This is a genomic window from Neorhizobium turbinariae (assembly GCF_023223505.1).
Classification (GTDB): Bacteria; Pseudomonadota; Alphaproteobacteria; order Rhizobiales; family Rhizobiaceae; genus Neorhizobium; species Neorhizobium turbinariae.
Genome location: NZ_JALPRY010000008.1, coordinates 113797 through 229139, shown reverse-complemented (window position 1 = coordinate 229139; position 115343 = coordinate 113797). Strand labels below are relative to the sequence as shown.

The 115343-nt window shown below is 61.0% G+C and carries 103 protein-coding genes and 1 riboswitch (2 of these 104 only partly in view); of the genes, 66 read left to right on the top strand and 37 right to left on the bottom strand.

The features are described from left to right. The 4 genes from M0654_RS07655 to M0654_RS07640 all read left to right on the top strand — a co-directional run. Nucleotides 1-1370: the 3' portion of a DUF294 nucleotidyltransferase-like domain-containing protein gene (locus tag M0654_RS07655; protein WP_248682556.1), read on the top strand. 457 nt of this gene lie to the left of the window's left edge; only the last 1370 of its 1827 coding nucleotides appear in the window; its start codon lies beyond the left edge, outside the window; the stop codon is at nucleotides 1368-1370. 15 nt (nucleotides 1371-1385) lie between these two features. Then, complete coding sequence (locus M0654_RS07650) at nucleotides 1386-1910, top strand: hypothetical protein (protein ID WP_248682555.1); 525 nt, start codon at nucleotides 1386-1388, stop codon at nucleotides 1908-1910. An 18-nt stretch (nucleotides 1911-1928) separates the two neighbouring features. Further along, on the top strand, nucleotides 1929-3986 hold the full coding sequence (locus M0654_RS07645) for a 3'-5' exonuclease (protein WP_248682554.1): 2058 nt from the start codon (nucleotides 1929-1931) through the stop codon (nucleotides 3984-3986). A 143-nt stretch (nucleotides 3987-4129) separates the two neighbouring features. Then, a complete protein-coding gene (locus M0654_RS07640; RefSeq protein ID WP_248682553.1) occupies nucleotides 4130-4294 on the top strand; it encodes a hypothetical protein in 165 nt (54 codons plus the stop codon). A 25-nt stretch (nucleotides 4295-4319) separates the two neighbouring features. Here M0654_RS07640 and M0654_RS07635 read toward each other — a convergent pair whose 3' ends face one another. From M0654_RS07635 to M0654_RS07600, 8 genes are all read right to left on the bottom strand, one after another. Further along, entirely contained in the window at nucleotides 4320-5951 is a 1632-nt protein-coding gene (locus M0654_RS07635; protein WP_248682552.1) for an FGGY-family carbohydrate kinase, read from the bottom strand. Nucleotides 5952-5954: 3 nt separating this feature from the next. Further along, nucleotides 5955-6683 (bottom strand): SDR family oxidoreductase, encoded by a 729-nt coding sequence (locus M0654_RS07630; protein WP_248682551.1) that lies wholly within the window; start codon nucleotides 6681-6683, stop codon nucleotides 5955-5957. Between the two features lie 67 nt (nucleotides 6684-6750). Next, entirely contained in the window at nucleotides 6751-7812 is a 1062-nt protein-coding gene (locus M0654_RS07625; protein WP_248682550.1) for an ABC transporter ATP-binding protein, read from the bottom strand. Between the two features lie 65 nt (nucleotides 7813-7877). Further along, entirely contained in the window at nucleotides 7878-9311 is a 1434-nt protein-coding gene (locus tag M0654_RS07620; protein ID WP_248682549.1) for an FAD-dependent oxidoreductase, read from the bottom strand. A gap of 99 nt (nucleotides 9312-9410) precedes the next feature. Then, nucleotides 9411-10700, bottom strand: coding sequence for an ABC transporter substrate-binding protein (locus M0654_RS07615; protein WP_248682548.1), 1290 nt, complete (start codon nucleotides 10698-10700; stop codon nucleotides 9411-9413). Nucleotides 10701-10732: 32 nt separating this feature from the next. Continuing rightward, complete coding sequence (locus M0654_RS07610; protein ID WP_248682547.1) at nucleotides 10733-11566, bottom strand: carbohydrate ABC transporter permease; 834 nt, start codon at nucleotides 11564-11566, stop codon at nucleotides 10733-10735. Beyond that, entirely contained in the window at nucleotides 11556-12431 is an 876-nt protein-coding gene (locus M0654_RS07605) for a carbohydrate ABC transporter permease (protein ID WP_248682546.1), read from the bottom strand. The genes M0654_RS07610 and M0654_RS07605 overlap by 11 nt, the downstream gene beginning before the upstream one ends. Before the next feature lie 46 nt (nucleotides 12432-12477). After that, on the bottom strand, nucleotides 12478-13563 hold the full coding sequence (locus tag M0654_RS07600) for a LacI family DNA-binding transcriptional regulator (protein WP_248682545.1): 1086 nt from the start codon (nucleotides 13561-13563) through the stop codon (nucleotides 12478-12480). A gap of 297 nt (nucleotides 13564-13860) precedes the next feature. Between M0654_RS07600 and M0654_RS07595 the strand changes: the two genes are divergently transcribed. From M0654_RS07595 to M0654_RS07540, 12 genes are all read left to right on the top strand, one after another. Further along, nucleotides 13861-14928, top strand: a complete 1068-nt coding sequence (locus M0654_RS07595; protein WP_248682544.1) for an HD-GYP domain-containing protein — start codon at nucleotides 13861-13863, stop codon at nucleotides 14926-14928. A 22-nt stretch (nucleotides 14929-14950) separates the two neighbouring features. After that, complete coding sequence (locus tag M0654_RS07590; protein WP_248682543.1) at nucleotides 14951-15259, top strand: STAS domain-containing protein; 309 nt, start codon at nucleotides 14951-14953, stop codon at nucleotides 15257-15259. After that, nucleotides 15256-15624, top strand: coding sequence for a response regulator (locus tag M0654_RS07585; RefSeq protein ID WP_118851741.1), 369 nt, complete (start codon nucleotides 15256-15258; stop codon nucleotides 15622-15624). The genes M0654_RS07590 and M0654_RS07585 overlap by 4 nt, the downstream gene beginning before the upstream one ends. Continuing rightward, nucleotides 15621-17684, top strand: coding sequence for a chemotaxis protein CheA (locus M0654_RS07580; protein ID WP_248682542.1), 2064 nt, complete (start codon nucleotides 15621-15623; stop codon nucleotides 17682-17684). The genes M0654_RS07585 and M0654_RS07580 overlap by 4 nt, the downstream gene beginning before the upstream one ends. After that, complete coding sequence (locus tag M0654_RS07575; RefSeq protein ID WP_248682541.1) at nucleotides 17684-18178, top strand: chemotaxis protein CheW; 495 nt, start codon at nucleotides 17684-17686, stop codon at nucleotides 18176-18178. The genes M0654_RS07580 and M0654_RS07575 overlap by 1 nt, the downstream gene beginning before the upstream one ends. Nucleotides 18179-18214: 36 nt before the next feature. After that, complete coding sequence (locus tag M0654_RS07570) at nucleotides 18215-19909, top strand: methyl-accepting chemotaxis protein (RefSeq protein ID WP_248682540.1); 1695 nt, start codon at nucleotides 18215-18217, stop codon at nucleotides 19907-19909. Further along, nucleotides 19910-20401 (top strand): chemotaxis protein CheW, encoded by a 492-nt coding sequence (locus M0654_RS07565; protein ID WP_118851737.1) that lies wholly within the window; start codon nucleotides 19910-19912, stop codon nucleotides 20399-20401. It begins immediately after the preceding gene. A 10-nt stretch (nucleotides 20402-20411) separates the two neighbouring features. Continuing rightward, nucleotides 20412-21257 (top strand): CheR family methyltransferase, encoded by an 846-nt coding sequence (locus tag M0654_RS07560; RefSeq protein WP_248682539.1) that lies wholly within the window; start codon nucleotides 20412-20414, stop codon nucleotides 21255-21257. 97 nt (nucleotides 21258-21354) lie between these two features. Then, entirely contained in the window at nucleotides 21355-21801 is a 447-nt protein-coding gene (locus M0654_RS07555) for a MarR family winged helix-turn-helix transcriptional regulator (RefSeq protein ID WP_248682538.1), read from the top strand. Between the two features lie 131 nt (nucleotides 21802-21932). Then, entirely contained in the window at nucleotides 21933-22388 is a 456-nt protein-coding gene (locus M0654_RS07550; RefSeq protein WP_248682537.1) for a MarR family winged helix-turn-helix transcriptional regulator, read from the top strand. A 142-nt stretch (nucleotides 22389-22530) separates the two neighbouring features. Further along, nucleotides 22531-24090, top strand: a complete 1560-nt coding sequence (locus M0654_RS07545) for an MFS transporter (protein WP_390919815.1) — start codon at nucleotides 22531-22533, stop codon at nucleotides 24088-24090. 32 nt (nucleotides 24091-24122) lie between these two features. Continuing rightward, complete coding sequence (locus M0654_RS07540; protein WP_248682535.1) at nucleotides 24123-25193, top strand: HlyD family secretion protein; 1071 nt, start codon at nucleotides 24123-24125, stop codon at nucleotides 25191-25193. Nucleotides 25194-25206: 13 nt separating this feature from the next. On the opposite strand, the gene M0654_RS07535 is transcribed toward M0654_RS07540, so the two are convergent. Further along, nucleotides 25207-25743, bottom strand: a complete 537-nt coding sequence (locus M0654_RS07535) for a carboxymuconolactone decarboxylase family protein (RefSeq protein ID WP_248682534.1) — start codon at nucleotides 25741-25743, stop codon at nucleotides 25207-25209. 214 nt (nucleotides 25744-25957) lie between these two features. On the opposite strand from M0654_RS07535, the gene M0654_RS07530 reads away from it, so the two are divergent. The 15 genes from M0654_RS07530 (at nucleotide 25958) to M0654_RS07460 (ending at nucleotide 40672) form a co-directional block, all read left to right on the top strand. Then, on the top strand, nucleotides 25958-26635 hold the full coding sequence (locus M0654_RS07530) for an isochorismatase family protein (RefSeq protein WP_118851730.1): 678 nt from the start codon (nucleotides 25958-25960) through the stop codon (nucleotides 26633-26635). 1 nt (nucleotide 26636) lies between these two features. Continuing rightward, nucleotides 26637-27596, top strand: coding sequence for a polysaccharide deacetylase family protein (locus M0654_RS07525; protein ID WP_248682533.1), 960 nt, complete (start codon nucleotides 26637-26639; stop codon nucleotides 27594-27596). Beyond that, nucleotides 27596-28519: a polysaccharide deacetylase family protein gene (locus tag M0654_RS07520; protein WP_248682532.1), complete on the top strand. Its 924-nt coding sequence runs from the start codon at nucleotides 27596-27598 to the stop codon at nucleotides 28517-28519. The genes M0654_RS07525 and M0654_RS07520 overlap by 1 nt, the downstream gene beginning before the upstream one ends. Before the next feature lie 73 nt (nucleotides 28520-28592). Continuing rightward, the gene (gene leuC, locus M0654_RS07515) at nucleotides 28593-29999 is read left to right on the top strand and encodes a 3-isopropylmalate dehydratase large subunit (RefSeq protein WP_248682531.1); all 1407 of its coding nucleotides are present in this window, start codon (nucleotides 28593-28595) and stop codon (nucleotides 29997-29999) included. 9 nt (nucleotides 30000-30008) lie between these two features. Beyond that, nucleotides 30009-30623: a 3-isopropylmalate dehydratase small subunit gene (leuD, locus tag M0654_RS07510; protein ID WP_118851727.1), complete on the top strand. Its 615-nt coding sequence runs from the start codon at nucleotides 30009-30011 to the stop codon at nucleotides 30621-30623. Between the two features lie 57 nt (nucleotides 30624-30680). Continuing rightward, nucleotides 30681-31898, top strand: coding sequence for an ABC transporter substrate-binding protein (locus M0654_RS07505; RefSeq protein WP_118851726.1), 1218 nt, complete (start codon nucleotides 30681-30683; stop codon nucleotides 31896-31898). A 68-nt stretch (nucleotides 31899-31966) separates the two neighbouring features. Further along, nucleotides 31967-32833 carry a branched-chain amino acid ABC transporter permease gene (locus tag M0654_RS07500; protein WP_248682530.1) on the top strand — a complete coding sequence of 289 codons (867 nt, stop codon included), beginning with the start codon at nucleotides 31967-31969 and terminating at the stop codon, nucleotides 32831-32833. Then, entirely contained in the window at nucleotides 32833-33810 is a 978-nt protein-coding gene (locus M0654_RS07495) for a branched-chain amino acid ABC transporter permease (protein ID WP_118851724.1), read from the top strand. Before M0654_RS07500 ends, M0654_RS07495 begins: the two co-directional genes overlap by 1 nt. Next, a complete protein-coding gene (locus M0654_RS07490; RefSeq protein ID WP_248682529.1) occupies nucleotides 33803-34543 on the top strand; it encodes an ABC transporter ATP-binding protein in 741 nt (246 codons plus the stop codon). Before M0654_RS07495 ends, M0654_RS07490 begins: the two co-directional genes overlap by 8 nt. Further along, the gene (locus M0654_RS07485) at nucleotides 34536-35237 is read left to right on the top strand and encodes an ABC transporter ATP-binding protein (RefSeq protein WP_248682528.1); all 702 of its coding nucleotides are present in this window, start codon (nucleotides 34536-34538) and stop codon (nucleotides 35235-35237) included. The genes M0654_RS07490 and M0654_RS07485 overlap by 8 nt, the downstream gene beginning before the upstream one ends. Before the next feature lie 62 nt (nucleotides 35238-35299). Continuing rightward, nucleotides 35300-36193: an isocitrate lyase/PEP mutase family protein gene (locus M0654_RS07480; protein ID WP_248682527.1), complete on the top strand. Its 894-nt coding sequence runs from the start codon at nucleotides 35300-35302 to the stop codon at nucleotides 36191-36193. 58 nt (nucleotides 36194-36251) lie between these two features. Next, on the top strand, nucleotides 36252-37652 hold the full coding sequence (locus M0654_RS07475) for an FAD-dependent oxidoreductase (protein WP_248682526.1): 1401 nt from the start codon (nucleotides 36252-36254) through the stop codon (nucleotides 37650-37652). Between the two features lie 62 nt (nucleotides 37653-37714). Continuing rightward, complete coding sequence (locus tag M0654_RS07470) at nucleotides 37715-38488, top strand: aspartate/glutamate racemase family protein (protein ID WP_248682525.1); 774 nt, start codon at nucleotides 37715-37717, stop codon at nucleotides 38486-38488. Further along, nucleotides 38485-39261, top strand: a complete 777-nt coding sequence (locus M0654_RS07465; RefSeq protein ID WP_248682524.1) for an aspartate/glutamate racemase family protein — start codon at nucleotides 38485-38487, stop codon at nucleotides 39259-39261. Before M0654_RS07470 ends, M0654_RS07465 begins: the two co-directional genes overlap by 4 nt. A 4-nt stretch (nucleotides 39262-39265) precedes the next feature. Then, nucleotides 39266-40672, top strand: coding sequence for an MmgE/PrpD family protein (locus M0654_RS07460; protein WP_248682523.1), 1407 nt, complete (start codon nucleotides 39266-39268; stop codon nucleotides 40670-40672). Between the two features lie 3 nt (nucleotides 40673-40675). On the opposite strand, the gene M0654_RS07455 is transcribed toward M0654_RS07460, so the two are convergent. The 6 genes from M0654_RS07455 to phnD form a co-directional block, all read right to left on the bottom strand. Next, on the bottom strand, nucleotides 40676-41443 hold the full coding sequence (locus tag M0654_RS07455) for a GntR family transcriptional regulator (protein ID WP_118852804.1): 768 nt from the start codon (nucleotides 41441-41443) through the stop codon (nucleotides 40676-40678). A 118-nt stretch (nucleotides 41444-41561) separates the two neighbouring features. Then, entirely contained in the window at nucleotides 41562-42494 is a 933-nt protein-coding gene (locus M0654_RS07450; RefSeq protein WP_248682522.1) for a 3-hydroxyacyl-CoA dehydrogenase NAD-binding domain-containing protein, read from the bottom strand. 176 nt (nucleotides 42495-42670) lie between these two features. Further along, the gene (locus tag M0654_RS07445; protein WP_248682521.1) at nucleotides 42671-43810 is read right to left on the bottom strand and encodes an ABC transporter substrate-binding protein; all 1140 of its coding nucleotides are present in this window, start codon (nucleotides 43808-43810) and stop codon (nucleotides 42671-42673) included. Between the two features lie 33 nt (nucleotides 43811-43843). Then, on the bottom strand, nucleotides 43844-44944 hold the full coding sequence (locus tag M0654_RS07440) for an ABC transporter ATP-binding protein (RefSeq protein ID WP_248682520.1): 1101 nt from the start codon (nucleotides 44942-44944) through the stop codon (nucleotides 43844-43846). Continuing rightward, entirely contained in the window at nucleotides 44944-46680 is a 1737-nt protein-coding gene (locus M0654_RS07435) for an ABC transporter permease (protein ID WP_248682662.1), read from the bottom strand. The genes M0654_RS07440 and M0654_RS07435 overlap by 1 nt, the downstream gene beginning before the upstream one ends. A 137-nt stretch (nucleotides 46681-46817) precedes the next feature. Further along, a complete protein-coding gene (gene phnD / locus M0654_RS07430) occupies nucleotides 46818-47780 on the bottom strand; it encodes a phosphate/phosphite/phosphonate ABC transporter substrate-binding protein (RefSeq protein WP_248682519.1) in 963 nt (320 codons plus the stop codon). A gap of 97 nt (nucleotides 47781-47877) precedes the next feature. On the opposite strand from phnD, the gene M0654_RS07425 reads away from it, so the two are divergent. From M0654_RS07425 to M0654_RS07415, 3 genes are read left to right on the top strand one after another with little or no spacing between them, the layout of a single operon-like run. After that, on the top strand, nucleotides 47878-48558 hold the full coding sequence (locus tag M0654_RS07425; protein WP_248682518.1) for a response regulator transcription factor: 681 nt from the start codon (nucleotides 47878-47880) through the stop codon (nucleotides 48556-48558). A gap of 8 nt (nucleotides 48559-48566) precedes the next feature. Beyond that, nucleotides 48567-49946 (top strand): sensor histidine kinase, encoded by a 1380-nt coding sequence (locus M0654_RS07420; protein ID WP_248682517.1) that lies wholly within the window; start codon nucleotides 48567-48569, stop codon nucleotides 49944-49946. Beyond that, nucleotides 49946-50929 (top strand): substrate-binding domain-containing protein, encoded by a 984-nt coding sequence (locus M0654_RS07415; protein ID WP_248682516.1) that lies wholly within the window; start codon nucleotides 49946-49948, stop codon nucleotides 50927-50929. Before M0654_RS07420 ends, M0654_RS07415 begins: the two co-directional genes overlap by 1 nt. A 36-nt stretch (nucleotides 50930-50965) precedes the next feature. Here the strand turns inward: M0654_RS07415 and M0654_RS07410 are convergent, their stop codons facing one another. Genes M0654_RS07410 through ssuD form a run of 5 tightly spaced genes read right to left on the bottom strand, consistent with a single transcriptional unit; the run spans nucleotide 50966 to nucleotide 55927 of the window. Next, nucleotides 50966-52033, bottom strand: a complete 1068-nt coding sequence (locus M0654_RS07410) for an LLM class flavin-dependent oxidoreductase (RefSeq protein WP_248682515.1) — start codon at nucleotides 52031-52033, stop codon at nucleotides 50966-50968. Between the two features lie 33 nt (nucleotides 52034-52066). After that, on the bottom strand, nucleotides 52067-52900 hold the full coding sequence (locus M0654_RS07405; protein ID WP_248682514.1) for an ABC transporter permease: 834 nt from the start codon (nucleotides 52898-52900) through the stop codon (nucleotides 52067-52069). Further along, nucleotides 52893-53699, bottom strand: a complete 807-nt coding sequence (locus tag M0654_RS07400; RefSeq protein ID WP_248682513.1) for an ABC transporter ATP-binding protein — start codon at nucleotides 53697-53699, stop codon at nucleotides 52893-52895. Before M0654_RS07400 ends, M0654_RS07405 begins: the two co-directional genes overlap by 8 nt. Nucleotides 53700-53702: 3 nt before the next feature. Further along, complete coding sequence (locus M0654_RS07395) at nucleotides 53703-54707, bottom strand: ABC transporter substrate-binding protein (protein ID WP_248682512.1); 1005 nt, start codon at nucleotides 54705-54707, stop codon at nucleotides 53703-53705. 47 nt (nucleotides 54708-54754) lie between these two features. Continuing rightward, nucleotides 54755-55927 carry an FMNH2-dependent alkanesulfonate monooxygenase gene (gene ssuD / locus M0654_RS07390; protein ID WP_248682511.1) on the bottom strand — a complete coding sequence of 391 codons (1173 nt, stop codon included), beginning with the start codon at nucleotides 55925-55927 and terminating at the stop codon, nucleotides 54755-54757. Nucleotides 55928-56294: 367 nt separating this feature from the next. On the opposite strand from ssuD, the gene M0654_RS22735 reads away from it, so the two are divergent. Beyond that, nucleotides 56295-56420, top strand: coding sequence for a hypothetical protein (locus tag M0654_RS22735; RefSeq protein ID WP_282571566.1), 126 nt, complete (start codon nucleotides 56295-56297; stop codon nucleotides 56418-56420). Between the two features lie 106 nt (nucleotides 56421-56526). Further along, entirely contained in the window at nucleotides 56527-57900 is a 1374-nt protein-coding gene (locus M0654_RS07385; RefSeq protein WP_248682510.1) for an FAD/NAD(P)-binding protein, read from the top strand. 19 nt (nucleotides 57901-57919) lie between these two features. Here M0654_RS07385 and M0654_RS07380 read toward each other — a convergent pair whose 3' ends face one another. Further along, entirely contained in the window at nucleotides 57920-59494 is a 1575-nt protein-coding gene (locus M0654_RS07380) for a phytoene desaturase family protein (protein WP_248682661.1), read from the bottom strand. A 320-nt stretch (nucleotides 59495-59814) separates the two neighbouring features. Here M0654_RS07380 and M0654_RS07375 point away from each other — a divergent pair, with 320 nt between their 5' ends. The 5 genes from M0654_RS07375 (at nucleotide 59815) to M0654_RS07355 (ending at nucleotide 65003) form a co-directional block, all read left to right on the top strand. Next, complete coding sequence (locus M0654_RS07375; RefSeq protein ID WP_248682509.1) at nucleotides 59815-61350, top strand: ABC transporter substrate-binding protein; 1536 nt, start codon at nucleotides 59815-59817, stop codon at nucleotides 61348-61350. Between the two features lie 114 nt (nucleotides 61351-61464). Continuing rightward, nucleotides 61465-62472: an ABC transporter permease gene (locus M0654_RS07370; RefSeq protein WP_390919813.1), complete on the top strand. Its 1008-nt coding sequence runs from the start codon at nucleotides 61465-61467 to the stop codon at nucleotides 62470-62472. After that, nucleotides 62465-63313: an ABC transporter permease gene (locus M0654_RS07365; protein WP_248682507.1), complete on the top strand. Its 849-nt coding sequence runs from the start codon at nucleotides 62465-62467 to the stop codon at nucleotides 63311-63313. The genes M0654_RS07370 and M0654_RS07365 overlap by 8 nt, the downstream gene beginning before the upstream one ends. Then, entirely contained in the window at nucleotides 63310-64170 is an 861-nt protein-coding gene (locus tag M0654_RS07360) for an ABC transporter ATP-binding protein (RefSeq protein WP_248682506.1), read from the top strand. The genes M0654_RS07365 and M0654_RS07360 overlap by 4 nt, the downstream gene beginning before the upstream one ends. Continuing rightward, the gene (locus M0654_RS07355; RefSeq protein ID WP_248682505.1) at nucleotides 64170-65003 is read left to right on the top strand and encodes an ATP-binding cassette domain-containing protein; all 834 of its coding nucleotides are present in this window, start codon (nucleotides 64170-64172) and stop codon (nucleotides 65001-65003) included. Before M0654_RS07360 ends, M0654_RS07355 begins: the two co-directional genes overlap by 1 nt. Before the next feature lie 97 nt (nucleotides 65004-65100). On the opposite strand, the gene M0654_RS07350 is transcribed toward M0654_RS07355, so the two are convergent. Beyond that, nucleotides 65101-65661 (bottom strand): winged helix DNA-binding protein, encoded by a 561-nt coding sequence (locus M0654_RS07350; protein WP_248682504.1) that lies wholly within the window; start codon nucleotides 65659-65661, stop codon nucleotides 65101-65103. A 130-nt stretch (nucleotides 65662-65791) separates the two neighbouring features. Between M0654_RS07350 and M0654_RS07345 the strand changes: the two genes are divergently transcribed. The 6 genes from M0654_RS07345 to M0654_RS07320 all read left to right on the top strand — a co-directional run bounded on the left by M0654_RS07345 (nucleotide 65792) and on the right by M0654_RS07320 (nucleotide 72856). Next, nucleotides 65792-66892, top strand: coding sequence for an LLM class flavin-dependent oxidoreductase (locus tag M0654_RS07345; protein WP_248682503.1), 1101 nt, complete (start codon nucleotides 65792-65794; stop codon nucleotides 66890-66892). Between the two features lie 277 nt (nucleotides 66893-67169). Continuing rightward, nucleotides 67170-69305, top strand: coding sequence for a histidine kinase dimerization/phosphoacceptor domain -containing protein (locus tag M0654_RS07340; protein ID WP_248682502.1), 2136 nt, complete (start codon nucleotides 67170-67172; stop codon nucleotides 69303-69305). 81 nt (nucleotides 69306-69386) lie between these two features. Beyond that, on the top strand, nucleotides 69387-70334 hold the full coding sequence (locus M0654_RS07335) for an ABC transporter ATP-binding protein (protein WP_248682501.1): 948 nt from the start codon (nucleotides 69387-69389) through the stop codon (nucleotides 70332-70334). Then, nucleotides 70331-71542, top strand: coding sequence for an ABC transporter permease (locus tag M0654_RS07330; protein ID WP_248682500.1), 1212 nt, complete (start codon nucleotides 70331-70333; stop codon nucleotides 71540-71542). Before M0654_RS07335 ends, M0654_RS07330 begins: the two co-directional genes overlap by 4 nt. A gap of 13 nt (nucleotides 71543-71555) precedes the next feature. Next, nucleotides 71556-72317, top strand: coding sequence for a fatty acid desaturase (locus tag M0654_RS07325; RefSeq protein WP_248682499.1), 762 nt, complete (start codon nucleotides 71556-71558; stop codon nucleotides 72315-72317). An 8-nt stretch (nucleotides 72318-72325) separates the two neighbouring features. Beyond that, nucleotides 72326-72856 (top strand): sterol desaturase family protein, encoded by a 531-nt coding sequence (locus tag M0654_RS07320; protein ID WP_248682498.1) that lies wholly within the window; start codon nucleotides 72326-72328, stop codon nucleotides 72854-72856. 25 nt (nucleotides 72857-72881) lie between these two features. On the opposite strand, the gene M0654_RS07315 is transcribed toward M0654_RS07320, so the two are convergent. Both M0654_RS07315 and M0654_RS07310 read right to left on the bottom strand, forming a co-directional pair. After that, nucleotides 72882-74165 (bottom strand): glycosyltransferase, encoded by a 1284-nt coding sequence (locus M0654_RS07315; protein WP_248682497.1) that lies wholly within the window; start codon nucleotides 74163-74165, stop codon nucleotides 72882-72884. A gap of 79 nt (nucleotides 74166-74244) precedes the next feature. Then, on the bottom strand, nucleotides 74245-74862 hold the full coding sequence (locus M0654_RS07310) for a DUF2585 family protein (RefSeq protein WP_248682496.1): 618 nt from the start codon (nucleotides 74860-74862) through the stop codon (nucleotides 74245-74247). Between the two features lie 145 nt (nucleotides 74863-75007). Between M0654_RS07310 and M0654_RS07300 the strand changes: the two genes are divergently transcribed. Together M0654_RS07300 and M0654_RS07295 are read left to right on the top strand one after the other, a co-directional pair. After that, nucleotides 75008-76738 (top strand): GAF domain-containing sensor histidine kinase, encoded by a 1731-nt coding sequence (locus M0654_RS07300; protein WP_313791073.1) that lies wholly within the window; start codon nucleotides 75008-75010, stop codon nucleotides 76736-76738. Between the two features lie 112 nt (nucleotides 76739-76850). Beyond that, the gene (locus M0654_RS07295; protein WP_248682495.1) at nucleotides 76851-77774 is read left to right on the top strand and encodes an MYG1 family protein; all 924 of its coding nucleotides are present in this window, start codon (nucleotides 76851-76853) and stop codon (nucleotides 77772-77774) included. Here M0654_RS07295 and M0654_RS07290 read toward each other — a convergent pair whose 3' ends face one another. Further along, on the bottom strand, nucleotides 77775-78161 hold the full coding sequence (locus tag M0654_RS07290; RefSeq protein WP_248682494.1) for an ester cyclase: 387 nt from the start codon (nucleotides 78159-78161) through the stop codon (nucleotides 77775-77777). 196 nt (nucleotides 78162-78357) lie between these two features. On the opposite strand from M0654_RS07290, the gene M0654_RS07285 reads away from it, so the two are divergent. Genes M0654_RS07285 through M0654_RS07270 form a run of 4 tightly spaced genes read left to right on the top strand, consistent with a single transcriptional unit; the run spans nucleotide 78358 to nucleotide 81853 of the window. Continuing rightward, a complete protein-coding gene (locus M0654_RS07285; protein WP_282571564.1) occupies nucleotides 78358-79272 on the top strand; it encodes a metal ABC transporter substrate-binding protein in 915 nt (304 codons plus the stop codon). Between the two features lie 42 nt (nucleotides 79273-79314). Further along, nucleotides 79315-80160, top strand: a complete 846-nt coding sequence (locus M0654_RS07280; RefSeq protein WP_248682493.1) for a manganese/iron ABC transporter ATP-binding protein — start codon at nucleotides 79315-79317, stop codon at nucleotides 80158-80160. Further along, nucleotides 80157-81017, top strand: a complete 861-nt coding sequence (locus tag M0654_RS07275) for a metal ABC transporter permease (protein ID WP_248682492.1) — start codon at nucleotides 80157-80159, stop codon at nucleotides 81015-81017. The genes M0654_RS07280 and M0654_RS07275 overlap by 4 nt, the downstream gene beginning before the upstream one ends. Next, complete coding sequence (locus M0654_RS07270; RefSeq protein ID WP_313791072.1) at nucleotides 81014-81853, top strand: metal ABC transporter permease; 840 nt, start codon at nucleotides 81014-81016, stop codon at nucleotides 81851-81853. Before M0654_RS07275 ends, M0654_RS07270 begins: the two co-directional genes overlap by 4 nt. On the opposite strand, the gene M0654_RS07265 is transcribed toward M0654_RS07270, so the two are convergent. The 4 genes from M0654_RS07265 to M0654_RS07250 all read right to left on the bottom strand — a co-directional run bounded on the left by M0654_RS07265 (nucleotide 81841) and on the right by M0654_RS07250 (nucleotide 87220). After that, nucleotides 81841-83718 (bottom strand): dipeptide ABC transporter ATP-binding protein, encoded by a 1878-nt coding sequence (locus tag M0654_RS07265; RefSeq protein ID WP_248682491.1) that lies wholly within the window; start codon nucleotides 83716-83718, stop codon nucleotides 81841-81843. The genes M0654_RS07270 and M0654_RS07265 overlap by 13 nt on opposite strands. Before the next feature lies 1 nt (nucleotide 83719). Next, nucleotides 83720-84592 (bottom strand): ABC transporter permease, encoded by an 873-nt coding sequence (locus M0654_RS07260; RefSeq protein ID WP_248682490.1) that lies wholly within the window; start codon nucleotides 84590-84592, stop codon nucleotides 83720-83722. Nucleotide 84593: 1 nt separating this feature from the next. Then, entirely contained in the window at nucleotides 84594-85610 is a 1017-nt protein-coding gene (locus M0654_RS07255) for an ABC transporter permease (protein ID WP_248682489.1), read from the bottom strand. Between the two features lie 74 nt (nucleotides 85611-85684). Further along, nucleotides 85685-87220: an ABC transporter substrate-binding protein gene (locus M0654_RS07250; RefSeq protein ID WP_248682488.1), complete on the bottom strand. Its 1536-nt coding sequence runs from the start codon at nucleotides 87218-87220 to the stop codon at nucleotides 85685-85687. Between the two features lie 418 nt (nucleotides 87221-87638). Here M0654_RS07250 and M0654_RS07245 point away from each other — a divergent pair, with 418 nt between their 5' ends. Together M0654_RS07245 and M0654_RS07240 are read left to right on the top strand one after the other, a co-directional pair. Then, nucleotides 87639-89252, top strand: a complete 1614-nt coding sequence (locus M0654_RS07245) for an AMP-binding protein (protein ID WP_248682487.1) — start codon at nucleotides 87639-87641, stop codon at nucleotides 89250-89252. A gap of 51 nt (nucleotides 89253-89303) precedes the next feature. After that, on the top strand, nucleotides 89304-89729 hold the full coding sequence (locus M0654_RS07240; protein WP_248682486.1) for an organic hydroperoxide resistance protein: 426 nt from the start codon (nucleotides 89304-89306) through the stop codon (nucleotides 89727-89729). 11 nt (nucleotides 89730-89740) lie between these two features. Here the strand turns inward: M0654_RS07240 and M0654_RS07235 are convergent, their stop codons facing one another. After that, the gene (locus tag M0654_RS07235) at nucleotides 89741-90274 is read right to left on the bottom strand and encodes a winged helix DNA-binding protein (protein ID WP_248682485.1); all 534 of its coding nucleotides are present in this window, start codon (nucleotides 90272-90274) and stop codon (nucleotides 89741-89743) included. 98 nt (nucleotides 90275-90372) lie between these two features. On the opposite strand from M0654_RS07235, the gene M0654_RS07230 reads away from it, so the two are divergent. Next, nucleotides 90373-91179, top strand: coding sequence for an aspartate/glutamate racemase family protein (locus M0654_RS07230; protein ID WP_248682484.1), 807 nt, complete (start codon nucleotides 90373-90375; stop codon nucleotides 91177-91179). 19 nt (nucleotides 91180-91198) lie between these two features. Here the strand turns inward: M0654_RS07230 and M0654_RS07225 are convergent, their stop codons facing one another. From M0654_RS07225 to M0654_RS07215, 3 genes are all read right to left on the bottom strand, one after another. Further along, nucleotides 91199-92125 (bottom strand): NADP-dependent oxidoreductase, encoded by a 927-nt coding sequence (locus M0654_RS07225; protein WP_248682483.1) that lies wholly within the window; start codon nucleotides 92123-92125, stop codon nucleotides 91199-91201. Between the two features lie 104 nt (nucleotides 92126-92229). Continuing rightward, nucleotides 92230-93138 (bottom strand): response regulator transcription factor, encoded by a 909-nt coding sequence (locus M0654_RS07220; RefSeq protein WP_248682482.1) that lies wholly within the window; start codon nucleotides 93136-93138, stop codon nucleotides 92230-92232. Next, nucleotides 93131-96517: a hybrid sensor histidine kinase/response regulator gene (locus tag M0654_RS07215; RefSeq protein WP_248682481.1), complete on the bottom strand. Its 3387-nt coding sequence runs from the start codon at nucleotides 96515-96517 to the stop codon at nucleotides 93131-93133. The genes M0654_RS07220 and M0654_RS07215 overlap by 8 nt, the downstream gene beginning before the upstream one ends. Nucleotides 96518-96762: 245 nt before the next feature. Between M0654_RS07215 and urtA the strand changes: the two genes are divergently transcribed. From urtA to M0654_RS07185, 6 genes are all read left to right on the top strand, one after another. Further along, a complete protein-coding gene (urtA, locus tag M0654_RS07210) occupies nucleotides 96763-98052 on the top strand; it encodes an urea ABC transporter substrate-binding protein (protein ID WP_248682480.1) in 1290 nt (429 codons plus the stop codon). Nucleotides 98053-98204: 152 nt separating this feature from the next. Further along, nucleotides 98205-99824 (top strand): urea ABC transporter permease subunit UrtB, encoded by a 1620-nt coding sequence (urtB, locus tag M0654_RS07205; RefSeq protein ID WP_248682479.1) that lies wholly within the window; start codon nucleotides 98205-98207, stop codon nucleotides 99822-99824. Beyond that, nucleotides 99821-100981 (top strand): urea ABC transporter permease subunit UrtC, encoded by a 1161-nt coding sequence (gene urtC / locus M0654_RS07200; RefSeq protein WP_248682478.1) that lies wholly within the window; start codon nucleotides 99821-99823, stop codon nucleotides 100979-100981. Before urtB ends, urtC begins: the two co-directional genes overlap by 4 nt. 4 nt (nucleotides 100982-100985) lie before the next feature. Further along, nucleotides 100986-101747 carry an urea ABC transporter ATP-binding protein UrtD gene (gene urtD, locus M0654_RS07195; protein WP_248682477.1) on the top strand — a complete coding sequence of 254 codons (762 nt, stop codon included), beginning with the start codon at nucleotides 100986-100988 and terminating at the stop codon, nucleotides 101745-101747. Between the two features lie 5 nt (nucleotides 101748-101752). Then, nucleotides 101753-102448, top strand: a complete 696-nt coding sequence (gene urtE, locus M0654_RS07190; RefSeq protein WP_248682476.1) for an urea ABC transporter ATP-binding subunit UrtE — start codon at nucleotides 101753-101755, stop codon at nucleotides 102446-102448. A gap of 96 nt (nucleotides 102449-102544) precedes the next feature. Next, nucleotides 102545-104170 carry a thiamine pyrophosphate-dependent enzyme gene (locus M0654_RS07185; RefSeq protein WP_248682475.1) on the top strand — a complete coding sequence of 542 codons (1626 nt, stop codon included), beginning with the start codon at nucleotides 102545-102547 and terminating at the stop codon, nucleotides 104168-104170. A 12-nt stretch (nucleotides 104171-104182) separates the two neighbouring features. Here the strand turns inward: M0654_RS07185 and M0654_RS07180 are convergent, their stop codons facing one another. From M0654_RS07180 to M0654_RS07165, 4 genes are all read right to left on the bottom strand, one after another. Continuing rightward, entirely contained in the window at nucleotides 104183-105181 is a 999-nt protein-coding gene (locus M0654_RS07180; RefSeq protein ID WP_248682474.1) for a TRAP transporter substrate-binding protein, read from the bottom strand. Nucleotides 105182-105204: 23 nt separating this feature from the next. Beyond that, complete coding sequence (locus M0654_RS07175) at nucleotides 105205-106920, bottom strand: TRAP transporter large permease (protein WP_390919811.1); 1716 nt, start codon at nucleotides 106918-106920, stop codon at nucleotides 105205-105207. Between the two features lie 201 nt (nucleotides 106921-107121). Then, nucleotides 107122-107225: riboswitch (TPP riboswitch) on the bottom strand. Between the two features lie 64 nt (nucleotides 107226-107289). Then, entirely contained in the window at nucleotides 107290-107763 is a 474-nt protein-coding gene (locus M0654_RS07170) for a VOC family protein (RefSeq protein ID WP_248682472.1), read from the bottom strand. A 115-nt stretch (nucleotides 107764-107878) separates the two neighbouring features. Next, nucleotides 107879-108814, bottom strand: a complete 936-nt coding sequence (locus M0654_RS07165) for a LysR family transcriptional regulator (RefSeq protein WP_248682471.1) — start codon at nucleotides 108812-108814, stop codon at nucleotides 107879-107881. A 153-nt stretch (nucleotides 108815-108967) separates the two neighbouring features. On the opposite strand from M0654_RS07165, the gene M0654_RS07160 reads away from it, so the two are divergent. From M0654_RS07160 to M0654_RS07145, 4 genes are all read left to right on the top strand, one after another. Next, nucleotides 108968-109759 carry an alpha/beta hydrolase fold domain-containing protein gene (locus tag M0654_RS07160; protein WP_248682470.1) on the top strand — a complete coding sequence of 264 codons (792 nt, stop codon included), beginning with the start codon at nucleotides 108968-108970 and terminating at the stop codon, nucleotides 109757-109759. Between the two features lie 60 nt (nucleotides 109760-109819). Continuing rightward, nucleotides 109820-111004, top strand: coding sequence for an efflux RND transporter periplasmic adaptor subunit (locus M0654_RS07155; protein WP_248682469.1), 1185 nt, complete (start codon nucleotides 109820-109822; stop codon nucleotides 111002-111004). Between the two features lie 115 nt (nucleotides 111005-111119). After that, the gene (locus M0654_RS07150) at nucleotides 111120-114305 is read left to right on the top strand and encodes an efflux RND transporter permease subunit (protein WP_248682468.1); all 3186 of its coding nucleotides are present in this window, start codon (nucleotides 111120-111122) and stop codon (nucleotides 114303-114305) included. 97 nt (nucleotides 114306-114402) lie between these two features. Next, nucleotides 114403-115343, top strand: the 5' portion of a protein-coding gene (locus tag M0654_RS07145) for an NAD(P)/FAD-dependent oxidoreductase (RefSeq protein ID WP_313791071.1). It continues 4 nt past the right edge of the window; 941 of the gene's 945 nt are visible here — the first part of the coding sequence; the start codon lies at nucleotides 114403-114405; the stop codon falls past the right edge of the window.

Genomic DNA, 115343 nt, shown 5'->3' with positions numbered 1-115343 from the left:
TCACCTGTTCTCCGGGACAGAGTGTCCGTGAAGCAGCGGAACTTATGCGCGACCGCAAGGTCTCCAGCCTTTGCGTCGTAGACGGCGAGCGTGTTGTCGGCATCCTCACCACCCGGGATCTCGCGTCCCGCGTTTTGGCCCAGGGCCGAAATCCAGTCGCGACGACAGTTGAAACCGTGATGACAGCCGATCCGATCGTGCTGCCTGACGACGCCCTCGGAACGGACGTGCTGAACCGTATGCTGGAAAGCGGCATCGCGCATCTTCCGGTCGTGCGTGGCGAAAAACTCGTGGGCATGGTGACCCAAACCGACCTCACCCGGTTCCAAGCCATCTCTGCGGCGTCGATGATCCGACAGATCGCGGAGGCAGAGGCTTCCGCTGATCTCGTCCGAATTGCCGCACGCGTCCCTCAACTGCTGGTCCAGCTTGTGGGTGGCAACAACGCGCACGACGTTGTGACGCGGCAGATCACGGATATCACCGATGCAATCACCCGACGCCTGATCGTGCTTGCAGAAACAAAGCTTGGTCCGCCGCCCGTGCCATATCTTTGGCTCGCCTGCGGAAGCCAGGGTCGCCAGGAGCAGACCGGCGTGACAGACCAGGACAACTGCATCGTCATCGACGACAGCTTCACCGAAGCACAGAGGTCTTGGTTCGAGCGCCTTGCGCGCTTTGTAACCCATGGTCTGGATGCATGCGGTTATGTGTTTTGTCCGGGCGACATGATGGCCAGCAATCCGGAATGGTGCCAGCCGTCGCGCGAATGGCGGCGTTACTTCGACAGTTGGATAGACAATCCCGTGCCGAAGGCACAGATGCTTGCAAGCGTCATGTTCGACCTGCGGCCGATCTACGGCCAGTTCTCGCTGTTTGAAGAGATTCGGACCAATGTTCTGGAGCGCGCAAGCCGGAACTCCATCTTTGTTGCGCACATGATTGGCAATTCGCTGAAGCACGCGCCGCCTCTCGGCCTGTTGCGCGGTTTCGCGACCATCCGCAATGGAGAGCACCGCAACCAGATCGACATGAAGCACAACGGCGTGGTGCCGGTTGTCGACCTGGGCAGGGTCTACGCGCTAAAGGGGCGGATCCCGATGGTTAACACGAGAGCGAGGCTGGAAGCTGCGGAGGATGCCGGCATTATCTCCGCCGGTGGCGCACGAGATCTGATTGCAGCCTACGACCTGATCGCCGACATGAGGCTCCGCAGCCAAGCCGAGGCCGTGAAGGCCGGGCGCCAGCCCGATAATTTCCTCGCCCCGTACGACTTCGGTGACTTCGAGCGATCGCATCTGCGAGATGCCTTTGTCGTCGTGCGCACGATGCAGTCCGCCTTGGTCAACAGCGGCAATACCCCGGCATGAAGAAAGTAGAACAAAATGCTGTTTGAGTTATTCGCCGCCCTTATTTCGGGTATTGCCGTCGCCGGCATCGCGATGAGCCTGCGATGGATGAGCCACGGGCGCCTTCCGAAATGGATCGTGCCTGCAGGTGCCGGCATCAGCATGTTAGCCTTTGCGATCTGGAGCGAATACAGCTGGTTCGACCGTGTCTCGGGCACTTTGCCCAACAACGCCGTCGTGGTCTGGAAGAATGAGAGCCGTTCGCCCCTGCGGCCCTGGTCCTATCTCAGCCCGGTCGTCACGCGCTTCTCGGCCGTCGATCAAGCCACAGCCCAGCGCCACGAGAATTTCCCGGACCACGTGATGATCGACGTGATGCTGATGGCGCGGTGGGAGCAGCCGGCTCGCATCAAGATCGCCTTTGATTGTGAAAGACACCAGCGTGCTGATCTCGTCGGCAGCAGCATCTCGATCGCACAGGACGGAAGCATCGTGGGTGCAAAATGGATCGACGTCGCGGAAGATGATCCGGTCTTGGTGGCGTCCTGCAAGCGGAGTTGATGCCTCTTGAAACGCGGAATGAGCCTGCGCGCCCGCATCCTGTTGCTTTTTGCCATCATCGGGCTCGGCGCCGTCGTCTCTATCGGCACAGGACTCTGGTTCGCGTATCATCGGCAGGCAAGTACCGAAATCTTGAACGCCTTGATACAGGGTGGAACGGTCGCCGCCCTTGGGATCCTCACGCTGACGGCGTGGATATGGTTCATCGTTGACACCAGGGTTGCTCGACCTATTGACGCAATCGCTTCGGCCATTCGGGTTCGCGCCAGCGCGGACGTTTCCGAGGAAATCAATTCACCAGACGCGTCTTATCTCGGTGATCTTGCGGCTGCCGCCTCATTCGCGACCGCGCGGCTCAGCGACGCCCGGGCGTCGCTTGCCCATGCCGTGGCGCGCGAAACGGCGCAACTGGTATCCGACAAGAGCAAGCTGGAACATCTGCTGGGCGACGTGCCTCCGGCGGTTCTGCTATGCACTGGACAGCACTGCCTGGTCTTCTACAACAGTGTAGCACAGCACATGCTCTCCGGCCTGGATGTTTCCGTCTGGCTCGGGCGAAGCGTCTTCGACTACATCCATGACGGCCCGATCCGGCAGGCGCACCGCGAGCTGATTGAAGCCGAGGTCCCGGATGGCGTCATCGAATTCCTCTGCAAGGCGCGCGTTGGTGGACGTCGGTTGGTTGGCCGGATGCGGCTTGCGCGCGACAATGACGGCGACACCGGCGCCTATGTGATGACTTTGCGGGACATGACGGACGAGTTCCTTTCCTGCTCAAGGCGCGACGCCTTGCTGACCGAGATCTTCGCGGTCGCCAAACCGGTCCTCAGCAGCCTGCACGAGCAGTTGCAGGCTCCCGACGGGGGCGCGGGAAGTCGTCCGGGCGGCGGGCTCCAGGATGATCTCCAAAGGCTCTCGGCCACACTGACGGGTCTTGAAGCGCGCTTCGACACGCTTCGCACCAATAGCTGGCCCATGGTGGCAACGGATTCCCGGCAACTCGCACACGGGCTGCGGAAGGCACTCGCGCCTCTAGGCGTTGAGTTGGACATGGATGTTGTGCCGCTGGTCATGCATTGCGACGCCGCGGAGATCACAGCACTGCTGCGACAGGTGGTGAACCAGGGGCTTGGCGCGAAGGGAGGCGACAGCATCACCCTGACGATCAGGAGGCGCGGCGACGGCGCACAAATCCAGATCGCGCATCGTGGGAGACCGTTGACGGCAGACGAGGTAATACTTCTTCTCGACAAACCCGTTGATGATACCCCTCATGGCAAGACAGGTCTTTCTATCCTCGACGCGCATGCCGCGGAGTTCGAAGTCGAGGAGCAGGAGGGCGGCACCGTCATCAGCCTTAGGCTAGGGCCCGCGCATGCACTGCGACTGGTATCGGACGAGAATACCCATGCTGTTGTCTACGATTTCGACCTCCTGTCGAGCATCCACTACGACAGGGTGGCGGATGCGAGCCTCGATAACCTGACCTATGTTGTCTTTGATACCGAGACGACGGGGCTCTTCCCTGAGCGCGGCGACGAGATCGTGCAGATCGCCGCCGTTCGCCTCGTCAACGGCAAACGGGTGAAGGGCGAGGTCTTTGAGACATTGGTCAATCCCGGGCGTCCGATCCCGCCTTCGGCATCTGCTATTCATGGCGTGACCGATGCCATGGTCGCCGATGCGCCCGACGTATCGATGGCGATTGCGCAGTTTCACAATTTCGCCGAAGGAGCGGTGCTCGTTGCTCACAACGCGCCATTCGACATGGAATTCCTGCGTCGACGCGAGCGCGAGCTCGGCATTCGCTTCGTCAATCCGGTACTGGACACTGTGCTTCTCTCCGCGGTTGTCTTTGGCGCCAGTGAGAACCACACGCTCGATGCGTTGGCCGAGCGACTTTCCGTGCCGCTTCGGGATCAGGATCGCCACACGGCGATGGGTGACGCGGTCGCTACCGCCGAGGCCTTCTTGCGACTGAAGGCGATCCTGGCTTCGCGCGGGATCGAACGTTTCGACGATGTTCTGGCAGAAGTCCGCCGGCACAGCCGATTGTTGAAAGACCTGAACGGCTAGGAAACGACCCCCGAGAAAAACCGGTATCAATCCTCCGCCAATCCTCCAACTGTGGTTGATCTGGCAGCGAAAAGACCCAGATTCGTCCGGCGCTGCTCAGTCAAGGACCACGGGTCTCGTCTCCAAACCGCAGAGGAGTGATCATGACCAGCAAGCTGATCTGGGGGATTTTGTTCGGTGTGGTGCTTGGTACCGCCTTCGGTTATGCGGGAGGCAATACCGGCATCGGCATCGCGATCTGCATCGCCGCAGGGGCTCTGGCCGCCGGCATCTGGCACTGGCTGGAAACCCGGCAAGGCCACCGTTGAGCGGCCCGAATGGCGATGGAGACTGTCAAGGAACATCGCTTCGGAGCCGGATCTTCCGTTGCACCTCTTGCAGCCTGCTAAAGGCGCGATAACGAAGAGCGTGCAGCGCTTTGATATCATCCGTTGCAGGCTGGTAGAAAGCCGACAGCCGGGACATCGCGCTCATCGCGTCCGTCAGCGCCGCGTAACGTGCGGAGGCCGTTGCGCCGAGCATCGCAGCGCCAAGAAGAACAGGCTCCTCTGTTTCGGCGACCGCAACCGGTAGGCCCGATGTGTCCGCCAGGACCTGGCGGACGAGCGGGCTCTGTGCCGCTCCACCGCTCGCAACGATCAGGTCGAGGGTCATCCCGTTGCGAGCGAGCGTATCCAGTAGCTGCCGCAGGCCGTACCCAAGTCCGCAAAGCCCAGCGACATAAAGCGCGACAAGGCTGTCGAGGTCAGTGTCCAGCGCGAGCCCGGAGATGATCGCGCGCGCGCTCGGATCTGCGTGAGGTGATCGGTTCCCGAGAAATTCCGGTACAACATGCAGATCGCGAGCAAGTCTGACAGCTTCGCTGGCGTCCGCACACTTGCGCTGCACTTCCCGATCAAGCCAGGAGACAAGTGACAGGCCCTCTGCTGCGGCATCTTGCTGCGCTTTCGGGGCTGCAGGATGCAGCGTGACAAGGTGATCTATGGCAGCACCCGCCGCAGATTGACCGCCCTCAGTCAGCCACAACCCCGGGATCATTGCCGAATAGTACGGTCCCCAGACGCCATCGACGAAGGCCGGCTGATCACTCGACGCCATCGAACAGGCAGAGGTTCCAAAGATATAGGCCAGACGATTTTGGGCTCTCGCTTCGGCTTGTCTGTCGAGGCCGCCAAGCGTGCCGATCCCGCCAGCATGGGCGTCAATCAGGCTCGCTCCCACCGGAGTTCCGGCGAGGAGGCCGAGATCGGCAGCTGCTTGTTCGGTCAGGCCTTGCCCAAGGGCCGTGCCGGGATCGACAATCTCGGTGCCGATCCGCTTGAACCCTTCATCCGCAAGTTGGCCGAGACCGATCGCCTGAAAATATGCGGCGTCCCAGCGCTTCTCATGCGCGAGATACGTCCATTTGCATGTCACCGTACAGGCGGAGCGGCTAAGTGAGCCGGTCGCGCGCCACGTCAGATAATCGGCCAGGTCGAAGAAATGTGCGGCCTTGGAGAAGGACTGAGGCAGGTTTCGTTTCAACCAGAGGAGCTTTGGCGTCTCCATCTCGGGCGATATGACGCCGCCGACATAGCGCAACACGTCATGCTTCCCCGCGTTGATCTCGGCGGCTTCGCCTGTCGCCCGGTGGTCCATCCAGACGATGATGTTGCGTTCAGCGTCGCCGGTCGGGCTAACGGTGACCGGAGCACCATCCTCACCGATCGCGACGAGCGAGCAGGTCGCGTCGAAGCCAATCCCTGCGACCGCGGACGGATCAATGCGTGCGGTATCGACTGCTTCTCTAACGCTCGCGCAGATGGCCTGCCAGATCTGCGCGCTCGACTGTTCAACGACGTGACCGGGCTCATGCCAAATCGTGATCGGGCGCTTGGCTGAAGCCAACAGGCGACCATGCTCGTCGAAGAGGCCCGCACGGGCGCTGCCGGTCCCCACGTCGACGCCGATGAAGATGGGTGCCATGGTTCAAAGATCCGTGCTGAGTGGCAGGATGACGAGATCGCGAATGGTGATGTTGCGCGGCCGGCTCAACATGAAGATGACCGCATCTGCGACCTCACTGGCCTCCATCAGGCCGCCCGCGGCAATTGCCTCGTCAAGCTTCGCCTGTGGCCAATCGCTGATCAGGGCAGTGATCACCGGACCGGGTGCAACGGCGCCGACGCGGATTCCATGCTGGGCGACCTGCCTTCGCACCGTGTGTACGAAGGCCTGCACGGCATGCTTGGATGCCGTGTAGATCGGCTCCCACACCACCGGCACGAGACCGGCAATGGAACTCGTCATGATGATGTCGCCCGTCTTTCGCTCGACCATGTGCGGCAGCACAGCCTGCACGGATCGGAAAGCGGCATTGATGTTCAGATTGAGCATCCTGTCCCAAGCATCCGGATCGCCGTCAACCACCTCGCCGCCAATGTAGGCGCCAGCATTGGCATGGAAGATATCCAGGTGGCCGAAGCGGTCGAGGATCTTCGGCATCATAGTGGCGACGCTTGCGGGGTCAGTAAGATCGACCTGAACAGGGAAAGCGTTCGGGCCAAGCTCTTCGCAGAGCGACGTCAACGTATCGGCTGCCCGGTCGACAAGGGCGACTTTGGCGCCTTCCTGCAACAGGGATCGTGCGCATTCAAGCCCGATGCCAGATGCGGCACCGGTGACTGCGGCGATCTTTCCGGAAAGGTCCTGTTTCATGTTATTCCTTGCTTGGTGTCTGCCACGCCGAGCGTGCAATGAGTTTGACGTGATCGCCGGGTAGTGATCAGTGAAAGAGATGTGCGGATGCCGGGGCAAACTGGAATTCGGCTGTGCCGCCGAATGACAGTTCCATATCGACCGGCACGGATGCCACGACGCGCTCGTTCGCGGGCGTATCTATGGCGATGATCGTTTCCGTTCCAAGCCTTTCGACCAGCACTATCTTCCCACCGATGCTGCCTTCTCCTTCTGCCGCCTTGCCGGGTTTGAGATATTGTGGCCGGACCCCGAGAAGGGCGCTGTCGCCACTCTTGAATCCCTTGCTGCGGACGAGGATCGGGCCCATCGCCTCGGATGCGACGCTTGCCATGTCACCTTGAACCGACTGAACCTTGACCGGCAGGAAGTTCATCTTTGGCGCACCGATAAAGCCGGCGACGAACTTGTTCACCGGGTTCTTATAGAGCTCCATCGGCGAGCCCACCTGCTGGACGAGGCCGCCATCGAGCACGACGATCTTGTCGGCGAGCGTCATCGCCTCGATCTGGTCGTGGGTGACGTAGATCATCGTTGCGCTAAGTTCGCGGTGCAGCTTCGCCAATTCCATCCGCATGTCGACGCGTAGCGCCGCATCGAGGTTGGACAGTGGCTCGTCGAACAGGAAAACGCCGGGCTTGCGCACAATGGCGCGGCCGATCGCGACGCGCTGACGCTGGCCGCCGGACAACTGGCTCGGCTTTCGCTCCAGGAGATGCTCCATCTTCAGGATGCGGGCCGCTTCGCGAACGCGAGCATCCAGTTCCGTCTTGGGTGTCTTGTTGAGCGACAAGCCGAAGCCCATGTTGTCGTAGACGGTCATGTGCGGGTAGAGCGCGTAGGACTGGAACACCATCGCGATTTCACGTTCGCGCGGCTCAAGGTCGTTGCAGAGCCGCCCGCCGATATGGAGTTCGCCGCCCGATATCTCTTCCAGACCTGCAATCATCCGCAGCAACGTGGATTTGCCGCAGCCGGACGGGCCGACGAACACGACAAATTCCCCGTCCTTCACCTCTAGATCGACACCCTTGATGACGTCGACGGCGCCGAAGCTCTTTTTGAGCCCGGCCAAGCTTAAACTAGCCATCTTCTTACCTTCTCCCGAGCCGTAGGTTTTTGCGGGGCAATCGTTTTGAGAATGCCCCGCGACCCTCAGGCGTCTTCCAGTTCGCGTGCTCGTTCGGCGCTGTCCTTGGTGCGCAGGTAGGCGCCCTTGGCAATCAACTGGCGGCGGAGTTCCTTGACGTCGATCTCATGCGGCGCGCGATTACCCCGCACGGAGATCTTGGCCGCGCGCCCTGCCGCTTCGCCCATCGCCATGCAGGTGGCCATGACGCGGATCGCGCCCATCGCTTCATGGGTGGTGGAGATTGCACGGCCTGCGACGATCAGGTTGCGCACCTTCGTCGGGATCAGTGAGCGGTAGGGGATGTCGTAGCAGTCACCGCACCAGATCAGCGTACAGCCGTCGTCAGACGGGCGGTGGATGTCGATCGGGTAGCTTGCCACCGCAATCGAATCATCGAAATGTCGGCAACCAAGAACGTCTTCCTGGGTCATCACATATTCGCCGATGATGCGGCGAGTTTCGCGGATGCCGAGGAAGGGGGCGGTCTTGGTGAAGTAGGCCTTCTCGAAGCCCGGCACGTAGTTGATGAGATAGGTGACGATGTCGTCGATCTGCGCGCGCGCTTCGATCTCGCCCATGGTCAGGCTCGCGGCCTCGGTGCCATCGACGCCCTTGACGCGCGTCATGTTGATCCAGACCTCGCCCGCCTTGAGGCCGGTGATGATGATCGTTCGCTCGTTGGGGATCGCCAGTCCCATCTCGTTCTGAGCCTTGACAATCAGTTCGCGCAGGCCAACGATGATGAACTGGTTGTTCTGGCCGAAATACTCTGCGGGAATGAAGTCGGTAAGGTAGGTCCGCGCCTGCGGCGGCTGGTTGGCGATGCTGAGACGCAGTTTCTCGGTGTCGACGCCCGCGAGGCAGAACATCAGTGTCGGAGGCTGCATGCCGCCATGCTCGTTGCCTTTCTCGCAAGGCACACCAGCGCGGTAGGCTACGTCGGCGTCGCCGGTGCAGTCGATGACGACCTTACCCAGGATCGCGCCGCGGCCGCTCTTGCTCTCGGTAATGACGCCGCGGATCGTATCGCCATCCATAACGACGCCGGCGCAAAAGGTGTAGAACAGGACTTCAACGCCTGCCTCGGTCAGCATTTCAAGCGCGACCGTCTTGACGGCTTCCGGTTCAACCAATGTGATGCCCATGTGCAAGGGGCAGGGGCGATGTTCGCTGGCGCCGTGGCGGGCCTTAAGCCGGTCGATGAACTTCTGCGGCAGTCCTTCGATGATCTGGTTGCCCTTCTGCCCGAGGAAGCCCAGCACCGGCAGGCCGATGGTCATATTGCCGCCGACGAAGCTACGGCTTTCGATGAGACCGACGCGCAGGCCATCCTCTGCGGCTGCGAGCGCCGAAGTGAGCCCTGAGGGGCCGCCGCCGATGACGAGCACGTCATATTCGGCCATGACAGGTGTCGCCCGCGCAGGCTCCTGGATGGATCGGTTGGTGGTGTTCAGCATAGTCCTGATCTCTTTCGTGGTGGGCTTACGAGCCCCTGTCGTTCCGCCAATGGCATTTCGTCAGTCCGGGCGCGTCCGCCCGGACGGTGTTCAGACGTTTCAAGCCTGCAGCAGCGGCTTCACGCGGGTGGCGATGGACGTCACGGCTTCCTTGACCTCCTTGCGACCAAGCACCGCAAGCTGCACTTCCTCAAGGAAGATCGACTGTGCACGTGCGGCTTCGGGGAAGGGCGGGAATGCGCCGCGGGCGTTCTTCAGCACCGCTGCCTCGACGGCGGCGACCGGATTGCTCGACATTGCCGGGTCGGCATAGGTCGACACGCGAACCGGACCGTTGCCGTTCTTCGCCATACCGAGCGTCGCGCTCTTGCTCGAGACCTCCTTGATAAACTTCCAGGAGAGGTCCTTGTCCTTGGAGTTCGCCGGGATCACCATGCCCCAGGCTTCGACGATCGAAGACATCGGCATCTTGCCCTTGAGGTCCGCTGAGATCGGGAACTCGATCGCCTTGATCTTGCCGGGGAACTTACTCTGTTCTTTGTTGTTCAACTGCGCGAAGCGAGCAAACGGCAAGACCGTGAAGGCGGCGCGGCCCTGTTGCAGCCAGGTCACCTGGTCGTCGTTCTTGGTGGTCGCATAGCTGCGGGGGAGGGCGCCGTTCTCGAACATCTTGCGAAGGACAGAAAGGCCCTTCTCCATCGCCTCCGGGTTCGGCAGCAACTCGAACTTGGCGTTGATGAAATCACCACCGAAAGCGCGGGCGAACATGACCGGGAACACAGCAAGGTCGCTCGCCAGCACCATGCCCGCGACGGGCGTGCCAGCCTTTGAGGTGAAGGTCAGCTTTTGAGCCTGCTCAGCCAGTTCTTCCAGCGTGGTTGGCGGGGCGCTGATACCCTGCTCTTCAAGCAATGCCTCGTTGTAGAACAGGCCCTGCGTGGCATGACGCACCGGGATGCCAATCAGCTTGCCATCGACCGTCATGCCCTGCACGAGGCCTGGTGCGATGTCCTCAAAATCCTCGATCGCGTCCTTCTGCAGATACGCATCGAGCGGCTCGAACATGGCAGCGATCTGCTTCGTCGGGCGGTTGTCGACCATGTAGCCGACGTTGAAGTCGGTTGAACTGAGGCTCGCCTCGCGGAACAGTCGGTCCTGCAACGGGTTTGAATCAAACGTCGTCCAGGACACGTCAGCATCGTTGGCAGACTTCCAGTCCTTTAGAAGGTCACCATCGCCTGTGCCAAGCACCGTCTGGTGCACCTTATGGCTCAGGACATTGAGCGTCTTGCTCGCCGCAAAGGACTGGCCTGCGGCGAGCGCTGCCGCGCCGCCCATGGCAGTTCCGAGAAAGCTGCGTCGCGTAAGGTTCAGTAGCTTGTCTGACATATGTTTTCCTCCCTTTTCAGACATTGGTGGCGTCACCCCTTGGTCGCGCCTGCCGTCAGGCCGGCGACGAGATAACGGTTCATGAAGATGACGAAGAGCAGCACGGGGATAAGCTGGACCGTCGAGGCTGCGAAAAGGACGCCCCAGTCCACCCCATCGATCGAGCCGATCATCTCGGAGATCACCAGCGGCGCAGTCTTTGCGTTGGTGCCGGTGAAGATGAAGGCGAACAGGAACTCGTTCCAGGCAAAGACAACAACGAAGACGGCAACGGCCAGGATGCCCGGTGCGGCGAGCGGCACGATGACCCGGCGCAAGATCGTCATGCGGCCGGCGCCGTCGATCTGAGCTGCTTCGTCCAGTTCGCGCGGGATCTGGTCAATGAAGGTGCGCATCAGCACCGTGCCGAGCGACACGAAGAACGTCGCGTAGAGCACCATCAGCACGATATGGGTGTCGTTGAGGCCGATCGCGTTGATGATCGGGAAGAGCGGCAAGGTCACGACGATCGGCGGGACGAGGCGCACGATGATCAGGAACATCACGCTCGCGTTCAGCATGCGGCTGCTGTAGCGTGAGTAAACATAACCGGCGGCCGTGCTGGCAGTGATCGCAATGATGGTCGCCCCAGCGGTAATGATGGTGCTGTTCAGCAACCCGCCGAAGAACACACCCCAGCCGTTCCAAAGCTGCACATAGTGCTGCAGCGTGGGCGAGAAGACGAACTTCGGCGGCACCGCGAAGATATCCTGACCCGGTTTCAGCGAAGACATTACGATGAAGCCGATCGGGAACAGCGACCATACCAGGATGGAGACGACAGCGATGGCTTTTCCGATACCGATGGCGAGCTTCTTAGTGCGCATTGCCGGCCACCTGCTTGCGGAGAAGGAAAACATAACCGGTTGCGAGAAGCAGCGACGCGAGCACCATGATCCAGGCGGTCGCGGCCGCGGTACCAAAGGCGTTGTAGCTGAAGGCTTCCTGGTAAAGGTAGACGGCCACCACCTCGGTCGAGCGGGCCGGCCCTCCCTGCGTCATCAGCCAGACTTCTGAGAAGATGCGGAAAGCAAAGATGTAACGGAACAGGAGAGCGACTACGATTGCTGGTCCAAGAAGCGGCATCGTCACCTTTTTGAACGCGTCGAACGGTGTCGCGCCATCGATGCGGGCCGCCTCGTAGAGATCCTTGGGAATGGCTAGGCGCGCAGCGTAAAGGATGATGAAGGTGAAGGGCAGGTGGAGCCAAATGGTGAGCAAGCCGATCATGATCAGCGCGTGCGACGGCTCGAAAGACCAGTCTAGCATCGGCAGGCCAAGCCAAGACAGCATGGCTGTGACGGGGCCGACATCCGGGTCGAAGAGAAACCGCCACATGGCGACCGCAATCACTTCGCTCACCGCATAAGGTGCAAGGACCGCGACGAGCAGGAAACGGCGGCCCGGCAGTCCGCTTGCAAACAGCAGCGCCATGCCGAGACCCAGCGCCAGTTCGAGATGCACGGCGAAGATGACGATCATTACCGTGTTGCCAAGCGCCCGGAGAAACGCCGGATCGCTAAGCACCTGGATGTAGTTATCCAGACCAACGAAGGTCGCCGATTGTCCGAAGCTCGAGGCATTGAGGCTAAGCCAGATGACGTACAGCGACGGTATGACGATGACGCTGAGGATCAGTATCTGTACCGGCGCCAGAAACGGTATCGCTTCGGTGATCTTGTTCAAACGCAAACTACTTCCTCCCAGAAGGGCATTTCATGTGTCGCCACTAGGCTGCCTAGTGGATGCTGTTTCGCCGTTCTCCCGCGGCAGCCGATCCTTGTTCTGCAACGGCAGGCTCCTCGTCGCCTGCGCGAGCAATCCGGCGCGTGGAATCTCTTACTTGCAGCGTTGTGCTGAGGATGCTTGGCTTCGGCTGGGAGGTGTCGCCCTCCATTCGCATCTGCAGCCGTTCCCATGCGAGGCGCGCTATGTCGTCAACCGGCTGCCGGATGGCGGTCAATGCCGTTTTGCGGGCGCTCATCCAGGTATAATCGTCGAATGCTATGAGCGAGACCTGATCGGGGATGTCGATCCTTTGCCGCGCAAGCGCCGTCAGAACGGCAAGCGTCGTCACGTTGGTCAGCGCGAAGACGGCAGAGGGAAGCGGATGCCGCTCCAACCAATGCGCAAAGATGTCGGCCCCACGCTCGGCGTTGGATCCCAATGCGACGGCGACGGGCTCCTTGCCCGTCATTTCTTGGACGATCGAGACCGCGCCGCGGACGCGCTCGCGGATCGGTGCGATGTCGAGATGCGAGGCGGCCAACGCGATGTCTGAATGGCCCATCTCCACAAGATATCGACCAGCAATCTGACCGGCTCCGAAATTGTCGATTGTCACGGTATCGGCGGTCGCAGCTTCGGGAACGACACGGTCGACAAGCACCGTCGGCAACCGGGCCACTTCACGCGCCAGGATCGCGGGGACGGTGTCGGAGCAGGGGACGGCTATGATGCCGGATGGACGCCAGCCGAGCAGGGTATGCAACCGCGACTCTTCCAACTGCCGGTCATCGCGTGAACTTGCGACGATGACGTCATAACCTTCCTCGAGCGCCATCACTTCGATGCGGGAGATGAGGGAGGTGAAGAAGGTATCATCGAGATCTGGAACAAGAACGCCAACCACGCGCGCCTTGCCCGATTTCAGCTGGGAGGCGGCGCGGTCGATCTGGAAAGAGAGCTCCTTGGCAGCCCGTTCGACACGCACGCGCAGCTCGTCATTCACCGCTTTGCGCCCGGTAAACACATTGGAGACGGTGGCGATCGAAACTCCTGCCCGATCGGCAACATCCTTCAGCGTCGCCCTTTTTCGTGTCACCGCGCCCACCTGTTAAACGTTTTACAGTAAAACGTTTAACAGGTGGGCGCGGTTATGCAAGCGGAATTTTGATAGGGCACCAGCTTTAGTTTCTGCGGCGTGACACAGGCGCCGCGCAGAGGCGCGCAACTCACGGTTAACTACAACCTCAAGGGAAATACCCGACAGTGGCGTTTAAACCTTCTGGTAATATTTGAGGCGCAAAAGCTGGCTCAGCAATTGTTGTAAATGCAATTGTTGAAGCCGCATGATGCGTCCCTCACTGACCGCTTGTTTCCGCCGCGTCCCGAGAACCTCATGCGTATTGCCCTCATCGATGACAGCCATTCGGCACTCGTTGCCCTGCAGGGCCATCTGCGGTCGCTCGATGATGTTGAACTACACGCCTATCAGTCCGGCTGGGACGCGTTGGTCGATGCGACCACGATCGAGTTTGATCTTGTCATCTCCGATTACCTGATGCCCGACCTGGACGGGATCGACGTCATCCGCCGTCTTCGGGAGATGCCGGCCTACGCCGCCGTGCCCCTGGTGATGATCACCTCCAATGGTCACGCCGATATCCACCGCCGCGCGATTGAAGCGGGTGTTACCGATTTCCTGCGCAAGCCGATTGATGCCATTGAGTTGCTCGCCCGCGTCCGGAACCTGCTTGCCTTGCGTCGCGCCCATCTGGAGATCTGCGAACGCGCCCAGATGCTCGACGGCGCCGTTTCTCTCGCCAACCTGGCGCTCGAGCAGCGGGAAGAGGAGATCCTCTGGCGGCTTGCGCGCGCCGTTGATGCCCGCGACGGCAAGACCGGCGAACATATGTCCCGCATGGCGATGATCTGTTTCCTGATCGCGCAGGAACTTGGCCTGCCACCGGAGACTTGTCGCACGATCTACCTTGCGGCGCCGCTCCATGACGTCGGCAAGATTGGAATTCCCGATGCAATCCTGTCAAAGCCGGGCCGCCTGACGCCAGAAGAATACGCGCTGATGCAGTGCCACGTCGAAATCGGCGTCAAGATCCTCGAAAACGCTGACAATGAGCCACTGCGCACCGCGGAGATCATCGCGCGCGGTCACCACGAACGCTGGGATGGTTCCGGATATCCGGCCGGCTTGGCTGGCGCTGCCATTCCGCTCGAAGCGCGCATCGCCGCCGTCGCCGATGTCTTCGAGGCACTCTGTGCCGAGCGACCTTACAAACCCGCATGGCCACTGGAAAAGGCGAAGGACGAGATCCTTGCCGGCGCCGGAACGCTGTTCGACCCAAGCTGTGTTGCTGCTTTCCTTCGAAGTTGGTGTGCGATTGCGGAGCGTTTTTTGCCGGTTGCGGCGAGTTTCAACGGGCCAGCGCTTGGTAGCGCGGCCGCCTAGACCCATGAGAAGAGAAACAACCATGTCTTCTGCCCCTGCAGACCTTGATATTCCTCCACCGTTGACGATCCGCCAGGCGTCTGCCCTGAAGCAGATGATCCTGGAGGCACTGCAGCAGCATGCCTCGCTGTCGCTTCGGCTGCCGAAGGCCGCCAATGTCGACCTGAGCTTCGTGCAACTGGTTGAGGCGGCGCGAATCTATGCGGCCCGCAATGGTGGGACGCTGTCGCTTGCAGCACCGGCCGATGACGACCTGCTGGGCCTGGTGCAGGCGGCGGGTCTGGGACCGGAGGCGCAAGCCTTCTGGCGATGCGAGGGGACCCAGCCATGAGCGCCCGTATCCTTGCGGTTGATGATTCCGCCAGCGTGCGGATGACGACGACCATTGCCCTATCCAATGCCGGTTACCAGGTGACCGAGGCAGTCGATGGCCAGGACGGACTGAACAAGATCTGCAACGGCGCCTTCGACCTCGTGGTCACAGACCTCAACATGCCGAACATGAACGGTCTGGAGATGATCGAGGCAGTGCGCAAGCTGCCGTCGCAGGCGGGCCTGCCGATGATCTTCCTGACCACTGAATCCGACGGCGCCTTGAAGGCGCGCGCCAAACAGGCCGGTGCCACCGGCTGGATGACCAAGCCCTTCGATCCGGAGCGGCTGGTCACAATCGTACGGAAGGTATTGGGCAAATGAGTACTCCTGATCCAGTCCAGGTCTTTCGTGTGGAAGCGGGGGAACTGCTCGAGCAGATCGAGAACGGCCTGCTCGACCTGTTGAACGACCTTGACGACAAGAACCTGATCAACGCGGTGTTCCGCGGCCTGCACACGCTCAAGGGTTCGGGCGCAATGTTCGGCTTCGATGCGCTTGCCGCCTTTACCCACCATTGCGAGACCGCCTTTGACCGGGTCCGCAAGGGCGAGGTCCCGGCCACCAATGCGCTGGTGTCGGCTGTTCTCGATGCCCGCGACCATATGCGGGCGCTGGTGGATGATCCATCCGGCAAGGACGACGTGACCGGCGAGCGACTGCTGGCGCAGTTGAACGCGGCCGTTGATGGCGCTGGAGGCAACCAGCCGGATGGCGCAGCGTTATCGCTGGCGCAGTCACAAGCGACGGCGCCGGCAAAGCCGCGCGGTCCTGTCGAGACCAGCTTCAAGCTGACCTTCCGGCTGCCGGCCAATGCCATGGTCAATGGCACCAACCCAGTCGGGTTGCTGAACGAGCTGCGCGAGCTTGGGCCTGCCGTCGTTGCAGCCGACCTTTCGCTGGTGCCGCCGCTCGACCAGATCGAGGCTGACCAGCTTTACATTGGCTGGACGGTGGAACTGACGACAAGGCAAACACGCCAGGCTATCGATGACGTCTTCATCTTCGTACTCGACGAGATGGAACTGGAGGTCACCGAGGTTGCCAGGACCGTCGTTGCAGAGACCGCGGCTGAAGCGGTGGCCGAGGCAGCCTCGGATGAAACAGCTGCTGTTGCCGCTCCTGCGGTCAAGCCCAACCTCAAGCACAAGCCTAATGAGGCCGAGGCGACACCTGTCGAGAAGGTATCACGCATCCACGACACCAAGCCGAGCGAGAATGTCCGGGTTCCGGCAGAACGTCTCGATGAGCTGATGGATCGTGTCGGTGAGCTGGTGATTGCCCAGTCGCGGCTGTCGCAGCTTGCTTCGTCCTCGGCCGATATTCCGCTTCGGTCCGTGTCCGAAGACATCGAACGGCTGTCCAACGAATTGCGCGACACGATGATGATGTTGCGCATGGTGCCGATCACCCAGTTGTTCGGCCGGTTCCGCCGCCTCATCCACGACCTGTCGCGCGAGACCGGCAAGGTGATCGATCTCGTCACCGAAGGGGAAACCACGGAAGTCGACAAGACGGTGATCGAGCGGCTGGCCGATCCGCTCGTCCACCTGGTGCGCAACTCCGTTGATCACGGGCTGGAACGGCCTGAAGATCGTCGCGCGCTTGGCAAGCCGGAAGCCGGCCGCATCACGCTGTCAGCCCAGCAGGCGGGTGGCGAGGTGATCATCATGATCCGCGACGATGGCCGCGGCATCGACCGACAAAGGGTGCGGGCGAAGGGGGAATCCAGCGGCCTTATTCATCCCGGTGAAGCCTTGAGCGACCAGGAACTGCTGCAACTGATCTTCCAGCCCGGCTTCTCGACGGCGGCCAAGATCACCAACCTGTCCGGCCGCGGTGTCGGCATGGATGTGGTGAAGAAGTCGGTCGAGGCGCTGCGCGGCAGCATCGACGTGCAGAGCGAGGACGGCAAGGGTTCGACCATCGCGCTGCGCATTCCGCTCACATTGGCAATCATCGATGGTCTGCTGGTGCGGGTCGGCAGCGGCCGCTACGTCATTCCGCTGTCTTCGGTCGAGGAATGCCTTGAACTTTCGCTCGACGAGGACCTGCGCTCGCGGGGCCGCAGCTTCATCTCGCTGCGCGACAGCCTGGTGCCTTTCATCCGCTTGCGGGAGATCTTTGACACCGGCACCCAGCCGGAGCTGCACCAGAAGGTGGTGGTGGTCTCCACCGGAGCAGAACGGGTCGGCCTGGTGGTCGACCAGATCATCGGCGACCACCAGACGGTGATCAAGTCGATGTCGCCGCTTCACCACGACATCGACAGCTTCTCGGGCGCCACGATCCTGGGCGACGGCAATCTCGCGCTCATCCTGGATGTCGTCCACCTCGTCACACTTGGCCAACAGGAGGAGGCGCGTCTTCGCGCCGCAGTTTGATGCAAACGGTACAACAGCTTCCCGTCGAGACGCCGTGGCAAAACCGCGAGCAGCTCGAAGTCCTCACCTTCGACCTCAATGGCGAGATCTTTGCGCTCGAGGCCGCCGTGGTGCGCGAGATCCTCGACCTCGTGCCGGCCACCGTCGTGCCCGGTGCACCGGCCTTTGCCGGCCGCATCATCAACTTCCGCGGCCGGGTCATCCCGCTTGCCGATATCCGCCTGCCGTTCGGCATGGAGCCACGCGAGCCGACGATCGACAGCCGCATCGTCGTCATCGCGCTCACCCTCCATGGCGAGGAGGTGCTGGTCGGGCTGATGACCGACCGCGTCCACGAGGTGACCAACCTGATGCGGGCGGCCAGCGAGCCGCCGCCCAGCGTCGGCATGCGCTGGCGCCCCGACTACATCCACTGCCTCGTGAAGCGCAACGGTGAATTCATCATCGTTCCCGACCTCCAGGCGATCTTCGCTTCAAACGATACCCGCAGCTGAGCCTGCCAAACACTTTCCAAACAAAGGATCCCAATCGTGCGTATGACGATCAAACTCAAACTCGCCGCATCATTCGCGGCCGTACTCCTCCTCCTCGTGGGGATCGCCTTCTACGGCATCCTCAGCCTCGGCAACCTGAACAACGCCTTCCAGGACATGCTTCAGGGACCCAACATGCGCTTGATGCTGGCCAAGGATATCAATGCTGACCAGGCTGAAGTGGTTCGGGCCCAGAAGAACGCGCTTCTCGCCGACGATCTTACGGCCGCGACGAACTACTATAAGTCGGGCGAAGAACGCTTCGCCAAGATGGAAGACCGGATCAAGGAAGGTGTTGCGACCGCTCCGGAAGGCATCAAGCCGCAGTGGCAGAAGCTCCTGGAGGTTGCCGGTACGTTCAAGCAACATTCGCAGGAAATGATTACTGCCCATACGCAGGGCAACAAGATGCGGGCGATCGAAATCTCCAATGGTCCGCTGCTCCAGCTCGGTCCGGAAATCCGTACCCTCATCGTTGAGATGCAGGAATTCGCCCAGAACAACGTCAATCTTGCGGTTGAGCAGGGCACGATCCAATACAACGAAACCCGCACGCTTTTGATCTCTGCAGCCGCTATTGCACTGGTCATTGCCATTGTCGCTGCGACCTGGCTGTCGATCTCGGTGAGCCGTGGCCTGGGTCAGGCTGTGTCTGCCGTGCGCCGTGTGGCCGAAGGCAACCTGACCGAAAGCGTCAAGATCAGCACCCGTGACGAGATCGGCGAGCTCTTGGGTCATGTCAACGAGATGATCGAGCGCCTGCGGGGTGTTGTCGGTGACGCACTGACCGCCTCTTCCAATGTCTCTGCAGGCAGCCAGCAGCTTTCGTCCGCGTCCGAACAGGTCAGCCAGGGTGCCACCGAACAGGCCTCTGCCGCCGAAGAAGCCTCCGCTTCGATGGAAGAGATGGCCGCCAACATCAAGCAGAACGCTGATAACGCCGCACAGACCGAGAAGATCGCCCGCGAATCGGCAAAGGATGCCGAGAACTCGGGCGACGCCGTCAATCGTGCCGTTGAAGCCATGCGCATCATCGCCGACAAGATCTCGATCGTCCAGGAGATCGCTCGCCAGACCGACCTACTCGCCCTCAATGCCGCTGTTGAAGCTGCACGCGCCGGCGAACATGGCAAGGGCTTTGCAGTCGTTGCTTCCGAAGTCCGCAAGCTTGCCGAACGCAGCCAGTCGGCTGCCGCCGAGATCAGCCAGATGTCGGGTGATACCGTCAAGGCGGCTGCAGATGCCGGCGACATGCTGAGCCGCCTCGTGCCCGATATTCGCAAGACGGCGGAACTGGTGTCCGAGATCTCGGCCGCATGCCGGGAGCAGGACATCGGCGCCAGCCAGATCAACGAAGCCATCCAGCAGCTCGACAAGGTGACCCAGCAGAATGCCGGTGCATCCGAAGAGATGTCGGCAACCTCGGAAGAGCTCGCCGCCCAAGCCGAAGAACTGCAGGCATCGATCTCCTTCTTCCGCATCAATGGCGGCCAGCCAACCAAGGCCGCTGCTGCCCCGCGTGCCAAGGCTGCCCGTGCCACCCCGACCGCCGCATCGGTTCGCGCCGCCCCGCGTCCCCAGGCACCTGCAAGCACGGTTGCCGCCCAGCAGGCACGCGCCAAGGGCTTTGCGCTTGATCTGTCCATGGGTGGACCCGATGGTGAAGATCGTGACTTCCGGGAGAGCGCATAAATGTCAGCGCTCACAGGTGAAGGTCAGTTCGTCACCTTCAGCCTCGACCGCCAGGTGTTCGCCGTGCCGGTCGGCGTGGTCAGGGAAATCCTTGACCATGACGAGCCGGCCCGGCTTCCCCAGGGTCCGAACTTCCTTCTCGGCTTGAAGGACGTGCGCGGCCAGGGGGTCCCGGTGATCGACCTGCGGCTGAAGCTCGGCATGGAACCGACAGTGAGGACGCAGGATACCCGCATTCTCGTGCTCGACGTGCCGCTCGGGGAGCGCTCGCTCCCCCTCGGTCTCGTTGCCGACAAGGTGTTCGAGGTCGCCACCTTCGATCTCTCCACCATCGGCCCACCGCCGGAAGTCGGCGTCAGCTGGCCGTCGGACTACATCGCCGGGGTCATCCTGAAAGAACAGGGCTTCGTGGTGATCGTCGATCTCGCCCGGCTGTTCACGCAGGTCGAACGCGACGCGGTCATCACATCACCCATCGACCTCGTCGCCTAAGAGAACAGTCATGCCCGGAACCGCCCACGCGTTCGAACCAGAAGCCCTGGACCTCGCCACCTTCAACCGGATGGCGGAGTTCATCTACCGTTACAGCGGCATCAAGATGCCGTCGAACAAGATCACCATGCTCGAGGGGCGTCTGCGCCGGCGCCTCCGGGCTACGGGGATGAAAAGCTTCCGGGACTACTGCGACTACCTTTTCGGCGAGGGGGCGGAACGCGAGCACGTCTATTTCATCGACGCGGTCACAACCAACAAGACCGACTTCTTCCGCGAACCAAGGCATTTCGAGGTGATGCAGAATGACGTCATCCCGAATCTGGTAGCGCAGGGCTATAGCAACCTGAGGATCTGGAGCTCCGCCTGCTCATCGGGGGCGGAGCCCTATACGATCGCCATGCTGCTTGAAGAGGCAGTCGCGGCGCGCCAAGTGGATAACTACACAATCCTTGCGACGGATCTCAGCACCGAGATCCTTCAACAGGCGCAGCGCGCCGTCTACGACGCACCCTTCCTCGCACCCGTTCCGCCGCATCTTGCTGCGAAATATGTGATGCAGCCCCTGGATCGGCACCGTATCGATCGGCGGATCAGCCCGAAGCTGCGCAGCCGTGTCGGGTTCGGCCGGCTGAACCTGATGGATCATGCCTATGCAGTGGGCGATCCCATGCACATGATCTTCTGTCGCAACGTGCTGATCTACTTCGACAAGCCGACCCAGCAGGCAGTTCTATCCCGCCTGTGCGATTGTCTCCTGACGGGAGGCTACCTGTTCATCGGGCACTCGGAATCGATCGCCGGAATGAATCTGCCCGTTCGGCAGGTCGCCAACACCGTCTTCGTGAAGGCCTGACGCTCAAAGGTTTGGCGGGCAAACCCACGGCCCCGCTTGACGCAAGCGGAGCAAGCCGGATAGGTCCGGTTCAAGTTCCACGGATCGAGGATTGTTCATGCAGTACCCTTTCGCCGGCATGCTGATCCACAAGCTGATCCGGCTCGGCGACGAGATCGAAGCGCAGTTCGCGCTCCGGCTTACACCCTTTGGCATCACTCTGCCCATGTATCGCGTGCTGGTCATCCTGGTCAGGAACCCCGGACCACACACGTTGAACACCATTTCGAGATCGCTTGAGGTCGATCCGTCGACGCTGTCGCGACAGATCACCACGATGACGCGGTTGGACCTCGTGACACGTGAACGCACTTCCGAGAACGGCCGCATTGTGCAGATCGACATTACGTCGCGCGGGCGTGAGGTCGCCGCACAGCTGATCCCGTTTGCCGAGCAGTTCGACGCCATGTCGAAGCGGAACCTGAGCGACAAACAGATCCAGGACCTTGACAAGATCCTGCAGACGGTAGCGCAGAATTTTTCAGACATGCCGCCGGCCGGTTGAGCCGGTCCGTCTTATCTCCGTACACCACCAGCGCTAAGCTGGGGTGAACCCGCTGTTCACCTCGTGGTTACCAAACCTTGAACATGCCTCAGGGTCACCTATTTAGTTAGCACACTAATAGTAGGTGAGCCATGAAAAATGACGCCATCAGTTCGGAACTGCTGGAATCGCTGAACAAGGCGAGCCGCAAGATCCGCACCGCCTTCAACCAGGGTGTGACAGCTCACGGCTTGACCTATCCGCGTGCCCGCACCCTGCTGCGGCTGGCAAAGAAACAAAACGTGACGCAGACGGAACTCGCCTGTGAGCTGGAGCTCGAGCAGGCGACGATCGTGCGCCTGCTCGACCGGATGGAAGAGAACGGCCTGATCGAGCGGCGTGCAGACCCGAACGACCGCCGCGTAAAGCTGATTGCCTTGACCGAGCACGGCAAGGAGCAGGCCGAGCTTGTGAAATCGATCGGTCTGCAACTGCGCATGCATCTGTTCTCCGACATCGACACCCAGGAACTGCAGTCGGCGATCGATCTTCTGGAGAAGGTCTCGGCCCGTCTTGGAGATTGGAGCGGCGACAGTGTCACCAAATGAAGCTGCTCTGAGAGAACCGGAAAGCTGGAGCGAGCGGAAGGAGATTTCCCCGCCACCCGCGCTCGAGGAGGTGCGCGAGGCGGGTGTTGCTCCTCCGCCTCCGGCACCCGCAGCAACGCCTGCTTTTGTGCCGAAATCTGCGATGCTGACGCTTGTCTATATCATGACCGGCGTGCTCCTGGCGCTGACGCAGGGGCTCGGCCTCAGCTTCATCTCCACGAACCTGCAGCAGATTGCCGGTCCGATGGACCTGACGCAGACGGAAGCGACCTGGCTGATGGCAGCCTACCTGTTTCCGAACGCCAGCCTGACGCTGCTGCTGTTCAAGGTTCGCGCCCAATATGGGCTGCGCAACTTCGCCGAAGCGGCAATTGCCGTTTACGTCCTGGTCTGTGTCGGACACTTGTGGGTGGGCGACTTCAACAGCAACCTCGCAATGCGTTTTGTTGCAGGTGCCGCGGCAGCGCCTATCTCGTCGCTCGCCTTCCTTTATATCCTGGAGCCAATTCCGCCTCAGAAGAAGTTGAATGTGGGGCTTTGCATCGCCTTGACGGCACTTGCCCTGCCCACGCCGGTCACAGGCCTGATCTCGCCCTCGCTTCTTGATCTGGGAGACTACCACGCCCTTTACCTCGTCGAGATGGGGGTGGCGATGATTTCCCTGGCGCTGGTTTATCTGCTGCCGCTGAACTCGGTGCCTCGGGCGAAAGTTATCAGCGGCCTCGACATCGTGAGCTACCTGTTCCTCGCCGTTGGCCTCGGGTCCTTCGCGGTCGCTTTGACGGTCGGGCGGATCTACTGGTGGACGGATGCCGACTGGCTTGCCTGGCTGATCATCACCGGCATCGTCTCCTCGCTGATCTTCGCGGTCATCGAGCTCAACCGCAAGACACATCTCGTCGACATCCGGTGGGTAACGTCACGAGAAATTCTTCATTTCACCGGCGCGCTCCTGGTGTTCCGGGTGGCACTTTCGGAGCAATCGAGCGGTGCCGTCGCCTTCCTGCGTAACCTCGGAATGCTCAACGAACAGATCGCGGGCCTCTATTGGGTCATGATCATTGGCGCTGTGATTTCCGGCGCGATTTGCGCTCTGATCATGAAGCCCGGCCGAGAGCCGATGATTCATGCCGTCGCGCTGCTTCTGCTTGCGGTTGGCGCCTATATGGACAGCCAATCAACGATTCTGACGCGTCCAGAACAGATGTATGCGAGCCAGTTGCTTGTCAGCTTCGCGAGCGGCCTTTTCCTGCCGCCGGCCCTTGCCATCGGCATGGGAGCGGCCCTGAAGCGCGGACCGAGCTACATCCTTTCCTTCCTCATCGTCTTCCTGGTGACGCAGAAGGTCGGCGGTTATCTCGGCAGCGCGCTCTACGGCACGTTCGTCACATGGCGCGAGCAGTTCCATTCGGTGCGGCTTGTGTCTGATCTCGTCTCGACCGATCCGCAGGTTGCGCAGCGGCTGAGGCAACTCGGAGGCGCCTATGCACGGGTGCTGACCGATCCAACGCAACAGACAACGCAGGGAGCCGCGCTCCTTGTCCGCCAGGTGCAACAGCAGGCTTACGCCCTGGCGTATAACGACTCGTTCCTGCTGACGACCTACCTGGCGCTCGTCGCACTGGCGTGCCTGTTGATCCACGTGGCCTGGCGCAACCGTGTCCGCTTTACCCTGTCGAGGCAAGCCGCCGAGGCGGCCTGATCTCATATCCATCATTTGAGTAGAACAAAAAGATGCCGAACATTTTCAGATCTATAGCGACATATGTCGCCCTTCTCGTCGGCGCCGCAGGCGTGGTCCTCGTGCTCTACACCTGGAACCTGCCACCGTTCCACGGCTCGATCGAAACGACCAATGATGCCTATGTGCGGGGCCAGGTGACGCTGCTCAGTCCGCAACTCGCGGGATACCTGACGGATGTTCCGGTTCAGGACTATCAGAAGGTCCACAAGGGAGACCTCATCGCCAAGATCGATGACCGGATTTACGCGCAGCGGCTGGAGCAAGCCCGGGCGACGCTCGCCTCGGCAGAAGCGACCTTGGCCAATTCCGAGCAAACACGCCGGTCCGATGAAGCCAAGATCGAGTCGGCGAAGGCAGCCCATGAAAGTGCCCAGGCCACGCTGACGGCAGCAAAGGCCGCCTACAGGCGCACCGAGACACTGCTGGAGAAGAACATTGCTTCCGAAAGCGAGGCGGAAAAAAACCGTGCAGCGTTAGATCAGGCGACAGCCGCCGTCCATCAGGCGGAGGCGGCTCTAAAGGTGGCGGAACAGGATCTCAATACCACGATCGTAAGCCGTCGCACGCTTGAGGCCAATGTCGAAAGTGCCAGGGCCGCCGTCAAACTGGCGGAGATTGATCTAGCCAACACCCGCATCGTTGCGCCGCAGGACGGGACGCTGGGTGAGGTGACTGCCCGGCTTGGTCAGTATGTTTCCGTGGGAACGCAGATCGCCTCGGTCGTGCCGGAAACCGTCTGGGTTGTCGCGAACTTCAAGGAAACCCAGCTACGGGACATGAGGCCGGGGCAGCAGGTCAAGTTCACGGTCGATGCGCTCGGCGATCAGCCGTTCACCGGCACGATCGAACGATTCGCGCCAGCCACGGGCTCGGAATTTTCTGTCATCAAGGCCGACAATGCCACCGGCAACTTCACCAAGATTGCGCAGCGAATCCCGGTGCGGATCTCCATCCAGCCGGAACAACCGTTGATGGACAGGCTCGTGCCCGGAATGTCGGTTGTTGCGAACGTCGACGTGGCGCAGCGAGGAGACCAGCGGGTGGCAATAGGCCACCCCTGAGCCATCCGAAATCCTATAGAGGGCGCGCTTCCAGAGCATCGGCGATATCTGTGTCGACCGGCGTGTCGTAGGTCAGCAGGATCCCGCCAAGGACCGAATAGAAGCCTAAGGTCGCAATCAGGTCGAAGATAGCCTCGCGACCGATTGCGCTCGCAAGTTGTGCCTCCAGTTCCGGCGAAATGCGATGATGGTCGAACAATGCGTCGACCGCGCGCACGATCAGCCCATCTTCCCCTTCCGGCATAGCCGTGATGGCGCGAATCCGTTCATCCGGAAAGCCCAGTGCGCGCGCCCTTTGGACGTGGTGCGCCCACTCGTAGCGCGAGCCTAGGCGATGTCCGGTCCTGAGGATCACAACCTCGGAGCGATCCGGGCCGAGCGCGCTGTCCTTTACCAGATGTTGCCGTAGCGGCGCCCAACTGCGCAAAAGCGCCGGATGATGGGCCATGGTGCGGTAGACATTGAGCTGACCGGCGAAGCCATCGCGCATGTCGGCAATGCTCTCCGGCCACTCCGCATCAGAGATCGGCGGGCAGGGTGACTCCGTCATCAGTTCCTCCTTTTGTGCAACACTCCGCCCAATTACGCGTCAATTTGACCGCTGGAAAGCACTTGCTGAAAACCCGTCAGCGCGTTTCGAAAGTGACTTTACAAATGATATAAAGTGATAACAATAGGAAAAATACGACACCCCGCTTCCGCGCGGAGAGGCAGCCTCGGGAAAGGCATTTGCGGAGGGGGCGGCGATACACAGGAGGTCTTTCATGGAAATGTCATCGCTCACCGCGCGCCAGCTCTACGAGCAAGCCAAGGCGAACCCAACCCGCAAGCGGTTCGGTTTTGGCCGCAAGCCGATGCTGATCAATATCGATCTGCAGTGCGCCTACACCCGCGTCGGTGAATTCGCGACGTCCTACGAGACCGATCCCAAGCAGTTGGACTACGTAAATACGCTGGCCGGGCTTGCCCGTGCGAAGGGTCTGCCGATCACCTGGACCTATGTGGCTTACATGGAATCGGGCGAAGACTGCGGCGTCTGGGGCACCCGCACAGACACGCCGGACTCGCTACAGAACATCAAGGTTGGCTCGCGCCGCGCCGAGTTCGATCCGCGGCTTGATATCGACCGCGTCAAGGACATCATCATCAACAAGCGGATGGCGTCGCCATTCCACGAAACGAACCTGCAGTCGCTGATGGTCTGGCACCAATGTGACACGGTAGTGCTCACCGGCGGCTCGACCTCGGGCTGCGTACGCGCCTGCGTCGTGGATGCAATTTCGCGTGGTTACCGCGTCATCGTTCCGGAAGAATGCGTGGCGGACAAGCATGAGAGCCCGCACTTCGCCAACCTTTATGACATCTCCGTCAAGTATGGCGACGTGATCCCGGTTGCCGATGCGATTGCCTGGTACGAGGCCTACCAGCCGGAGGCCCGCTGAGATGGCTGCCGAAGCGAACCCAATGCGTTCGGATCTGGGGCTCTACGACTACCTGCCCTGGCCGAACCGCCCCAAGATCGTCTGGCCCGGCAACAAGAGGATCGCCGTCTGGATCGCGCCGAACATCGAATTCTACGAATACGATCCCCCGAACAACCCGACGCGCACGCCCTGGGCGCGTCCGAACCCGGACGTGCTGCAGTATTCCCACCGCGACTACGGCAACCGTGCCGGCTGGCAACGCATGATGGCCGCCATGGACCGCGCCGGCTTCCGCGGTTCCGTATCGCTCAACGTTGCACTTTGTGACCACCACCCGGAAATCATCAAGGCATGCGCTGATCGGGGCTGGGAGTTCTTCTCGCACGGCATCTACAATACGCGTTACGTCTATAACCTCGACATCGAGCAGGAACGCGCCATCATCCGCGATGCGTTCGAGACGGTGCGCAAGCATACCGGCCAGGAACTGGCGGGCTGGCTTTCACCCGCATTGTCCAACAATTTCTGGACCATGGATATCCTGGCGGAAGCCGGCATCCAGTACACCTGCGACATGTTCCATGACGACCAGCCGATGCCGGTCAAGGTGAAGTCCGGCAAGCTCATCTCGATGCCGTATTCGCTCGAGATGAACGACGTCATCGTCTACAATACGCAGAAGGTGACGCCCCGCCACTACGGCGAGATCATCAAGCGGCAGTTCGACCAGCTCTACAAGGAAGGCGACGAAAGCGGCACGGTGATGTGCATCCCGCTCCACCCGTACCTCGTGGGGCAGCCGCACCGCATCGATGCCTTTGCCGAGGCGATCGAGTACATCGCGAGCCATGACGGGGTCTGGCAAACGACCGGACGTGAGATTGCCGAAGCCTATCATGCCAGCGGCGCCTACGACACCATGAACGCTGCCATGGCAGCGCACAATGCCGCCAATGCCAGCGAGAAGGGGATCCGCTGATGTCGATGCCCGATAACTACCTTGAATATCCCGCACGCCGTTACGGCATGGATCACGACCGGTACGAGTGGTCGGACCTGTTCAAGCGCAAGCCGATCGCATGGCCGAACGGCGCACGGATCGCGCTGTCGATCGTGACGCATGTCCAGCACTTCCCGCTCGACATGCCATCCAAGCCCTTCAAGGCCCCTGGCGCCTTGTCGATGCCCTATCCAGACTTCCGCTATTACACCAATCGCGACTACGGCAATCGCGTCGGCATCTTCCGTGTTCTTCGGCTTCTTGCCGAAAAGCAGTTGAAGACGAGCTTCGCGATCAACGGCATCATCGCTGACCGTTATCCGGCGCTGGTGAAGGCGGTCGTTGAGGGCGGGCATGAGATCGTCGCGCATGGTCTCGACATGGGCAAGGTGCACCATTCCGGTCTCTCCGAAGACGAGGAAAACCACATCATCGCCGAGGCGCTGCGCCTGCTGCGCGAAACGAGCGGCCAAAAGGTGGAAGGGTGGCTTTCTCCGGGCCGCGCCCAGGGCTTCAACACACCAGATCTCTTGGCGAAGAATGGCGTCACCTACAGCCTGGACTGGGCAAACGATGACCTGCCGTACGAGATGCGTACGAAGGCAGGCCCGATCGTGGCGATGCCGATGGCCTACGAGACGGATGATCGCGTCGTCGCCGATGAGTACTTCCAGTCGGAAGCGGATTGGGTCCAGCAGGTCAAAGACCGTTTCGACGTGCTTTATCGTGAGAGCGCCGAATACGGCGGCCGCATCATGAGCCTGCCGCTGCACAGCTGGGTCTCGGGCATGCCCTATCGCGTCGAATATCTGCGCGAGGCGCTCGATTACATCCTCTCGCACGGAGGCGTCTGGAACGCGCCGGCAGGCGAAATCTGCGCGGCATTTCGCTCTGCGGGCTGAGGCTCGTCACGCTGGCGTCCTTTTGGGGCGCTGGCCGCCGAAAGGCGCAAGGAAGCAACAGGAAGTCATCGCCATGGCGCAAGCAACTGCACCGCGCACAATGTTGGGCAAGATCTGGGACGAGCACGAGATCTTGCGCCATCCCTCCGGTCCCTCGCTCCTTTATATCGACCGGGACATGATCCACGAGGGCAGTTTTCATGCGTTTGCCGATCTGAAGCGCCGTGGCCTGAAGCCGCGTCGCCCGAAGCAGATCTTCGGCGTTGCCGACCACTACGTTCCGACGATCGGCCGCAAATCGAGCGATGCGGCCACGCCGGCGATCGCCCGGATGATTGATACGTTCGACGAGAATATGGAATGGGGTGGCGTGCGCCATTTCAGCATCTCCAGCCGCGAGCAGGGCATCGTGCATGTCATGGCGCCGGAGCAGGGGATCACGCTGCCGGGCCTTATGATCGTCTGTTCCGACAGCCATACCTCCACGCAAGGCGCGCTCGGCGCTATCGCATTCGGTATCGGGCAGTCGGAAAATGCCCACGTGCTTGCTACCCAGACTATATGGCAGTCGCGGCCGAAGACGATGCGCGTCACGATTGACGGCGTGCTTGGCCAAGGCGTCACTGCCAAGGACGTGATGCTGGCGCTGATCGCCAAGATCGGCGCGGCTGGCGCTGGCGGCCATGCGATCGAGTTCACTGGCCAGGTCGTGCGCGACATGTCGATCGAAGGGCGGCTGACGCTGTGCAACATGTCGATCGAAGCCGCTGCGCGGTTCGGCATGGTGGCGCCGGACGAGACTACCTTTGCCTATGTTCGAGGTCGCAAATTCGCGCCGTCGGAACAGGAATGGGATCGTGCGGTTGCGCATTGGCGCGAACTTGTCACCGATGATGAAGCGGTATTCGACAGGGAAGTCACGCTAAACGGTTCAGAGATTGCCCCCATGGTGACCTGGGGGACCAGCCCAGAGGATGCTGTAGCGATTACCGGGCGCGTGCCGGATCCTTCCGCCTTCGAAAGCTCGGAGAAGCGCAAGGCCGTTGCCAAGTCGCTTGAATACATGGAGCTGACGCCAGGGGTCGCCCTCGATGGCCTGAAGCTCCACAAAGTCTTCATCGGCTCTTGCACCAACAGCCGCATTGAAGATCTTCGCGCCGCAGCCTCAGTTCTGAAAGGCCGCAAGGCCGTGATCCCCGCGATCGTCGTGCCTGGCTCCACCCAAGTGAAGGCACAGGCCGAGGCCGAGGGCATCGCTCAAGCCTTCCAGGAGGCAGGATTCGAGTGGCGTGAATCGGGCTGCTCCATGTGTGCCGCCATTAACGGCGACGTCGTGGGGCCTGGCGAACGTTGTGCATCCACCTCGAACCGCAACTTTGTCGGCCGGCAGGGACCCGGTGCGCGTACGCATCTCGTTAGCCCCGCCATGGCAGCCGCGGCCGCCATCAGCGGCTGTCTCACCGATGTCAGACGGATCTGAGGGCCGATGATGAGAGCTTTCACGCGAGAAACGTCAAAAGTCGTCGCTATCCCCGGCGTCAACTGCGACACCGACCAGATCATCCCGGGCCGCTTCCTCAAGGCCGACCGGGCGCAGGGCTACGGCCAGTTCCTGTTCCATGACATCCGTCGCAACGAGCAGGGCGAGCTTGACCCGTCCTTCCCGCTGAACCAGCCGGGTGCCGAAAACGCCACCATCCTGCTGGTCGAAGACAATTTCGGCTGCGGTTCGTCGCGCGAGGGTGCTGTCTATGCCTTGGTCGATCATGGCGTCCGCGCCGTCATTGGTCCAAGCTTCGGCGACATTTTCTATAACAACGCGCTGAAAAACGGTGTCGTGCCGGTCCGGCTGCCCGTCGAGGACTGCGAGGCGCTGGCTGACCATCTCGCCCGTTTCCCCGATGCAGAAGTCACCGTTGACCTGACGGCGTCGAAGGTGACGCTGCCGGGCAATCTCGGCACCCACCCGATCGTCATCGACGCATTTGCGAGGGAGTGCATCCTGCAGGGGCTCGACGAGATCGAGATGACTTTCACGTACATGGAGCAGATCAAGGCCTTCGAAACGGACCGGATCGCTTCTCATTCCTGGCTGGACCGATGACGGGCGGATCAGCGGGTATCACTTCGCCGTCGTAAATAAGAACTGGGAGCAACTGAGATGACATTCAAAATTGATCGCCGCGACCTGTTGAAGGCCTCCGGCGCCATCGCCGCCACTCTGGCAGCCCCATCCATCCTTCGCGCACAGGCAGCGACCGTTAAGGTCGGTGTCATTGAGCCGCTGACTGGCAACCTGGCCTATAACGGCACGCAGAGCGCGGCCGGCGCCAAGTTTGCCGCCGACGCCATCAATGCCGCGGGCGGCATCAAGAGCATGGGCGGCGCCAAGATCGAATTGGTCGTGGTCGACGCCCAGAGCCGCCCGGAAGCCGCTGCTTCCGCCGTCGATACGCTGGTCCAGGCTGGCGCCTGCGCCTTCACGGGCGCCACTGCCTCCGCACTTGGTCTTGCCTCCTCGCAGGCCGCCGCCAAGCACAACCTTGCTCAGGTGTTCTCGATCGGTACCGCTGAAACAATCGTTCAGCGCGGCTTGCCGAACGTCTTCCGCTTCACGCCGGGCGTCAACAAGTGCACCAGCGTCGCTCTCACCAACCTCAAGCTTCTCAACGAGGGATCCGGCAACTCGGTCAAGACCGCTGCCATCGTCCACGAAGATGGTCCGTTCGGCTCCAACATGGCAAAGATCATGAAGGAAGAGCTGCCGAAGCAGGGCATCGAGGTCGTTGAAACCATCTCGCACCCGACGCCCCAGCGCGACTTCTCCAACATTGCGCTGCGCGTGAAGGCTTCCAAGGCCGACATCCTGATCCCGTCGAACTACCTCAACGAATACACGCTGATGGCGCGCGCGCTCAATCAGCAGCGCGTTGAGCTGAAGGCGATCTACTCCATCCTCGGCGGTGCAGCTTCGAACATCAAGTTCGTCCGTGAAAACCAGGAAGTGGCGCAATACGTCATGGACTGCAATCACTGGTACGATCCGACCAAGGAAGAGTCGAAGGCACTTGCCGCCAAGGTGGCCGACGCCAAGCTCGACCTCACCTACGATATCATGGTGTCCTACGCGACGATTCAGGTCATCGCCGATGCACTGGAACGTGCAGCCTCCGACGACCGCCAGAAGATGATCGAAGCGCTTGCTGCCTCGACCTTCGACGGCTCCATCATGCCTTACGGTCCGACCAAGTTCGTCAACGGCGACAACGTCAACTCGCAGCCGGTCAACACCCAGATCCGCGGCGACAAGATCGAGCTCGTGTTCCCGAAGGAATATGCGAGCGCTGAAGCCGTCTTCCCGATCCCGGCGAAGAACTGATCCTTCTGCGCCTCCCGGCAGGCTCTGCCTGCCGGGAGCTTTTCTGCAAGACCACGAAGGCGAGCCTGATGTCGAGTCTGATCTTACCTGCCGTGCTGAGCGGCCTCATGATGGGGGCGGTCTATGCGCTTGTGGCGCTTGGCCTCACCCTCATCTACGGCGTACTGCACATCATCAATTTCGCGCATGGCAGCCTTCTGATGCTGGCGCTCTATGCAGTGTACTTCCTGCACTACCATCTCGGCGTCGACCCCTATCTCGCGATCCCGATTGTGCTGCCGGTGTTCTTCGCGCTCGGCTATGCCCTGCAGCGTGGGTTGATCGCGCCGATGAGCAGCGGGTCGGAGCAGAACGTGCTTCTCATCACGCTCGCCGTATCGATGATTGTCGATAACCTGGCACTTTATTTCTGGACATCGAACACCCGCACGGCCGACATCGCCTACGCCTATGATACGGTCGAGATTCTTGGCGCCTACCTGCCGCTCGGACGCGTCATTGCTTTTGTCGCAGCACTTGCGGTCGCCCCGCTCCTCTGGGCGTTCATGGCCTATACCCGCACCGGCTCCGCCATCCGGGCAGTTGCGATTGAAAAGCGCGGCGCAGAACTCGTCGGTATCGACGTCAACCATACCTACGCGATCTGCTTCGGCATCGGCACTGCCTGCGTGGCGCTCGCCGCCTGCCTGCTGCTGCCGACCTTCTACGTCACCCCGCAGGTCGGTTACACCTTCGTGCTGGTTGCCTTCACCACGGTCGTGCTTGGCGGCATGGGTAGCCTTGTCGGAGCGTTGATTGCGGGCCTGCTCCTCGGCGTTATCGAATCCCTCTGCGGCCTGTTCCTGGGCGAAAGCCTTGGTCAGATCGGTATCTTCCTCGCCTTCATCCTGATCCTTCTCTTCAAACCGTCCGGGCTTCTGGGGAGGGCGCGCTAATGAGACTTAATTCTGTGGGCCAAATCGCCCTCGTGGCTGCCGCCATCGCCTACCTGCTCGGCGTATACTTCGCCTCCTCGCCGGTCTGGATGGGCTTCACGATCAACGCGCTCATTGTGGCCGTGATCGCGCTCTCGTGGAACATTACCGGTGGCTTCGGCGGCCTTTCCTCTTTCGGTCATGCCGCCATGTACGGCACCGGCGCCTATGCGTCGGCAATCCTCCAGGTCAAGTTCGGCCTCAACGCATGGATCGGCTTTGGCGCGGGCATTCTCGCCGGGGCTGCCATGGGCGCCTTCATCGGTGCACTTGCATTCCGTTATGGTCTGCGCGGTTCGTATTTCGCTCTAGTGACGCTCGCCTTTGCCGAGGTTCTTCGCATCTGCGCCTCGTCCTTCGAGTTCACCGGCGGGGGCAGCGGCTTGCAGCTCACGCTCGCGCCAGGCATCGGCAACCTGCAGATCAATGACCGCACCGTCGTTTATACGGCCTTGTTGATCGTTGTTGCTGCCGTGATGGCGCTGACCGCGCTGATCAAGTTCTCCAGGTTCGGCGCCTACCTGATCGCCGTGCGCGAAAACGAAGACGCCGCGCGTGCGCTCGGCATCGATACCTACAAGATCAAGGTCCAGGCGATGGCGATCTCCGGCGCATTCGGCGGTCTTGCCGGTGTCCTTTATCTGCAGCTCTGGCTCTTCATCGACAGCACCGTTGTTTACGGCAGCGCAGTCTCGGTCGAGGCGCTGATCGGGCCGATCATCGGCGGCGCCGGCACCGTCTGGGGTCCGTTGCTCGGCACGCTTGGCTTGCATCTCCTCGGCGAAGGCGCAAAGCACCTTCTCCCGAACGCGCCGGGCCTGAACTTCGTGCTCTACGCGATCGTGTTGATCTGCGCGCTTCGCTTCCTGCCGCAGGGCTTGGTCGGACTGGCCGGCCGCGTCGGCCCCTTCAAGAAGAAGGAGAACGACAATGCTTGAGGTCCGTAATCTCTCCAAGAGCTTCGGGGGTCTGAAGGCAGTCACGGATGCCAATCTTGATGTTCCCGAAGGGTCGATCGTCGGGCTCCTGGGTCCGAACGGCGCCGGCAAGACGACCTGCTTCACGATGATCGCCGGCTTTACGAAGGCTGACGTCGGAACGGTCCGCTTCCGCGGCCAGGACATTACCGGCCTGCCGCCGCACCGGATCTGCGAACTGGGCATGATCCGCACGTTTCAGATCGTGCAACCGTTTGCCGGCCTTACAGTCCAAGAGAACATCGCCGTAGGCGCGTATCTCCACCATCACGACCGCCGCGATGCGATGTCGGTCGCCCGTGAAGTCGGAAAGCGGCTCGGGATGGGCGCGATGCTTGATCGGCCGGCCTCGTCGCTGACGATCGCTGGTCGCAAGCGCCTCGAACTCGCGCGTGCTCTCGCCACCGGCGCCAAGCTTCTGCTGCTGGACGAGGTCATGGCCGGTCTAATCCCGTCGGAGATTACGGAGATCGTCGGTATCATCCGCCAGATCCGTGACGAGGGCCATACTTTCCTGATGATCGAACATGTCATGCAGGCGGTGATGAGCCTTGCCGAAACGGCTTACGTCCTGAATCAGGGCAAGATGATCGCGCATGGACCGCCACGCGAACTCGTCAAGGATCCCTCCGTCGTGGAGGCCTATCTTGGGCACGGCGCGGCCGCCCGTCTTCAGGAGGGAAGCCATGCTTGAGATTTCCGGTATTCGCGCGGGCTATGGCTCGATGGCGGTGTTGCAGGGCATCGACATGCGCGTCGAGGCAGGCGAGATCGTCGCGCTCCTCGGCTCGAACGGTGTCGGCAAGACGACGCTCAACAACGTCATCTCCGGCTTCATTCGCCCGAGCGGTGGATCGATCTCTTTCAAGGGTGTCACAATCACGGGCAAGAAGCCCCGCGACATCGTCGCGCTCGGCATCGCTCATGTGCCGGAAGGGCGCAAGATCTTCCCAAACCTGTCGGTCGCGGAAAACCTGAAGCTCGGCGCCTTCCGCCGTGCCAGCAGCAATGCCAAGCAGAATTTCGAGCGCATCTGCGCCATCTTTCCACGCCTGAAGGAACGGCTTGGTCAGCTTGCCGGTACCTTGTCCGGCGGTGAGCAGCAGATGCTCGCAATCGGCCGCGGGATGATGTCGGAGCCGGAACTCCTCATCCTTGATGAGCCCTCGCTTGGTCTCTCGCCGATCATGGTCGAGGAAATGTTCGGGCTCATCACCAAGATCAACGCTGATGGCGTTGCGGTGCTCCTCGTCGAGCAGAATGTCATGCAGTCACTGGGCGTTGCAAAGCGCGCCTACGTGATCGAGCAGGGTCGTTTCGTTATGCAGGGAGACGCAGCAGGTCTGCTCGCCGATCCCCAGCTACGCCAAGCCTATCTAGGCATGTAACGGATCCGCCCGCGCCTGGATGTGGTGTGGGCGGACCATTTTACGGAGAAACGGAGAAGACAATGTCTCTTACTCGGACACAACGTCTGCGGCAGGCGCTCGCAGGCGAACGAGCCGTCATGGCTCCAGGCGTCGTCGATGCCATGTATGCACGCCTCGTTGCCGAGGCAGGTTTCGAGGCCATGTACATGACCGGCGCCGGCACCTCGGCCACGCGTCTCGGTTATCCGGACGTTGGTCTTCTGACCATGACGGAAATGGTCGACAACGCCACCCGCATCGCCGATGCTTCCGATGTGCCGCTGATTGCTGATGCCGACAACGGCTTCGGCGGGCCGCTCAACGTCCGCCGCGCCATCCAGCTCTATGAGCGTGGCGGTGTCGCTGCAGTTCACCTGGAAGACCAGGTGCTGCCGAAGCGGTGCGGTCACCTGGCCGGCAAGCAACTCATCTCGGCAGAAGACATGGTTGCCAAGGTCAAGGCCGCGGTCGACGCCCGCGTTGACGAGAATTTCGTTGTCATCGCCCGTACCGATGCGCTGGCGTTACATGGCCGCAATGCTGCCTTCGACCGCGCCGAGATGTACCGCGAAGCGGGTGCTGACGTCGTCTTCATCGAAAGTCCCGGCCCCAATGACCTCCCGCATATCGCGCGGCGCTTCCCAGGCATCCCGCTGCTCTACAACATGGCCACGTCGGGCAAGACGCCGTTCCTGAAGCGATCGGAAATCGAAGCGCTCGGCTTCAAGCTCATCATCTATCCGAACTGGCTGCTGCTCTCGGCCTGCGAAGCGGCGCGACGCACGCTGGAGGTGCTGAAGAACGAAGAGACGATCGCGTCGATCGCGCCAAACGTGATGAGCTTCAAGGAGTTCTTCGACATGGCGCGGATGCCCGAGATCCAGGAGCTCGAAGCCCGTTACGGGACGCCTGAGGAAAATCGTACCAGCTATTGAGCGAGGTTCAGGGCGCCGGGAGCGGCGCCCGCCACTGTCAGAGGAGAGGGTCAGGGATATGGCAGTCTTGAGCGCCAGCGGCGTGGAGTTTGATTTCGAGGTACCGGTTGTCGTGATCGGGGCAGGGGCGTGCGGGCTTGTTGCCGCGCTTGCCGCGCATGACGAAGGACAAGAGGTGCTCGTACTGGAGCGCGATGAGAACCCGACCGGCTCAACCTCCTTGTCAGCCGGACTGATCCCGGCGCCGTGCACACGCCTGCAGAAACAAGCGGGCATCGATGATAGCGCGGAACTCTTCGCGGCAGACCTGGTGGCGAAGACCCATGATCATACGCCGCACGACCAGGCTCTGGTGCTGGCGCGCAATGCCGGCCCGATGATCGACTGGTTGATGGACGCCCACAACATCGAGTTCGAGCTCGTTACCGGCTTCCTCTACCCCGGCCATTCCCGCCTTCGCATGCACGGCCCAAAGAGCCGCACTGGTGCGGATCTCGAGCAGGCGTTGCTTGCCGCCGTGTCCAATGCCGGCATCGACCTCGTGACTGGCGCCTCGGCCGAAGACCTTTATGTCGATGGCTCCGGCCGCGTGACTGGTGTTCGGTTCCGCCGTCCTGACGGGGCACTGGAGACGCTCGGTTGCCAGTCTCTGGTGTTGGCCTGCAGTGGTTTTGCCGGCGACGCCGAAATGGTGCGCCAGTACATTCCCGAAATTGCAGATGCGGAGTGCTGCGGCCACCTGTCCAACACCGGCGATGCCGTAAAATGGGGTCTCGAACTCGGTGCCGCGGTCGCGGACATGAGTGCCTACCAGGGCCATGGATCGGTTGCGCATCCTCATTCGCTGCCATTGACCTGGGCGGTCATCACCAAGGGTGGCGTCCTTCTGAACACCGACGGCCGGCGGTTTTCCAACGAGATGCGCGGGTATTCCGAGCATGGCTCGGAGGTCGCGGCACAGCCGGGCCACGTGGCGTGGGACATTTTCGATGCTGCGGGCGAAGAAGCGGCCATGGGCTTTTACGACTACCGCGAGATCCGCAAGCTCGGCGCGGTCAAGACAGCCAACACTCTGGAGGAGCTTGCAGCCGTCACTGGCCTGCCTTTCGATGCGGTCAAGGCTGAGTTTGACGCGATTGAGGCAGCTGCACGCAGTGGCCAGCCGGACCGCCTCGGCCGTCAGTTCTCTGAGGAACAATTGCTCAAGCCACCCTTCTACGCGGTGAAGGTGAACGGCGCGCTGTTCCATACGCAGGGCGGCCTTGTCGTTGATGCCGAAGCGCGTGTGCTGCGCGATGACGGAACGCCGCTGCCAAACCTGATGGCCGGTGGTGGCGCTGCCCGCGGTGTCTCGGGTGACTCCAACTATGGATACCTTTCGGGCAACGGCCTCTTGGCTGCCACGACATTCGGCCGACTGGCCGGGATCAGTGCCGCGCGGATAGCCGCCCAAGGCTGACCACATCGCGCACCGCCCTTGCTCAGAATCGCGGTGCGCACCCAGACCGACAGGAGGAACTAATGAAGAAGGTCATGGTCATCGTACCGTTTCCGATGGGCAAGGCGGATCTCTCCCGCCGCGAAGCGCAGATGAAGGCGGTCGATCTCGGCCCGGGTATCGAATTCCATTACCGCCCTGTGCGGGTTGGGCCGAAGAACTATTCCAGCCAGCACGACATGGTGCTCGCAGATTTCTCGATTGTCGACGCAGGCCTTGATGCGGAGAAGGAGGGTTTCGATGCCGTCTGCATCGATACGATGTCCGACAGCGGCATGGCGATGCTGCGCTCCGTGTTGACCATCCCCGTCATCGCGCCTGGTCGCCATTCGATGCTGGTCGCACAGATGCTCGGCGACAAGTTCTCGATCCTGATGATGTGGGATCGATGGAAGATGCTCTACACCAAGACGCTAGGCGAATTGGGAATGGAGCACAAATGCGCCTCGATGCGCTCGATCGGTGTCACGCCGGACAACAAGAGCCTGCTCTCCGGCAAGGAAGACCAGGTTTTCCCGTTGCTTCTGGAGGCGGCGCAGAAATGCGTGAAAGAGGATGGCGCGCAGGTCCTGATCCTCGGATCAACCACGATGCATGAAGCCCATTCGTGGCTTTCAGAACGTATCGGCGTGCCAGTCATCAACCCCGGTCCGCTGACCTACAAGCTGGCATCGATTGCTCTCGACCTGAAGCTCACCCACAGCAAGGCGACCTGGCCGACACCGCTGGTGCCGAAGCATGACATGATCCGCGCGATTGGCGTCGCCGGCGCTGCATATCTGGAGGGCAACCAATGACCCGTATCCTTGTCATCGTTCCTTTCGCCCTGGATGCCGAAGGCGTCCGAAACCGCGAGGCGCAGTCTCGCTATGTGCCGTTGCCAGCCGATTGGGATCTGACCTACCGTCCGGTGACCTGCGGCCCGACCTCGTTCATGTCGCCGCACGACTGGGGGTTGATGGATCTGGCGATCTTCGAAGCGGGCTGCAACGCTGAAGCCGAAGGTTTCGATGCCGTCTGCATCGATACCATGTCGGACAGCGGCATGGTCATGCTGCGCTCGGTTCTGTCCATCCCGGTCATCGGCGCCGGCAAGGCGTCCATGCTCTACGCGCTGACGCTCGGCGGCAAGTTCTCGGTCCTGGCACAGTGGGAGCCGGCCCTGCCGCGCTACCGGAAGGCAATTCGTGAATACGGGTTTGACCGGCAATGCGCATCGGTGCGCAGTTTTGACCAGCCGCCGGACTTCTCGAACCTGCTCGGCGGCAAGGAAGACAAGGTGTTCCCACGCATGCGCGACGTCGCCATGCGTTGCATCGAGGAAGATGGGGCGGAAGTGATCTGCCTTGGCTCGACCACGATGCACCAGGCGGGTGAATATCTGGCGGCGAACCTGCCGGTTCCTGTCGTCAATCCAGGCCCGCTTACCTACAAGCTGGTGGAAACCTTCCTGGCGCTCGGCCTTCGCCACGGCCGTGACGTTTATCCGGCGCCGGTCGAGCCGCGGCTCGACATGCTGCATGCGATGATGAAGGCTGGGGCTGCAGCCGAGAACGCAGCCAAAGGCTGAGAGCATGCACGACGCCGCCCGCCGCCTTGCGATTGCCGCCGCACGACACTGCTTCGGGCAGGTTCCGCGCGATGTCCGATCCGCGTATCGCGATTTCGTGCTGGATACCGTGGCCGTCATGGTGGCGGGTGCGGCACATCCATCCGTCGCACGGGCCCGCGCAACACTGGTGGCGGCTGGCGGTGCCGGCAACGCTTCAACTGCCGGTTTCCCTGATGGTTCTCCCGCGGCTGTTGCAGGCTTGGCCAACGGTATGGCAATGACCGTGCTTCAACTGCAGGACGGGCACCGGCGTGCCCGCGGTCACCCAATGAGCCATGTCCTCCCGGCCGCGCTCGCAATTGCCGAGGAGACGCAAGCGCCAGCGTCTTCCTTTCTGGATGCGGTTATGGCGGGCTATGAGGTTTCGGCAAGGATTGGCGCGTCGCTCGGCGGCATGCAACCGCTTCTCCATGACACCGGGACGTTCGGCTGTATCGGCGCCGCTGTAGCCGCCGCCCACCTCTTAGGTCGGGCTCTGGATGAACCGGAACGAGCCGAACTGATCGAATCTGCGATCGGCAATGCCGCAGCCGTCGCACTCTTTCCATTCCGCGACACCTGCATGGAAGGCGCTAGCGGCCACCACCTGTTCGTCGGCCTGGGCGTGCAGAATGGCATCAATGTTGCGCGGGCGAGCCTTGCTGGGCTGACGCCGTCGGAGAGAACACTGGAGCGCTTTTTCGGACCTCGCGCCGGTGAGGCTTTCGATCCAGCCGGGCTGACAGAAGGTATCGGCGAGGACGGTGGCTGGTCCAGGTATGAAATCAGCTCGGCCTACCTGAAATGGCATCCGGTTTGCGCCCATCTTGGGCCAATGCTCGACTGCATCGAGATCCTGCGGGAACGGCTTGGCGCGTTCGATCCCTCACGGATCCAGGAGGTGCGGGTGCAGGTCTATGGAACCGCGCTCCAGTATGACTCCCCCAATCCGGCAAGCGACCTTGCCGCCCGCTTCAGCTTCAGGCACGCCGCAGCACTTGCTCTCTCTTTCGGCGCCTTGCCGCATGACGGCTTATCGCTCAATCGGCTGCACCACCCGCTGGTCGCCGATCTTGCGGCAAAAGTCGTGCTTGAGGCTGATCCTGAGTTCGATGCGCTCTATCCGGCGAACCGACCAGCGCGCGTAACGCTGGTTCTTTCAGACAGGGAGCAAGAGACGGCTGAAGTCTTGGTGCCAAAGGGCGATGGTGTGCGGGCACTGACGCGTGAGGATGTCGATGCCAAGGCGAGCCGGTTGATGGGCTCAGTGTGGAGCTCCGAACACGCCGCGGCCATTCGCACGTTGATCGACAGCATTGAAGACATGCCCATGCCGACGCTGCCGGGCGATCTCGGTCGCGCATTGCGTCATCCGTTCGAAAATCGGTAGAGACTAGTTTCCGAGCGCAAAATCCTTGCCGTCCTCGCGCTTCAACGAGACGCGGTATTCGTAGCGGTCGGCGCAATAGAAGATTTCGGCGGCGTAGAACGGCTTCAGTTCAGCGTTGAAGAACAGCCGGTTCACCAGCATCAGCGGCGCTCCAACGGGAATGTCGAGATGTTTGGCCGCATAGTCGTCCGCAAGTGTCGCGGTCAGGGTCTGCTCGACCTGTTCGACCACAGCACCGGCCTGCTGGACAAGGTCGATCATGTTTGTCGTCGCAAGGTCGTTACGCTTCAGCGTGCCGCCGATTTCGGGAAGCAGATAGGCAATGGACAGGGAATAAGGCCGGCGGTCGAGCGAGCGCACGCGTACGGCCCGGACCAGTTCTGCGGTCGGCGGAAGGCCCATCTGCGCACAGATGCGCGGCGGTGCTTCTCCCACATCGAGGCTCACGACCTTCAAGCGGGTACTTTCGCCCACCGCATTGAGGTAACGGAACAGCCCGTTGACGTTCGATACCACCGCCCGGTTGAGCTCGTTTTCGTTCGAGCGGTCCGTGATGAAGGTCCCGCGGCCACGCGCGCGCGTCACCAGCCCCTCCATCGTCAACATCTCCATCGCCCTGCGAATGGTGATGCGGCTGACGGAGAAGCTTTCCGCCAACTCGGCTTCGCTGGGGACGGGAGTATCGCTGCGATAGTAGCCTTTGATGATCCGCTCGCGCATTACCGCATAGATGCGATGGTAGAGCGGCGTCGGCGAATGATGTTCGATCATTGACACAGAAACCTAAGAGGAGGACCTTCCTTAGCACATTGCAAAGGCAGATAAATCCGCAACTTTAAGGAGGCATTGGCCACTTGGAAAAACGCGTCGCGCGGGTGTGCCGGGAGGCTCAAAGTCGCCTGTCCTCCAGGGCCTTCTGCACGGCTATGAGCGCGGCATCGCGACCTGCCTCGAGTTCCCCGATCTGGCGATCGCGCGCCTCGGACGCAATCCCCTGGACCAGCTTTTCGCGCGTCGCCGCATCAAGAGAAGGGTTGCCGAGATCCTTCCACCGCCGCTCCTGGCTGGGACCAAGATGCTCAAGGTAGTGGCCGATCCCGCCGGCACCGCCGCCGAGGTGATAGGCCATGTGTGCGCCGACCACCGACCAGCGCAGACCGGGCCCGTAAACGAGCGCCGCATCGATGTCTTCCACGTCTGCGATGTCTTCCGCCACCATATGCACGGCTTCGCGCCACAGCGCAGAAGAAAGACGGTTGGCGATATGCCCGACGGCTTCGCGCTTCAGCCTCACCGGATGGCGGCCAACCGTGCGGTAGAATTCCGCCGCAGCGTCCACCCGTGCCCGGTCAGGGCCGTAAAGTTCCACCAGCGGCATCAGGTGCGGCGGATTAAAAGGGTGGGCGGTGATGAGCCGCGAAGGCTCTGCCATCTCGGCGCTCAGTTCCGACCACACAAGTGACGACGTGCTGGAAGCGATGGTGATGTCCGCTGGCGCCGCGGCTTCAATGGCGGAATAAAGCTCTCGTTTGAGCGGAACCTTTTCCGGCGCGTTTTCCTGCACCCAAGCCGCGCCTACTACGGTTTCCTCAAGCGTTTCGGTCAGCGTCAGCGTGCCACATTCTGCGAGGTGCTGGGAGAGTTCTCTGATCGACGCGACGGCAGCGTCGACCTTCTCCCTGATTGCGTCACGCGCTGCTGGAGCCGGTTCGTACAGCGCGACATCATAGCCGTATGTGGTGAACAAGGCGGCCCAACTGGCGCCGATCAGGCCTCCGCCAACAACGGCGATCGTTTTCCCATCCACTTGCGGATTTCCCACCGTCACCTCCCCACGAACGAATTCATCCAGAGCATGCACGCTCTGGAGGCATCCGTCAAACCAAAGAGTATAAACGTATAACTTTATACCAATGGCATTGATTGAGGAATAGTCGCGCGGTTGTCTCAGATCCTTTAGATGGGAATGCCCCGCGCTGTCGCGCGGGGCACATGGTCTTAGCGCGAGTTCGTCAGCCAGAAATCCTGCCAGTCCTGGAGATTGGCGAAGTCGTCCTGAGTGGTTTCTGAGTGGTTGACGTAGAGACGGTCAATCACCGCTGCAACGCCGGAGGCTTCACCTTCCGGCATCTTCGCCTCGGTGTTGGTGGAGATCTTGCCGTCAGTGAGCTGAGGTGCCATGCCTTCCTCCGTCATCATGAAGCGAGCGAAGAGCTTGGCAGTGTTCGGGCTCTTCGTGCCGGAAGCGATGACGGCTACACGCGGCGTCAGCTGGCCAATCCAGGGCTTCATCTCCTTGCAGATGCCCATGCCGTAGCCGTCCTTCTTGGCGTCGCGGAAGATCGCTGCGCTGAGGAAGCCGATCGGCGGCTTTTCTTCCTTGGCACCAACAATCGGGCCGACATCGGTGTCGCTCTTGGTAACCTTCGGCTTGTTCTGGGCAAGCCGCTTGACCCACTCGGCCGCCGCGCTTGCCTCTTCGGTCTTCAACTCTTCGCCGAACTGCGCCTCGTAGGCTTCGCGCAGTTCCGTTTCGCCATGAGCTGCAAGCTGGTTGAACCAGAACATGGTTTCGTTGCGCAGAAGCGGGTCAGGGATCGCAACTCGGCCCTTCCATTCTTCCGTCGTCAGCGCCCAGAGATTGTCGACCGGGCAGGTCTCACCATGCACGTCGGTGTTATAGGCGAAGACCCACGGGTTGTTGCTGGTGATGGCCGGGTTCTGGTACTCAGCGGGAATCTTGTCCTTGAGGTCCGGCGCCAGCCAGGAGATACCGAAACCCTGCGGCAGGATCTGGCTCGTCACGGACGGCAGGTTGCTCATGTTGAAGACGTCGGTGCGCACGTTGTTGGCAGCCGCTTCTCGCGCGATGATCTGTTCCTGATCCTGGCCGTTCATCTTAACGCCGGTCGCCTTCAGGCCGTACTTCTTGGAGAAGTTCTCAGCCATCGAGACGATCTTGCCGGTCGCGTCGACAACGGTAATCGGCTCCTCCTTCTTGGCTGCCTCGATCAGTGCCTCCAGCGAATACTCGCTGTCTGGGATTCCGATCTCCTTGGCATCCTGCGCCGAGGCGCTCATGAGACCAATCGTGAGCGCTGAAACGCCCGCCAGCATGTAGATCGATAGTTTCGGCATGTTTTCCTCCATTGCCTCTTGTTTCGCATGCCCTCAAAGGGCAATGCGCTGCTTCTCCCGGTCGAAAAGGTGCAGATGTTGCCGTTCGACCCAGAAATGGGTGGTATCCCCCGCCGAAAGTCGCGGGTTTTCGGTCGCGATTGCGAAGAAGCGGGTGCCCTGGACGTCGATTTCAACGATCCAGCTTCCGCCGGTCGGAACAACATCCACGACGGAACCGCAACCCGCTGCGCATCTCGCAGCCTCGTCCTGGGAAAGTCGGCCAAGTCGCGTGGCTTCCGGCCGGATGCCCGCAGATGCTACCGGTGCTGCATTAATACCGAAGTGCGCTAGAACCTGATCGAGCCAGCTAACCAGTGGCCCTGTTTCGCCTGCACTCCGCTCTATGATGTTTATCGGCAGGCTGCCGACAAACTCGGCCACGAAGCGGTTCGCGGGCCGCTCATAAATGTCGTCCGGCGTGCCCACCTGCTGCAACTCACCTTCGCTCATCACCGCGATCGTGGTGGCAAGCGTCATGGCCTCCCACTGGTCGTGGGTGACGAAGACGATGGTGGAGCCTGCTTCGGCGTGGATGCGCTTCAGCTCGGCCCGCATCTCGAGACGCAGCTTGGCGTCGAGGTTCGAAAGCGGCTCGTCGAGCAGGATGACGGATGGCTTCAGCGCCAGCATACGCGCCAGTGCCACGCGCTGCTGCTGTCCACCAGACAGCTGCGCCGGATAGCGATCGGCATATTTGGCAATTCCAAGCTTTGTCATGACCTGGTTAACGATGGCATCGCGCTCAGCGGCAGGCGTCTTGCGCAAGGTGAGGCCGAAGGCGACGTTGTCGCGGATCGTCATGTGCGGCCAGAGCGCATAGTTCTGGAACACGAGGCCCATGTTGCGTTTTTCCGGCACGGTGAAAATGCCGTCCGCTACCGAGACAATCGGCTTGCCGTCGACCAGGATACGGCCATCCGTTGGGTGTTCGAGGCCGGCGATCATGCGCAAGGTCGTGGTCTTGCCGCAACCGGAGGGGCCAAGCAGGCAGAGGAATTCCGATGCGCCGATCTCCATGCTGAGATTGGCGATCGCGGCCGGGCCGCTGCGGCCATAGCTCTTGCGGATGTTTTCCAAGGTGATGCTGGACATTATTTGCTTCCCATGCCGTCTGAGAGGTTTGCCTTGCCGATTTTCTGGACGAGCATCGTGCCGGTGAAGGCAACGACGCAGAGCATCACGACCACGGCGTTCGCGGCCTGGCTGTAGCCATAGTCGACAAGGCGGATTGCGTAGGTTGTCAGGAGGTCGGTGCCGGGTACCGCCAGAACGACGACCAAGCTCAGGCCCTTGATGCCGGAGATGAAGGGCAGAAGGATCGCCGAAACGAGAGCATTGCGCTGGATCGGCAGGACGATGGAACGCATGCGGCGGAACCAGCCGGCCCCCACGATCTGACCTGCTTCTTCCGGTTCACGGCCGAGCTGCATCATCGAGGATATGCCGGCGCGGGACGCAAACGGCATCTGGTCTGCGAGGATCGCGAGCACGAGGATGATCGGCGTGCCGTAGAGCGCCGGCAGGGGAGGGCGAGCGACCGCGAACATCGAGAGGTAGGCCGCCGCAAACGCGATGCCGGGAACGAGATAGGGAAGGAAGGTGATCTGGCGAAGCGCGACCGAAACGAATGCGACAGGCGAACGCACGACCGCATAACCGACGAGGAGGCCGAGTACACCGGCGCCAATCGCGGCAAGCCCCACCATCCAGACCGTGTTCCACAGTGCAAGCCAGAACTCGCCGGTCAGCAGAATGCCCTGACGCAATGCCGTGGTGCCGAGGTCGGTGCCGATCCAGTAGTCCAGCGTGAAATTGTCGAGGCTGAATGAGCCCGGGACACGCATCACCGTCGTCAGTGTCAGCGCCAGGAGCGGGATACCCGCGCTGATGATGAAGACGAGAAGCGCCCACGCGAATGCCGGTGCCTGCCATTTGCCGAGCGGCGTCTGGCGAACCATCGCGCCTTTCGAGCCGATGGTGACGAAACGCTTGGCTTCCTTCAGCAGGCGCATGTCGATGATGATGGAGATCGTCCCGAGCAGGACGATGACGCCGGCAAGAACCGCCGAAGCGCCTGCCTGGCTGGTCGAGATCGCGCGAAAGAGCGAGGTTGCCAATACGTCAAAACCGACCGGCACGCCAAGCACGTAGGCGACGCCGAAATCGCCGAGGCACTTCGCGAAAATGAGCGTTGCGGCCGAGACGAGCGACGGCATCATCAAGGGGAGGATGATCCGGCGGGCAACGGTTGCCGGGCTCGCGCCGAGGCTTCGTGCGGAGTCTTCAAGCTGTGTGTCGAACTGCTTCAGCGCGTTGCCGAAAAGCAGGATCACGAAGGGCGCGTAGTGCAGCGCCAGGATCAACGAGATCGGTAGCGCTCCGTACGCCAACCAGTCCGGAGGAGTGAAGCCAAAGGTCTCCATCCATCCGGGCTGGCCGCCCGTCGTGCGGTTCTTGAACAGGGTGAGCCAGGCGAGCGCAAACGTCCAGGATGGTAACATGTAGGGCAAAAGCAGCGCAGTCGAGAACCACTTCTTGCCGATGAGATCGGTGCGGCTGAGCAGCCAGCCGATCGGGGCGCCGACGAGGAAGGAAATAACGATCGCGGCAACCGAGATAATCGCGGTGTGGGCCAACGGCCACCAGAACAGATCGCGTGAAATGGGCGAGATAAGCACGCGGTTCAGGTAATAAAACGTCAAGGCACCAAGATCCTGCTTGGTGCGGGCGATATCGGCGAAATGAACGGTCACGGCATCGATGAGCAGCAGCACCACGGGTGCCAAGATCAGATAACCGAACACGACCAGCAGCAACAACGCGAGCATCAGCGTCGGGTCGGCGCTGTTGACGCGCAGCAGATACGATAGTCTTTTCGTAGCTGGCTGAGGACGTTGGGTGTCCTCGGACGAAGCAGTTTGCAGGGTCATGGCATCACTTCTGTTTATGTTCTTGTCTTTGCGCATCAGTCGGGCAAAGCGCCGACAACGTCAGTCACTGCGCGCACGGCCTTCCAGGCCTCGGCGTAGCGGACGGGAAGAAATTGCTCGTCGCCGTTGAAGGCGGCTGTCATTTCCGGTGGGAAGCGGAATGAAAAGAAGCAGGCCTTCAGCTTCTCCGTTAGGTCCGGATCAAGATCGTGGGCATGGGCGAAGGCCGAGGTCGGAAAGAGCGGGCTCTCATAGAGGGTTCGGATCGCGGTCCGATCGACCGCACCGCGCTCCACCAGTCGCTGGAGTACGTCCGATGCGACGGCCGCCATGTCGTAGTCGTGCGACAGCACGCCCATTACCGACCGGTCATGCGCGCCCGACATGATCGGGCGATAATCGACATCCGGCGTCAGGCCTTCGGCGGGGAACAATGCACGAGGCGCAAGATTGCCGGAATTGGAGGCGGCGGAAACATGGGCGACGCGCTTGCCCTTCAGGTCCGCCAGCGTCTGATACGGTGAGTCCGCCCGTACAATTGCGATCAGGCGATAGCCGCGCAACTCGCCACTTTGTCCTTTTGCTGCAAAGGGCACTGCACCCGCACGGTTTACGGCTTCAAGCGTCGGCCCGGTGGAGAAGCCCGCAAAATGGAGACGTCCGGCGCGCATGGCGGCGATTTCGGCGGCAACGGATTGGACCGGGTAATAAACGATCTGCCGGTCGAGGCATTTGGAGAGGTGCTTCGTGAACGGCCGGAACAGCTGCGCGTAAACGGCAGGGTCCTCGATCGGCGCAAAGGCCCAGACGAGCGTCTTCGGATTGCGCAGCTTTGCGGGGTCAGTCGGGGGATCGGCGACAAGATCGCCGTCGGCGTCACAATAGGCCACGTCGAGCGCGCCGCGCTGGACACATGTCTCCGCACGGCTTTCGGTGCTGCCGATCCAAAAAAAGGCTGCGAGGATGCCGCACGCAACAAGGATGCGGTGATGTTTCATTTTCTCCTCCCGCAGGCTTTACCGTCTCGCGTTTGGTAAAGCCCTTGCTGTAGGATCGCAGTTATCCAAAAAGTTCCTGTCAGAGTCCTGTCAGCCCATGCGCGTCCTTGTCATTGAAGATTCCGTCGATATCGCCGAAGCGGTCGAAGCAAAGCTGACGCGGGCGGGGCACCACGTGGTGTTGGCGCAGGACGGAATTTCTGGGGAGGAGTTGGCGATCCACGGCGAGTTCGATGTCGTCGTGCTCGATATCAATCTGCCCGGCCGAAGCGGTTTTGATGTCATGGCGCACATGCGCCAGCAGAACTCGCCCACGCCGGTGCTTGTCATCACCGCCAGGAACCAGCTTGACGACAAGATAAGCCTGCTCGACCTCGGCGCGGATGACTACATCGTCAAGCCGTTTGATCTTGGAGAGCTCGAAGCCCGCTTAAGGGCCGTGACACGTCGCCACCAGGGGCTCGCCAAGTCCCTCATTCGCGTCGGCGGACTGGAAGTCGATCTTTCCTCGCGGTCCGCGCGCGTCGATGGTCGACCGTTGGAGCTGGGCCGCCGGGAGTTCGAGGTGCTGGAAACGCTGGCGTCTCATGCAGGCAATACCGTCAGCAAGGAGCGCCTCTACCTGAAGCTCTTCGGTCACGACGACGCCGGGACCCCGAATGCGGTGGAACTGCTCGTTTCCCGTGTCCGCAGGAAGCTTGATGAAGTGGATGTCGAAATCGTCACGCATCGCGGGGTCGGTTACATGCTGCGCAGTAAATCCAGTGCGGTCGTCTGATGGCGCGAATGTCGATCGAGCGTAGGCTGCTCATCACCACAGCCTGTCTTTTCCTGGTGATCGGCAGCGTGCTGGTGGTGATGGTTCGCGCTTATGCGACACGCGCCGCCGATGAAGCGTTCGATCGGGTTCTGACGGCATCGGTGCTGGCGATCGCTGATACGGTGGGCATCGAGGAGGGAGCGGTCGCCGTCGACATTCCTTACTCCGCATTCGCCATCCTCGGCACCTCCCGCCTCAACCGGGTCTTCTACCGCGTTACCGGGCCGGATGGCGCGCTGGTCAGCGGCGCTCCCACGCTGGGGCTCGACATTCCCGCACCGCAGGACGCCAGCCTCCAGATCCACGACGCCGATTACCGGGGTGATCCGGTGCGAATCGCGTCGGTTCAGCGGTATCGCGTCGACACGGTGACGGGAGCGGGCGGCTGGATCGGAGTGATGGTGGCCGAAACCAGAGAGGCCCGCCAGGAACTTGCCGCGCAACTGACATTCAACGGCATGCTTCCCGCGGTCGCCATCGCACTCCTGTCGGGCGGCCTGATTCTTGTTTCCGTCCGTTCGGCTTTCTCGCCGTTGAGGCTCATCGAGAGCGATCTGAGGGCGCGACGCCCGTCAGACCTCAGCCGCATCGATCGTGAGGTGCCCACTGAGGTTTCGGCGCTGGTGGCGGCGCTGAATGAATTCATGGAGCGGCTGGGCTCGGTATTGGACGGTGTCAAGCGTGTGACAGCCGACGCCGCTCACCAGCTGCGGACACCGCTTGCGGCCATCCAGGCACAGGCGGAAGTGGGCCTGGAGGAGGCGCAGGACCCGAACGCGCGGCGCCGCTTTTCGCGGATCCATCACAATGCGCGCGATGCGAGCCTGCTGGCGAACCTGCTGCTTTCGGACGCGACCACCATGCACCGGTTGGAGACCCAGGAGCGCGAGGTCGTCGATCTCCGTGATGCGCTTGACGCTGCCCTGAAGATGTTGCGGGCGGAAAGCGCTTACGCGCGCCTGATCCAATCTCTGGATCTTGTGGTGCAGGAGGAACCCGTTCCTGTTGTTGCGGAGCCTGTCGTGTTGAGGGAGATGGTGCGCAACCTCGTGGAAAACGCCTTCATTCATGCGCCGGGGCCGACGGACGTCGAGCTTTCGGTGAAGGACGGAACGGCGATCCTGCGGGTGATGGATCATGGTCCGGGCATTCCGGACGCCGCGAAGGGGAAGATCTTCCAGCGGTTTGCGCGCGTCGACGCCAGTCACCCCGGAACCGGGCTTGGCCTCGCGATCGCAAAGGACGTTGCCGTTGCCTTTGGCGGCAGCATCTCAGTCGCGGACCGCGAAGGCGGCGGGCTGATCGTGCAGGTCGTTCTGCCGGTCACGCGCGGGGAGGGGGATTGATGTTCGGGATAGGTTTGCGGAATCTCGTTATCTGCCTGCTGCTCGTGTGGCTCATTCCCGGCGCTGTTGCGGCACAGGAGCGTGCAGTTCGCGTTGCAGGCGTGGTGTCCGAGGAACGGATAAAACCGCTGATGACGGCGCTGGCGGCCCGTCTGCCCGGCGCGGAACTCTCTTATGTGCGACTGTCGTCTGCGCAGATCGCCGCTGATGCAAAACGCACCGTGGCGCCCTTCGACATCGCATTGTTGGCCTCGCCAGATATTGCGGTTTCCATCGCCAATGAAGGTTTCGCCACGCGCGACGCGGCCGCGGGTGCCGCGGCGGAGACGCAGTGGCGCGAGGAAGTGTTCGGCTTCTGGTCAGATCCTGCCGTCATGGTTCTGCGGCAAGGCGCCTTCGTGGATCGTTTGCCTCGGACCCGCATCGAACTCGTTCGCGCGCTGGAACAGAACACCCAGCGGTTTTCCCGCCGCGTTGGCATCGTCAATATCGGCATCGACGATGTCAGCTACCTGCTTGCTTCGCAAGATTCGATCCGCACATCGCTATATTGGCGGCTCATGCAATCGTTCGGCGCAGCGGATGCGCGGATCTATGACACGACGGACGATCTCCTTGCGGCGTTCCGTGTCGGCGAGATCGATGTGGTGTACAACGCGCCGCTGTCGGCGCTGCTGGCCAGCGGCGCGATGCCCGCTGACGTGCAGATTGTTGTCCCGCAGGATTATGTGCTGACTGTACCGTGGACGGTCCTTGTGCCGAAAGGCGCGCCGAACCTGCGCGGCGCGCGTATTGTCCTCAACGTGCTCCAGTCGCCGGAGACCAAGCCAGCCCTTGCGGCGGTCGGTTTCACCTATCCTGCGGATTTTGCTGACCTGGAGAGCCTCCAGCGGATCGAGCTCGGCCCGGAGCTTCTGGTGTTTCGGGACACGATCAAGCGCAGCAAATTCCTCGACACCTGGTTCCAGATGGTGGTGAACTGATCGGCTCCTGCCGGTCGAGACGAACCGTCCAGTGCACTATTTCAGAAGCGGCAGCAAAAGCTGGCCCTGCCTCTTGATCTCGGTGAGGTAGGGCGTGTCCGACAGGATGAAGTGCGTCACACCGAGGTCGCGATACTTGCGGAGCGAACGCGCCACCTCCTCCGCAGAACCGACAAGCCAGGTCGTTGCGGCACCACCGCCGCCGTATTTGCCGGGTGCCGTATAGAGATTGTCATCAACCACGTCGCCCTTTGCTGCGAGGTCATATAAACGCTGCTGGCCGACAGCGACGGCCGCCCGGTGGTCGTGCCAGCTGCCAGCCTTGCCCTCCGCCATCTTTGCCACCTTGGCTTCGGCATCTCGCCATGCCTCTTCACTGGTTTCGCGCACCAGCGTCGTGATCCGCAGGCCGAATTCCAGAGGCGGAAGATCGCGATCGAGCGACTTGCCCAACTCTTTCAACCGTTCGATGCGTTGCCGGACGCCGTCATAGGTTTCGCCCCAGAAGAGCTGTACATCGGCTTCAGTGGCGGCGACGCGTTCGGCGGCTTCCGACGCGCCGCCGAAATAGAGCTTCGGGTGTGGGCGCGCGGGGCCTGCGCCGATCCGCGGCTCTACGGTCGAGTTCCTGACGGAGAAATAGTCGCCTTCGAAGGTGACAGCCTCCTCAGTCCAGAGCCGACGGACCAGCCGCATGAACTCCTTCGTGCGCGCGTAACGCTGCGCCTGGTCGCCTTCGCTGTCGCCATAGGCTGCAAGATCATCAAGTCCGGAAACGACATTCACCCGTACACGACCACCCGACAGCTGATCTAGCGTTGCCGCGGCCGACGCGAAGTTTGCGGGCTTCCAGTAGCCAGGTCGGACGGCAATCAAGGGCTCGAATGTGGCGGTGCGCGCGGTCAACGCTGTTGCCACCGTGAACGTGTCTGGGCGTCCCCAGCCGGTGCCCAAGAGCGCACCCTTCCAGCCGTTGTCTTCCAGCGCCCTTGCATGTTTGGTAAGCGCATCAAGGCTGTTGTGCCCGTCGGCCGTCGCGTCACCGCGGTGCCCGGCCCTGACGTCGTTCGGGATGTACCATAGAAACTCTGTTTTACTGTCCATGCTCTGCAAGTGTCTCTGTGTGAATGTGGAGTGTTAGCGCTGCATGCCCCAGCGACGGACGGTGACGCTTTCGATGATCCGGAAAACGATGCCCTCGACGGCAAGGCCGATAATGATGACCATCGCGAGGCCCGCGAAGACCTTGTCGGTGAACAGCTCGTTGCGATTGCGGAAGATGAACCAGCCAAGGCCGCCGTTCGAAGAGCTGACGCCAAAGACGAGTTCGGCAGCGATCAGGGTGCGCCAGGCGAAAGCCCAGGCGATCTTCAGTCCATAGAGGATGGATGGAAGGGCAGCGGGGATGAGGATGCGCGCCACGTAGGACGGGCCGCGTAGACCATAGTTGCGGCCAACGAGGCGCTGTGTTTCGGGCACGCTGTCGAAGCCGGTCAGCGCCGCAAGCGCGAAGGGCCAGAGCACCGCATGAACCAGAACGACCAGAAGGCTCTTTTCGCCAAGGCCAAACCACAACATGGCGACCGGGAGGAGCGCGATTGCGGGAAGTGGGTTGAACATCGAGATCAACGTCTGCAGCAGTTCGCGCACGAACCGGCTCGCAACGGCGAGGGACACGAGCACGAGCGCCAGGGCCAGCGCGATGGCGTAACCCTTCAGCAGGACCGACATCGATACCCAGGATGCCTGGAGAAGGTTTTCGGTTGTGATCGCCTGCCAGAGCGCTGTCATCGTTTCGACGAAGCTCGGGAACAGGATGGGCTTGGCATTGAAGCGTGCTGCAAGTTCCCATGTCAGCGCGAGCAGCGCCAGCACCAGAATCTTCCGAACCGCAGGTGAATTCCAGACAGAGTTTCGGAGGCTCTTCCAGGCAGCCGCTGAAGTGGACGGGTTGAGGGACAGGTCAGACATGCTCGAGGATGTCCTTTCGGGCACTCGGCGCAAACAAGAGGTCGTGCACCTCACGAGACAGGCTTTCGAGCCGCGCGCTGCCGATGTCCTCGCGGCCGAAGTCGTCGGTGTCGAGGCTGGTGATCGTCCGACCGGGATGAGGCGAGAGGAGATGCAGCTTTGTGCCGATGAGGATAGCCTCGTCGATCGAATGCGTCACGAATAGCAGCGTGAAGCCAAGCTCCTGCGCCAGATCGAGAAGTTCAGTCTGGAGCTGGGTACGGGTCAGCGCATCGAGCGCCGCGAACGGCTCGTCCATCAGGAGGACATCGGCGTCCGTTACCAAGGCCCGGGCAATTGCCGCGCGCTGCTTCATGCCACCGGAAAGAGTGTGCGGGTAGCTATCCATCACCCGCTCGAGGCCAACCTTCCGCAATGCCGCTTCCGTTCGCTCGCGGATTTCGCTTCGCGCCAGCTTGCCCACGATCCGCAACGGGAACTCGACATTCTGCCGAACCGTCTTCCAGGGCAGGAGTTGGTCGAACTCCTGAAACACGACCATGCGATCTGGGCCGGGGCTCTTGACCTCCGTGCCGCGCACCCTGATGACGCCGGAAGCCGGCTTCAGGAAGCCGGCAACGGATTTGAGGATTGAGGATTTGCCGCAGCCGGAGGGGCCGAGCAGGACCAGTCGCTCACCTTCCCCAACTCGGAACGAGACGTCCTCCACCGCTCGCACGACGCCTGCGTCTGTTGCGTATTCCAAGGTCAGGTGGTCTGTTTCGATAACGGCCGGCGGAAGCTGTTCGCGTGCCAGCATGGCTCAGCTCCCATCTTCGTTATGCAGTTCCTCGAAGGTGTAATCCTTCCAGCTCTCAGCCTTCTTCTTGATGGCGCCCGTCCGGTACAGGAAATCGGCGAAAGCGAAGGATCGCGTCGGGACCACGGTGAACTTGTTGTCCGGGGATTCGATCAGCGACTGGACGAAGGTTGGATCGAGTTTGGATTTTTCAACGCGGATGTAGGTCTCGGCAGCGGCTTTCTTGTTCGCTTCGATCCAGGTGGATGCTTCCTTCAGCGCCTCGAAGAAGGCCTGGAAGGTCTTCGGGTTCTTCTCGCGCCAGTCAGTTGTGGCATACAGATAGGTTGGTGTTACGGGTCCGCCCAGGACGTCATAGGACGACAGGATCTTGTGCACCTTCGCGTCCTTCAGCGCCTGCTCCTGGAACGGCGTGTTGGAAAGGTGCGAGGTGAGTTCGGTCGAGCCGGAAAGAAGCGCGGCCGTTGCATCCGGATGCGGGAGGCTCACCGTGTTGTTGTCGAGTTTGTTGTGGTTTCCTTCGCCGAACTGCTTTTCGGCCGCCATCTGCAGGATGCGCGCCTGGACCGACACGCCGACGGCCGGCAGGGCGATCTTGTCGTTTGCAGTAAAATCGGCCAGCGACTTTATGTTCGGATTGCTGCTGATGAGGTAGTTGGGCTGGTTGGCAAGTCCGGCGACGATCTTTACAGCGCCATCAGTCCGTCCCCAAAGGGTCAGGAAAGGCCCAATGCCTGCGGCAGCAATGTCAATCGAGCCGGAAAGCAGCGCGGCATTGATAGCGTCGCCGCCGGAAAGCTGCGCCCACTCCACCTTGATCTCATCGAGCCCGACAGCCTTCGCATGTTTTTCAAGCAGGTTCTGGTCGCGGATCACGTGCAGCGGCAGGTAGAGCGTTCCGAACTGCTGGGAAATGCGGATCAGGCCTTCCGAATAAGCGGCGGTCGGAGGGAGAAGCGTGGTGAGCGCCACGGCCGCAGCGGCGAGAAGCTTCATGTGTTTCAGCATGCATGGACCTTTCGGAGATGGCGTGACTTGTTTACGGAAGTTGGAGGTCAACCGGCTGCGCTGGCGAGCCTCGTGCCGCCGTAGTCGCCCACGGCAAACTCATTTGCGACGCTGTCGCGCAAGCCCTGGCGGCGGTGCTTGTCGATGCCGAGAAGCGGGAAGAGGAGTTCAGCCACCCGATAGGCTTCTTCGAGATGCGGATAACCGGAGCCGATGATCGTATCGATCCCGAGTGCCTTGTATTCCCGCAGGCGGTCCGCGACCTGTTGCGGCGTGCCGACGAGTGCGGTGCCGACGCCGGTGCGCACGAGCCCGACGCCTGCCCAGAGGTTCGGCGCGACCAGCAGCTTATCGCGGCGGCCCCCATGCAGCGCGGCTTGCCGTCGCTGACCAACAGAATCCATTTCCTTCTGGAAACGCTGCCAGCTGCGCTCGATCTGCTCATCCGAAATGTTGCTGATCAGCTTGTCTGCTGCATGCCAGGCATCCTCTTCGTCTTCGCGGACGATGAAGTGGATGCGCATGCCGAAGCGGATCTTGCGACCGGCCTTGGCCGCCTTGGCACGAACGGCATCGAGTTTTTCCTTCACCTGCTCGACCGGCTCGCCCCAGGTAAGGTACATATCCGTCGCCTCTACCGCGAGTTCCTGGCCCGCCTCGGAGGAACCGCCGAAATAGAGCGGAGGGTGCGGCTGGCTGACTGTCGGAAAGTCAGAACGCGCGCCCTTCAGATCGTAGTACTTTCCCTTGAAATTCACGGTTTCCCCGGTGAGCAACCGCTTCCAGATATCGAGAAACTCACCGGCCTGCTCATACCGTTCGTTGTGGCTGAGGAATATGCCGTCGCCCGCAAGTTCGGTCGGATTGCCGCCGACAACGACATTGAGGAGCAGGCGACCGTTGCTCAACCGATCAAGTGCTGCCGTCTGTCGTGCCGCGAAGGTGGGGGAGGTGACGCCGGGGCGTAGCGCGACAAGGTATTTCAGCCGGTCGGTGATCACCGAAAGCCCGGTTGCCGTAATCCAGGAGTCTTCGCAGGATTGTCCGGTCGGCAGCAGGACGCCTTCGTAACCCAGTTCATCGGCAGCGATAGCCACCTGCTTGAAGTAGCGGAATTCCGGGCGTCGGCTCAGGTGGTCGGTGCCGAGATAGGTGCCGTCGCTATGCGTCGGAATGAACCAGAAGAAGTTCAGCGGTTCGTCGCGCCCGATAGTCGTCATCGATTTCTCCCATCGACCGTATTGGGAGAAAGGCTATTGACTACCGGATAAGTAGAGAAGGAAGATTATTCTCTTGTTGATGCTCCCCAGTCACCGGACAACTAAACTTTGAATGAAGCCGCGAACGCAATTTCATCCGGCGCACTGGGAGGTCGAGCGCGTACATCCTTGAAGGGTAGCGGTTGCGACTGAGGCGAGCGTATCACGTCGCGGCCGGGTGGACAGGATGTCGATCAACATTTAACTGTGGGTGCGAACGAAGAAGGCGCGGCTCGCGCACGTCGCGAGGATCACCACGTTCGATCGCGTGCGGAACGATTATTCAATGCCGCAGTTGCGTTCGGTCGATGAAGACGGAGGAAGCCTGATGAAGACGACCTTGCTCTCCACAGCCGCCGCAGTCGTGGCACTGGCCATTGCCGCATCCTATGTCCTGCCGTCCAAGCAGACTCCGCCACAATCCGAACCGTCCAGCCTGGCGCTGGTGCGGTAGCTGCCGATTGTGGATTGCCAGAGCCAGAAGCCGAAGCCTCAGCGGCCGGGCGTATGAGCCCCGGCACATTGGCCCATGATTGGGCCCGATCACCCAGGAGTGCCATTTGATCTATGACGTCCTTGTTGTCGGTTCAGGTTTTTCGGCGATTGCAGTGACCTGCAATCTTCTGGAGCTTTTGCCGCGCGAAGCTCGTGTAGCCGTGATCGGCGATGATCCGGGTTTCGGTCGCGGCACCGCCTATCGCAGCGAACTTTACCTCCATCGGCTGAACGTGCCGGCCGGTCGGATGAGCCTCTTCGCGGACCGGCCGAACGACTTCTCCGAGTGGCTGAAGACGCGCAATATTCCGCTATCCACCGGGGATTTCGCTTCACGAAGCGACTACGGCCTCTATCTGCGCGACAACCTCGCTTCACTTCTGCGCAAGCGCAACGAGCGCTGCGGAGTCGATTTCATCCGGGCGAAAGCGACCGGCTGCGTCGAGCAGTATAACGGAAGTCTGGCGTTTCAGCTGCACAACGGCGACCAGATCGCAGGCCGCAATATCATCGTCTGTCTAGGTGTTGGCAGCGCCGACCTGCCGATAGATACAAGTGCGCTGCCGGCGTCAGCAAAGTCTCGCATTGTGGAAAACCCGTGGCGATTGTCCTGGATGAACCGGGTTGGACGGCAGGATCACGTCTGTATCCTCGGTTCGGGCCTGACGATGATCGACCAGGTGCTCAGCTTGCGTACGCATGGACATCGCGGTCCGATCATCGTTCTCTCCCGGCGCGGCCTGGCGCCACTTCCGCATCTCGCACAGCCCGCTCCGGCAGTGAAGGTTGATGTCGATTCCCTACCGCCGTCGATCAGCGGCATTCTCCGGCAGCTTCGCCGACAGGCGGCGAGCGTGTTGGACTGGCGCTCGGTCATGGACGGGTTGCGCCCGGTCACCCAGAAGCTCTGGAAGAAGCTTCCCCTGGCAGAACGAAGCCGGTTCCTGCGCCATGCGCTGCCCTGGTGGAATATCCATCGCCATCGTGTTGCGCCGGATGTCTTCGCGATGTTTGACCCGCTCGTGAAAGACGGGACGCTGCGCATCCAGGCCGGTTACATCAAGGATGTGAGCGCTTCGGACGGCGACTTGGTGATCAGGTACCGGAAGCGAGGCACGCCGGTTGAAGAGGACGTGCAGTGCCGCTGGCTCATCAACTGCACAGGCATGGAACGCGCGGGCATCAAGCATTCGCCACTTCTCAAAGAGATGGCGGCGCAGCAATTCATCACGGCAGATCCCCTCGGGCTCGGCGTTCAGGTCGATGACCAGTCACGTGCCGCGGGCGGGGCCCGAACGTCCCGCGCCGAGATTTTTGTCGTTGGTGCCCTGGCGGCCGGCCAGTTCTGGGAAATCACCGCCGTGCCTGACATCCGTGTGCAGGCCCGGCAGGTGGCAGAGACCGTGGCTCAGAAGCTGGCCACCAGTCTCGACCCTTAAGGCTTTCGAAGGGGCGGCCCTATTTGCCGCCCAGCATCTGTGCCAGCATGCAGCCCGAACCCGCACCGGTTCCGGCACCGGGCCAGGTGGAGGCGCCGCACAGATAGAGCGACGGGACCGGCGTCTTGTAGCGGGAGTAACCGGCCACCGGTCGGAACAGGAAGTTCTGGTCCAGGTGATGCGAGCCGGCCAGGTTGTCGCCGCCGATGAGGTTCGGGTTCTCGCGCTCCAGATCGATCGGCGAGAAGACCGAGCGGCTGAGCACCTTGCCGCGGATTCCCGGCGCATAACCTTCCAGGATGTTCATGACGCGATCGGCGTAGGAATCCTTGACCTGATCCCAGTCGGCACCGGTAATTTCGCCTGCAGCGTCGCCCCGGATCTCCGCCGGAAGGACGCGTACCTGCACCCAGAGAACATGCTTGCCGTCAGGCGCACGGCCGGGGTCCACCGCGGTTGGCTGACCCACAACCAGCGCCGGCTCAGCCGGCAGCAAGCCACCCAGTGCTTCCGTATAGACGCGGCTCATCATCTCTAGGTCCGGTGCCAGGTGGACATAAGCGAACGTCTTCAACTCGTCACCTGCCGTCCAATCTGGCAGGCTGTCCAGCGCCAGATGGATCATCATCGTGCCTGGACCGGCACGGTACTTGGAAAGCCGCGCGTCGAATTCGGCTCGCGCAGGGTCAGCGGGAAGCAGCTTGCCGAACACCAGTTGCGGATGCGCGTTGGCGATTACTGCCTTGCGCGCCGATAATGTCCTCCCATCAGCGAGCCTGACACCCGTGGCTTTGCCGCCCTCGGTGATAACCTGATCGACAGCGGCTCCGAGGATCAGCTCCCCGCCTTTTGCCTTGAAGAGCGACACCATCGACTTAACGATCGTATCAGCTCCGTTTTGCCCGATCACCATGCCGAATGCCTGGTTCGCCATGGATTCGAGATAAGGGAAGAGTGCGCCGCCCGCGACATCCGGTGAAAAATCGAGATGAAGACCCCAGGCTGCCATCATTGCCTTGACCTTGGGATTTTCGAACCGGGAGTCGAGAAAGTCGCGAGGCGACCCGACAAGCAGTCTTAGCGTGTCATAGAGCCAGCGCGTGCCGCGGCTCCTCCAGGCCTTCCAGGCAACCTTCGCCGAGGCAAGCGACGGCATGGGCGAACCGAGAAGCCCGAAGATATGCGGTGCATCGGCGCCGAACTCAGCAAGCATCGTCCGCCAGGCCGCAGCATCCTTCTCAGAGAGTGCAGCGATGCGTGCGGCCGTATCATCGAGATTGGTGCTGACGCCGAGCCAGGTCTGGTCCCTGAAGACGCTTGCGAAGCAGTTCGGCGCGGGAACGAGACCCAGCCCGTGCGCGATGAGATCGTCCTTATTCTTGTTGAAGAAGGCGGAGCCCGCGAACATGGAAAGGTTCATGGCGCACAGGTCGTGCCGAAAGCCCGGCAGGGTGAGTTCACGCGTCTTCACCGCGCCGCCCGGTTCGACATTCGCCTCGACGACAGCCACGGACCAGCCCTTGGAAGCAAGTTCGATCGCAGCCGCCAACCCGTTGTGGCCTGCTCCGATGACGACGGCGTCGTAGTTCATGATTGCTCCCCCAATGCGCGACATTAATTCCTTGCGTCACATGCTACATCACGCGGCAAGGGCTGCAAGCCCATTGTTTGAAGCCTAAAGGTTTATGCAGCTTGCGCTGGTGTCTTTACTTCAGTGGGGCAACCGATGCTTTTGGAATCGTCACCTAAATTAGCCGCCACTGGCTATATCGCCGCTCCAAACCGTGTGATGCGTGAGAATCCACTTGCGAGGCGATCGCCTGTATTTTAGGATTAAAGTATTCCGATCAATAAATCAGCGGCAGGGCTGGGAGCCTGAACTGCCGCTGAACAAGGGGAACGACGGAGTTCACGATGACCAATATTACCCGCCGCCAGTCGTTGGGTCTGGGTGCTGCTGCGTTCATAACCGGCGTTCTCGCCGGGCGTATGCCGGTGCAGGCCGCCGAAACCGACACGCTCACCATCGCCTTCAACGTCAACCTACCGTCCTTCGACCCGACGGTCGGTCCTTCGGCGGTGAACCCGACGATCCAGGCGATCTATCGCTCGGTGTTCGACCAGTACATTGGCCAGGACCCGGACCTGAAGTTCGCGCCGGGCCTGCTGACCGGCTGGGGCTGGAACGAGGACAAGACGAAGGTTTGGATGGATGTTCGCGAGGGTGTGACCTGGCACGACGGCAGCCCGTTCACGCCGGAAGACGTTGTCTGGTCGCTTGAGCGCGCTGCCGACGAAAAGACCGGCAATCCGATCCAGTTCATCTGGTCCACCGTCGGCAACTACAAGATCGAAGGCAACAAGATCACCGGCGATGTGCTGCGTTTTGAGCCGACCTACTTCATGTGGATGGCCTTCCTCACCGGCTATATCCTGCCCAAAGCCTACTACGAGAAGGCAGGCGCCGACGGCTTCGAAAAGAAGCCAATCGGAACGGGCCCGTACATGGTGGATGCTTATGAGGGCAACGCCTTCCTGCGCCTGAAGGCCAACCCGAACTACTGGGGCGGCAAGCCTGCATTCGAAACGGTCATCTTCAAGTTCGTGCCGGATGGCACCAGCCGCGTTGCCGAGATTGAATCCGGCTCGTCCGACATCACGTTGGAAGTCCCTTATGAGGAGTTCGACCGCCTGAAGCAGAAGGACGGCCTGGCTGGCGTAGCGACGCCGATTTCCGATATCGGCATGATCTTCCTGAACAATATCGACGTGATGAACGACAAGAACGTGCGTCTTGCCGCCTGCCACGCGATTGACAAGGAAGCCATTGTCAAGCGCCTGCTGCGCGGCTATGGCGTGCCGCTCGATACGCTGGAAGCCCCGGAATATTCGGCCTACGATCCGTCGATCAAGGTGCCGTATGATCCGGAACTCGCGAAGAAGCTGCTCGCTGAGTCCGGCTACTCCACCGACAAGCCCGCAAAGTTCAAGATCCAGACGACGCGCGGCCTCAAGCCGAAGGACTACGAAATGGTCCAGGCTATCGTCGGCATGTGGCGCAAGGTCGGGATCGAGGCAGAGATCGAAGTCTACGAGATCGCCAAGCACTACGAACTGCGCGCGGCTGACCAGCTTGCGCCGGCCGCGTTCTACAACTGGGGTAACGCAATCGGCGACCCAACGACATCGACTGGCTTCGCAATGTTCGGCCCATCGCCACACTCGGTCTGGAACACCCAGGACCTCGACGACATGATCGGCCCGCTTTGGGGCGAAAAAGACGAGGAAAAGCGTATCGCCGGCTGGAAGGCCGTCTGCAAATATATCGCCGAACAGGGATACGTGATCCCGTTGCTGCAATATGCCCAGCCGATCGTCTACAAGTCTTCGTTGAAGGTGACGCCGAACGTCTCCGGCGCGCTCCAGCCGACCCTGGTCGCCAAGGCCTGAAATACGAAGGGGCGGGTGCCTGTACGCCCGCCTCTCCTACATCTTTCTTCGCTTGCTCGCCGCAAACCGCTCGGATAGCCTCGGCTTCCGCGCGTGAGGCCTTGTTTCATGCCCCTGATTTTACTCTCAGCCCTCAACAGGATCGCACTGGCGGCCGTCACGCTCTTCGGCGTTGCCGTTGTCGTCTTTGTGCTGCTCCGCGTTGTGCCGGGCGATCCGATCGCCATGATGATCTCGCCCGGCTCGACGCCCGAGCAGATTGCCCAGATGCGCGCAAACTACGGGCTTGATGGCTCGATCCTGTCGCAATTCTGGATCTGGCTCAAGGCAATCCTCCTAGGCGATTTCGGCACATCGATCTCGCTGCGCCGCAACGTGCTGGAGCTTCTCGCTGAACGCCTGCCCGCAACGCTCGAACTTGCGTTCGCAGCGCTGGTTTTTGCAGTGTTGTTGGGCGGCGCGATCGCTATTATCGGCACGCTTGTCCGCCGGACCTTCCTTGAGCCTGTCATAGACACAGTGAACGGCACGATCCTAGCCGTGCCGGATTTCGTCTGGGCGCTAGCACTTATCCTGGTCTTCGGTGTCTTCTTCCCCGTCTTCCCGTTGTCCGGCCGGGTCGATCCGTCAGTGCAGAACGACTTCTTCACCTATTTCTATCTTCTCGAAAGCCCGCTGACACTGCGCCTTTCGACCATCGTCGACATTTCCTCGCACATGATCATGCCAGTGCTTGCGCTGGGCCTGCCACTCGCCGCCATCATCGCCCGGGTGCTCAAGGAAGCGCTCTTGGAGGCGATGGTTCAGGATTACATCCTGCTCGCCAAGCTCAAGGGAAAGTCGAATCTGCGCCTCATCATGCAGGAGGCCTTGCGCAATGGGATCGGCCCAACCGTTGCCCTCACCGGCGTGCAATTCACCTTCCTGATTGGTGGCACCGTCATCGTCGAGCGCATCTTTGCTTATCCGGGTATCGGCAACATGGCGATCGACGCCGTCATCAACCGCGACCTGCCGCTGATCCAGGGGCTCGTCCTGGTTTTTGGCGCATTGTTCATCCTTATCAATCTTGGCGTTGACCTGCTTGTGGCAGCCTTCAATCCGAGGCTTCGTCATGCGTAAGTCGCTCAAGTCCGCTCTTTCGGAGCCGAAGGTCATCCTGGCGGGAGGTTTCATCCTGCTGCTGGTCATTGCCGCCGTCTTCGCCCCATGGCTGGCACCAAAGGATCCGCTGGAACAGGACCTGATGCTCGGCACCCTGCCTCCGGCCGGTTACGATGGGACGGAACCCGGCTATTGGCTGGGCACGGACGATCTCGGCCGCGACGTTCTCTCGCGTCTCATCCACGGCAGCCGGACCGCGCTGATCGTCGCTTTCGTCGCCGCGGGCCTTGCGGCACTGATCGGCACGATGCTTGGCCTGCTGGCCGGCTGGTATCGCGGCTGGGTGGATGTGGTGATCTCGCGCCTCGTTGACATCTGGATGGCATTTCCGCCGGTGCTCTTGTCGATCCTGCTTGTAGCCGTGCTCGGGTCCGGGGTGCATTCCGTCATCGCAGCGATCGTCATCATTGACTGGACTCGCTTTTGCCGCGTCGTGCGGTCCGAGACGATGGCGCAGGCACGGATGGATTATGTCACGGCGGCGCAGACCATCGGCTTTCCCAAGGCCCAAATATTGTTCTCCGAGATCCTGCCCAATGTGGCGCCGGTGATTGTGGCGCTGTTGAGCCTCGAAATGGGCATAGCGGTCATCGTCGAAGCCATCCTCTCCTTCGTGGGGCTTTCGGTCTCCTCCGACACGCCAACCTGGGGCGGCATGATCGCTCAAGGCCGCGCGATCATCTATCAGGGCTGGTGGGTGCTGGTGGCACCTCTGGTGCTGCTGTTCCTTACCGTTCTTGCGTTTAACCAGCTCGGCGACGGCTTGCGCCGCGCACTCGACCCGATGATGCGCCGATGACCGAACCTCTTCTTTCCATCACCGGCCTGTCCGCCGTCTCGGACCGCGAGAATGGTGCCCCGATCCTGCGTGATGTGTCGCTCAGGCTGGAACGCGGCGAGGTTCGTGGTCTCGTTGGCGAAAGTGGCGCCGGCAAATCAACTATCGCCAAGGCGCTCCTTGGCATCTTGCCGCGCACGGTGCGGGTGACGGGCGGTGCCATTCGCTTCGAGGGGCAAGACCTCCTCACACTGAAGCCAAAGCAGTTGAGCGACATCATGGGGAGCGAGATTTCTCTAATCCCTCAGGACCCGCAGACTGCACTCAACCCAGGCCGCCGGATCGAGGCCCAACTGACGGATGGGCTGCGGATGCGGCGCGGCTTGTCCCGCCAGGCGGCGCACGACAAGGCGTTGAAGCTGCTCGAAGAGGTGCATATTCGAGATCCGGAGCGCGTGCTCAAAGCCTATCCGCACGAACTGTCGGGCGGGATGCGCCAGCGCGTCCTCATCGCGGCCGCCTTCGCACTTGAGCCGAAACTGGTTGTGGCGGACGAGCCGACAACAGCACTCGATGTCACGGTGCAGAAACAGATTCTGCGACTGATCCGCGGCATGCAAAAAACCCACGGCACGGGCATGATCTTCGTGACCCACGATCTCGGTGTTGTTGCGCAGATCTGCGATACGGTCACGCTGCTTTACGCTGGAAAGGTGATCGAGGAGGGACCCACCGCGCAAGTCCTGGCGGCACCGAAGCACGCCTATACCAAGGCATTGCTCGCAGCAGGGCCGCGCTATGACAGGCCGACCGCGGGCCTCGAGCCGGTGCCGCAGGCGATCTTCGACCAGTTGCGCGCCGAAATGGGGATCATGTGATGGCTGAGGATCTTCTGGTCGCCAAGGGTATCGAAGTCACCTATGGCGGTGGCGGCCTTTTCGGCAGTCGGGGCCACAAGGTGCTGCACGGCGTCGATCTTTCCATCAAACGCGGCGAAACCATCGGCATTGTCGGCGAATCCGGATCCGGCAAGACCACCTTCGGGTGCGCGCTGCTGCGGTTGGTAAACACCTCAGCGGGAACGATCCACTTCGACGGCATGGACATCACCCATCTCCCGGATGAGCAGATGCGACCGCTTCGTCGGCGCATGCAGATGATCTTCCAGGACCCGATGGCGTCGCTCAACCCGCGCCATTCCATTCGCCGCATCCTGGTCGAGCCGCTGCTGTTTCATCGGGTGGCGTCGAATGCCGCCGACGCCGAAGCGCGGGTAATGAGCATCCTGGACCGGTTCGCGCTTCCGAAGATCGTTCTCGACCGCAATGCCCATGAACTATCCGGCGGCCAGCGACAACGGATTGGCATTGCGCGCGCGGCGCTGCTTGAGCCGGATTTCGTGCTGGCGGATGAGATTGTTTCGGGCCTCGACGTGTCAACTCAGGCGCAAGTTCTGAACCTGCTCAAGGATCTGTCGAGAGAGCTTGGCCTGGCGCTCGCCTTCATCAGCCATGACCTATCGGTCATTCGTGCGGTCTGCGACCGGGTCTGCGTCATGCGTTTCGGAAAGGTGGTGGAGGAGGGGCCATGCGAGCAGGTCTTCGCGGCTCCCCAAAGCGGCTATACGCGCGCGCTGCTCGATGCCATTCCGCTTCCGGAGATTGATCCGGAGTGGCTGGATCGGGAAACATTGGCTGAATTAAGTTCTTGAAGAGCTTGGCTACAGGCGAGCGTTTCCTGTTCGCTCCGCCTCACCGGTCTTGAAGCTCATTTCCGCGAAGTTCTCCAAGAACGGTCTCTACTGCCAGTCATGAAGACTGATTGAAGTGCCGCTGGGTGGCGGCATGGCGCGCCGCTTGTTCATAGATGCCGGTCAGCAGATCGATCGTCGCAGCCGCGTCTTTGAGCCGGTTTCGCAACTCCGGGATCGACTGAATTGCCTTGATGAACAGTGTAGCCCTCACATCGGCATACCGATCGGTCACCTGTCGCCCCTGTTCCGTCACGGTGTAAGTCACGCCTGATCGCCCGCTCCCGTGACGGGACACAAGTCCAGCGGCTACGAGCTTGCGCAGGCTGTACTGCATGTTCGGGATGTCGTCGCGATTGGTCAGACGCGCAAGTTCCTTGATCGTCTTCGGGCGGTCGTGCATGCGGATGATATGCAGCATGGCGTTTTCAGGCCCGCTTGCGGAGATATCCATCACGGATGCCAGACATTCGCCTTGCCAGCGGCCAAAGGCCTCGAAGCCACGCATCAGGGCATATTCGAGCCCAGCAACATCCTCTTCGAGCTCGTTGCGCGCCAGATGCCAGCCGCGGCGGTCGGCGTCCTCCGAAGGTGTGGCCGTGTTCGTCTCTTTCTTCATCTCGTTGCTCCAAGCGACCATCACGTGATGGCGGCGCGTCAAGGCGAAGGTGGAGAAAACATTCCCGATTGACAAGTTCGAATTTCAGATAGAATTTCTATCGTAAAGGCTATCAAAAGAGGGGCTCCAAATGACCAACAGCATGTTCGCCGACAACCAATTCCTGCTCGGCACCTTCGCTTCCAACTGCTCGGGCGGCATGTCCGTGACCAAGGTGCCGGAGCGCTGGGTAAACTCCTGGGAAAACAATCTCCGGCTGGCGACCATGCTGGACGACGCAGGCATCGATTTCATGCTGCCGATTGCCCGCTGGATCGGGTATGGCGGCGAAACGAACTTCCACGGCGGCGTGCTCGAAACGATGACCTGGGCCGCCGGTCTCCTGGCAAAGACCCAAAACATCAATGTTTTTGCCACCATCCATGTGGCGGCGAACCACCCGGTCGTCGCTGCCAAGCAGATCGCCACGATCGACCAGATCAGCCAGGGGCGGGTCGGCCTCAACATTGTCGCCGGCTGGAATCAGCCGGAATACGAGGCGCTTGGGCTTCAACTCGCCGCCGGACATGAAGAGCGTTACACGTACGCGCAGGAGTGGTTCGACATCGTCAAGGCGCTTTGGGAGCGGGAACATGCATTCGACTGGTCCGGAAAGTATTTCAACCTCAAGAACGTCCTCGGCGATCCGCGGCCATCACGCAAGGTCCCGATCCTCAACGCAGCCGGTTCTGGCGAGGGCCGCGGCTTCGCGGTTCGAAATGCCGATTTCCTCTTCACCCCCGCGATCGATCTCGACCGCTCCAAGGAAGAGGTCGCAGCGCTCAAGAAGCAGGGAACTGACGCGCAACGCAACGTTGGCGTTCTAACCTTCAGTCACGTGGTCTGCCGTCCGACGGAAAAGGAAGCCAAGGATTACGTCCAGCATTTCGGCCAGGCGAACGCGGACTGGGAAGCAGTCGACAATCTCGTGCGGCTGCAGTTTGCCCATGCGCACTCTTTCCCGCATGATCTGCTTTCGCTTATCCGGGATCGCATGGCGATGGGCCATGGCGGCTTCCCGCTCGTCGGCACACCGCAACAGGTTGCCGAAGGCATTCTTGCGCTTCATGCCGCCGGCTTCAACGGCACCACCTTGTCCTTCGTGGACTATGCGGAGGAGTTCCCGTACTTCCGCGATGAAGTTCTGCCGATTCTGGAACAGGCTGGCATCCGTAAGGCAGTATCGGCTTAAACAAACGGAGGGCGGGTCATTCCCGCCCTTTTTGTTAGATTTTCTTCCAGCGCTTTGCCCCTTCGATTATCGCGCTTGGCTGCGAGCAAACGCTGCTCGACCTCTCCCGTTTTTCTAGCAGAAGCGTAATCGCTCCGGATCTGTTGCTCCGTGACAGCTGGTCATGTTCGCCATACAGGAATTTTCCGGTTATACCGCATTCGAGTGGTCTCTGATTGGGGCCGTATGATTGCAAGTTCGGAAACGGTGGCCCGAGTCTCCGGGTCGAGAGGACTAGATGAACGAAGCGCGTTACGCAGTGCCAGATATCACGTCGTGCGACCGGGAGCCGATCCATATTCCGGGCTCCATCCAGCCGCATGGCGTGCTTCTCGTCGTCGAGCCGGCGTCGCTGCGAACAGTCGGAGAAGCGGGCGAAGTCTCGCGCTTCATCCCCGCCTATAGCCGCGGCACGGAAGTCTCCGCCTTTCTCAGTGGACCCCTTTGCCAGAGGCTTGAAGGCGCCACGACCGGAAAGCTGACCCCGCTTGGGCGTATTGATACGCCGGCTGGTGCCGCAGACGTCGTTGCCTATCGATCCGGCGCCTATCTGGTTCTCGAGTTTGAGCCCGCGGAAGCCGAACCTGTGGAGGCCGTGCCATTCCTCACCACGCTGGACGCGGCGAGCTCACGCTTCGAGCGAACGACAAGTGTGGTCGATCTCTGTCGCGAAGGCGCGGCGATCTTCCGCGAGCTCACCGGTTACGACCGGGTGATGATCTACCAGTTTCTCGACGATGATGCCGGTGTCGTAATTGCTGAAAGTACGGCCGACGGCATGTCGAGCTTCATGAACCATCATTTCCCAGCCTCGGATATCCCCAAGCAGGCGCGGGCGCTTTACCTGCGGAACCGGTCTCGGGTCATCCCGGACGTCGGTTACGTGCCGCAGGCCATCCGATCCGATCTTGATCTGACCGGACTGGATCTCAGCGATTCGACGCTGCGCAGCGTTTCGCCGGTTCACGTCCAGTATCTCAAGAACATGGGCGTTGCGGCCTCCGCTTCGGTGTCGATCGTCAAGGACGGTATCCTCTGGGGGCTTATCGCCTGCCACCACAGCCAACCTCGTTCGATCCCCTTGGCGACGCGCACGGCATGTCAGGCGCTTTCCAATGCACTTTCGAGGCAGATCCGGTCCAAGGAGGAGGCAGAGCTCTACCGGGAGCGCATCCGGTTGCGGTCGCAGGAGGACGCGGTTCTCGCACAACTGGGAAGCGACGGCTCGCTTGACGACTTCTTTGAGAAATCCGGTCCGGCCATTGCAGGTCTTCTCACCGCGGATGGCTTCGCCGCTGCCCAGGGCAGGGACCTGTTCGTCTTCGGCAAGGTGCCGGACAAGATCGACCTTCGAAGGATTGCTGATCACGTGCGGCTTCCAGCGGCGCGCCAGCCGTTCGCAAGCTCCAGCCTGTTGCACCAGTGGCCGGAAGCGGAAGCGTTCCGTGAACAGGCGAGCGGCCTGCTTGCGGTGACAATGTCCACCGAGGTCCCGACGATCCTCATGTGGTTCCGGGCGGAGCAGATCGAGGTCGTGAAATGGGCCGGCAATCCACATAAAGGCGTCTCGCTGGAGCCGGATGCGACGCTGCAGCCGCGCGCATCCTTCGAGGCCTGGACGGAGAGCGTGCGAGGCAAGGCACCCCCATGGAGCCTTGCGGAGGTCGAAGCGGCAGGTCGCATCGTTCGTCTGATGCTCGAGCAACGCAACAACCAACGTATGCGGGAGCTGAACCGTGAGCTTTCGACAAGCCTGCGTGAAAACCAGAGCCTGCTCGGGCAGAAGGATTATCTCCTCAAGGAGGTGAACCACCGCGTCCAGAACTCGCTCCAACTCGTGTCGGCATTCCTGCGCCTCCAGTCCCGTGATGCGGCGTCCCAGGAGGTCAAGGCTACGCTCGACGAGGCGCAGAAGCGCCTCAACGCAGTCGCGCTCGTCCATCGCCGGCTGTACCAGGACGACAGCGTCGAGGTGATTGATCTCTCACGCTATATCGAGACGCTTCTCATCGATATGACGCAGGGCATGGATGCAAGTTGGCGGGAGCAATTGGATCTCGATCTCGCGCCGATCCTGATTGCCACCGACAAGGCGGTGAATGTTGGTCTGGTCCTGACGGAACTGGTGATCAACGCCCAGAAATACGCCTATGGCGGCGAGGCCGGTCCGCTCGGGATCAAGCTTGAACAACATCGCGGAATGCTGCGGCTGATCGTGGCCGATCGCGGCAAGGGCAAGCAAAATACGGGATCCGGCGGTTTCGGTTCACGGATGCTGCAGGCCATTGTTGAACGGCTCGGTGGGCATCTCGACGAGGAAGACAATCTGCCGGGGTTGCGCGTCGTCCTGACCGCACCGATCCAGACGCCGTAATCGGGTGCGATTTGGTCAGCTTGGGGCTTTAACGTACCGCTGGAAATGGACGGCAGCCTTGGTGGGTGATAGTGGTGCGCCATGATAGAGAGCGCCGCTGCCCTTGAAGTCCGTGACCTACGCGCCCGCTACGGTGACAAAGACGTCCTGAAAGGGATTGATCTCACCGTGGAGCGCGGGGAACTTTTCGGTCTGCTGGGTGGCAATGGCGCGGGCAAGACAACCTTCGTGCGCACCATCTGCGGACGCTTGCGGCCCGTAGCGGGTACGATTGACATTGCCGGCCAGAGCAAGCGGCAGGATCTGTCGCGGTCGATCGGGCTCGTGCCACAGGAAATCGCGCTCTACCCACACCTTACGGTCTACGAGAACCTCGAAGTGTTCGGCCGCATCTCGGGGCTCACTCGAGCCCAAACCAAAGCTGCGATCGAAGAGGTGGGGCACGTTTCCAACCTGCATGAGCGCGGCAACGATCTCGTCGAGACCTTGTCGGGAGGCTGGAAGCGACGTGCCAACATCGCAGCGGCTATCCTGCACCACCCCGCCTTGCTGATACTCGATGAACCCATGGTGGGCGTTGATCTTGATGCCCGCAACAGCCTCGAAAGCTTCATCAAGAGGCTGAGCACCCGTGGAATGGGCATACTGCTGGTCACGCATGACCTGCAGCAGGCGGAGAGCCTTTGCGATCGCGTTGGCTTTCTCCACGACGGCGTGATTGCACCACAAGGGGCGCCGCGTGCGCTGCTGGACGCTGCATTTGGAGCGCAGAGCGAGATTATCCTGGAGTTCGGGCAGCGTCTGTCGCCGGTGCAGGAAAAGGTACTTCATAAACTTTGTTTCTCATCCGCAGGTGGCGCTCCCAACTGGAGTCGGGTCGGCGAAGGATCCATCGTTGAAGTCTCTGCAGTTCTGCAGCATGCAGGCCTTTCGCCGCGGGAGATCCGCCTGAGGCGGCCCGGGCTGGACAGCCTGTTGCTGCAACTCTCCCATCCGGTCGGCTGGACCGCCGGAGAAGATGCTGCATGATCTTCGCCATGCTTCGCGTGATGACCCTGAGCCTTTTGCGCGATCGGGGTGCTCTGGTCCTGGCGTTCGTGCTACCGGCGGCGATATTCCTGATCCTCGCTTCCATTTTTGCGGCGACAGCAAGCGACAAGCTGCAGTTGAAGGTAGCTTTCGGAGCGGGTTCATCCACGCCCTCGACCCAAGCCTTCGAAAAGGCGCTGCGGAGCGACCCGGCATTGCATGTTTCTCCGTCACTCGCAAATCGAGATGATGTCGCCACGCGGGTTGAGCGGGGGCAGGCGGATGTCGGGGTCTTCATTGGCGGCCGCCTTGAAGATGTCGACGCACCACCGGTCACGGTGTTGGTGGAGCCGAGCAAGACCATGGCTGGTGCGATTCTGGCCGGTCGCATTCAGGCGCTGGTCCAAACCAAGCTGCCGGATCTGGCCCTGCTGAGGACAGCATCGACCTTCGAGAGCGTCGTTGGAGCCTTAACACCGGAGCAGTTTGCCCGGCTTTCTGCAACCGTGGAGGCGCTCGCACATCAGGGCGATGGCGATACAACCAGTGATAGGAGCTCGGGCAACCTGATCAAAACAATTTCGGTCGGTTCGTCAGTTGGCTCCAACGCGAGCATCACCTATTACGCCGGCGCTGTTGCGATCATGTTCCTGCTGTTCTCCGCCCTGCAAAGCGCCGCGACGCTGATCGAGGAGCGCAACTCTGGGATTTTGGATCGGATCGCCGTCGGGCCCGCGGGAACGGATGCTGTCGTGCTCGGCAAATTCCTGTTCGTCACGATCCAAGGCCTGGTGCAAGTCGCCGTGATCTTCGCTGTTGCTGCGCTGGTCTACCATATCGACCTGACCCAGCAGATCGGGCTTTGGCTGCTGACGTCGATTGCTGCTTCCCTGGGGGCCGCAGGTCTGGCACTGGCGGTCGCAAGTGCCTGTACGACCCGCCACCAGGCGCAAACTATCTCCACATTTGTGGTGCTGATCTGTTCGGCTATCGGAGGTTCGATGGTGCCGCGATTCATGATGCCGCAATGGCTTCAGGATCTCGGGCACTATACCCCCAATACCTGGGTCATCGAGGCCTATTACGGCACTTTGTGGCGGGGCGAGGGCTTGTCGGACATCCTTCCGGAGATATTTTGCCTGTTAGCGATGGCTGCCGTCGGAACCCTGGTCGCATTGATGCTGGCTCGACGGCGCCTGCAGTTCTAAAAGGAAATGCACAATGGCTGCCCCAACCACTGACGCCCGGATCGGCCGCAGTCACACAACCATCGGCCTGGTCCTGGCGAGCCTCGTCATCCTCGCCTGGCTTGCCGTCCATATCAGCGCGATTTTCCTTGTCGACTGGAGCGTTACGTCTCATCTCCTCGCGGCTCCACTGGTCATCGCCTTGCAGTGCTGGCTGAGCGTCGGTCTGTTCATCATCGCCCATGACTCCATGCACGGGTCGCTCGCGCCGCGACACCCGAAGCTGAACCGGGCGATCGGCCAGTTCTGCGTCTTCATCTATGCCGGGTTCTCGTACGACAAGCTCTATAAGAACCACCATGCTCACCACAGGCATGCGGGAACGGCCGAGGATCCGGATTTCGATGTCGAGCATCCATCGAGCTTCTTGCCTTGGTACCTCAAGTTCTTCCGGCACTACTTCGGCTGGCGCGAATTCGGCACCTTGACGGCCGCCGTCGTCATCTACCTGGTCATCCTGCAGGAGCGCTTCCCGACGATGCTGGTCTTTTGGGCGTTGCCGGCCATCCTGTCGTCGATACAGCTCTTCTATTTCGGGACTTACCGACCCCACAGGATTGGTGAGGAAACCTTTACCGATCAACACCGGGCGCGCAGCAACGACTTCTCCCCCATCCTGTCTTTGCTAACGTGTTTCCACTTCGGTTATCACCACGAACACCATGACGCGCCGTGGGTGCCGTGGTGGAAACTGCCCGCGCAGCGTCAACTCGCATTGCGCACGAAAACGAACTGAGGTCGAGAATGGAAGTCGTACTGTCTTATCTGGTCCCGACCGTTCTGGTTGTCGGCACTGTCGTGTTCATGGAGTGGTTCGCGGCGTGGTCGCACGAGCACATCATGCACGGCTGGGGCTGGAAGTGGCACAAGTCGCATCATGAGCCGCATGATGAAACTCTGGAGAAGAACGATCTCTACGCCGTGATCTTCGCCTGCTTTGCGGTCGCGCTCTTCTGGATCGGCTCAGCCTGGTTGTGGCCGCTGTGGTGGATCGCCGTCGGCATTTCGCTTTACGGCGTGCTCTATTTCTTCATGCACGATGGCCTCGTGCACCAGCGGTGGCCATTCAAATATGTGCCGCGAAAGGGTTACCTGAAGCGCGTCTACCAGGCGCATCGCCTGCACCACGCGGTGGAAGGCCGCGATGGCTGCGTTTCCTTCGGTTTCGTTTATGCCGAACCAGCGGACCGGCTTGTGAAGAAGCTCCAGGAGAACAAGCGAAAATATGATCCGCGCGCCTTGCAGGATGAGGATCAGCAAGCCGTTTCGAACTGAGTAACGTTCCTGTGGGCCGACGGGATCAACTCGCGCCTGCGACTTTCGCCTCTGGTGCGCCGTCGGCTCCCAGCTTTCCAGAGACGGTGCTCTCAATGATATCAATAGCCTTCCTGAGACCTCCGGCCGCGGCAATGGATTGGCCCATAGCCTTAGCTTTTTCGGAATAGGTGGGATCGGAAAGCAGCGTCTGGATTGCCTGCTTCATCTTCGCGGTGGTCAGGAATTGCGGCGAGAGACGCAAGCCCACCCTGTGGTGGACGATGCGGGCGGACACACCAGGCTGGTCGAAGGCTATCGGCAGCGCGATCATCGGCGTCCCGAACTCCAGCGCGTCCATGACCGTATTCATCCCGCCATGCGTGATGCAGAGATCTGCACGCTCCAACACCTCCCGTTGCGGAGCAAAATCCGTCACCCAGTCGGCGCCCAAAGCGTTTTCTTGGCCTTTGCTCATGCCGCCGCAATGCGCAACAAGCAATTGCACATCAAGCTCGCGGCAGGCCCGCGCGGCGGTTCGAAAGAGCCGGAACCGGTGACCCTGCAGTGTGCCGAGCGACATGAAGACGAAGGGCCTCTGCGGGTCGATTGGGAAGGGGACACCAGCCGCTTTCTGCACCCCCCGAATCGGGCCGACCATGTGGAGCCGCTTGTTATGCGATGCGCGCGGAAAATCGAAGCCTTCCGTTATCTGGGCGATCGTCGCGAGATCCGAAAGGCAGGACTGAAGATCATCAAATTCCGCACTCAAGCGAAAGCGCTTGGACCAGCGCTGGATCAGCCGACGTTGCTCGGTCAGCAGCAGGCGCGATACGCGTTCGCCTCCCTCGTTCCGCTTGATCCCCTTTGAGCCCGGGTCGTATGGCCACGACAGGAAGGGAAGCGGGATTCCCGCGTCACGTTCCAGAGGAACGGCACAGGCGATCGAGATCAGCGGCAACCGGAGATGGCGAGAAACAAGCCCGGCCGCCAGCTCCATCTGGTCGCCCAGCATTGCGTCTACGCCAAGCTGCCGCAGTTGAGCCGGTGCATGCGTGCAGAACGCTTCGGACAATACCGCCGTGTCATGAACGGTTCGCAGGATGCCAAGCGGACCGCTTGGCCGCGACGCACGCTTGATGATGCGATCCAACTGACGCCGATCAGTTCCGTCCACCGGCTGAACGTCAAATTGCGATGAAACCTCGTGTTCTATACCCTTATTGACGAGAAAGGTGACGCGGTGGCCACGTCGAAGAAGCTCTTGCCCGAGCGTTTCGAAGACTGCGATGTGGCTTTTGAACGGTGGGCAGATCAGCGCGAAGTGCAAGGGAAGCGTCCTGGTTTCAGGCGAAGGTAAATGGCCCGCCCTCCTTCGTCTTCAAGAAGGCGACAATGAACCAGTGTGTCTAGATCATGCTTGTCGAGGTGGTGATCCGAAGCAGGCCCGCAATCACGCTGTCGCCGATCATGATGAAGGTCACGATTTCGAGCGCGACGATGGCTGAAACTGTCACGGGAGTTGGCAGGCGCGAGGCCGCAAGAAAACCAACGAGCACGGCAGCAGTATCGCCAAGGGAGTTGGCGATACTGTCGCCGTAATAGTCCATCCCGCTTCCTTCCGCGCCAAAGATCTGGATGATGAAAGGCAGGTTCTCCATCACCTCCCAGATCACGCTGCTGATGACGGCATAGGTGGCGCGGCGCACGAGCGGCCATTGCGGCCGGATCATTTTCAGCCAGACAAACAGGCCGCATCCGAAGCCGAAATGCAGAAAGCTGTAAGGATCGGTGAGTTGCTGCGAGTTCTGCATCGGGTCCAGCGTCCCCTGCCAGAACTCGATCGTTCCGCAACCGCAGAACCAATGGCGGCCAAGAAGCGAAAGCGCGCTGATCTGGACAGCGATGGCAATACAGGAGAGCATCACCCAGCGGGCGTTGGAATGATCGGAGATCGCTCGAGTCGTTGGAATGTTCTCTGCCCCGCCGCTCATCCAGATCCGTTCAACTGCGTTGGTCCCGTTCATCCTGATCGCAAGAAATTAGGGCGCCAAAGCCGTTCGACCACCGTACGCTTCCGGCCGGGGAACGAAGTTTCGCTTGCAAAAGCACGCGGAAATTGCAGAACCTTAGATATCGCTAAAGGCATCATCGCCGGAAAGGACGGTGATCATGGATCAGCGTATCAGGAGTTCCACCCCGCTCGCTACGCTGACCCGGTCGCTTGCGAAGATTTCTCGCGCTCGCAGCTTCGACGAGATCGTCGACACCATCCGCACCAGCGCCCGGTCTCTGATTGGCTGCGAAGGCGTCGCCGTGATCCTGAAAGAAGGCGATCTCTGCCACTACGTGGAAGAAGATGCGATCGGCCCGCTCTGGAAAGGACAGAAGTTTCCCGCCGCCATCTGCATCAGCGGCTGGTCGATGGCCAACCACGAGACGGCGGTCGTGCCGGACATTTCAAAGGACGAGCGCATCCCGCACGCGCTTTACAGCGAGACATTCGTGAAAGCCTTGGCCATGGCACCAGTGCGTCGAGAGGATCCGATTGCGGCCATCGGCGCCTACTGGTCGCAGACCTACACGCCCGACGACTGGGAAATCGAGACGCTGGAAGCCCTTGCCGACGCTGCAACGACGGCGCTTCAGAACCTGGAAGCGCATGTTTCGCTCGCCAGACACATGGCCGCTTTGTCCAACTCGACTTCCGGTTCTCCGGAACAATTCGCGCTTGATGTGAGCCGCGTTTCGGCCATCGCTGCCGTCCCGACTATTCTCGACGTCGTGTTGCGGATGACCGGCATGGGCTTCGCGGCGGTGGCGCGGGTCACGGAGGCTCGGTGGATCGCTTGCCAGGTGCTCGATCCGATCGGCTTCGGCTTGAAACCGGGTGACGAACTGCCGATCGAAAGCACGCTCTGCAACGAGATCAGGGGGCACCGGCAGACGATCGTTTTTGATGATGCCGCGGACGATCCGCAATATCGCGACCACCATACACCACGCATCTATGGGCTCAGGAGCTACATCTCAGAGCCGATCATCCTTGCCAACGGCACCTTCTGGGGCACGCTCTGCGCCATCGATCCGAACCCGGCAAAGGTGAAGAACCCGGAGGTCCTCGGCGCCTTCAAGCTGTTCGCCGAGCTTATCGCCTATCATCTCGATGCTGAGACACGGCTGCAATCGGCGCAGGCGTCCCTGGAACGGGAGCGCGAGCTCGCAGAGCTTAGGGAGCAGTTTATTGCGGTGCTCGGACATGACCTTCGCAATCCGATTGCCGCGATCGATGCCGGCACGGCACGCCTGCTAAAGGAAGGCTGGACCGAGCGGAGCCCGCTGATCCTCAAGCTGATGAAGACGAGTGTCACGCGGATGGCAGGTCTTGTTGACAACGTCATGGATCTTGCTCGTGCCCGCATGGGTGGCGGCATTTCGCTTACCATGACCGACGCTGATCTTGCCGACACGCTCCAGCATGTCGTTGATGAGTTGCGGGTGGCGCATCCGGAGCGGGAGATCTCCGCGATATTCGACCTGCCGCGCAGCCTCACCGTCGACCACCTTCGGATCGCACAGATGGCGTCCAACCTGCTGTTCAACGCGGTTACTCATGGCGCATCCGCGACACCGGTGCTCATCTGGGCCCATTTGCGTGACGAAGTTCTCGAAATCGGCGTCACCAATGGCGGGAGCGCTATACCTACCGGGCAGATCAGCAAGCTGTTCCTGCCGTTCAAGCGCGGCGAAGGACGTCCCGGCGTGCAGGGGCTTGGCCTTGGTCTATACATTGCCTCCGAGATCGCCAAGGCGCATGGCGGCATGATCGACGTGTCATCGGATGAGCAGGAAACTTGTTTCACCTTCAGTGGCATTCTGAAGCAGGCCGAACCGATTGCTTGACGTCGTTTAAGTAAGCCGGTTGCATTCTGAGCTGCGGCGAGATGTCGATTGAGCCGACGCAGGGAAACGGTTATTGCGGCCTCTCCCGATTTCATACGCAAGGCAGCCGGTCATGATCCCAGATTACCTCGTCACCCATTCCGGTGGCTTCCATGCCGATGAACTGCTGTCGAGCGTCATCCTCACCCGACTTTTTCCCGAGGCCAAGATCGTGCGGAGCAGGGCGCCGGAATGGATCACTCCGGGTGAAGACCGCATCGTTTATGACGTCGGCGGTGGCTACGATGCCAAGGCGCGCCTGTTCGACCACCATCAGCGCGCGGCGCCGAAGCGAGATGACGGCCAGCCCTACAGCTCGTTTGGTTTGATCTGGAAACATTTCGGCCGCGCCTACCTCGCAGAACTTGCCGTGCCGGATGCCTTCATCGAGAGTGTGCACGCGTCGTTCGATACGAGCTTCGTCCTGCCGGTCGACCTGGTCGACAACGGCGCCCTGAGCCCCGACAGCGCCGGCATGCTTGCCGGGCTGACCCTGCCATCGCTGCTGGAGCTTCTGAAGCCGCCTTTTGACGAGACGGACCGCACGGCCACCGACCGCGCCTTTCATGATGCACTGGCGGTCGCTCGCCGGTTCGCGGAAGCAAAGATCGGCCAAATCCACGCCAAGCTGCGGGCAGAGGCCTTGGTGCTGGAGGCGATCAGCAAGGCCGGCAGCGAGCGTGTTCTTGAATTGCCGATGGGCATGCCCTTCCGCCCAGCCATCGTGAAGGCGGGCGCCGATCACCTCCTGTTCGTCGTCCATCCGCGCGATACCGATTGGTGCGTCACTGGCATTCGCCGCAGCGATGAAGGTTTTGAGCTTCGTGCCGATCTTCCAGCCAGTTGGGCGGGCTTGACGGGCGCGGAACTTGAGGCTGCAAGCGGCGTGAAAGGCGCGAGCTTCTGCCACAATGGGCGTTTCATTGCCGCAGCTGCCACGCGTGAAGCCGCGCTTGCCCTGGCAGATCTTGCCGTCAAAGAGGCCGGGCACTCCTGACTAAGTCGCCAGTTGGGCCTCTACGGTCACCTTGTCGATCACCGACCAGACTGACATGATCTTTTCGTTTCGGAACTCATAGAATACGTTTTCTGGAAATGAGATCCTGCGGCCGTTGACCGCCAAGCCGAGGAAGGCGCCCTTCGGCGAACAATCGAAATCGAGCCGGGCCGCAATGAACGGCGGCTCGCAGACGAGAAGGCCGATCCTGAACTCAAGATCCGGGATCTGCTCGAAGTCGTTGACCAGCATGTCACGGTAGCCTGAGAGCCCGAAATCCCGCCCGTTGTGCTGCACGCCCTCCGCAACGTAGTCACTCAAATGTTCCCAGTCGCGGCGGTTCAAGCAGGCGATGTAAGCGCGATACACCTCCGATAGCGACGTCATCCTGTGCGTCTCCATGATTGGGATCCTATGGTGAACGCATCAAACGTCACCAATGATCCAGGCCACCTGTGGCGATAGGCGCACCACACTCAGATGCGAATAATTCGCAGTTGCATTTATGCGAGCCACTGTTAAAGTTGTCGTAATTGCGAATGAGTTGCATTCGCGAGATGAGTGCATTCTTGAGGAGGAATGGATGTTCGACAGTCTGCGACGGAAGACCCTGTTAGCAATGATGGGAGCAGCGTTCGCGGCCGCACTGTCCTTTGCACCCGCTTTCGCGCAGGAGAAAATCAAGGTCGTCACGACCTTCACCGTCATCGCCGATATCGCGCAGAACGTCGCGGGCGATGCGGCAATTGTTGAATCGATCACCAAGCCCGGCGCCGAGATCCACAATTACCAGCCGACGCCTGGCGACATCAGGCGCGCCCAGGGTGCCCAACTCATCCTGTGGAACGGGCTCAACCTCGAGCTCTGGTTCGAGAGGTTCTTCAGGAACCTGAAGGACGTGCCGAGCGTGGTCGTTTCGCAGGGCGTCGAACGAATGGGCATCTCGGAAGGTCCCTATCAAGGCAAGCCCAACCCGCACGCCTGGATGTCGCCCACTGCGGCACTCATCTATGTCGATAACATTCGCGACGCTTTCGTGCAGCACGATCCCGCCAATGCGGAGATCTACAAGAAGAACGCCGAGGCCTATAAAGACAGGATCAAGGCGGTCATTGAGCCCACCAAGGCTGAACTCTCCAGATTGCCGGAAGAGAAGCGCTGGCTGGTTACTAGCGAAGGCGCCTTCTCCTACCTGGCGCGCGATTTCGGCCTGAAGGAGCTTTACCTGTGGCCGATCAACGCCGACCAACAGGGAACGCCGCAGCAGGTTCGCAAGGTCATCGACTCCGTGCGGAAGAACGGCATTGGGGTCGTTTTCTCCGAGAGCACCATTTCATCCGCTCCGGCCGAGCAGGTTGCCCGCGAGACCGGCGCCCGATACGGCGGCGTGCTCTATGTCGATTCTCTGACCGAAGCCGATGGCCCCGTGCCGACCTACCTCGACCTCTTGCGCGTCACGTCCGAAACCATCGCCAAGGGTCTGGCATCCTCGTCCTGACTGCACGCATTCATGCGGCTCATCGATAGAAGGGAATACCGAATGACCGCGCATCCTCGATCAGTGAACTTGCCTGCGGCAGAGGTGGACGGCGCCGGGCTTCTCGTTAGCGGCGCCACGGTCACCTATCGCAACGGTCATACCGCCCTACGAGATGCGAGCTTCGCAGTACCAACCGGGACGATCGCGGCACTCATCGGCGTAAACGGGTCCGGAAAATCGACGCTGTTCAAGGCGATCATGGGTTTTGTGAAGCTCGCTCAAGGTGAGATCCGCATTCTCGGCATGCCGGTGAAAGACGCGCTGCGCAAAAACCTCGTCGCCTATGTTCCGCAGGCGGAAGAGGTGGATTGGAACTTTCCGGTCCTTGTCGAGGACGTCGTGATGATGGGCCGCTACGGCTACATGGGGATGATGCGCATCCCGAAAGCGGACGATCATGATGCAGTTGCCGCAGCGCTTGCACGGGTCAGCATGACCGAGTTCCGCAAACGCCAGATTGGTGAGCTCTCGGGCGGCCAGAAGAAGCGCGTCTTCCTTGCCCGCGCCCTCGCGCAAGACAGCCGGATCATCCTGCTCGACGAGCCATTCACGGGCGTAGACGTCAAGACGGAAGAACAGATCATCCAGCTTCTCCGTGAGCTGCGGGATGAGGGCAGGGTAATGCTCGTTTCAACCCACAATCTCGGCTCCGTGCCAGATTTCTGTGACCGCACCGTTCTGATCAGGGGAACAGTGCTTGCCTCGGGTCCAATCGCGGAGACCTTCACAAGGGAGAATCTGGACAAGACTTTCGGCGGTGTGCTGCGTCATCTCGAACTTGGCCATGCACCAGTGGAAGTTGACGACACTCCTGGGCGCGCCATCGAAAAGTTGGGACACGGATGAGCGCCCTCCTGCTCGAGCCATTCACCTACAGCTACATGCTGAACGCCATGTGGGTTTCGGCGCTTGTCGGGGGCGTCTGTGCCTTCCTGTCCTGCTATCTCATGTTGAAGGGCTGGTCCCTCATTGGCGACGCCTTGTCGCACGCGATCGTTCCCGGCGTTGCCGGCGCCTACATGCTCGGCCTGCCGTTCTCGGTGGGCGCGTTCTTTTCAGGAGGGCTCGCCGCAGGCGTGATGTTATTCCTCAACCAGCGGACCAAGCTGAAGGAAGACGCCATCATCGGCCTGATCTTTTCTGCCTTCTTCGGCCTTGGCTTGTTCATGGTGTCGATCTCGCCGACATCGGTGAACATCCAGACCATCGTGCTCGGCAACATCCTTGCCATAACGCCGGGCGATACACTGCAACTGGCAGTCATTGGCTTCGTGTCGCTGGCAATCCTGCTTGCAAAATGGAAAGACCTGATGGTCGTGTTCTTCGATGAAAGCCATGCGCGATCGATCGGGCTCAATCCGACCCTGCTGAAGATCATGTTCTTCACGCTGCTGTCCGCCTCGACGGTGGCGGCGCTTCAGACTGTCGGCGCCTTCCTGGTCATCTGCATGGTGGTGACGCCGGGTGCGACCGCCTACCTCTTGACCGACAGGTTTCCTCGTCTCCTCCTCATTGCCGTTGCCATTGGCGCGGGCACGAGCTTCATTGGCGCTTATGCCAGCTATTTCCTGGATGGGGCGACAGGCGGCATCATCGTTGTGCTGCAGACGCTGTTCTTTCTCACCGCATTCTTCTTCGCGCCCAAGCACGGCATGTTCGCTGCACGCCGCCGGGCAACCGAGACGACGGAGGTCCGACCGTGAACCTCGTGGATACGCTGCTCGCACCCTTCGCGTTCGGCTTCATGGTTACGGCGCTGATGATCGCGGTTGTCGTTGCAATCCCGATGGCGCTCCTGTCCTGTTTTGTCGTGCTTAAAGGTTGGTCACTGATGGGCGACGCGATCAGCCACGCTGTTTTCCCCGGCGTAGTCATCGCCCACATCATCGGCATCCCTTATATCATCGGCGCCTTCATTGCCGGGATGTTTTGCGCTGTTGCGACCGGCTTCATCGAGGATAACAGCCGCATCAAACAGGACACCGTCATGGGCATCGTCTTTTCCGGCATGTTCGGGCTGGGTCTGGTGCTCTACGTGAAGATCCGGTCCGACGTGCATCTCGACCATATCCTGTTTGGTGACATGCTGGGCGTTTCATGGGGCGACATCACCCAGGCGGCCGGGATTGCTGTCCTCACGGCAGGTATCATTAGGCTGAAGTGGAAGGACTTCCTGCTGCACGCCTTCGACCCGGCACAGGCGCGCGCTGTCGGTCTGCGGGTCAATCTCCTGCATTACGGCTTGCTCGGCCTCATCTCGTTGACGATTGTGGGAGCGCTTCAGGCTGTAGGCATCATCCTCGCCATCGCGATGCTGATCGCTCCGGGCGCCATCGCCTTTCTGTTAAGCCGCAAGTTCAGCATCATGTTGCTGATCGCAGTCACACTCTCGATCACCACATCATTCCTTGGCGTCTACCTGTCCTTCTTCATCGACAGCGCGCCTGCGCCAACAATTGTTCTCCTACTCTCGGTCACCTTCGTCATCGCGTTCTTGAAGGTAAGCCTGGGAGGCAGGGCAGGCGTTCATTCCACCTGATATCCTGCCTGAGCCAGAACCGGCGACCACTCCTTCTCCACGTCATCCGGCGGCACTGCGGCCAGCAGGCTGCGGGTGTAGGGGTGCTGGGGCTCGGAGAAAACGGCCTCCGTTCGGCCGCTTTCCACCACCTCGCCCCGGTACATGACCATCACGCGGTCGCAGAGGTAGCGGACGACGGAGAGGTCGTGGCTGATGAAGAGCATCGAGAAGCCATGCTCGTCGCGAAGCTTCAGGAGAAGGTCGAGAAGCTGCGCCTGGACGGAAACATCGAGGCCGGAGACGATCTCGTCGGCTACAAGGATCTTCGGCAGGCTGCAGAGAGCACGTGCGATATTGACGCGCTGCTTCTGGCCGCCGGAAAGCTGTGAAGGGAAGCGCATCGCCGCGTCCGGCGGCAGGCCGATTTCCTTGAGAAGCTCGGACGCTCGGTTCATCCGTTCCTGCTGGCTGTTGTAGGCACCCGTCGCCTCATTGGCTTGCGTCACGATGCTGCCGATCCGGCGACGTGGGTTGAGCGCCGATTGCGGGTCCTGGAAGACCATCTGGATGTAGTCGCGACGGTAGGCTCTATCGGCATTGCCATTGGCGGTGACATCGCGACCTGCAAGGGTAAGTTTCCCATCCGTCGGCGTGTCCAGGCCCACTACGAGGCGGGCGAGCGAGCTCTTGCCGCTACCACTTTCCCCGACAATGCCGACGAACTCCCCTTCGCCGAGTGTGAAGTCGACGCTGTTCACCGCCTTGAAGCTGGTGCGCGACGCGAACGGGCTCCAGGCTGTCGTGTAGCCCTTGGTCAGCTTCTCTCCGCGCAGTTGCGTCGTGCCAGTTGTGACTTCTCTACCAGGCGCGAGCGGCGGAGGCACGATCTCCGGAGTCTTTTCCGTGCGGATGCAGGCGGCGATGTGGTTTGGCCCAATATCCACCAGCGGCGGCTCGGCCAAGGTGCAGGCTTCCACCGCATTCGGGCAGCGAGACGCAAAGCGGCAGCCTTTCAGGTCCTTCAGGACCCGTAGGCCCGGCATGCGTTCGGGCAGGATGTATAGCCCCCGCCGCGGACCGGTGATCGTTGGATTGGCGAGTTGCAGGCAGCGGGTATAAGGATGTGCCGGCGCAGAAAACAGCTGTTTCGCGGGACCACGCTCCGCCGGGCGACCAGCGTAAAGCACCATGATCTCGTCGCTGATTTGCGAGGCAAGGCGCAGGTCGTGAGTGATGAAGATCACCGCCGTGCCGTCGCGCTTCTGCATTTCGGCGATCAGCTTGACGATGCGCGCCTGGATGGTGACGTCCAGCGCCGTTGTCGGCTCATCAGCAATCAGCAGGCGCGGACGACTGGCAAATGCCATCGCGATCAGGATGCGCTGGCACATGCCGCCGGAAAGCTGGTGCGGATATTTGTCCAACAACGCCGCACCATGCGGCAGATGGACCGCCTCGAACTCCTTCAGTGCCCGCTGCTTCCAGTTTTCGCCAGGCGCCAGCCCGATGCGCAGCAGGTGCTCCTTCATCTGCTGCCCGACACTCAAGACCGGGTTGAGGCCCGATAGCGGTTCCTGCGGAATAAAGGCGATCTCGCGGCCGAGCAGATCACGGCGCCGCTCGGCAGCCATACCCACCAGATCCTCGCCATCAAACTCCAGAGTGCCTTTTGTGACCGCGAAACCGTGCGGCAGGAACTGCGAGATGGTGCGGCCGATCATCGACTTGCCGGCGCCGGATTCCCCGACAAGGCCGAGGATCTTGCCCGGCTCCAGCGAGAAGTTGAGATCGGTCAGGACCGGGAACCGTTCCTTGCCGCCGAGCGACTCGACGCTGAGGTTCCGCGCCGAAAGGATGGGACCTGACAAGTGACGATTGGCCATATCAGGTGCGCTCCGTCTGCGTGAGGCGGGTATCAAGCGTGCGGCGTAGGCCGTCGCCCAGGATGTTGAAGCCGAACACGGCAAAGAAGATCGCCAGGATCGGTGCGATCAGGTTGAAGGGCGCCTCGTAGATGTTCTGGCGCGCATCCGCGATCATCTGGCCCCAGGCAGGCGTTTCCGAACCGACGCTCATGCCGACGAAGGACAGGATCGCCTCGACGATGACGGCAACACCCATTTCAAGGCTCATCAGGGTAATGAGGAGTGGCAACGTGCCCGGCAGGATCTCGCGGGTGATGGTGCGCCAGTGGGAGAAGCCGACGAGTTGCGCGGCAGATACATAGTCACGCCTCCGCAGCACGATCACTTCGCTTCGCAAGACGCGGCAGAAGCGGGTCCAGTCGACGAGGATAATCGCCAGCACAACGTTTCTGAGCCCTGTGCCCAAGCCAACCATCAGGATCAAGGATAGGATGACCGGCGGGAAGGAGAGCCAGATTTCCACCACGCGGCCGATCACCCAGTCAACCCAGCCTCCAAAATAGCCGGCCACATGGGCAAAGAAGGCGCCGATGAGCATGGCGCCCACCGATGCCGTGAACGCGACGGTGAGGGCGACCCGTGCACCAAAGATGAGACGGGAAAGCACGCAGCGACCGAGACTGTCGGTTCCAAGAGGATACATCGCATCGCCGCCATCTGCCCAGGCAGGAGGGATCAGTATGGCGAGCAGGTCCTGTTCGTTGGGATCGTTCGGCGCGAGATAGGGGGCGAATACCGCGCAGATGCCGAGGATCAGGATGATGACGAGACCGGTCTGGACGCGGCCGGACTTCAGCCAGAGCGGAAGCGCTTTTCTGTCAGTGCTCGCCATGTCAGCGTACCCTCAGTTTCGGGTTGAGGATCAGGTAAAGGCTGTCCACGATGATGCTGATCACCAGCACGGCGATGCAATAGGTTAGGCCGGCGCCCTGGATGATTGGCAGGTCGGCATTGCGGATCGCATCGACCATCAGGTTGCCCATCCCAGGGTAGGAATAGATGATCTCGACCAATAGCGTGCCACCGAACAGGAAGCCGAACTGCACGCCCATCAGGCTGAGTGTCGGCAGGATCGCATTTTTCAGCCCGTGACGGACGAGGATGCGTTTTTCGGAGAGGCCGCGCAGGCGTGCCTGATGGATGTAGTCGTCTTGGTAGGCATCAAGCAGGCTGGAACGCAGCACGCGCATCAGCGACGGCGATAGTGCGATCCCGAGCGCCAGGCAGGGCAGGATCATGTGCTGCAGCGCGTTGAAGAAGGTCGCGATATTGCCAGTGATCAGGCTATCCAGCAGCAGGAATCCGGTCACAACCGGCCGCTCGAAGCCGGGGCTGAGGCGCCCGGTGAACGGCAGGACCTCGAAGAACACACCGAACATGAGGAGAAGGAACAGGCTCCAGAGGAATTCCGGCAGGGAAAGGAGGAGGATGGAGAAGAAGTCGGTAACGGCCTCAAGACGGGTGCCGCGTACGTAAAAGAGGAATAGCCCGCCGGCGAGACCAAAAACCGTTGCGACGATCATAGCGATAACGGCGAGTTCGATCGTGGCGGGCAGGGTATTGCCGATCAGCGATGTCACGTCCTGGCGGAAGTGGATGGAGCGTCCGATATTGCCGTGCAGAAGCTGGTTCAGCCAGATGCCGTACTGTTCGTAGAGCGGCCGGTCGAGTCCCATCTCCGACCGCATCGTCTCGATCTCCTCCAGCGTCGCGTTGGGCGGCAGCGACATTGCGGCCGGATCAACCGGCAGGATGCGCAGGATGCAGAAGAGAAGCGCGGACACAACGAGCAGGATCGGTATCGCGGTCAGCACGCGCTTTACCAACAGCTTGGCAATGGTCGCAAACATGCGCATGCCCCGTATGAGAAATGTCAGGAAGAGGGGCCGGGCGTACCCGAACCCCCAAAGCAGTATCCAACGCTTTAAGACCAGGACATGGTCTTGCCGAGGACCCACGCGTTGCCGTACTTCACGTAGTTGAGGTTCTTCTTGCGAACCACGGTCTGCACGCTCTGCAGCAGCGGAATGTTGGCACCGGTGTCCACAATCTCCTTGGCGAGATCCTGATACCCCTTGACCCGCTTCTCATACACCGGCTCCGTGAAGAGCTGGAGGATCTTGTCGCCAATTTCCTGACCCTTCCAGGCGCCGAACGGCATCTTCGGGTTCATGAGGTAACCGGCGAAAATTTCCGGGTCGCCGGTCGCGTTGTCGAAGCTGTAGAGGGTCGCCTCCGGCAGTTGGCCGCCGCGGTTCAACTCGAAATATTTCGAATACTCAATCTGCTGCAGCTCGACCTTCAGGCCAACCTTCTGCCACATCTGCACGAGCGCACGCGCGATATCGAAGTCGCTCGGGAACTGGCCGTTGGTTGCTGCGAGCGTAAAGGTGGCCGGCTTGTCGGCGGTGTAGCCGGCGTCGGCCAGAAGCTTCTTTGCAAGCTCCGGATCATACGGGAACTTGTAGTCTTCTACGAAGCCAGGCGTTCCCGGCGTTGCGGGCACCGAAAGCGGCACGGCCGCGCCGCCATAAAAGGCCTTCGAAAGCGCAGCCTTGTCGATGGCATGGTGGGCGGCAAGGCGCACGGCCTTGTCCTCGAAGCCCTTGTCGTTGCGCATCTGCAGGATGATGATGCGGGTGAAGGGGTTGATTTCGGAGGTCAGGCCTTCGGTCTTGCCCAACCGTTCCGTTTCGCGAACGGGCAAGTTCACAGTGATGTCGACCTGGCCGGACTGGATCGCCGCGGTACGTGCCGACGGGTCCTTGATGATGTCGATCGTGACCTGCTTGATCTTCGGCTTCTCGCCGAAGTAGTCGTCATTGCGCTCCAGCACGACGCGGGAGTTCATCTGGTAGTCAACGAGCTTGTAGGGGCCGGAACCGATAGGCTTCTTGGCAAACTCCTCCGCACCGACCGATTCGACATACTTCTTCGGCACCACATAACTGCCCAGGAAGGCCAGCCATTGCGGCGCCGTCGGGGTCGGAGCGGAGAACTTCATCACACCGGAGGTCGGCGACAGAACCTCGATTTCCGTCAACGTGCGCCAGGAGTTGGCGATGTCGAGCTTCAAGCCTGACTTCACACGGTCGATGAAGGTGTACTGGAAGTCCTCCATCGTCATCGGGTCGCCATTGTGGAACTTTACGTCGTCGCGGATCTCGAACGGCATGGAAAGACCGTCCGGCTTCAGCTCCCATTTGGTGATGAGGTTCGGGATCAGCTTCAGGTCAGGCGACTGGTCGAGCGGCTGGTCGAAGACCAGCTTGAAGATCGGCTGCGCATCAGGGTTGAAGCGCAGGTTAGGGTCCCAGGACGGCACGTCGGACGGCCAGCCGATTGTGACACTGTCGGAATCCTGGGCAAGGGCGAAACTGGCATGCGACAGCACGGAGCCGCTGACCGCGGCGAGGCCGAGCATCTGCAAGAGATTTCTGCGGTCGATTTCAAAAGTCATGACGATCCCTCTGGTTCACCCGTCGATGCACGCGACGGGCTTGCGGCGGTTGTTGAACGCAAGCCTGCAATCCTGCCAGGAGCTTCGGTTTTCAGTCCCGCTTTTGCGGTCGTCCCCTTGACATTGAGCGGATGGTAATTCGAGGCATATGTTACTTCAAGCCTAAAATTTTTCTGCCGATTGGAAAAATGAAGGCCTGATCCTGAGTTGCAAAAAGGCAGTCAACGAGCGAGTAAACCAAGCCTGCTGGTTGCATTTCGACCATGACGCTGGAGTTTTGGTGCCAACGTGGCACGAAAAACGGGTTGACGCGCTTTCACATTATTTTACTCTTAAAACGTCTTTTGAAATGCTACGGACATGATGTTGGCTTCATGCTCCTGATGAAGGGCTTGCTCGAGCGGGAATAGGTAGGCAAATGCATTCTCCATATCTGCTTTTCGAGCATCAGGCTCTGAAGAACCCCCAAGCGCCGATGTTGATCGCCCCGAAGAGCGCCAAGTTGCCCTATGCTCCGGAAGGCTTCCGCTACAGCTACGGGGATGTGCATGCGCGGGTGGAGCTTCTGAAGCAGGCGTTCGCGAAGGCGGGCTATGGCGTCGGCGCGCGGGTGGCCCTGTTGCTCGAGAACCGGCCGGAGTTCTTTGAGTATTGGCTCGCTTTGAATGCCATCGGCGTCTCGATCGTTCCGATCAACCCGGACCTGCGGCGCGATGAGTTGCTCTTCCAGCTCGATATGGCAGAGGCGTCGTTGATGGTGGTGAGTGCCGAGCGGCTGGAGGAGTTGCGCAATATCAAGCCGGAGACGCTGGCCGTCGTCGCGCCGGGTGATGATATCCCGCCATCACCAAAGGCATGGGAAGCGCGATCGGGCGGGCCGGATGCCGAATGCGCGCTGCTTTTCACCTCCGGTAGTACGGGCAAGCCGAAAGGTTGCATCCTCTCCAATGCCTACTTTCTCTGCCTCGCCGAGTGGTACACCACCCAGGGCGGCATCGCCGAAATGGTCGAGGGTGAGGAGGTGGCGCTCACGCCGCTGCCGATGTTCCACATGAACGCGCTCGGATGCACCGCCGTTGGGATGATGATGAAGGGCGGGGCCATCGTTCCGCTTGACCGGTTTCATTCCAGTTCCTGGTGGGCATCGATCGCCGATTCCGGTGCAACCATCATCCATTGCTTGGGCGTTATTCCAGCCATCCTGCTGCAGTTGCCTGTGGAAGAGGCCGAACGGCAGCATCGGGTGAAGTTTGCGCTAGGACCTGGTGTCGACGCGCGCCACAAGATCGAGTTCGAGAAGCGCTACGGCATTCCGATTGTTGAAGCTTGGGCTATGACGGAAACCGGTGGCCGTGCGGTGACGACAACCGCAGCTGACGACTATACACCCGGCCAGCGTTGCATCGGGCGGCCGCGCAAGGGGATGCAGTTCCGGATCGTCGATGACACCGGCAATGATGCCGAGTTCGGCAAGCCCGGCGAGCTTCTGGTGCGTGCAGAAGGTCCGAACCCGCGCGACGGGTTCTTCACCGGCTACCTCAAGGACGAGAAGGCGACAGAGGAGGCTTGGGAAGGCGGCTGGTTCCATACCGGCGACGTCGTCTACGCGGACGAGAAAGGTCTCCTCTACTTCTTCGACCGCAAGAAGAGCATCGTGCGACGCAGCGGGGAGAACATCGCGGTGCTGGAGGTAGAGGCGGCACTTGCCAAGGATCCAGCCGTCAAGGCATCTGCTGTCACACCTGTGCCGGACGACCTGCGTGGCGAGGAAGTTTTCGCGTTCGTGGTCGAGAACGAAGCGGCGGAAACGGTAGCTCTTGGAGAGAGGGCAAAACGCCTTGTCGAGGCAGCTGCTCAGCACATCGCCTACCACAAGCTGCCAGGCTTCATCGCCTTCATCGAAAAGCTTCCCGTCAGTTCGACGCAGAAGCTGCAGCGCGGCGAGATCAGAGCGATGGCGGCGAAGGCGGTGGCCGAGGGGTCGGCGATCGACCTGCGAAAACTCAAGGCATCAATCCGAAAGACAGGTTGATCCGCTAGTCGGATCAAAGGCGGATTGCCAAATGACAATGGGAGAGACGGAATGACACCCGAGAAGATACTTTATGAGACTGCCGTCACGGCTCAGGGAGGGCGTGAGGGGAGGGCGCAAAGCACGGATGGCAACTTGTCCGTCAACCTCTCGGTGCCGAAAGGCCTTGGTGGACCGGGCGGCGAGGGCACCAACCCGGAGCAGCTTTTCGCGGCTGGCTACGCAGCCTGTTTTCTCGGAGCGGTAAAACTCGTGGCACGTAACAAGAAAGTTGCGCTGTCCGGTGATATATCAGTCACCGCCAAGGTCGGGATCGGCCCGGTCCCCGTTGGATATGCGCTGGCCGTCGAACTGGTGGTGTCCCTGCCGGACATCGATCGTGCCCAGGCTGAAGAAATAGTCGCCGGCGCTCACGAGCGTTGCCCTTATTCCAACGCAACGCGTGGCAATGTGGACGTGAAGCTGACCGTCGCTTGAAGAGGGGTTGCTCAGGAACGTTCGACTGAATGAGCGCCACTGACGACGCGTCGGGCGGCGGTATCGTAGAAGCTGGTCAGCAGTTCCAGCATCTCGGTCGCGCCGCCAAGTCCCTTCTCAGCCTGGTCCATCTTCTGGATCAGCGAGACAAGCAGGTGCCGGCGCAGCGCGCGGTAATCCTGGGTAAGCTTCGTGCCCTTGCGGCTCGGGGTGTAGAGCGTGTCCTTCCGCGAACGTCCCTTGACGCGTTCGATAAGCTGCAGCGTTTGCAGCTTCTTGATCGCGTACTGGATATTGGCCGTGTCGTCGCGGCCGAGCAGGCGGGAGATTTCGCTCAACCCTTTCGGCTTGTTGCGATAGCGAATCGTGTGCAGGATTGCGGTGTCGAGACCGCTCAGGCCCGCGCCCGCAAGCTCGCTCGAACATTCTGATTGCCAGCGTAGAAAGGCTGCTGAAATGCGCCAAAGGGACCATTCGAATTCAGTCAGCGCCGCTTCCGAAATTTCAACGGAGGCGTCACTCAAGGGTGTCTCGGTCATGGTCATCGGGCTCTCCGGTCGCGGATCTAAGGCGAGAGTAAAGCCTTAAATTCTAATCATGGCGAGCGCAAATTTCGCGCACAAATAGAGCAAACGAGGGGTCAATGCGCATCTTCTGGCAAAGCTTCATCGACGCAACCGCAAGCGCGGCATACATGGCGCGGCTTTCGGAATACCTGAACGCCATTGCCGAGCCTGGCACGACGGTCGATGTCTTCGGCATAAGCCCGCCGGACCGCCATTTCGGGCGCCTTGCCGAATTTCGCTGTGCTGCAATCGCCATCGACAATGGACTGGAGGCTGCCGCGCACGGGTACGATGCCGTCGTGATTGGGCATTTCCAGGACCCGGGCCTCTACGAACTGAAGTCGTCGGTCAAGATTCCCGTCATCGGCACCGGAGAGGTGTGCATGCACTATGCCGCCCGCCTTGGTCGACGGCTGGCGCTTGTCACTCTCGATGATGTATTCCAGGTCTGGCACTACGAGCAGGCGGACCTTTACGGTCTCGGCAGCCGGGTGCGACACGTTGTTGGCATGAACTGCGAACCGTCCGATTTCAGCGCGGCCTTCGCGGGTGATAGCGAGGCGCGCCAGCGGATGCTGGCGGGTTTCACGGCGTGCGCCGAGCCGCTGGTTCGGGATGGAGCCGACGTGGTCGTGCCTGCGGGTGTGCTGCCAGGGCTCTTGGTCGGCGGCGAATACGGCTTCAAGGTGCTGCACGCCCCGGTAATCAACACCGCGGCCGTTACCTTGAAAAGCGCTGAGATGGATGCGCGGCTTCAGAAGATCAACGGCATCGAGGTCAGCCGCGGCCCCTTCTGCTCGCTCGCCAATGAACATGCGGTTGAGGATTTTCGAAACTTTGTCGCCAACGGTCGAGGTGCGCCGCTTTTCCCAAGCGGCACCTGACACCCTCGACGCCCGAGCGTCATATCGTCAGGATCAGCCGTCCGCGCGATACCGCGCCCTTCTCCATGAGCCGGTGCGCCTCGGCAGCTTCCGAGAGCGGTATCGTGCGCGCAACCTGCGGCTTGATCACCCCGGCGCCGGCCAGATCCATCATGGCTTGCAGCGCAACCTTGTCATCGGAGACCATGACGCGTGTTACGGTGACACCGAACTCCGCACCTCGATCGGTGATCGGATCGGCAACCAGCCAAGCCAAGCGTCCGCCACGCTTCAGGACTTGGTATGACCTATCGTGAACCGCGCCGCCCATCAGATCTAAGACCACGTCGTGGTCCTTCAGCAGACCTGAAAAGTCTTCCTCGTCATAGGCGATGACGTGGTCGGCGCCGAGGCTCTTCACATAGTCCCGGTTGGTTGAACGGCAGGTCGACGCCACTTCGGCGCCAAGACGATGGCAGAGTTGGATCAGGAGCCCGCCGACGGCACCGGCGCCGGAATGCACCAGCACCTTCTCGCCCGATTTAACCTCCGCCGTCTGCACCGAAAGCCAGGCGCTCAAGCCCGCATTGGTGAGCGCAACGGCTTCAACCGTCGAAAGCCGTTCCGGGATCTTCACCGCATTCTTTTCGTCAACGGCGATCATTTCGGCGTAGCCACCCTGGGCGAAAACGGAAGCCATGACGGCAACCCGATCACCGACCTGGAACTCGCTGGCGTCCTCACCCACCGCAACGACTGTGCCGCCGCCATCGCGTCCCGGCACGCTCGGCATCGGAAGCGTGAAATGGTTCTGCAGATGGCCGGCGCGCAGCTTCCAGTCGAACGGCGTGACGCTTGCGGCTTCTAGCTTGACGAGGATCTGGCCCGGACCGGCGACCGGATCCGGCAGGTCGACATACTGCATCACGTCTGTCGTGCCGTGCTCGCTATACTGTATGGCCTTCATGCTTCACTCCCCAAGCTTACGACTGCTTTCGCCGAGGCCAGACAGAGAACTGATAACTCAATGACTCGCAAGCCCGATGGAGGATGAGGACGTTCGACTGTGTGTCAGATCGCATGAACAACATGCATCGCACGCACCGCAGCCGAGGCGCGGTTCTCGACGCCGAGCTTCACATAGATCTGCTCGAGGTGCTTGTTCACGGTACGTCCGGAAAGGCCAAGGATATCGCCAATATCGCGGTTGGACTTGCCCTTGGCGATCCACTCGAGAACCTCCGATTCCCGCAGCGTCAGCGCAAAATGCTGTCTAAGAATTTCAGCTGCAGAGCGCTCGCTGGAGCCCGTCACCCGGAGCAGGATTTCGTCAGCACCGATGCTTCCCAGGAAGCTGAATCGCAGAACATTGGCGTCCGGAAGCCTGTAGGACAAAGGCATGTCACTGCCCGGACCACTCCTGTCGAAGCTCTTAAGCCATGCGGAGATCTGCCGGGACAGGTGATCGAGATCGTTCGTCTCAATGAGGCGCGTTGCCTGCGGCGTCGACCACCGGATCGTGCCATCACCCCTCACGGCCAGAAGATGACGGCCCGCAGCATCAAGAGCCACCCGCGCACTCTGTGCCGAGCGGGCGTTGGACAGGTGAACGCGGATGCGCGCCCGCAGTTCATCGATATTGATCGGCTTCGTCAGATAATCAACGCCGCCGGAATCGAGCGCATGGACCACATGTTCGGTATCCGTGAGCCCCGTCATGAAGATGACCGGGACCTGCGGCACGGCGGTGTTCGACTTCAGCTTTCGGCAGGTCGCAAAACCATCCATGCCAGGCATCACCGCATCGAGCAGGATGATGTCCGGGGTGATGCGCTCAACGATGCTCAGCGCTGCTTCGCCGGACGTCGCGATCAGCACGGAAAACCCGGACGCCTCGAGCGCCTCGGTGAGAAAACCCAGCGCGTCGGGGCTGTCGTCCACCAGAAGAACGATATCGCGGGGCAGGGGAAGTTCAGGCATCGCTTGCCCTTTGCATGTCAGTGTCACTCACGAATTTCATGTAACCCGCCAAGTCGAATGCCTTGACGTATGTGCTCGCTTCTTCAGCAAAGGCGCGGGTGTCGTCGCTCTGCGCCAGTTCGTGAAGCTTGGCCTCGATTCCGCGAACATAACCGATCTCACCGAGCCGCAAGAGATCCTGCAGATGGTCCGGCGCGGGCGCCTTTACCGGCAGTCGCGGATCCGTTGCAACCGGAAGCGCCGCGTCACTTTCATAGATCCAGGAGAGCCCGAGATGCACGGCGAGCTTATCGGCGAGCCTGCGAAGATCGACGGGCTTGGCGATCGCATCGTTATGGCCGTCCGTGCCCGGATTGCTCGCCACTCCGTCACCGATATTGGCAGAAAGCATGACGATGGGCGCGGTCTGGCCGAGATCACGTAGCTTTTCCACCAACTGCCACCCGTTCATGCCCGGCATCGAGATGTCGATGAGGAAAAGGTCCGGCGCCACGCCTTCGATCAGCGTCAGGCAGTCTGTCCCGCTGCTTGCCGTCAGCACCACGAAATCCATCGGCACCAGGACCTCGCGCATCAGGTCACGGTGATCCTCGTTGTCATCGACGACAACGATCGTGCGGCGCGGGCCGCTATAGGTGATGATCGTTTTTTCAGGTGCAGGTGCAGTATTGGGCCGTTCAACGGCGGAAAGCATCAGTCGCACCTTAAAGATCGAGCCTTCACCCTTGGTACTGGCAACAGCGATCTCGCCGCCAAGCGTGTTCGTCAGCAGTTGAGTGATCGTGAGGCCTAGCCCGAGCCCGGGCATCGGCCGAATGCTGTCCGCCTCGCCACGCTGGAAAGGCTCGTAGATGCGGCCAAGATCTTTCTCCGCAATCCCGCGGCCAGTGTCCGAGACCGTGAAGGTCGCCACCTGGCTGCGATAAGAGACGTTAAATCGGACTTTGCCTTCGTCGGTGAACTTGATCGCGTTGGACAGCAGGTTCACGAGGATCTGCCTTAAGCGTTTTTCGTCCGTACGGACATATTGGGGCAGGGCCCGGGCGCGTTCGTGCTCAAAGACGAGCCCCTTCGCCTGCGCCTGAAGCCGGAACATTTCAACAATCTGGTCGAGGAAATCCTGGATGTTGATCTCGTTGGAATAAACCTGAAGCCGCCCGGCCTCGATTTTCGAGATATCGAGGAGCCCATCGATCAGACCTGAGAGATGATCGGCCGACCGCTTGATAACCTTGATCGCGGGATGGCGAGGTGCCGGGATCGTTTCGTCACGCTCCAGGATCTGAGCGTAACCCAGGACGGCATTGAGCGGCGTGCGCAACTCGTGAGACAGGCCGACAACGTAGCGGCTCTTGGCGCGGTTTGCGGCCTCGGCTGTTTCCTTGGCTTCCTGCAGGGCCGCATCCGTCTTCTTGTGTGCGGCGATCTCCTTCAACAGAAGCGTGTTCTGGCGCGAAGACTCTTCTTCCGCCACGACGCGGCTGTCATGGGCAAGTACGTAGAACCAGGACACGACGCCCGCGATGATCGCGAAAACGAAAAAGACGATCAGCACCGTGCCGTAGATCACCTCGGCGTTCGCCGGTGTTGCCCGTCCCACCTGGTGGGCGATCATCCCCAGGATTGCCCCAATGAGCGAGATCGACAGGAGCGCGGTCAACCCATAGCGCCCAAGCCGTGTGCGCAACCGCTCCATGACCGTATCTGGCAAGACTGTTCCCGCGATGACGGCCAGTTGATTGTTCAGCCGCGCATGAGGCTTGCACATGTCATGGCAACGGCTGTCGAGTGTGCAGCAGAGCGAACAGATCGGCGCTGCATAAGCCGGGCACCAGGCCATGTCCTCATGCTCGAAGGGATGTTCGCAGATCGAGCAGGTGATCGAGTTGCGCAGCTTCCAGGCCTCGCGCGGCTTGCGGGCGAGGTAAAATTTGCCCTTGGTTGCGAAGGCAATGGCCGGTGAAAGCAGGAATGCGATCAGCGTTACATAAGTGGCAAGCGACGCCATTGTCGGGCCAAACAGCCCGAAATGGGCGGCAAGCGCTACCGAGGCGGAGCCGAACATCGCACCAAGACCGACCGGGTTGATGTCGTAGAGATGCGCCCGCTTGAACTCGATGCCCTCCGGCGACCAACCAAGCGGCTTGTTGATGAACAGGTCCGCCGAGATCGTGCAGAGCCAGGCCATGGCAATGATCGAGAAGATGCCAAGTGTGGCTTCGAGCAAGCGATAGATGCCGAGCTCCATCAACAGCAGCGCGATCGCCACGTTAAAGACGAGCCAGACGACGCGACCCGGGTGACTGTGGGTGAGACGCGAGAAGAAGTTCGACCAGGCGAGCGACCCGGCATAGGCGTTCATCACGTTGATCTTGAGCTGCGAGACCACCACGAAGGCAGCCATCAGCAACAGCGCTGCCGTCTCGTGCGGGATCATGTAGCCGAAGGCTGTGAGATACATATGTGCCGGATCGGCGGCTTCGCGCGCCGGCGTACCGGTTGCAAGCGTCAGCACGGCGAGGAAGGAACCGGCAAGCAGCTTGGGCACCCCGACGACCACCCAACCAGGGCCGGCCAGGAAGACCGAAATCCTGTGCCTCCATTTCTGCACGCCGTTTGGCGGAAGGAAGCGCAGGAAATCGACCTGCTCGCCGATCTGCGGCATCAGCGCAAGGATAACCGCGGAAGCGGCGCCGAACTCAAGGAGATCGAATGGGGCCGCACCCGCCACTTCAGCATTGGAATGGTCTATGCCCGCAAACGCGCGCCAGAGGTCGAACTTTTCCCAGTCGAGGAAGGCGATGAACACGAAGGGCAGGATGTTGAGCACGATCCAGAAAGGCTGCGTGGCAAGCTGGAAACGCGAAATCAACCGAATGCCGTAGATGACGAGCGGGATCACCACCACTGCGCTGATGATATAGCCGATCCAGGGCGGGATGCCGAAAACGAGTTCCAGTGCGCCGGTCATGATCGAGGCTTCGATCGCAAACAGCATGAAGGTGAAGGCGGCGTAGATCAGCGAGGTGATGGTCGAGCCGATATAGCCGAAGCTTGCGCCGCGGGTCAGCAGGTCGATGTCGACGCCATGGCGGATCGCACAACGGCTGATCGGCAGTCCGATGACGAGCATTGCCACGGCAGCAGCGATGATCGCGAAGAACGCATTGGTGGTGCCATAGGAAAGCGTGATTGCTCCCCCAATGGCTTCCAAAGCCAGGAACGAGATTGCGCCAATTGCGGTATGCGAGATACGGTTCGACGAGAATCGACGGGCGCTCTTGGCGGTGAAGCGCAAGGCATAATCTTCCAGCGTCTGGTTTGCCACCCAGCGATTATACTCTCGCCGGACGGGGATGATGCGTTGGCGGGCTGCCATGCCTATATTTTCAGCACCCAAGAGGAACGTCTTTAGATTAAGCAGTCTCTACCGTGGCTCGATGTTTTGCAAGTGGTGAAGCGATGCGCGTGTACCGGGGTTGCCACGTTATGCGAAGCGTTGGTGGGGCGTTTGCCCCCGCGTCATACGTCATTTTGCGTATGTGGTTTTGCACTGCAGCGCACGATAGTCCCCTCAGCAACGGCCAAATTTTCGTTGCACCAACCACAAGAGGGGTCCGCACGATGAAATTTAGCTCCAAACTGGGCGGCGCACTGCTGGCTGCTGCCATGTCCGCCACGGCGCTTTCCGGCGCCTTTGCCGCCGACGATACGATCAAGATCGGCGTCCTGCATTCGCTCTCCGGCACGATGGCGATCTCCGAGACGACGCTCAAGGATGCCATGCTGATGCTCGTCGAGCAGCAGAACGAGAAGGGCGGCGTTCTTGGCAAGAAGCTCGAGGCGGTAGTGGTCGATCCGGCCTCCGACTGGCCGCTGTTTGCCGAAAAGGCCCGCCAGTTGATCTCCCAGGACAAGGTCGCCGCGGTGTTCGGCTGCTGGACGTCGTCATCCCGCAAGTCGGTCCTGCCGGTCTTCGAAGAGCTGAACTCGATCCTCTTCTACCCGGTCCAGTACGAGGGTGAAGAATCCTCGCGCAACATCTTCTACACCGGAGCTGCCCCGAACCAGCAGGCCATCCCTGCTGTCGATTACCTGGCGAACGAAGAAGGCGTTGAGCGCTGGGTGCTGGCGGGCACCGACTACGTTTATCCGCAGACGACCAACAAGATCCTCAAAGCCTACCTGATGTCGAAGGGCGTGGCTGAATCCGACATCATGGTCAACTACACGCCGTTCGGTCATTCCGACTGGCAGACGATCGTTTCCGACATCAAGAAGTTCGGCTCCGCCGGCAAGAAAACGGCCGTCGTTTCCACCATCAACGGCGATGCCAACGTGCCGTTCTACAAGGAACTCGGCAACCAGGGCGTCAAGGCTGAAGACATCCCGGTCGTCGCCTTCTCCGTTGGCGAAGAAGAGCTTGCGGGGCTCGATACCAAGCCGCTCGTCGGGCATCTGGCCGCTTGGAACTACTTCCAGTCTGTCGATTCCGAAGTGAACGCAGAGTTCATCAAGGAGTGGCATGCCTTCACCAAGAACGACAAGCGCGTCACCAACGACCCGATGGAAGCCGCCTATATCGGCTTCAACGCCTGGGTGAAGGCAGTCGAGGCAGCCGGCACCACGGACACCGACGCGGTGCTCGACTCCATCATCGGCGTCTCCGTCCCGAACCTTTCGGGCGGCACCTCGACCGTGATGCCGAACCACCACATCACAAAGCCGGTGCTGATCGGCGAGATCCAGGCCGACGGTCAATTCGAGATCGTGCAGCAGACGCCGTCGGTGGTTGGCGACGAGTGGTCCGACTACCTGCCGGACTCCAAGAACCTGATCTCCGATTGGCGCAAGCCAATGTCGTGCGGCAACTTCAACGTCGACACTGGCAAGTGCGGCGGCAAGGGCAGCTGATCGCGGATCTTCTGGCGGGAGGGGGATGTCCATCCTCCTCTCTCATGCCTGCGCTCACCGCATGGTCCCGCAGCGTCGCATGTGCGAGGCAAAGGGGTCAGTCCGAAAAACCTTCTCTCACTCAGAAGCACCGACCACCGGGAGGCGAGGTTATGAGAATAACAAGCTTGTTCGCAGCATTCTTCGCTCTTCTCCTTGTCTCCCTTGCCGCGCCGTCGTCCGCCCAGCAGCCGGTCGATCCGAAGCCGTTGATCGATCAACTCGCCAAGGCGAACTTCAGCCAAGCGGAGGATCTGATCGGCAAGATGGCGGCGACCGGTGACGCTCGTGTCGTGCCGGTGCTTCAGGCTTTTACGGAGGGGGATCTCTATGTCCGCAAGACAGATAATCTTGTGTTCATCGGAAAGACCGCGGGAAGCGGCTTCGAACTCGTCGAGCCGCTCACCGGTGAGAGCGCCGGCCCGGTAGCCAAGAGTGCCATCACCAAGATCAAGGTCAACAACAGCCTCCGTCGCGCCATCCGCTCTGCCATGGGCGGTCTGACGCTTCTGAGCCCCGACCGTAACGTGCGACTGCAGGCGGCAGATGCCGTAATGCGCTCTCCAAGTTCTGAAAACCTGGAACTCATCGAAGCCGCACTTGCCAAAGAAACAGATGCCGAGGTGAAGGCCCGGATGGAGGAAGCGCGCGCCGTCTCAGTCCTCTCCTCAGATCGGTCCGTCGAGGAGAAACGCGATGCCATCCATACGATCAAGGATCTGGGTGGACGCAACGCGCTGGGCATCCTGAACACGATCTCCGGCAGCATTGATCCAGCACTCACGGCCGATGTGGAAGCCGCCGTCGCAGCGTTGCAAAGCGAGCAGCAGCTCTGGGATATGGCCCAGAATGTCTGGTACGGCCTGTCCCTGGGGTCTGTCCTTCTCCTGGCTGCAATCGGCCTTGCGATCACCTTTGGCGTCATGGGGATCATCAACATGGCCCACGGCGAGATGGTCATGCTCGGAGCCTACTCGACCTTCGTGGTGCAGCAGGTGATACGCGACAGCGCGCCCGCCCTCTTTGAATGGTCGCTGGCAATTGCCTTGCCTGTCGCCTTTCTGGTCACTGGGGCCGTTGGCTTCCTCATTGAACGCGGCGTGATCCGTTTCCTTTATGGACGCCCGCTTGAAACACTTCTCGCCACCTGGGGCGTCTCCCTCATCCTGCAGCAGGCGATCCGCTCGATCTTCGGTCCGACGAACCAGGAGGTCGGCAACCCGTCCTGGATGTCCGGATCGTTCCCGCTCGGCGGCATGACGATCACCTGGAACCGGATGTGGATCATCCTCTTCTCGCTTTCGATCTTCTTTGCGCTTCTCTTCCTGATGAAGAAGTCGGCCTACGGGCTCAACATGCGCGCCGTCACCCAGAACCGCCGCATGGCGTCCTCCATGGGGATCAAAACACCTTGGGTCGATGCGCTCACCTTCGCGCTGGGTTCGGGCATCGCGGGCATCGCGGGCGTCGCACTGTCGCAGATCGACAATGTCTCGCCCAACCTTGGACAGAGCTACATCATCGACAGCTTCATGGTGGTAGTCTTCGGCGGTGTCGGCAACCTCTGGGGTACGCTTGTGGGCGCCCTCTCGCTCGGCGTCCTCAACAAGTTTCTCGAACCATCGGTCGGCGCCGTGCTCGGAAAGATCCTGGTGCTGGTCCTCATCATCCTCTTCATCCAGAAACGTCCGCGCGGCCTCTTCGCGCTCAAGGGAAGGGCGGTGGAAGCATGATCACCAACTTCATTCTGCGTGCGCTGGACGGCAAGATCACCGTTACCGTCGCAATCCTGCTTGCCGTCGCAGCCCTGGTGCCGGCGCTCAATCTCCTGGCCACGCCGGATAGTGCCCTCCACATCCCCACCTATGCTATGTCGCTGATGGGAAAATATCTCTGCTACGCGCTCCTGGCCTTGGCTCTCGACCTCGTCTGGGGTTACTGCGGAATCCTCTCGCTCGGCCACGGCGCCTTCTTCGCCCTCGGCGGTTATGCGATGGGCATGTACCTGATGCGGCAGATCGGCTCGCGCGGCGTTTATGGCAATCCGGAACTGCCGGACTTCATGGTCTTCCTCAACTGGAAGGAACTGCCATGGTTCTGGTACGGCTTCGACTGGTTCCCCTTCGCCATGCTGATGGTGCTTGTCGTGCCCGGTCTGCTCGCCTTCGTGTTTGGCTGGTTCGCTTTCCGCTCCCGCGTCAACGGCGTCTATCTGTCGATCATCACCCAGGCGATGACCTACGCGCTGATGCTTGCCTTCTTCCGCAACGACATGGGGTTCGGCGGGAACAACGGCCTGACTGACTTCAAGGACATCCTCGGCTTCCCGGTCCAGGCTGATGGAACGCGCGCGGTCCTCTTTGCCATGTCGGCGATCATGCTCTCGCTCTGCCTCGTCGTCGCCTCCGCCATCACCCAGTCCAAGTTCGGCAAGGTGCTGGTCGGCGTTCGTGACGCCGAAAGTCGGGTCCGCTTCCTCGGCTTCCGGGTGGAAAACATCAAGCTCTTCACCTTCGTCGTCTCGGCCATGTTTGCGGGAATTGCCGGGGCGCTGTTCGTGCCGCAGGTGGGCATCATCAACCCCGGTGAATTTGCGCCGGCCAACTCGATTGAAGTCGTCGTCTGGACGGCCGTCGGTGGGCGCGGCACGCTGATCGGCCCGATCATCGGTGCGATCCTTGTGAATGCCGGCAAGAGCTTCTTTACCGGCGCATTTCCGGAGATCTGGCTGTTCGCACTGGGCGGGCTGTTCATTGCGGTCACGCTGTTCCTACCCAAGGGTATCGTCGGCACGATCCGGCAGGGCTGGACATCACGAAAGGCTTTGAGAGCTGCAGCGGATCAAGAAAAGGGCAGGGGCACCGCCCTCCTGCCGCAGGCGGCGGAGTAGGATCATGACGACGATTGCCGAGACCCGTACCAAGAGCCTGCTTTATCTCGACAACGTTTCCGTCTCCTTCGACGGCTTCAAGGCATTGAACGCGCTCTCCTTCGTGGTGGAGCCCGGTGAGCTTCGCGCGATTATCGGACCGAATGGCGCCGGCAAGACAACGATGATGGACATCATCACGGGCAAGACGCGTCCGGATACCGGCGCCGTGCTGTTTGAAGATTCAGTCGACCTCACCAAGAAGGACGAGGCTGACATCGCCCAGTTAGGTATCGGGCGAAAGTTTCAGAAGCCGACGGTCTTCGAAAGCCATACGGTCTGGGACAACCTTGAACTGGCGCTCAACCGCAAGCGCGGCGTCTTCGCCACCCTCTTCTACACGCTCACACCGGAAGACCGAAAGCGGATCGAGGAAATCCTGACCACCATCCGCCTCACCCACCGCAAGGACGAACTCGCCGCCAACCTGTCGCACGGCCAGAAGCAGTGGCTGGAGATCGGCATGTTGCTCGCACAGGAGCCAAAGCTTCTGCTGGTGGACGAGCCGGTCGCTGGCATGACGGACGCGGAAACGGCAGAAACCGCGATCCTGCTGAAGGAAATTGCCAAGACGCGATCCGTCGTCGTCGTTGAACATGACATGGGCTTCATCCGGGACCTTGGGGTGAAGGTGACCTGCCTCGCCGAAGGCTCCGTGCTTGCCGAGGGCTCGATCGACTTCGTGTCGAGCGAGCCGAAGGTGATCGAGAATTATCTGGGGCGGTAAGAACGATGCTGACAGTCAACAATGTCAATCTTCATTACGGTGCGGCCCAGGCCCTGCGTGGCGTTTCCCTCACCGCGGACATGGGCAAGATCACCTGCGTGCTGGGCCGCAACGGGGTGGGCAAGAGCTCGCTCCTGCGCGCGATCACCGGGCAGCATGCCGTTTCATCAGGAACCGTCAGCTTTCAGAACGAAGTGCTGAACGGCCTTCCTCCTTACGCCCGCGCGAGGCAAGGTATCGGTTATGTGCCGCAAGGGCGGGAGATTTTTCCGCTTCTCACCGTGCAGGAAAATCTGCAAAGCGGTTACGCACCGCTTGCCCGCAAGGACAGATTCATTCCAGACGAGATCTTCTCACTTTTCCCAGTGCTGAAATCCATACTCGGGCGACGCGGGGGCGATCTTTCTGGCGGGCAGCAGCAACAGCTTGCCATTGGGCGCGCTATGGTCACGCGGCCCAAGATCCTGGTGCTGGACGAGCCGACGGAAGGCATCCAGCCGTCGATCATCAAGGATATCGGCCGCGCCATCCGCTATCTCCGGGACTCGACCGGCATGGCAATCCTGCTCGTGGAACAGTACCTCGACTTCTGCCGGGAACTCGCCGACCAGGTTTACATCATGGATCGCGGCGAAATCGTGCATGAAGGTCCGGCCGAGACGCTGGATACGCCGGAAGCGAGGCGACACCTCACTGTCTAGCGCATCAAGAGACAACCATGCCCACTGCGCGGCCTTGATGGGCCGTGACGTGATCGATAGGACTCGGAGTCGCGACGAACATGGGGAGGGTGCCGTATGCCGAAAATGACGACCGGGGAGATCATCACGCAATCGCTCGTCGCGAACGGGGTGGATACGGTCTTCGGCATACCCGGCGCGCATATGTACGACCTCGTCGACGCCATGGCGCGCGAAAGCCGCATCCGGTTCATTCATACCCGCCACGAACAGGGTGCAGGCTACATGGCCTACGGTTACGCCAAGGCGACCGGCAGGACAGGTGTCTATACTGTGGTTCCGGGCCCGGGCTTCCTGAATTCGGGCGCCGCCATCTGCACCGCCTATGGCGCCAACGCGCCGGTTCTCTGCCTCACCGGCAATATCATGTCCCACCTGATCGGGCAGGGTAGGGGACAGTTACACGAGCTGCCCGATCATCTCGGCACGATGCGCGGTCTGACGAAATGGGCCGAGCGGATCAATCATCCCACCGAGGCCGGCGAAATCATGCGCCAGGCATTTTCCCAGATGCATTCGGGGCGTCCTCGGCCGGTCGCGATCGAGGCGCCCTGGGACGTATTCGGCATGGCATCTGAAGTTCCGACTCCTGAAGCGGCAACGTCGCTGCCGGCACCACAGATCGATGCAGAACTCATCGAGAAAGCCGCGACCATGATCGCGGCTGCAAAGAACCCGATGATCATGATCGGGTCGGGCGCAGTTGATGCCGGTGATGAGGTGCTGGCACTTGCGAAGCTTCTCCAGGCACCCGTGACCGCACATCGCAACGGCAAGGGCATCGTCAGCGATGACGAAGATCTTGCGATGATGGCGCATGCAGCATGGCGTTTCTGGCCGCAATGCGATCTCCTGATTGGCGTCGGCAGCCGGCTCGAGCTGCAATATTTCCGCTGGCGCTGGCTTCCGCCGGGCTTGAAGGTTCTGCGCCTCGACATTGATCCGACCGAAATGGTGCGGCTGAAGCCGGATCTCGGGCTGGTGGCGGACGCCAAGGCTGGCGTCGCTGCTCTCGTTGACGCGCTCCAAGACAAGGTCGGGCAACGACCTTCTCGCGTTGGGGAATATCGGCAACTGAAGGCGGAAGCCGCAGAAGCCCTGAGGAGCGTGCAGCCCCAGGAGGAATATCTTCGGGTGATCCGCAAGGTTCTGCCGCGCGATGGGTTCTTCGTGGAGGAGGTCTCGCAGGTTGGTTTTACCGCGCGAATGTGTTTCCCCGTCTATGCGCCGCGACAATATGTAACCTGCGGCTACCAGGATAATCTTGGTTTCGGATTCAATACCTCGCTGGGCGTCAAGGTGGCGCATCCGGACAAGGCTGTCGTCTCGATCTCCGGCGACGGGGGCTTCCTGTTCGGCGTGCAGGAACTGGCAACGGCGCGCCAGTTCGGCATCAACGTCGTGTCGATCGTCTTCAACAACAACGCCTATGGCAACGTGCGGCGCGACCAGCAGCAGGTCTATGGCAACCGGCTGATCGGGTCTGATCTGGTGAACCCGGATTTTGTCGCGCTGGCGCAGAGTTTTGGTGTTCTCGGGATGCGGGCAACTACTCCGTCGGAACTGGAAGTGGCGCTCACCAAGGCTCTCGCGGCGGACGCCCCGGTGGTGATCGAAGTGCCGGTGCCGACTGGCTCCGATACCTCACCCTGGCCGTTCTACCACCCGGCCGCACCGGCGTAAGCGCGACGAGGTTCACGTGATCTGCTGGACGGACTCGATGAGCGGCATTCCGCCCACCGTCTCGGCAAATCTTTCCCAGGTTCCGCGGGCGCCTTTTCGCCACTCGTCGGGGGTCTCCGGTGCAACGATCTTGCCGCCGTGGCCAAGTGCCTGTTCAACTGATTTCGCCTCATCTTCCGCCATCAGCCGGTCGAAATATCGCGCGCCTTCGCGTGACGCGTCCCCAAGGACCGTCCTCTGCTCGCCGGTCAGTTGCTTCCAGAAAGGCGCGGCGTAGAAAATGACACCAGAGGCCCAGATGTGCCCGGTCTCCGTCATGTATGGCACCACTTCATAAAGCTTGAAGCCGGCATAGGCGGATTTGGTCAGGTCCATCGCGTCGGCAACGCCACTGGAGAGAGCGTTGTAGGTTTCCGGAATGGGAATGCCGACCGGGGTCGTGCCGAATGCACTCCAGAGCGTTGTATGCAACGGGCTCTGGATGACCCGGATCTTCTTGCCAGCAAGTTGTTCGGGCCGTGTCACAGGCTCCTTGGTCAGAAGATGGCGTGCACCGTAGTTGATGAAGTCGCCGACAACAAATCCCTGCGCTGCGAGCCTGTGCTTCAGATCATGGCCCAACTGGCCATCAACCGTCTTGCGAACATGGTCTGCATCGCGGAACAGGAAGGGCAGGTCGAGAATCTGCAGTTCCGGCAGCCAGCCGGAGAGCGACGAGACGGTGGAAAGGCTCGCCTGGATCGAACCCAGCCGCGTGCCTTCCAGGACTTCCTTCTCGCCGCCAAGTGCGCTGTTCTTCACAACGTTGAATCGAAACTCGCCGGGCAGCTTGCTCTCGACAAGGTCGCGGATCTTCAGCCACACCAGCGTTTCCGGCTTGTCTTCACCCAGCAGCGACGCGATGGTTATCGTCTTGGCCCGGGTCGATGCGCGGACCAGATTGGGTGCCGCAAGTGCCACGGCCGCAGTTGCCGTTGCTGTCAGAAGCCGGCGGCGTTTGAGCTTGATCATGATCAGTCCCCGAGATTGATGCGTTAGAAGATTAGCGTCCAGGCGCAGAGCAGCGCGAGCGAGATGAGCAAGGCGAAAAGGTAAGGCAGGACGTTGCGAAAAAGGGCCGTGGCCGGCACGCCCGTGACGCCGCTCACGACAAACACCAGCATGCCGAGCGGCGGCGTCAGCCCGTGGATCATCAGGTTCACCACCAGGATCACGCCGAAATGTATAGGATCGATACCCGCGGAAACCGCCGACGGAAGCAGGATCGGGCCGAACAGGAGAATCGCTGCTCCGATATCCAGCACCAGCCCAACCAGCAGCAGAATGAGGTTGGAAAGCAGAATGACGGCGAACGCACTCCCACCGAGCAGCGATACGAAGTCGCTGACGAGGCTGGCCACATCGTCCACAGCCAAAAGGAAAGCGAACGGTCCCGCCGTGCCGATCAGGAGCCCGATTGCTGCAGCCTCCCGCGCCGCCTGGACAAAGGCGCCGAAGATCGCGCTTCCCGCAAGTTTTGCGCGGATGGCAAGGCATAGGGTATAGAATGCAGCAAGTGCTGCAGCCTCCGTGGTCGTGACAATCCCGAAGCGAATGCCGAGCACCACGATCAGTCCCAAGCCGAATGCGGGCAAAGCGGCGATCGCCGCGCGCCGTCGCTCCCCGCTCGTCGCAGCGGGCATGCGCGGCTGCCGACGCACCGTGAGGTGGATCGCCACCGCAAGGCATACGGCCATGAACAAGCCTGCGAGCAGCCCTTCCAGCAACAATGCCCCGACGCAAAAATTTGTTGCTGCCGCAAGGATCAAGAAGGCAATCGAGGGCGGAATGATGTTGTCGAGGACGGACGTTGCGGCAATGATGGCACCGGCCCGGGCGGGCGGATAACCGTGCTTCACCAACTGCGGCTGGAAGGTCGAGGCACCGAAGGCGGCATTGGCAACAGACGAGCCTGATGCGCCTGAAAATAAAACGCTCGTCAGCAATGTCGTTTGTGCCAGGCCTCCGCGGCGATGTCCGACCATGGAGGCAGCGAACGTAGCCAGATGACTGGCGACGCTCGACACCGTCAACAGGCTGCCGACTAGCAGGAAGAAGGGGATGGCCAGCAACAGGAATTTTGACATCGACGCCACGGCGGTAGAGACGATCGCTGGCTCCGGCAGTGGGCTTCCGAACGCGGTTGCGACATAGGCGGCGGCGAGGAAGGCGTGGGCGAGCGGCGCCGCGAGCAACATACCCAGTGCTGCCGTCGCGGCCAGGAAGATGCTCGCCGGCAGTTCGGTGTCGATCCCGGCCCTCTGAGTGATCGCGTACACGGCGACGCCAATCGAGGTTGAAACCAGCAGCCGTGTCAGTTGGCCGTCCGCTGCACGCCTGAGGGTGAGGACGATGACGACCAGTCCACCGCCGACGGCGAGGAACGCAAAACGTATCCATTCCGGAAGCCCGAGCGTCAGCGAAAAACCACCCAGCATGGAAATGATCTCATGTCCCCCAGAGATCAAAAGCAATGCAGCGCAGATGGAGAAGACGTCAGCCAACATCTGTGCGACGGTGTCCAACCCCTTGGGCAAGAGACGGGTGAACACATCAAGCCGCATTGCCAGGGGTCCGTTCAAGGCAATGGGCGCACCAAGTCCGATCAGGGCGACATGCAGCCAGATTGCCGCGTCTTCTGCGCCGATGATGCCGGTGTGGAAAAAATAGCGCAGGACGACATTGATCGTCACCAAGGCGAGCAAAGCCATCAGAATGACCGCGGCAACGGTCGCGAGACCGGCCTCGACGAAGCCAAGAACCCGATCCGCCGCTCGTGCAAGCGAAACGTCGCTTCCTCGGCTTGCTCCGGGGCGGGAGCGGGTCGCTGCATTTGGCCACATCAGATGGTCTCCGAACCCAGGTGTTCACGGAGATCCAGGTGAAGCGAGAAGAGAAAGTGCCGTCGCGAAAGGTGACGCCGTTTCCGTTCCTACGCCGGTATGACCCGGATCAGGTTCAAGGGTCCGGCTCACCGCCATCTCAGCATCGTTGCGATGCCCCCCTCGGAATAGCGCGAAGATGCAGAAACATCTTCAGCGTGTCAACGCTCTAGCGTCACCGCGTTAAAGGCTTCTGTTTCAGCCTCGGCGTGCCGCTTCGATCGTGGCAACATCGATCTTCTTCATCGTCATCATGGCGTCAAAGGCGCGTTTTGCCTCGGCGCCGCCGACAGCCAGAGCGTCAGTGAGGACACGCGGTGTGATCTGCCAGGAGATACCCCATTTGTCCTTGCACCATCCGCATTCGCTCTCCTGCCCGCCATTGCCGACGATGGCGTTCCAGTAACGATCGGTTTCTTCCTGGTCTTCGGTCGAGATCTGGAATGAAAAGGCTTCGCTGTGCTTGAAGATCGGGCCGCCGTTCAAGCCGATGCATGCCACACCCGCGACACGGAACTCGACGACCAGAACATCACCCTCCCGGCCGTCAGGATAATCGCTCGGTGCACGGATGATTGACGTCACTTCGCTGTCCGGAAAGACGGTTGCGTAGAAGCGGGCTGCCTCTTCCGCATCATGATTGTACCAGAGGCAAATCGTGTTCTTCGTCATCATGCTCTCCCTTGGTTGGCGCTGCACCTCTGCAGCTCACGTCAGGATGACGTTGATGCCGGGGACGATCCTACACCGTCGCTCCCGATTTTATTTGACCGCGCGAACGCCCGGGTTAGCTCGCCCTGCGTATCTGCGCCCGCTGCTCCTCGGCCTTCAGGGTCTGGACAAGTCGTGCCAGCCAATCAACGAAGACCCGCACCTTGTTGGAAAGGTGCCGCGTCTGCGGATAAACAATGTAGAGCGGCAAGGGCTCACAATCCCAGTCCGGCAGCACCTCGATCAGTTCTTCTCTGGCCACCGCATCGCGAACCATGAACTCGACGGCCTGGGCAATGCCGATGCCGGAGATCGCGGCGTTGACATAGGATCGGGCATCGTTGACCGAGATCACGTAGCGCGGGTTGATCTCAAGTTTCTCGTCACCACGGCAGAAGTCCATCGGCATGATCCTGCCGCTCGTCGCGTTGAGGTAACCGATGCAGTAGTGGCTTTCCGTCAACTCGTTCGGATGGTTGGGTATGCCGAATTTTTCGATGTATCGCGGCGCCGCATAGAAGCGAAAGCCGATCTCGCCAACCTTGCGCGCAATCAGTGACTGATCGGTCGGGGTACCACCCCGCAGGGCGCAATCGACGTTCTCGGCGATGTAATCGACAAGACGGTCACCCACGCCGATATCCAACGTGATCTGCGGGTACCGTGTGTGGAAGTCACAAAGGTTGGGGATCACAAGCAGATCCGCGAATGCGCCTGCCATCTCCACGCGCACGCGTCCCGTCGGTTGCGTCTGCGAGTTCGACATGCTGCCGTCGAGTTCATCCAGCTCGGCAAGGATCTGGGCCGCCCGCTCATAATAAAGCGCGCCGTCCGTCGTCACCATGACGCGACGCGTCGTGCGGTTGAGCAGCGTGGTGCGCAAATGCCGTTCAAGGCCTTGCACCATGTTGGTCACTGTTGTCTTCGGCATGTTCAGCGTCGCGGCCGCACGAGAGAAGTTCCCGGTCTCAACAACGCGCACGAACACCCGCATTGCAGACAGCTGATCCATAGCGCTCTCCTCTGTCTTCTGAATTATCCGCCGACTTGGAATAGTGTTGCCAAAAATGCAAACTTGTGCGACCGGCCTTGAACAATAATATCAGATGCGAACTCAACGGCAAGCGACCCGTTAAAGTGGGATTGTCAGCCGGAGGAACAATGGATGTCGGTACAGTGGGAAAACGTCGACTTTGCAACGACTAAGCCATCGGTGCCGATGCGGCTTTATGAAGGAGCAGCCAAAGGCAAGGCTCCCGCTCTTGTTTTGTATCTGCGTGGCGGAGCGTTCCTCAGCCGGGATCGAAAGGAGATAGAAAGACCCATCGGGAAAGCGTTTGCGGAAACGGGCGCCGTCGTTCTCGAGGCAGATTATTCCCGCGTTTCGCACAACGTCTTTCCGCAGGCGATGGAATGCGCCTTCATGGCACTGAAGTGTCTTTCCGGACGGCGCAAACAGTTCGGCAGCCCGCGGTCGCGGCTCCTTGTCGCCGGAGATGAGGCTGGTGGCAACCTCGCCGCCAGCGTCGCACTCAAGGCGCGGGACCAGATGCCGGGTGAGTTGAGCGGTCAGGTGCTTCTGTCGCCGATGATCGACCCGATGATGGCGACGGCATCGATCCGCAAGGCTGACAAGATCGGCATGGGCCAACGTTGGGCCGAAGGCTGGAGCCACTATCTTGGCTCCCACTGCGGCTTCCAGCACCCCTATGCGGCGCCATGCCTCTGTTCGCGGCTTTCGGGTGTCGCACCCGCTTTGGTCGTGACATCGGAAGATGATCCGCTGCACGACGAGACAGTTGGTTATGCCAGCCGTCTCAAGGCCTCCGGCGTGACGGTAAGGCAGAAAGTATTCCCGGCCAGCTGTGGCTGGACCGGCATTTATAGCGAAGGCGATGGCAAGTGGATGGCAACACTCTGTTCCGAATTCACCGCCTTCGTGGACAGTTTAAATTAGTAGCATGACGTATTTGAAACGGAATAGCGGCCGCCTCCCAAGGCCGTAAGGAGACTACCAATGGCATCGAGACTATCAAACTGGGCCCTGTGGGGCACCGGGCTGGGTACGGCTGCGCTTATCGTTGGCGCTTCCTTTTACCTGGACATGCCACAGGGCGCCAATGCAGCGCCGACGACCGAAACCGCACCGGCCCCGGCCGTCCCGGTGACGGTTACCACCGTAACTCCGCGCAATGTCACCACCTGGCAGGAATTTTCGGGACGACTTGAAGCCGTTGATCGGGTCGAAATCCGCCCCCGGGTTTCCGGCGCCGTGCAGTCCGTCCACTTCCGGGAAGGCGGGCTCGTCAAGGCGGGTGATCTGCTCGTGACCATCGATCCCGAACCTTACAAGGCGGCGGTTGCTCAGGCGGAAGGCCTGGTCGCCTCTGCCGAAGCCAAGGTCGATCATGCAAAGACTGAACTCGAGCGTGGCAAGAACCTCGCTGCCAAGAACACGATCTCGCAAAGCGATCTTGCGCAACGTCAGAGCACCTACAGCGAGGCTATTGCGAACCTGCAGTCGGCCAAGGCGGGCCTCCGGACAGCGCAGTTGGAGCTCGGATACACCGAAATCCGCGCCCCGATCGATGGCAGGATCGGCAAGCTGGAAGTAACCGTCGGCAACCTTGTCGCCGCCGGCTCCACTTCCGTTCCGCTGACGACGCTGGTGTCAATCGATCCGATCTATGCAAGTTTCGCGGCCAACGAAGAACTGGTGGCAAAGATCCTGGCGGATCTTCCGGTGGAGAATGGTTCTCCCGCCATTGACCGTGTTCCGGTCGAGATCAGCACGCTGGCCGGCGAGGATACCAAGATCCGCGGCAAGTTGCAGCTGATCGACAATGAAGTGAACACCACGAGCGGCACGATTAGCGTTCGGGCTGTCTTCGACAATCCGACTGGAAAGCTTCTTCCCGGCCAGTTTGTTCGTGTCCGGCTTGGCCAGCCGAAGGCCTCCGAGCACCTGATGGTCAGCGAAAAGGCGATCGGCACGGACCAGGACAAGAAATTCGTCTTCGTGGTGGATGCCAAGAATACGGTTGGGTACCGGCAGGTGGAGCTGGGCTCGACGCTAGACGGTCTGCGAATCGTCGAGAAGGGCCTGAACCCCGGTGATCGCATCGTGGTCAACGGCCTTCAGCGTATTCGCCCGGGCGCCGTGGTTGCCCCCGAAGACGAAGCACAGCTTGCCCACAAGTAACACCTGACCGGCGGACGCCGGTCAGACTGCAGCAAAACCTCAGCCCTTGTCACCTGCGGCCGTTTAGCCGCGGGGCGGGCGTTTGCATCCTTCACCCTGGAGAGAGGGTTTCGACATGAATATTTCCCGCTTCTTCGTCGACAGGCCGGTCTTTGCCGGCGTTCTGTCGATCCTGATCGTGGTGGCTGGGCTGATCGGCCTTCGCGCGCTGCCAATTTCGGAATATCCGGAGGTCGTTCCTCCATCGATTGTCGTGCGAGCGGTATACCCCGGCGCCAACCCGACCGTGATCTCTGAAACGGTGGCGACACCGCTTGAAGAGCAGATCAACGGCGTCGAAGACATGCTCTACATGAACAGCCAGGCGACCTCCGACGGCGTGCTGACGCTGACGGTCACGTTCAAGCTTGGCACGGATGCCGACAAGGCCCAGCAGCTCGTTCAGAACCGCGTCTCGCAGGCTGAGCCAAGGTTGCCGGCTGAAGTCCGCGCGCTCGGGATCACCACGGTCAAGAGTTCGCCTGACTTCATCATGGTGGTCAACCTCGTCTCCGATACCGACCGCTATGACATCACCTACCTGCGCAACTATGCGACGCTGAACGTCAAGGACCGGCTAACCCGCATCCAGGGCGTCGGCCAGGTGCAGGTCTTCGGTGCCGGCGATTACTCCATGCGTGTCTGGATCGATCCGCAGAAGGCAGCCGAACGTTCGCTTGCTGCAAGCGACATCACAAACGCCATCCGTGGACAAAATGTTCAGGCTGCCGCGGGCATCATTGGTGCTTCGCCGACCCAGCCGGACGTCGACCTGCAGCTCAACGTCAATGCCCAGGGTCGTCTGCGCACGCCGGAGGAATTCGGCAACATCATCGTCAAAAGCGGCGCAAATGGCGAAATCACCCGGTTGCGTGATGTTGCTCGCATCGAACTTGGTGCGGCCGACTACACGCTGCGTTCGCTTCTCGATGGTCGTCCGGCTGTTGCTGTCGCCGTTCTGCAGGCCCCCGGTTCCAACGCCATCGAGATTGCCGACAACGTCAAGGCGACCATGGACGAGCTCCAGCTCTCCATGCCGGAAGGCGTGAAGTACGAGATCGTCTATGACACGACCAAGTTCGTGCGTTCCTCGATCGAGAAGGTGGTTGACACGCTGCTAGAAGCGATCGCCCTTGTCGTGCTCGTGGTCATCCTCTTCCTGCAGACATGGCGCGCCTCGATCATCCCACTGATCGCCGTTCCGGTATCGATCATCGGCACCTTCGCCGTAATGTATGCCTTCGGCTTCTCCATCAACGCGCTCACGCTCTTTGGCCTCGTGCTGGCGATCGGCATCGTGGTGGATGACGCGATCGTCGTGGTGGAGAATGTCGAGCGCAATATCGAGAACGGTCTTTCGCCACGTGAGGCGACCTACAAGGCGATGACGGAAGTCTCCGGCCCGATCATCGCGATTGCGCTGGTTCTGGTCGCGGTCTTCGTTCCGCTCGCATTCATTAGCGGCCTGTCCGGCCAGTTCTACCGGCAGTTCGCACTGACGATCGCGATCTCGACGGTAATTTCGGCGATCAACTCCCTGACGCTGTCGCCCGCGCTCGCGGCCCTGCTGTTGAAGGACCACCATGCCAAAAAGGACTGGCTGACGCGGTTCATGGACGCCATCCTTGGCTGGTTCTTCCGTGGCTTCAACCGCGCATTCGGTGCTGCCTCGAACGGTTACGGTCGGACGGTAGGTGGCCTCCTGTCACGCAAGAGCCTGGTTATGATCATCTATCTTGCACTCGTTGGCGCGACCTACAGCATGTTCAACGCGGTACCCGGCGGCTTCGTGCCGGCGCAGGACAAGCAGTACCTGATCGGCTTTGCTCAATTGCCGGACGGTGCGACGCTCGACCGGACGGAGGACGTGATCAAGCGCATGAGCGACATCACGCTGGAGCAGCCGGGCGTCGAGCATGCCATTGCGTTCCCAGGGCTCTCCATCAACGGCTTCACCATCGGCTCCAACGCCGGCATCGTCTTCGCCGTCCTCGACGATTTCGAGAACCGCAAGACGCCGGAGCTGTCAGGTGGCGCCATCGCGATGCAGCTGAACCAGAAGTTCGGCGCGATCCAGGATGCCTTCATCGCCATGTTCCCGCCGCCACCGGTCAACGGGCTTGGCCAGACGGGCGGCTTTAAGCTGCAGATCGAAGACCGTGCCGGCTTGGGTGCCACGGCGCTGGACGAAGCGACCAAGGCGGTGCTCGCCAAGGCGAACCAGACACCTGAGCTTGCCGGCATCTTCTCGAGCTTCCAGATCAACGTGCCGCAGCTTTATGCGGATCTTGATCGGGCAAAGGCGCAACAGCTTGGCGTCTCGGTGACGGATGTCTTTGACACGCTGCAGATCTACCTCGGCTCGCTTTATGTCAACGACTTCAATGCGTTTGGCCGCACCTACAGCGTGCGCGTCCAGGCGGACTCGAAGTTCCGGGCAAAGGCGGAAGACATCGGGCAGTTGAAGGTCCGCTCACAGGCAGGCGAGATGATCCCGCTTTCGGCCCTGTTGAAGGTTGAGGCCCAGACAGGTCCGGAGCGCGCCACCCGGTATAACGGCTTCCTCTCAGCCGACATCAACGGCGGTCCAGCACCCGGTGTCTCGTCCGGCCAGGCGGAAGCTGCGATCACAAAGATCCTCGACGAGACTTTGCCGCCGGGCATCGACTTCGAGTGGACGGACCTGACCTACCAGCAAATCCTCGCCGGCAACTCGAGCGTCATCGTCTTCCCGCTCGCACTACTGCTCGTCTACCTCGTGCTGGCGGCGCAATATGAAAGCCTCACACTCCCACTTGCGATCATCATGATCGTGCCGATGGGTGTGCTGGCGGCGCTGACAGGCGTGTGGTGGACAGGTGGAGACAACAACATCTTCACCCAGATCGGGCTGGTGGTGCTTGTCGGGCTATCGGCGAAGAATGCGATCCTGATCGTGGAGTTCGCGCGAGAGCTGGAGTTCCAAGGCCGAACGCCCTTCCAGGCCGCGGTCGAGGCTAGCCGGCTTCGCCTTCGCCCGATCCTGATGACATCAATGGCCTTCATCATGGGTGTCGTGCCGCTGGTCTTCTCGACCGGTGCGGGTGCTGAGATGCGCGTCGCCATGGGTATCGCCGTCTTCTCCGGCATGATCGGCGTCACCTTCTTCGGCATCTTCATGACGCCCGTCTTCTACATGCTGGCTCGGGTGATTACCGGTAACCGCCCCCTGCGCCAGCACGGGAAGGAGGTCGCCGAACCGGCTTTCTCTCCAGCCGAGTAAGCTGGCCTCCAGGCCGCGCGGGTTCTGTCCACCGGGAGCCCGCGCGGTCTCGCTTTGTCTGGAGAGGATACGGGAGCGGAACCACCGGCTCCGCCAGTTGTTAAGGCAGCCCTTGTTTAATCCAAAGGAGCTGGCGATTTCCGCGTTAGATGCAGTTGTCATAGGTGGCGGGCCGGGCGGATTGACCGCAGCCATCTATCTTGCCCGTTTGCACCGCAAGGTCGTGGTGCTCGATTCCCGTCAGAGCCGCGCGTCGCTGATCCCACGCTCGCACAACCATCCCGCCTTTCCGAACGGCATCGAGGGGCCGGAACTGTTGGAGCGGATGAGAAAGCAGCTGGACAACTACGGCGTCGAGATCAGGCACACCGCCGTATCCGCTCTTCGCCAAGACGGCGACGGTTTGCTGGTCGATCTCAAGGATGGGCAACTCGAAACGAAGAACGTTATCCTCGCCACTGGCATTGAGGATAACCTGCCGCCCGTGGATCATCCCCATGACCTGGTCCGTTCCGGGCATATTCGCCTTTGCCCCATCTGCGATGGGTTCGAGATCGCCGGACGTCCCGTCGTCGTCATCGGCGCGACCGAAAGAGCTGCTGCCGAGGCCAAATTCATCCGCTCCTTTACCCAGGTCATCACCATTTCCACCCTTGGACAACCGCTCGACATGAGCGACAAGACGATCGGTCGCCTGACTGAATGCGGCATCGCAATCCGGCAAGAGCCCCTGCGCGACTGTGTGCCGGTGGAGAACGGCGCCGTCGACCTTCTCCTCGACGGATCCGAGCCGATGCACAAGGTGGTGCTGTATTCCGCCCTTGGCGTCAGGCCTCGTTCGGCTCTCGCAAAACAGCTGGGCGTCGAGCTGGAAGAGGATGGTCGGATCAAGGTGAACGGGCATCAGGGAACATCGGTGCCCGGCTTTTATGCGGTGGGCGACGTCGTGACAGGCCTCAACCAGCTTGGCGTTTCGATGGCCCAAGGCGAAGTTGCCGCTGTGGCTGCGCACAATCGCATCCGGGAACTGGACGACGA

Bases quoted from the DNA above. Each gene is read 5' to 3' on its own strand.
- urtD (WP_248682477.1), top strand. From the start codon at position 100,986: ATGACGACGATTGCCGAGACCCGTACCAAGAGCCTGCTTTATCTCGAC.
- M0654_RS07415 (WP_248682516.1), top strand. From the start codon at position 49,946: ATGTTCGGGATAGGTTTGCGGAATCTCGTTATCTGCCTGCTGCTCGTG.
- M0654_RS07395 (WP_248682512.1), bottom strand. From the start codon at position 54,707: ATGCTGAAACACATGAAGCTTCTCGCCGCTGCGGCCGTGGCGCTCACC.
- M0654_RS07495 (WP_118851724.1), top strand. From the start codon at position 32,833: ATGAGACTTAATTCTGTGGGCCAAATCGCCCTCGTGGCTGCCGCCATC.
- M0654_RS07300 (WP_313791073.1), top strand. From the start codon at position 75,008: ATGGATCAGCGTATCAGGAGTTCCACCCCGCTCGCTACGCTGACCCGG.
- M0654_RS07275 (WP_248682492.1), top strand. From the start codon at position 80,157: ATGAGCGCCCTCCTGCTCGAGCCATTCACCTACAGCTACATGCTGAAC.
- M0654_RS07540 (WP_248682535.1), top strand. From the start codon at position 24,123: ATGCCGAACATTTTCAGATCTATAGCGACATATGTCGCCCTTCTCGTC.
- M0654_RS07420 (WP_248682517.1), top strand. From the start codon at position 48,567: ATGTCGATCGAGCGTAGGCTGCTCATCACCACAGCCTGTCTTTTCCTG.
- M0654_RS07225 (WP_248682483.1), bottom strand. From the start codon at position 92,125: ATGAAGGCCATACAGTATAGCGAGCACGGCACGACAGACGTGATGCAG.
- M0654_RS07560 (WP_248682539.1), top strand. From the start codon at position 20,412: ATGCCCGGAACCGCCCACGCGTTCGAACCAGAAGCCCTGGACCTCGCC.
- M0654_RS07280 (WP_248682493.1), top strand. From the start codon at position 79,315: ATGACCGCGCATCCTCGATCAGTGAACTTGCCTGCGGCAGAGGTGGAC.
- M0654_RS07150 (WP_248682468.1), top strand. From the start codon at position 111,120: ATGAATATTTCCCGCTTCTTCGTCGACAGGCCGGTCTTTGCCGGCGTT.
- M0654_RS07335 (WP_248682501.1), top strand. From the start codon at position 69,387: ATGATAGAGAGCGCCGCTGCCCTTGAAGTCCGTGACCTACGCGCCCGC.
- M0654_RS07235 (WP_248682485.1), bottom strand. From the start codon at position 90,274: ATGACCATGACCGAGACACCCTTGAGTGACGCCTCCGTTGAAATTTCG.
- M0654_RS07565 (WP_118851737.1), top strand. From the start codon at position 19,910: ATGTCAGCGCTCACAGGTGAAGGTCAGTTCGTCACCTTCAGCCTCGAC.
- M0654_RS07620 (WP_248682549.1), bottom strand. From the start codon at position 9,311: ATGCTGAACACCACCAACCGATCCATCCAGGAGCCTGCGCGGGCGACA.
- M0654_RS07585 (WP_118851741.1), top strand. From the start codon at position 15,256: ATGAGCGCCCGTATCCTTGCGGTTGATGATTCCGCCAGCGTGCGGATG.
- M0654_RS07445 (WP_248682521.1), bottom strand. From the start codon at position 43,810: ATGCCGAAACTATCGATCTACATGCTGGCGGGCGTTTCAGCGCTCACG.
- M0654_RS07520 (WP_248682532.1), top strand. From the start codon at position 27,596: ATGTCGATGCCCGATAACTACCTTGAATATCCCGCACGCCGTTACGGC.
- M0654_RS07405 (WP_248682514.1), bottom strand. From the start codon at position 52,900: ATGTCTGACCTGTCCCTCAACCCGTCCACTTCAGCGGCTGCCTGGAAG.
- M0654_RS07345 (WP_248682503.1), top strand. From the start codon at position 65,792: ATGACCAACAGCATGTTCGCCGACAACCAATTCCTGCTCGGCACCTTC.
- M0654_RS07505 (WP_118851726.1), top strand. From the start codon at position 30,681: ATGACATTCAAAATTGATCGCCGCGACCTGTTGAAGGCCTCCGGCGCC.
- M0654_RS07490 (WP_248682529.1), top strand. From the start codon at position 33,803: ATGCTTGAGGTCCGTAATCTCTCCAAGAGCTTCGGGGGTCTGAAGGCA.
- M0654_RS07325 (WP_248682499.1), top strand. From the start codon at position 71,556: ATGGCTGCCCCAACCACTGACGCCCGGATCGGCCGCAGTCACACAACC.
- M0654_RS07180 (WP_248682474.1), bottom strand. From the start codon at position 105,181: ATGATCAAGCTCAAACGCCGCCGGCTTCTGACAGCAACGGCAACTGCG.
- M0654_RS07295 (WP_248682495.1), top strand. From the start codon at position 76,851: ATGATCCCAGATTACCTCGTCACCCATTCCGGTGGCTTCCATGCCGAT.
- M0654_RS07550 (WP_248682537.1), top strand. From the start codon at position 21,933: ATGAAAAATGACGCCATCAGTTCGGAACTGCTGGAATCGCTGAACAAG.
- phnD (WP_248682519.1), bottom strand. From the start codon at position 47,780: ATGAAACATCACCGCATCCTTGTTGCGTGCGGCATCCTCGCAGCCTTT.
- M0654_RS07220 (WP_248682482.1), bottom strand. From the start codon at position 93,138: ATGCCTGAACTTCCCCTGCCCCGCGATATCGTTCTTCTGGTGGACGAC.
- M0654_RS07170 (WP_248682472.1), bottom strand. From the start codon at position 107,763: ATGACGAAGAACACGATTTGCCTCTGGTACAATCATGATGCGGAAGAG.
- urtB (WP_248682479.1), top strand. From the start codon at position 98,205: ATGAGAATAACAAGCTTGTTCGCAGCATTCTTCGCTCTTCTCCTTGTC.
- M0654_RS07330 (WP_248682500.1), top strand. From the start codon at position 70,331: ATGATCTTCGCCATGCTTCGCGTGATGACCCTGAGCCTTTTGCGCGAT.
- M0654_RS07265 (WP_248682491.1), bottom strand. From the start codon at position 83,718: ATGGCCAATCGTCACTTGTCAGGTCCCATCCTTTCGGCGCGGAACCTC.
- M0654_RS07545 (WP_390919815.1), top strand. From the start codon at position 22,531: ATGCTGACGCTTGTCTATATCATGACCGGCGTGCTCCTGGCGCTGACG.
- M0654_RS07440 (WP_248682520.1), bottom strand. From the start codon at position 44,944: ATGTCCAGCATCACCTTGGAAAACATCCGCAAGAGCTATGGCCGCAGC.
- M0654_RS07165 (WP_248682471.1), bottom strand. From the start codon at position 108,814: ATGGATCAGCTGTCTGCAATGCGGGTGTTCGTGCGCGTTGTTGAGACC.
- leuC (WP_248682531.1), top strand. From the start codon at position 28,593: ATGGCGCAAGCAACTGCACCGCGCACAATGTTGGGCAAGATCTGGGAC.
- M0654_RS07530 (WP_118851730.1), top strand. From the start codon at position 25,958: ATGGAAATGTCATCGCTCACCGCGCGCCAGCTCTACGAGCAAGCCAAG.
- M0654_RS07640 (WP_248682553.1), top strand. From the start codon at position 4,130: ATGACCAGCAAGCTGATCTGGGGGATTTTGTTCGGTGTGGTGCTTGGT.
- M0654_RS07610 (WP_248682547.1), bottom strand. From the start codon at position 11,566: ATGCGCACTAAGAAGCTCGCCATCGGTATCGGAAAAGCCATCGCTGTC.
- urtC (WP_248682478.1), top strand. From the start codon at position 99,821: ATGATCACCAACTTCATTCTGCGTGCGCTGGACGGCAAGATCACCGTT.
- M0654_RS07465 (WP_248682524.1), top strand. From the start codon at position 38,485: ATGACCCGTATCCTTGTCATCGTTCCTTTCGCCCTGGATGCCGAAGGC.
- M0654_RS07580 (WP_248682542.1), top strand. From the start codon at position 15,621: ATGAGTACTCCTGATCCAGTCCAGGTCTTTCGTGTGGAAGCGGGGGAA.
- M0654_RS07215 (WP_248682481.1), bottom strand. From the start codon at position 96,517: ATGGCAGCCCGCCAACGCATCATCCCCGTCCGGCGAGAGTATAATCGC.
- M0654_RS07590 (WP_248682543.1), top strand. From the start codon at position 14,951: ATGTCTTCTGCCCCTGCAGACCTTGATATTCCTCCACCGTTGACGATC.
- M0654_RS07630 (WP_248682551.1), bottom strand. From the start codon at position 6,683: ATGAAACAGGACCTTTCCGGAAAGATCGCCGCAGTCACCGGTGCCGCA.
- M0654_RS07310 (WP_248682496.1), bottom strand. From the start codon at position 74,862: ATGAACGGGACCAACGCAGTTGAACGGATCTGGATGAGCGGCGGGGCA.
- M0654_RS07555 (WP_248682538.1), top strand. From the start codon at position 21,355: ATGCAGTACCCTTTCGCCGGCATGCTGATCCACAAGCTGATCCGGCTC.
- M0654_RS07475 (WP_248682526.1), top strand. From the start codon at position 36,252: ATGGCAGTCTTGAGCGCCAGCGGCGTGGAGTTTGATTTCGAGGTACCG.
- M0654_RS07500 (WP_248682530.1), top strand. From the start codon at position 31,967: ATGTCGAGTCTGATCTTACCTGCCGTGCTGAGCGGCCTCATGATGGGG.
- M0654_RS07285 (WP_282571564.1), top strand. From the start codon at position 78,358: ATGTTCGACAGTCTGCGACGGAAGACCCTGTTAGCAATGATGGGAGCA.
- M0654_RS07400 (WP_248682513.1), bottom strand. From the start codon at position 53,699: ATGCTGGCACGCGAACAGCTTCCGCCGGCCGTTATCGAAACAGACCAC.
- M0654_RS07535 (WP_248682534.1), bottom strand. From the start codon at position 25,743: ATGACGGAGTCACCCTGCCCGCCGATCTCTGATGCGGAGTGGCCGGAG.
- M0654_RS07255 (WP_248682489.1), bottom strand. From the start codon at position 85,610: ATGTTTGCGACCATTGCCAAGCTGTTGGTAAAGCGCGTGCTGACCGCG.
- M0654_RS07240 (WP_248682486.1), top strand. From the start codon at position 89,304: ATGACACCCGAGAAGATACTTTATGAGACTGCCGTCACGGCTCAGGGA.
- M0654_RS07365 (WP_248682507.1), top strand. From the start codon at position 62,465: ATGCGTAAGTCGCTCAAGTCCGCTCTTTCGGAGCCGAAGGTCATCCTG.
- leuD (WP_118851727.1), top strand. From the start codon at position 30,009: ATGAGAGCTTTCACGCGAGAAACGTCAAAAGTCGTCGCTATCCCCGGC.
- M0654_RS07355 (WP_248682505.1), top strand. From the start codon at position 64,170: ATGGCTGAGGATCTTCTGGTCGCCAAGGGTATCGAAGTCACCTATGGC.
- M0654_RS07185 (WP_248682475.1), top strand. From the start codon at position 102,545: ATGCCGAAAATGACGACCGGGGAGATCATCACGCAATCGCTCGTCGCG.
- M0654_RS07635 (WP_248682552.1), bottom strand. From the start codon at position 5,951: ATGGCACCCATCTTCATCGGCGTCGACGTGGGGACCGGCAGCGCCCGT.
- M0654_RS07625 (WP_248682550.1), bottom strand. From the start codon at position 7,812: ATGGCTAGTTTAAGCTTGGCCGGGCTCAAAAAGAGCTTCGGCGCCGTC.
- M0654_RS07260 (WP_248682490.1), bottom strand. From the start codon at position 84,592: ATGGCGAGCACTGACAGAAAAGCGCTTCCGCTCTGGCTGAAGTCCGGC.
- urtE (WP_248682476.1), top strand. From the start codon at position 101,753: ATGCTGACAGTCAACAATGTCAATCTTCATTACGGTGCGGCCCAGGCC.
- ssuD (WP_248682511.1), bottom strand. From the start codon at position 55,927: ATGACGACTATCGGGCGCGACGAACCGCTGAACTTCTTCTGGTTCATT.
- M0654_RS07485 (WP_248682528.1), top strand. From the start codon at position 34,536: ATGCTTGAGATTTCCGGTATTCGCGCGGGCTATGGCTCGATGGCGGTG.
- M0654_RS07340 (WP_248682502.1), top strand. From the start codon at position 67,170: ATGAACGAAGCGCGTTACGCAGTGCCAGATATCACGTCGTGCGACCGG.
- M0654_RS07410 (WP_248682515.1), bottom strand. From the start codon at position 52,033: ATGGACAGTAAAACAGAGTTTCTATGGTACATCCCGAACGACGTCAGG.
- M0654_RS07575 (WP_248682541.1), top strand. From the start codon at position 17,684: ATGCAAACGGTACAACAGCTTCCCGTCGAGACGCCGTGGCAAAACCGC.
- M0654_RS07645 (WP_248682554.1), top strand. From the start codon at position 1,929: ATGAGCCTGCGCGCCCGCATCCTGTTGCTTTTTGCCATCATCGGGCTC.
- M0654_RS22735 (WP_282571566.1), top strand. From the start codon at position 56,295: ATGAAGACGACCTTGCTCTCCACAGCCGCCGCAGTCGTGGCACTGGCC.
- M0654_RS07595 (WP_248682544.1), top strand. From the start codon at position 13,861: ATGCGTATTGCCCTCATCGATGACAGCCATTCGGCACTCGTTGCCCTG.
- M0654_RS07650 (WP_248682555.1), top strand. From the start codon at position 1,386: ATGCTGTTTGAGTTATTCGCCGCCCTTATTTCGGGTATTGCCGTCGCC.
- M0654_RS07470 (WP_248682525.1), top strand. From the start codon at position 37,715: ATGAAGAAGGTCATGGTCATCGTACCGTTTCCGATGGGCAAGGCGGAT.
- M0654_RS07160 (WP_248682470.1), top strand. From the start codon at position 108,968: ATGTCGGTACAGTGGGAAAACGTCGACTTTGCAACGACTAAGCCATCG.
- M0654_RS07360 (WP_248682506.1), top strand. From the start codon at position 63,310: ATGACCGAACCTCTTCTTTCCATCACCGGCCTGTCCGCCGTCTCGGAC.
- M0654_RS07350 (WP_248682504.1), bottom strand. From the start codon at position 65,661: ATGAAGAAAGAGACGAACACGGCCACACCTTCGGAGGACGCCGACCGC.
- urtA (WP_248682480.1), top strand. From the start codon at position 96,763: ATGAAATTTAGCTCCAAACTGGGCGGCGCACTGCTGGCTGCTGCCATG.
- M0654_RS07425 (WP_248682518.1), top strand. From the start codon at position 47,878: ATGCGCGTCCTTGTCATTGAAGATTCCGTCGATATCGCCGAAGCGGTC.
- M0654_RS07290 (WP_248682494.1), bottom strand. From the start codon at position 78,161: ATGACGTCGCTATCGGAGGTGTATCGCGCTTACATCGCCTGCTTGAAC.
- M0654_RS07250 (WP_248682488.1), bottom strand. From the start codon at position 87,220: ATGACTTTTGAAATCGACCGCAGAAATCTCTTGCAGATGCTCGGCCTC.
- M0654_RS07615 (WP_248682548.1), bottom strand. From the start codon at position 10,700: ATGTCAGACAAGCTACTGAACCTTACGCGACGCAGCTTTCTCGGAACT.
- M0654_RS07460 (WP_248682523.1), top strand. From the start codon at position 39,266: ATGCACGACGCCGCCCGCCGCCTTGCGATTGCCGCCGCACGACACTGC.
- M0654_RS07320 (WP_248682498.1), top strand. From the start codon at position 72,326: ATGGAAGTCGTACTGTCTTATCTGGTCCCGACCGTTCTGGTTGTCGGC.
- M0654_RS07375 (WP_248682509.1), top strand. From the start codon at position 59,815: ATGACCAATATTACCCGCCGCCAGTCGTTGGGTCTGGGTGCTGCTGCG.
- M0654_RS07455 (WP_118852804.1), bottom strand. From the start codon at position 41,443: ATGATCGAACATCATTCGCCGACGCCGCTCTACCATCGCATCTATGCG.
- M0654_RS07525 (WP_248682533.1), top strand. From the start codon at position 26,637: ATGGCTGCCGAAGCGAACCCAATGCGTTCGGATCTGGGGCTCTACGAC.
- M0654_RS07230 (WP_248682484.1), top strand. From the start codon at position 90,373: ATGCGCATCTTCTGGCAAAGCTTCATCGACGCAACCGCAAGCGCGGCA.
- M0654_RS07435 (WP_248682662.1), bottom strand. From the start codon at position 46,680: ATGCTCGCGTTGTTGCTGCTGGTCGTGTTCGGTTATCTGATCTTGGCA.
- M0654_RS07245 (WP_248682487.1), top strand. From the start codon at position 87,639: ATGCATTCTCCATATCTGCTTTTCGAGCATCAGGCTCTGAAGAACCCC.
- M0654_RS07155 (WP_248682469.1), top strand. From the start codon at position 109,820: ATGGCATCGAGACTATCAAACTGGGCCCTGTGGGGCACCGGGCTGGGT.
- M0654_RS07175 (WP_390919811.1), bottom strand. From the start codon at position 106,920: ATGGCTTTGCTCGCCTTGGTGACGATCAATGTCGTCCTGCGCTATTTT.
- M0654_RS07480 (WP_248682527.1), top strand. From the start codon at position 35,300: ATGTCTCTTACTCGGACACAACGTCTGCGGCAGGCGCTCGCAGGCGAA.